The following is a 114,793-nucleotide window of genomic DNA, read 5'->3' on the forward strand; positions in this document are numbered from 1 at the left end:
GATGCTCGTGGGCGGGGTCGCGGACGGGTTCGATCTCGCGGAGGTCGGAAAGATGTTCTCGCGGATCACCGAGGCGCACACCAAGCGGATGGCTGCGCTGGGGCTCGCGGCGTAGCGCTGCCGCCCCGCTCTGGGGGCCTGCGGCCCCCAGACCCCCGCTTCGGCCCCGAAAGGGCCTCGCCCTCGCACTCCCCCAGAGGGGGGACCCCCAACGGGCTGAAGTTGCCCGACCGGCGTTGGAAAGTGACCGTCATGGTTCCGGCGGCCGGTCGTTGTCGGGGTCTACGCGGTCGCCGAGTGGCGGCTCAGTCTTCCCGCCGGGCGTACCAGCAGGGAGAGCGAGGCGGCGGAGACGACTGCCGCGCCGATGAGGATCACGAAGAGGTTGCCGAAGTCGAGCGCGGTGTGCGTGATGAACGCGCCGAAAAGGCCGCCGGCGACGCCCGTCGACAGGACGAGGGAACGCGCGGGCAGACGGTGCGGCATGCGGTGCGCGACAGCCCAGGCCAGGGCCAGTCCGAGGATCGCGGAGCTGAGCGCTTCCAAGAGCATGTTGGGGTCCCTCCCACATGGCCGGCCTGCTCGAAACGGTCGTAGCCCGTCATACCCCTGACCTGCGGAATGCAATCCTCCTCTGTGATCGACTTGTGCTCCATCTGTGGAGAAGCCTCGTCGGGGGAGGAAACAGCGGAGAAACGGGCGGGGCCCGGCGACCGTGAGTCGCCGGGCCCCGCCCGTCTTGGCTGTCTGCCGGTGCCTGCTACAGCGCGCCGAAGCCCACCTTGCGCGGGGCCGGCTCACCGAGCTCCACGTATGCGAGACGGTCGGCAGGGACCAGGACCTTGCGGCCGTGCTCGTCCACGAGGCTCAGCAGCTGAGACTTTCCGGCCAGCGCCTCGGACACGGCCCGCTCGACCTCCTCGGCACTCTGACCGCTCTCCAGAACGATCTCGCGGGGCGCGTGCTGCACGCCGATCTTGACCTCCACGGCTATGTCCCTCCGACGGTCAGTGAAGTGCGCGACCTTCCGCGCCGTACCCAGCACACATTAGCCCGGTGAGGGGACGTACACCCTCCGCCCAAGAACGCCAGGAGCGAACAGCGGACGGGAACAAACGCCCCGCACACGCGCGTGCGTCAGCGATGCCCGGAGCTCAGTGGTGCTCGATGCCGTGCAGCGGGAAGCCCGCGATACCGCGCCAGGCCAGGGACGTCAGCAGCTGTACGGCCTGATCGCGCGGAACGCTGCGGTCGCTGTGCAGCCAGGAGCGGGCCACGACCTGGGCGAGGCCGCCGAGGCCGGAGGCGAGCAGCATCGACTCCGCGCGCGAGAGGCCGGTGTCCTCGGCGATGACCTCGCAGATCGCCTCGGCGCACTCGTTCGTGACCTTGTCGACGCGCTCGCGCACGGCGGGCTCGTTCGTCAGGTCCGACTCGAAGACCAGGCGGAAGGCGCCGCCGTCGTCCTCGACGTACGCGAAGTACGCGTCCATCGTGGCCCGTACGCGCTGCTTGTTGTCGGTCGTCGACGCGAGCGCGTGCCGTACGGCCTGGATCAGGGACTCGCAGTGCTGGTCCAGCAGCGCGAGATAGAGGTCGAGCTTGCCCGGGAAGTGCTGGTAGAGCACCGGCTTGCTGACGCCGGCGCGCTCGGCGATGTCGTCCATCGCGGCAGCGTGGTAGCCCTGCGCGACGAACACTTCCTGGGCCGCGCCCAGGAGCTGGTTCCGTCGGGCACGGCGCGGCAGGCGCGTGCCTCGCGGGCGTGCCGCCTCTGTCTGCTCGATGGCTGTCACGCCGCCTCCCAATGTCGTCCACATGCGGTGTGCGCCGCGCGGCCATCGTACTTTTCGGTAACCCCGGTGTGCGCGGTGCGAGCGCAGAATTTCACGGACCGGACGGTGACGAAAGTCGCACAGAAGGTTTGGAATCGGTGCGAAACGGGCAGCAAACGCTCTCTTTCCTGTTCAACGGGCTCACAAGTGTGCCCAAATGTCACCGGTAGTCGTCCTCATCGATCGAGACCACGCGAGCCTGTTCGATGAGATCGGCCTCGCTGGCCCGGTCCTTGTTCGCGCCGGTCGGCCGTTCGTCGCGGTCGGGCCTGACGTCGGCGTGCTGTTCGGCCGCGTCGGCCGCAGGCGCCTCGACGTCGAACTCCTCGGCTTCTTCGGTGTCGTCGTCCGCGAATGTCTCGGGGTCGCTGGGATCGACGGCCATGGCGGGCTCCCTTCCTAGAACATCCCCGTGGGGCACAACGTCCCTGGGTGAAGCAGGGGTCCATATACGGGTGCCCTGCGTACGAGCCTAGGAGACACCGGTTCCGGACGCTATGCGATCCGCGGGCGGATCTGTGGGCGATTCGGGCGGGTGCCGCATGGCCGAATGTTTGCCATGTACGTGTCGACTTGTGACGGCGAACACATGAACCATGACGTGATCGTCTCGTAACATTGCCGCATGTCTTCGACCGAGCTGCCGTCCGTGCCGGCCGCCAATGTGCTGCCCAAGGTGGCGACCGTCAGGGTCGCGGAGGGGGAGCGGCTGCGATCGGTCGGGCTGCCGGGGATCACGCTGACGGTGCGTTCGAGGCCACCCGCGCGCGAGGGGCTGCCGCCCGCGCTGTACGTCCATGGACTCGGCGGTTCCTCGCAGAACTGGTCGGCGCTGATGGAGCAGCTGGAGGGCCACGTCGACTGCGAGGCCGTCGATCTGCCGGGCTTCGGCGACTCGCCGCCACCGGACGACGGCGACTACTCGATCACCGCGCACGCACGCGCGGTGATCCGTTATCTGGACGCCTCCGACCGCGGCCCCGTCCACCTCTTCGGCAACTCGCTCGGCGGCGCCGTCACGACACGGGTCGCCGCGGTGCGCCCCGACCTCGTCCGTACGCTCACCCTCGTGTCGCCCGCGCTGCCGGAGATCCGCGTCCAGCGCACCGCCGTGCCCACGGCACTGCTCGCGGTGCCCGGAGTGACGGCGCTCTTCACCCGCCTCACCCGGCAGTGGACGGCGGAGCAGCGGGTCCGCGGCGTACTGCACCTCTGCTACGGCGACCCCGGGCGGGTGACGTCCGAGGGGTTCCGCAACGCGGTCGAGGAGATGGAACGGCGGATGCAACTGCCGTACTTCTGGGACGCGATGACACGGTCCGCACGCGGGCTGGTCAACTCCTACACCCTGGGAGGCCAGCACGCGCTGTGGCGCCAGGCCGAGCGGGTCCTGGCGCCGACGCTGCTCGTCTACGGCGGCCGGGACCAGCTCGTCGGCTACCGCATGTGCCAGAAGGCGGCGCGGACCTTCCGTGACGCCCGTCTGGTGAGCCTGCCGGAGGCCGGGCACGTGGCGATGATGGAGTATCCGGAGGTGGTCGCCCGGGCGTTCCGTGAACTCCTCGAGCAGTCGGGGGAGCCGGAGGCCGACGGGCAGGTCGTCGGAGGGCGCGCCACCCGGAATCCGGGCGAGGACGACGCCGTCACCGAGAACGCGGGGAGCTGAGGCGCGACGTGGGACGCCACAGCCGCCGCGGCTCCAGCGCCAAACGCGACAGCGCGGACACAAGCGCGGACACAACTGCACGACAGGCACGGCAGGGTTCTCGGGGAGCGCAGCCGGAGGCGGGTTCGGACCGGCGGGGGCCGTCCGCGCCGGGCACGGGCCCCGGCAGAGCCCCGGCTCCCCGGCCGGGTGCGGCGCCGGGGGCGGGCCAGGGCGCTTGGCCGCAGCCCGGTGCACCGGGTGGTCCTGGTGGCCCCGGCGGTTTTGGTGGCCCTGGTGGCCCTGGTGGCCCTGGTGGTCCGGGCGGTCCTGGTGGTCCCGGCGGTCGCCGGGTGCCGGGGCAGGCGCCGGGCCGGCAGGGGATGCCGACGGGTGGGGCGCCACCGTACGGAGGGCGCGGCTTCCAGGAGGGCACGCCTGGGCAGGGGATCCCGAGGCTTCCTGACGGCACGCCCGTGCATGGCGTTCCCAGGTTGCCCGATGGCACGCCCGTGCATGGCATACCGAGGTTGCCTGACGGGACTCCCGCGCACGGCATACCGAGGTTCCCCGACGGCACGCCCGCGCACGGCATACCGAGGTTCCCCGACGGCACCCCCGCCCGCGGCGTCCCCCGCCTCCAGGACGGGACTCCCGCCCGCGGCACCCCCCTGATCCGCGGTGGCCACCCGGAGCAGCGTGAACCCGGTGGTGGCTGGGGTGAGTTGGGCGGGCGGGCCGGGGTTGCCCAGGGCGGTCCCGCGCCGGCCGGTGCTCCGCCCACGACCGGCGTTCCGCTGCCGCGGCCCCGGCGGGCCCCCGCGTCCGAAGGGCCCCGGCAGGACTACCTCGACGCCTTCGGCGGGGACGCCGACGTCTTCGCGCCCCGTACGGCCGATTCCGCGCACGCCGCCGACCCATACGGCTCCGTCACCGACTGGGACACCGGGACCGGCGTAGGCGTTCCGAACGACACCGACCACGACGACGCCCCGCCGACCGGCGAGCCCGTGCCGGCCAAGGGGGCCAAGGGCCGGGCCTTCACCGGCATCGCGGCCGCCGCCGTCGTCACCGCGCTGGCCGTCGTGGTCGCCGGGCAGGTCGCCACGGGGCGGGACGACAGCGACGTGCGGTCGCAGTCCACCACGGATCAGGCACGGGACGCCCGGGACGCGCCCTCGCGCGGGGACGTGCGGCCGACACCGTCCGGTTCGCCGGGCCCGACGCCGCTGACGTACGAACAGGCCATGGGCGAGAAGTACGCGCTCAGCGCGACGCTCCAGGGCTCGGGGAAGTTCGACGCGGTCCCGGGGATCGCCAAGGCGCCCGGCACGGGGCAGAAGATCACCTATCGCGTGGATGTGGAGCAGGGGCTCGGCCTCGACGCCGAACTCTTCGCCGAGGCCGTGCAGAAGACCCTCAACGACGACCGGAGCTGGGCGCACAACGGCGCCCGCACCTTCGAGCGCATCTACTCCGGCACGCCCAAGTTCGTGATCACGCTGGCCAGCCCCGGCACCACCGCCGAATGGTGCGCCAAGTCCGAACTCGACACCACCGAGGACAACGTGTCGTGCGACTCGGCCGCCACCGAGCGCGTGATGATCAACGCGTACAGGTGGGCGCAGGGGTCGGAGACCTACGGTGATCAGATACACGCGTACCGGCAGATGCTGATCAACCACGAGGTCGGCCACCGGCTCGGCTTCGGCCATGTCACCTGCGACAAGGACGGCGATCTCGCGCCCGTCATGCAGCAGCAGACCAAGTTCCTCGACCACAACGGGATCCACTGCCGGGCCAACCCCTGGGCGTACCCCGGGAGTTGACAGGTGACTCTCATGCCACATTGACATGTGCAGCTTGTTCGTACATATTTCTGCACATGTCGACCCGTCACACCTCCTCGCGCGCCGCCATCGAGCTGGCGCTCATCGGTGTGACCGCTCTGTGCGTGGCCGACATTCACTGTCGCTGACGCCCGCCGCCTGGCGTTCGCGTCGCGATCTTCTTTCCTGCCCTCCTGTGAGTCGCCGACGGGTCTCTGATCCCGCGGCTCGTTCAGGGGTTTCGACGACCTGACGCCGGGGCGGACGTCTGCCCTTTTCTGTCTCATTCCGCGTCAATCCGTCTCGCCATTCGAGACTCAACATTTCGAGAGGTCGTCTCCGATGCGTCAACCGTCCGTCATAGCGCGCCGCCTGGCCGTGGCATCCGTAAGCCTCGTCGTGGCAGCGGGCGCCGTCGCCTGCGGGCCTGAGGACAACGATGCCAAGGGCGCCGGCGGCGACTCCACGCCCCACAAGGGCGGCACGCTCACGGTCCTGAACCGCAATCCGCAGCAGGATTTCGACCCCGCCCGCCTGTACACCTCGGGCGGTGGAAACGTTCCGTCCCTCGTCTTCCGCACCCTCACCACCCGCAACCGCGAGAACGGTGAGGCCGGCGCCGAGGTCGTCCCCGACCTCGCCACCGACACCGGGCGCCCCAACAAGGACGCCACCGTGTGGACGTACACCCTCAAGGAGGGTCTCAAGTACGAGGACGGCACCAAGATCACCTCGGCCGACATCAAGTACGGCATCGAGCGCTCCTTCGCGCCCGAACTGTCCGGTGGAGCCCCGTACCTGAGGGACTGGCTGGTCGGTGCGGCCGACTACCAGGGGCCGTACAAGGACAAGAAGGGCCTGGCGGCGATCGAGACGCCGGACGAGCGGACCATCGTCTTCCGTCTCAACAAGCCCGAGGGCGAGTTCCCGTACCTCGCCACGCAGACGCAGTTCACGCCCGTCCCGAAGGACAAGGACACCGGCACCAAGTACGAGGAGCACCCGGTCTCTTCGGGGCCGTACAAAGTCGTCAAGAACGAGAACGACGGTGAGCATCTCGTCCTGGAGCGCAACACGCACTGGTCGGCCTCGACGGACGCCGAACGCAAGGCGTACCCCGACAGGATCGACGTACGGTCCGGGCTCGACTCGTCCGTGATCAACCAGCGGCTGTCCTCGTCCCAGGGCGCGGACGCGGCCGCGGTCACCACGGACACCAACCTCGGGCCCGCCGAGCTGGCCAAGGTGACCGGTGACAAGGAGCTGGCCGCCCGCGTCGGTACCGGGCACTTCGGCTACACCAACTACATCGCGTTCAACCCGACGGTCAAGCCGTTCGACAACGCCAAGGTGCGGCAGGCGATCTCGTACGCCATCGACCGGTCGTCCGTGGTCAACGCCGCGGGCGGCTCCGCGCTGGCCGAGCCCGCCACCACCTTCCTGCCGGACCAGAAGTCCTTCGGCCACACGCCCTACGACCACTTCCCGGCGGGCAAGGCCGGTGACCCGGCCAAGGCCAAGGAGCTGCTGAAGGAGGCAGGTCATGCGGACGGGCTGACCGTCACCCTGACCCACTCCAACGCCAAGGACTTCGAGACCAGCCCGGAGATCGCGACCGCGATCCAGGACGCGCTGAAGAAGGCCGGCATCACGGTCAAGCTGCAGGGTCTGGAGGAGAACGACTACTCCGACAAGATCCACAACGTGAAGACCGAGCCCGGCTTCTTCCTCGCCCACTGGGGTGCCGACTGGCCCTCCGGCGGTCCCTTCCTCGCCCCGATCTTCGACGGCCGGCAGATCGTCAAGGACGGCGCGAACTTCAACACGGGCCTGCTGAACGACAAGCCGGTCAACGCCGAGATCGACGCGATCAACAAGTTGACCGACCTTGACGCCGCCGCCGCGCGGTGGGGTGCGCTGGACAAGAAGATCGGCGAGCAGGCGCTGACCGTGCCGCTGTTCCACCCGGTCTACAAGCGGCTGGTCGGCAAGGACATCAAGAACGTCGTGATCAGTGACTGGACCGGTGTGCTGGACATCTCCCAGGCCGCGGTGAAGTAGCGCCGTGACTGAGGCAGTTCTCGCCGTCGAGGCTCCCGGGGCGTCCGCGCCGGGGGCCTCGGGGGCTCGTCAGTTCTGGCGGCGGCTGCGCACGCAGCGCGCCGCCCTCGTCGCGGCGGTCGTCGTCGCGCTGCTCGTCCTGGTCGCGCTCGCCGCGCCGCTGCTCACCGCCGTCGAGGGCCAGGACCCGACCACCTACCACCCGTCGCTCGTCGACTCCGCGCGCGGGGGCGTGCCCATCGGGTCGTTCGGGGGCATCAGCGGGGACCACTGGCTCGGCGTCGAGCCGCAGACCGGGCGCGATCTGTTCGCGCGGCTGGTGTACGGCGCGCGCGTGTCGCTCGGGGTCGCGCTGGCGGCGACGGTCGTGCAGGTCCTCATCGGCGTCGTGGTGGGCGTCGCGGCCGGGCTCGGGAGCCGCCTGGTCGACCAGCTGCTGAGCCGGTTCACCGACGTCATCGTCGCCATGCCGCTGATGATCATGGCGTTGGCGCTGCTCGCGATCGTGCCGTCGAGCTTCCCGCGGCCCGTGCTGGTCGCCCTGGTCATCGGGCTGATCGCATGGGGCAGCATCGCGAAGATCGTGCGTGCCCAGACGCTCACCCTCAAGGGGCTCGACTACGTCGCCGCCGCCCGGCTCAGCGGCTGGGGCACCTGGCGGATCGCCCGCCGTGAGCTGCTGCCCGGCATCGCCGCGCCGGTCATCACGTACGCGGCGCTGCTCGTCCCGACCAACATCACCGTCGAGGCAGCCCTGTCCTTCCTGGGCGTCGGCGTGAAGCCCCCGACGCCGTCCTGGGGGCAGATGCTCACCGCGGCCGACGTCTGGTACCAGGCCGCTCCGCAGTACCTGCTGCTGCCCGCCGGCGCGCTCTTCGTGACCGTCCTCGCCCTGACCGTCCTCGGCGACGGCGTGCGCACGGCGCTCGACCCGCGCGCGGCGTCCCGGCTGCGCGTCGGTACCGGCCGAAAGAGGGAGGCGAAGGCGTGAGCGGCTTCCTTGCGCGTCGAATCCTGGGCGCCGTCATCACCCTGCTCGCCATCTCGGTGATCGTCTACGTCGTCTTCTACGTCACCCCCGGCAACGTCGCCCAGATCACCTGCGGCCCACGCTGCTCGCCCGCCCAGGTCCAGCAGGTCGCCGAGCAACTGCACCTGAACGACCCGCTGTACGCGCGCTACTGGGACTTCCTCCAGGGCCTGGTCGCCGGCCAGGACTACTCGACGGGCACGTCGGTGCAGCACTGCTCCGCGCCCTGCCTCGGGTTGTCGTACCAGAGCGACCAACAGGTCACCGCGCTGATCCTGGCGAAGCTCCCGGTCAGCCTGTCGCTCGTGTTCGGCGCCATGGTGCTGTGGCTGATCCTCGGCGTCGGCACCGGCGTCCTGTCCGCATGGCGACGCGGCCGGCTCACCGAGCGACTGCTGACCGGCGTCACGCTCGCGGGCGTGGCCACCCCGGTCTTCGTCATCGGCCTGGTCCTGATGATCGTCGTCTGCGGGCAGCTCCAACTGCTGCCGTTCCCGCAGTACGTCGCCTTCACCGACGACCCCGAACAGTGGGCGTGGAACCTGCTGCTGCCCTGGCTCTCGCTCGCCCTGATCGAGGCCGCCGCCTTCGCCCGGCTGACCCGGGCGTCGATGCTGGAGACGCTGGCCGAGGACCACATCCGCACCTTCCGGGCGTATGGCGTCGGCGAGCGGTCGATCATCGGGCGGCACGCGCTGCGCGGGGCCCTCGCGCCCGTCATCGCCCTCAACGCCAACAACTTCGGCGGCGCGGTCGGCGGCGCGGTGCTCACCGAGACGCTCTTCGGCCTGCCCGGCATCGGACAGGAACTGGTCCACGCCGTCAACGTGGTCGACCTTCCGGTCGTCGTCGGCATGGTCCTGGTCATCGGATTCTTCGTGGTCGCCGCCAACGCCGTCGCGGACGTGCTGTACGCGGTGGCCGACCGACGGGTGGTGCTGGCATGAGCGACGTGACGAAAGCCGCGGCTCCCGCGCGGGACCTGGTCGAAGTCAGCGACCTGACGGTCGACTTCGGCGACCTGCGCGCCGTCGACGGCCTCACCTTCCGTCTGGAGCGCGGCGCCGCCCTCGCCCTCGTCGGCGAGTCCGGCTCCGGCAAGTCCACGGTCGCCTCCGCCCTGCTGGGCCTGCACCGCGGTACGGGCGCGCGGGTCGGCGGCGCGATCGAGGTGGCCGGGGTCGACGTGCGCAGGGCGCCGGAGGAGGCGCTGCGGCGGCTGCGCGGCGGCAAGGCCGCGATGGTGTTCCAGGACCCGCTGTCGTCCCTGGACCCGTACTACGCGATCGGGGACCAGATAGCCGAGGTGTACCGCGTGCACACGCGTGCCTCCCGACGAGCGGCACGCGCGCGTGCGGTGGAGGTGCTCGACCGGGTCGGCATTGCGGACGCGGTACGGCGGTCCCGGTCCCGCCCGCACGAGTTCAGCGGCGGCATGCGGCAGCGCGCGCTCATCGCCATGGCGCTGGCCTGCGAGCCCGATCTGCTGATCGCCGACGAGCCGACGACCGCGCTCGACGTGACCGTCCAGGCCCAGATCCTCGACCTCCTGCACACCCTCCGTGAGGAGACCGGCATGGGGCTCCTCCTCGTCACGCACGACGTAGGGGTCGCCGCCGAGAGCGTCGACGAGGTGCTCGTCATGCGGCACGGGCGCGCGGTCGAGCACGGGCCGGTCGCCGACGTCCTGGGGGCGCCCGAGCAGCCGTACACCCGCGAACTGCTCGGCGCGGTCCCGCGGGTGGAGGTGCCGCGCGCCGTTTCCGGGACGGGGGAGGCGCCTTCCGAGGTCGTCCTGGAGGCGACGGGCCTGCGGCGCGAGTTCGGGCGGGGGAAGCGGGCGTTCGCGGCGGTGGACGACGTGTCGCTCACGATCCACCGCGGCGAGACCCTCGGGATCGTGGGGGAGAGCGGCAGCGGCAAGACGACGCTCGGTCGCATGCTGGTCGGCCTCCTGGAGCCGACGGCGGGCGAGGTCCGTTACGACGGGCACGCGCGCGTGGGCGTGAATCCCGCGGTGCAGATGGTCTTCCAGGACCCCGTCTCCTCGCTCAACCCCCGCCGCAGCGTGGGCGAGTCGATCGCCGACCCGCTCCGCGCGCGTGGTGAACGCGACGAGGAGGACATCCGGGAGCGCGTGCGGGAACTGCTGGAGCGCGTGGGGCTCGTGGCGGCGCACTACGACCGCTACCCGCACGAGTTCAGCGGAGGCCAGCGCCAGCGCGTGGGCATCGCGCGGGCGCTCGCGGCCGACCCTCGCCTCATCGTCTGCGACGAGCCGGTCTCCGCGCTCGACGTCACCACCCAGGCCCAGGTGGTGGCCATGCTCGGCGAGTTGCAACGGGAACTCGGACTCGCGCTCGTCTTCGTCGCGCACGACCTCGCCGTCATACGTCAGGTCAGCGACCGGGTCGCGGTGATGCGGCGCGGGCGGATCGTCGAGGAGGGCCCCGCCGACGAGGTGTACGACAACCCGCAGGACCCCTACACCAAGCAGCTCCTGGCCGCCGTACCGGCACTCGACCCACGGATCGCGGTCCAGCGGCGGGCCGCGCGCCGGGAGCTGACGGTGGTGTGATCGTCCGAGCCGTTCAGGTGTGACGATTCGTGCGCGTTTGATCTCCTAGCGCGACGGAACGCGACCCGCACGGGAAAGTTACGACCGTTCACCCCTTTTGGTGGCGCGATGGACAACCGTCCATCGCGCCACCGCGTTGTCCGCATACGTTCGTCCCGCTGTGAGCCGCCGGGGGAACGGCGGCTCCCCTTATGGGAGATCGGGGGTGTGCTCGTGCGCATCGGACTGATTGCGGAGGGTGGCTATCCGTATGTGAGCGGTGACGCCAGGCTCTGGTGCGACCGGCTCGTGCGCGGGCTCGGACAGCACGACTTCGACATCTACGCGCTCAGCCGCAGCGAGAGCCAGGAGGCCGAGGGCTGGGTCCCGCTGCCACCGCAGGTCAGCAGGGTGCGAACGGCGCCTTTGTGGATGGCCGAGGACGACGGGGTGGTACACGGGCGGCGTGCGCGTCGGCGGTTCGCCGAGTCCTACGGCGAGTTGGTGGCCGTGCTCTGCGCGGGTGGTGCCATGGACGGTCCCGGGGTTCCCGAGGACGCGTCGGCCACTGAGGCGGACCGTTTCGGCAACGCGCTGTACGGGCTCGCCGAACTCGCCCGCGACGAGGGCGGACTGGTGGGAGCGCTCCGCTCCGAGGCCGCCGTACGCGCCCTGGAACGCGCCTGTCGGGCGCCCGGCGCGCAGAGTGCGGCGCGCGAGGCGCGCGTGCCCGATCTCCTCGCCGTCGCCGCGTATCTGGAACGCGCCCTGCGCCCCCTCTCGCTCGACTGGTACGAGGACGACGGCCTGGGCTCGGTCGATCTGTGCCACGCCGCGTCCGGCGGCACCGCGGCCCTGCCCGGCCTGCTCGCCCACCACTTCTGCGACGTACCGCTGCTGCTGACCGAGTACGGCGTCCGGCTGCGTACGCACTACCTGGCCGCCACCGAGGCCCCGCCCGCCGTACGCGCCCTGCTCGCCGCCTTCCACGGCAGGCTGGCCGCCGAGACCTACGCCCGGGCCACCCTCATCACTCCCGGCAACTCCCACGCCCGCCGTTGGCAGGAGCGCTGCGGCGCAGACCGCGAAAAACTTCGCACGGTCTACCCCGGCATGGACGCCGCCCGCTTCGCGGAGGTCGGCGAGGCCCCGGAGTGCGCGGACCCGGACACGCTCGTGTGGGTCGGCCGGGTCGAACCCGCCAAGGACCTGGTGTCGCTGCTGCACGCCTTCGCGGAGGTGCGCAAGGAGGAGCCGAAGGCCCGCCTGCGCGTCGTCGGCACCCCGGCCGGCCCCTCGGGTCCCGAGGGCGTCGCCTACCTCGGCCACTGCAAGGCGCTGGCCGCGCAGCTCTTCCCCGACGAGGCGGAGGGCCCGCACACGGTCGGCGACAACCCCGTCTCCTTCGAGGAGATCGGCGGCCCGGAGATCCCCACCCTTGCCGACGCGTACGCCTCGGGCGCCGTCACCGTCCTGTCCAGCGTCGTCGAGGGGTTCCCGATCGGCCTGGTCGAGGCCATGCTCTGCGCTCGCGTGACGGTGTCCACGGACGTCGGCGCGGTGGTGGAGGTCATCGGCGGCACCGGTCTCGTCGTACCGCCGCGCAACCCTCGGGCGCTCGCGGAGGCCTGCGTGGCGCTGCTGCGCGACCCCGAGCGCCGTGAGCGCCTGGGCGCGGCGGCACGCGCGCGTGCGCTCGAACTGTTCACCGTCGAGCAGAACGTCGCGGCATTTCACGGCATTTACCTGGAGATCGTCTCGCGCACACCGGTCCGCCGAGTCGTCCTCGACGAGGCCGGAGAACCCCTGCCCTTCGCCGTCCCGGCCGAGGCCCACCTCCCCGGCCGCTGGACCGAGCGCACCGCACGCCTGGTGGCCCGCGGCGGCCCGGATCGTCCGACGGCAGCCCCCGTACGCGCCACCGCGCTGCCCGCGCCGGAGGGAGCACGATGAGCGGCCTCGGAGGACTGGACCGTGCGGGGGCTCCGACCAGCCCCGGAGCATGGGACGAACGGTCGGAGGAGTGGCTCGCGGCACAGCCGCACACACACGCGCACGGGGACGGTGCGTCCGCTGTCGCCGACGGAGCCGAGGAGTCCTTCCTCGCGGCCAAGGAGCCGACCGCTGCCCGTTCTCGGCCGGCCCCCGCTCGCCGTACCGGCGGCGACCCCGTCAAGGCGCTGATGCACCGCCACCGCGACCTGTGCGAACGCGCGGTGGACCCCCTGGAGATCGCCGCCGGCCTGGAGGCCCATGGCGTCACCGACCGCACCGCCGCACGCTTCCTGCACCGGGACGTCTTCTCCCTGGCGGAGGAGATGTACGCCCGCGTGCCCCGAGACGCCGAGAAACCGGCGGGCGCCCCGCCCCTGACCACTCCTCGCGCCCGCGCCGACTGGCTTCTCCTCACCCTCCTCCCCGGAGCCGTCTGCGCGGCGGCCGTGACGGCCCTGCACCTCACCCACGGGCGGTCCCGCCTGATCGCGGCCGCGGTAGGAGCACTCGCCGTGGCCCTCGCCCTGCGCGCGGCCCTGGCCCGAGGCCCGCTCGCGGCGACGGACCGCACGAACCCGACCGCCACCCGGACCTCCTGGCTCATCGCCTACGCCCTCCTCGGCGACGGACTCCTCCGGGCAGCCGCCACCGGAGGCCCCGACACCCTCCCCACCGGCACCGCCGACGGTTCCTGGCCCTTCACCACCGCCCCCGTCCTGGCCCTCGCCCTCTCCTGCGCCCCGGCGGCCTGGTGCGCCCACCTCCTCGCCGTACGGGCCCGCCGCAAACTGTCGGCCAGCCGAGGCCTGCAGGAGTTCGCCACCTCCGTAAAGCCCTTGCTCCTGGGCATTTTCGCCCTCCACCTCGGCGCCCTGACGGCCCTGCTGACCCTGACCACCACCGCCCTGGACGAGCCGGCCGCCTACCCCCAGACCCTCACCCTGGGCGCCCTCCTGCTCCTCGCCCGCCTCCTCACCACCCACGGCTTCACGCACGCCCCCGCACTCGTCCTCACGGCCACCGCCTCGGCCGAGGCGACGGCCCTGGCCACCCTCTTCGCGGCCCGCCTCCCCGGCTGCGCCTGGCTGGCAACCCCCGTGCAGGCCCTGATCGACACCTGGGGCCCGGCAGCCATCCCCACCATCGCCTGCGGCGCGGGCGCGCTGACCCTGCTGCTCCACGCCACCCGCACCCTCACGAGGGCGTCGGCACACGCGACGCAGGACCAGCCGTGGTGACGCGACAGCAAGTCCCACGGGGCCGCGACCCCCTACGTGTCGTCAGGTGCTGCGCGCACTTCCGCTCGGCGGCACGGGCCGCCACCGCAGGCATACGCGCCCGCACACCCGCTGAAGCCGTCCTCCTGAAGCCCCTTTCCTGAAGTCCCTCTCCCTGAAGCTCTTTGAAGGAGACCTCCAAATGATCACCTCCCGACCCGACCACCCCTCGGCAACGGGAGCCGCCCGATGAGAGTTCTGCTGATCGGAGCCAACGGCTACCTCGGCCGCTTCGTGGCCGACCGTCTCCTCGCCGACCCCGCCGTCCAACTCACCGCGCTGGGCCGCGGCGACGACGCCGATGTCCGCTTCGACCTCGCATCCGGCAGCCCAGGCGCCCTCACCCGCTTCCTCGACGCGGTCCACCCCGGTGTCGTCATCAACTGCGCCGGCGCCACCCGAGGCGGTGCCCGTGAACTCACCCGCCACAACACCGTCGCCGTCGCCACCGTCTGCGAGGCGCTGCGTCGCAGCGGCTGCGGTGCCCGTCTCGTCCAGATCGGCTGCGGCGCCGAGTACGGCCCGAGCCAGCCCGGTTCCTCCACGGCCGAGGACGCCGTCCCCCGCCCCGGCGGCCCGTACGGCGTCAGCAAACTCGCCGCCACCGAACTGGTCCTGGGCTCCGGCCTCGACGCCGTGGTCCTGAGGGTCTTCTCGCCCGCGGGCCCCGGCACCCCCGCCGGCTCCCCTCTCGGCCGCCTCGCCGAGGCCATGCGCCGCGCCATGCAGTCAGGCGACGGCGAGCTCAAGCTCACCGGCCTCGGCGCCCAGCGCGACTTCATCGACGTCCGCGACGTGGCCCGTGCCGTCCACGCCGCCTCGCTCTCCGCGGCGCAGGGCGTCATCAATATCGGCTCCGGCCGCGCCGTCCGCCTGCGTGACGCCGCCGCGGTCCTCGCCCGCGTGGCCGGATACGGCGGTGCCCTCCACGAACTCGACGGCCCGCCCGGCCCGTTGCGGCCCACCATCGGCCACCCCCGCGCCGAATCGGACCACATGTCCCACGGGGGGCACGCGGCCCATCCGGGACACGCGAGCCCGGCCGCGTACCCGTACCCCGACGGCTGCGGCAGCTGGCAGCAGGCCGACGTGCGCACCGCCCGCGACCGGCTCGGCTGGCGCCCCCGCATCAACCTCGAAGAATCCCTGGGTGACATCTGGATGGAGGCGGCATGCCGTATCTGAGCGGCACCACACCGACCACATCGAGCACAGACCTCCGCACCGGCCTCGGCATCCCCGGCTACGCACACCCCCTGCTCGCCCCCACCGAGTGGGGCGAACTCACCCGTCCCGGCACCCCGGTGCACTGGGTCGCCCTGAACGTCGCCGACGGCCCGGGCGCCCGCCCCGACCCGCACTGCCTGCAGGCCGTGGAACGGCTCCGCACCGCGGGAGTGCGCGTGCTCGGCCATCTCGACACGGCCCGCCTCGGCACGGCGCATATCGGCACGGCCTCCGGCGCGCGTGCCTTCGGGGAGGTGATCTCCGAGGCGCACCGGTACCTCGACTGGTACCGGGTCGACGGCTTCCTCCTGGACCGCTGCCCGACCGACGGCGCCGCGCTGCCCGAGATCCGTCGCGCGGCCACCACACTGCGCGCACTGCGTGACAAGGCCCACATCGTCCTCGGCCATGGCACCCACCCGCACCCCGGCTACGTCGAGTGCGCCGACCAGCTGGTCACCTTCCAGGGTTCGTGGAGCGACTACCGCTGGTCGCAGGTGGCGGAGTGGACGGCCGACTACCCACCCGACCGCTTCTGCCACTTCGTCCACGGTGTGCCCCTCGGCCACCTCGACGAAGCACTGCGCATCGCCCGCTGGCAGGGCGCCGCGACCCTCTGGTTCACCGACCGCACGGACCGCGGCTGCACCGACCCCTGGGAGACCATGCCCGGCTACTGGGACGAAATCGTCTCGCGGATCGGAACAGGTGTCTCGGAATGAAAAAGCCCATGGCAGTGTTACGGGGAGAACAATTGTAGTGATCGACCGACCAACGGAGTCCCCGTGTCGCTGCCACCCCTGGTCGAGCCCGCCCCCGAGCTCACCGTAGACGAGGTTCGCAGGTACTCCCGCCACCTGATCATCCCCGACGTGGGGATGGACGGGCAGAAGCGGCTGAAGAACGCCAAGGTGCTGGCTGTGGGCGCCGGTGGCCTGGGCTCGCCGGCGCTGATGTACCTGGCCGCCGCGGGCGTCGGCACGCTCGGCATCGTGGAGTTCGACGAGGTCGACGAGTCGAACCTGCAGCGCCAGATCATCCACAGCCAGGCCGACATCGGCCGCTCCAAGGCCGAGTCCGCGCGCGACTCCGTCCTCGGTATCAACCCGTACGTGAACGTGATCCTTCACGAGGAGCGGCTCGAGGCCGACAACGTGATGGACATCTTCAGCCAGTACGACCTGATCGTCGACGGCACGGACAACTTCGCGACCCGCTACCTGGTCAACGACGCCTGCGTGCTGCTCAACAAGCCGTACGTCTGGGGCTCGATCTACCGCTTCGACGGCCAGGCCTCGGTCTTCTGGTCCGAGCACGGCCCCTGCTACCGCTGCCTCTACCCGGAGCCTCCGCCGCCGGGCATGGTCCCCTCCTGCGCCGAGGGCGGCGTGCTGGGCGTGCTGTGCGCGTCCATCGGCTCCATCCAGGTCACCGAGGCCATCAAGGTCCTCACCGGCACCGGTGAGCCGCTGGTCGGCCGCCTGATGATCTACGACGCCCTCGAGATGCAGTACCGGCAGGTCAAGGTCCGCAAGGACCCCAACTGCGCGGTCTGCGGCGAGAACCCGACCGTCACCGAGCTCATCGACTACGAGGCCTTCTGCGGCGTCGTCTCCGAGGAGGCCCAGGAGGCGGCCGCCGGCTCCACGATCACTCCCAAGCAGCTCAAGGAGTGGATCGACGACGGCGAGAACATCGAGATCATCGACGTCCGCGAGATCAACGAGTACGAGATCGTCTCGATCCCCGGCGCCAAGCTGATCCCGAAGAACGAGTTCCTCATGGGCACCGCCCTGGAGGGTCTCCCGCAGGACAAGAAGATCGTCTTGCACTGCAAGACGGGTGTCCGCAGTGCGGAGGTCCTCGCGGTCCTGAAGTCCGCGGGCTTCTCCGACGCCGTGCACGTGGGCGGCGGCGTGATCGGGTGGGTCAACCAGATCGAGCCGCACAAGCCGGTCTACTGATTCGAGCCGCACAAGCCGGTCTACCGAGCGGGCAGCCTCGCCGGTGGACGGGCGGGCCTCACTCCGACGGCGGGGGCTTCGCGCACCACGGGTGCCCGAGGCCCCCGCCGCCGTCATGAGCAGACCTTGCCGTCCTTCGGGACCGTCCCCTGCAGCAGATACGCGTTCACCGTGGAGTCGACGCAGTCGCTGCCCTTCCCGTACGCGGAGTGGCCCTCGCCCTTCCACGTGATCATCACGCCCACACCCTTGCCCAGCTCGTCCGCCATCCTCCGGGTGCCCTCGTAGGGCGTCGCCGGGTCGCCGGTGTTGCCGACCAGCAGGATCGGTGCCGCACCCGGCGCGCTCACCTCCGGGGTGTCGTACTGACCGGCCACCGGCCAGTCGTGGCACCAGCCGGCCGTGTCCCAGCCCAGCATGGGGCCGAACACCGGTGAGACCTTTTCGAACCGTGGCAGCAGCTTCTTCATCTCCTCGACCGTCGGCCGCTGCTTGTCGTCCAGGCACGATATGACCCGTTGGGAGTGGGTCCCCGTGGCGTAGTTCCCCGAGGCGTCGCGGTCGTTGTAGTCGTCGGCGAGCGACAGGAGTCCCGAGCCGTCGCCCTGTTCGGCCGCCGCCAGGGCGCTCGTCAGCGTCGGCCAGCTCGCCTCGCTGTACAGCGGCCTGATGAGGCCGATGAGCGCGAGTGTCTCCGTGAGCTTCCGATCGGAGGACGTCGGCATCGGGTTGGCGTCGATCCGCTTCAGCAGGTCCACGATCTTCCGCGTGCCCGCTTCGGCGTCCTGGCCGGTGGACTCGAGGTAGTTGTCGAGGGCGCGCTGGAAGCCCCGAGCCTGGTTCTCGGCGTGCCCTTCCGAGTCGGCGCTCGGGTCGGCGACCGCGTCCAGGATCAGGCGCCCCACGTTCTTCGGGAACAAGTGGGCGTAGACGCCGCCGAGTTCGGTGCCGTAGGAGACGCCGAAGTAGTGGGTCTTCCTGTCGCCGAGGACCTGGCGCATCAGGTCCATGTCGCGGGCGGTGTCGGTGGTCGACACATGCGCCATCAGATTGCCCGCGGACTTCTGGCAGCCCTGGCCGAAGGCGGCGGCGTCCCGGAAGTACGCGGTCTCCTCGGCAGGGGTGTCCGGCGTGATGTCGACGGACTCGGAGGCCTCGATCTCCTTGTCGCTGCGGCAGCGGACGCCTTCACTCGCGCCCACCCCGCGCGGGTCCCAGCTCACCAGGTCGTACCGCTCGCCCAGCTCGGACGCGCTGGTGGCGAACCACGGCAGGGTGGAAACCCCTGAGCCGCCGGGGCCGCCGAAGTTGAACAGGAGCGAGCCGATGCGGTCGTCGCCGGTGGCCTTGGCGCGGATCAGCGCGAGGTCGATCGTCCTGCCTTCCGGTTCCGCCCAGTCCAGCGGGGTCTTGAGCGTGGCGCACTGCCACTCGTCTCCGGGCGCGGGGGAGTCCCCGGTGGCCCTGCAGCGCTCCCAGTCGAGTTTCTGTGAGGTCAGCGAGGAGGGCAGCGGGGTCGCCGCGTCGGCGGACGTGGCCGGTGAACCCGACCCGTTCGGTTTCCCGTCGGCCTCGCCGCTGTCGGAAGAGCCGCCGCTGCAGCCCGTCACCAGCAGCGCGGCGGCGGCCGTCAGGGCCGTCCACCGTACAAAACGCGCCATGTCAATTCCCCCCTCGCAGGCCGTCCGCACCGTGCCACGGATGGCGGTCAGGCCATAGTAGGCGGATCACGAAAGGGCCGTTGCGGCCTGTGGATAACTCTTTGACCTGCGGCTTTGCGGGATGCGTGCTCTGTCTCAGGAGCAGACGCTCCCCGCCGTCGGCACCTTCCCGTCCAGCAGGTAACCGTTCACCGCGTCCTGCACGCACTTGTTCTTGCTGTTGTACGCCCCGTGTCCCTGGCCCTTGTACGTCAGCTCGACGCCCACCCCCTTGCCCAGCGCCTGGACCATGCTTCGCGCGCCCTCGTACGGCGTGGCCGGGTCGCCCGTGTTGCCCACGACGAGGATCGGTGCCGAGCCGGGCGCGCTGACGTCGGGATGGTCGGCGGCGCCCGCCACGGACCAGTCGGTGCAACCGACCATGGCCCAGGCCATGTAGTCGCCGAACAGGTTCGACGCGGCCCGGAAGGCGGGCAGCCTCCGCTCCACGTACCCGGCTGTGTAGCGGGGCTTCTGGTCGGCGCAGTTGATCGACACGTTGGCCGGGATGAGATTGCTGTACTCGCCGTTCTCCCGGCGTCCGTTGTTCGAGTCCGCCAGCAGCATCAGGGTGCCGCCGTCACCGTCGTACGCCTCCACAAGGCCCTGGGTGAGGTACTCCCAGAAGTCCTTCGAGTACAGAGCTGCCAGGATGCCGGAGGTCGCGGCGGTCTGGGTCAGCTCGCGCGGGAAGATGCCCTGGATCGGTTTGCTGTCGAGGTCCTTCAGCAGCTTGGCGATGCGGTCCTTGACGTCCTGCGGGGTGTCGCCGATCGGGCAGCCCTCGGCCTTGGAGGTGCAGTCCTCGGCGAAGTTGTCCAGCGCGAGCTGAAAACCCCCGGCCTGCGCGAGCGAGTTCTGCTCGGGGTTCTTCGTCGGATCGACGACTGCGTCGAAAACGGCGCGGCCCACGTTCTTCGGGAACAAGTGGGCGTAGACGCCGCCGAGTTCGGTGCCGTACGAGATGCCGAAGTAGTGCAGCTTGTCGTCGCCGAGGACCTGGCGCATCAGGTCCAGGTCACGGGCCGCGTCGGTGGTGCGCACATGCGGCAGCATCTCCTTGGAGTTCTTCTCGCACGCCGCGTTGAACTCCTTGGTGCCGTCCAGCAGCTCGGTCCGCTCGGCGGCGTCGTCAGGCGTCCCGTCCTGTTGCAGGGAGGCGTCGAGCTGCTGGTCGTTCTCGCACAGTACGGGCTCGCTGCGGCCGACCCCGCGCGGATCGAAGCTCACCAGGTCGTAGCGGGTGCGTAGCTTCTCGTAGCCCTCGGCGGCGGAGGGCAGGGTGGTGACGCCCGAGGCGCCGGGTCCGCCGAAGTTGAAGATCAGCGAGCCGATGCGTCGGTTCGCGTCGCCGACGGCCTTCACCCTGATCAGTTCGATGCCGATCGTGTCGCCCTTGGGTTCCCTCCAGTCGCGGGGCGCCTTCATCGTGGCGCACTGCCAGGCGCCGTCGTCCGGCAGCGGCGACGGGCTGCCCCCGCCGCCCTGTGCCTGGGAGGGAGCAGGGCAGTCCTTCCAGCTCAGCTCCTGGGTGGTCAGGTCCTCGTCCCCGGGGTCGTCCTCGCCGCAGCCGGCCAGCGCGGAGGTCAGCAGCAGAGCGGTGGCGGCCAGGGCGGCGGCACGCGTCCGGGGTGGGTTCGCCATGGTCCCATCCTGCGTTCGTCCGTGGTGGGGCGCTCGGGGCGCGGGCCGTCCGAGGTACCGCGGCGCCTCACCTCTTCCGTGCCTTTGGACCGTACGGCGCCCTGCTCCTCGTACGGCAAAGACGCCTGGGTGTCCCGCACGGGCGCCTGGGTTCCCCGAGCGCCAGCTCGCGCTACAGCGCGCCCTTGCGGGTCAGGTGGTTGAAGGCGAGCCAGCCGGGCAGCACCGGCAGCCACAGCGTCAGCATGCGGAACAGCAGCACCGCGGGTGCGGCGACCTCGCTGGGCAGGCCCACGGCGATCAGACCGACGGTCAGGGTCACGTCCACGGCGCCCACGCCGCCCGGGGTCGGGGCCGCCGAGCCGAGCGCGTTGCCCGCGAGGAAGACGACGGCGACGCTGGCGAGGCTGAGCGACGTGCTCTCGCTGCCGAAGGCCCGGATCGAGGCGTCCAGGCACATCACGAAGCAGGCGGTCAGCAGGAGCATGCCGCCGATGCCGGTGACCAGCTTCTGCGGCCGCTGGAGCACGTCGAGCATGCGCGGCACGACACCCGCGAACAACGACCTCACGCGCGTGACGACGAATTTCCGCAGGAACGGCACCGAGGTCACCACCAGCACCAGGACCGCCACCGTCAGCAGGCCCGCGATGACGGTCCGGGACGGCGACAGCGACGGCGTCTTCTCGGTGCCGGTGAGATAGCCGAAGGCCAGCAGCATCAGGATGTGGCAGCCGAGCCCGAACAGCTGCGACGCGCCGACGCTCGCCACCGCGAGCCCCGGCCGCACTCCCGCGCGCTGCAGGAAGCGCGTGTTCAGGGCGACGCCACCGACCGCGGCCGGCGCGACGATCTTCACGAACGACCCGGCGACCTGCGCCACCACGGTCCGCCGGAACGGCACCCGCTCGGGCACGAAACCCAGCAGCGCCATGGCGGCCGCGAGGTAGCTGCCCGCCGAGAACAGCACGGCCGCGGCCACCCACCCCCACTGGGCGTTGGCGACCAGCGGGCCGAACTCGATGTGGGTGAGCTGCGTCAGCAGGAAGTAGGCGGCGATGGCGCCGGCGATGAAGCTCATCAGGGTGCGTGGCCGCACCCGCTCCAGGCGGGCCGGTTCGACGGGCGCCTGCGGCCTGATCAGCAGCACCTCGTGGCGGATCTGTGTGAGCAGGTCCTCCTCGCGCGCTTCGTCCAGGGCCTCGTCGATGGCCCGCTTATCGGCCCGCGCCTGCGCCCGTACGGTCTTCTTGTCCGGCTTGTCGAGTACGGTCCCGGCGTCGTCCGTGGCCTCCTCGCTGCGGACCTGCTTGGCGTGCCGGGACGCCTCCAGGACCGCCTCGCGCTCGCGCTGGGCGCGTTCCCGGGCGAGTCGGCGCAGCGTCGCGCGCGTGGAGCGGCTCAGCGCGATGGGCTGCAGCATCGGCAGACAGTCGGCCACGGCGTCGGGTCCGAGCACGCTCACCGCCGAGGCCACCGCCCGTTCGGCGCCGACCCGCAGGCCGAGCGTCACCAGGAGCTGCGAGATGTCCATCCGCAGCAGCAGATTGTTGGCCGCGATCTCGCCGATGCGCAGATCTGTGATGATCACTTTGCCGGAACGATCCACCAGAATCGCGTCACCCACCAGCCTGCGGTGCGCGATGCGCCGGGACTGCAACGCCTTGACCTGGTGCCAGGTGCCGCGCAGCAGGTCGTCGGTGATCTCCTCGTCCGGCAGCGAGTCCAGGGTGTGGCCGCCGGTGTGCTCGTAGACGAGCATCACGGCGTCCGGGCCGAGTTCCGAGGTGGCGATCAGCTTGGGCGCGTTGGCGCCGGCCGCGATGGCCGCGTAGGCGAGGAGCGCCTCCTGCTCCAGTGCCTGGCGCAGCGACTGCAGACTGCTGCGGGTGGCGAAGCCGCGCAGCGTCAGATTGCGCCACGCGCGATAGAAGAAGCCCTGCGCCTGCTGCTCCCGGTCGACCACCGTCACGTCCAGCGGCGGACCGTCCTCGAGGGTGACGAAGTAGCGCCGGCCGCGGTCACCGGTCTCCTGGGTGTCGGAGACCTCCTCGCGGGCCGCGCTCACCGGGCGGAAGCCGACGTGCCGCAGGCCCGCCATCAGGGTCCGTCCGGTGGGCCGCACGTTGGGCGAGCCGACCGCGTACAGCGTGCCGTAGGCGACGGTCCAGCCGATCAGCAGCGTCAGGATGATCGAGAACGGCGTGGTGTAGCCGGTGACCAGCATGGAGAAGGCGTACAGGACCAGTACCGCCCACAGGACCGCACGCCAGCGGGGTCTGCGGGACATGCCCACGGCCGTCATGTACGCGATGACCGGCGCGAGGTACCCGTGCACCGGGTCCGTGAGGGAGCCGACGTCACCGGGCGAGGGCTGGGTCAGCGCGTCCCGGATGGACTCAGGGGCGGCCCGCGCGACCCACAGGTCGGTGGCGAGCGTCACACCGTGCGCGAGGACGGCCGCGAGGACGCCGTCGGCGATGCGCAATCCGTCCCGCTTGATCAGCCGCTCGATCGCGAAGGCGACCGGCACCAGGAGGATCGCGATGCTGGAGACCAGCCCGGCCATCTTGCTGAACACGTCGGGCGCCTGTCCGGTGCCCTTGTTGATGTCCTGCTCGAGACCCGAGGTGGTGCCGTGCGCGAACGCGGCGATCGCGAGCAGCAGGACGATCCCCAGTACGCCCACGAGGAGCCGCATCAGGTCGGACGGACGATGCACGCGCGCGGGGAGCAGCGGTTCGTCGCCCTCCACCTCGTCGACGTGCGTCTCCTCGACGTCGTCCGCGGCCTTCTCCTCGACGCCCTTGGGGTCGGCGTCGGTCGTGCCGGCGCCCTTTTCCGCCTCGTGCCGCGTGTCGCCGCCGCTCTCGCCGCCGTCCTTCTCGGCGCGGTCGTCACTCTCGCCGCTGTCCGTCGTCCCGGCGTTCGCGGTGCCCGGGCGCGACGAAGCGTCAGAGGTGCTCTCCGTGTCCTCCGGGTGCGCACCCTGCTGCTTCATCGTCTCTTCTTGATCTCGTATCACCAGTCACCGCCCGCATGATGGTGGCATGCCCCACCGACACACGGGGGCATCAGGGTGCAAATGCGGGGGCGCACAGTCTGCCGGAAGCGTCGCCCCGGGGCGAGGGATACGCACAGTGGCGAACTCGTCACATTGTCGGTGGGGTGGGGCAGGATGGGGCGGATGAGTGAGGAGAGCCTCCCGTACGACGCCCGCCCGGCGTACGAGAACGCCCACGAGGAGCACCCGGACGCGCTGCCCGCGTACGCCGAGCGCGTCCTCGAGGTCGCCGACCTGATCCCGCCGGGGCGCGTCATGACGTACGGGGACGTCGCGGAGTGGCTGGAGGAGGGCGGGCCCCGCCAGGTCGGCAGAGCGATGGCCCTCTACGGAGGAGCCGTGCCGTGGTGGCGGGTGGTCCGCGCGGACGGGGTCCTGCTGCCGGGCCACGAGCTGAGAGCGCTGGAGCACTACCGGGCGGAGGGCACGCCCCTGAAGGAGGCGGGCAGGGCTGCCGAGGGCCACCTGCCGCGCCTCGACATGAAGCGGGCGCGCTGGGACGGCGGCGGACGCGCACAGGGTCACACCTGACAGCTTCCGCCATCCGACGGTCCTCGGTGTGACCTGTGATCCGTACGGGGGAAACGGGGCACGTCCGTGGCATGACGTACGTTCGTGAGGCGAGGGGCGCACGTGGCACGAGTGCCCCGAGGGATGAACCGGAAGCTCTGCTTCCGCACCACCCCTCGGCGTAGCGTCAGCTGCGCGTGTCCCCCTCACCCCGCGGCCACCGCCCTCCACGCGCGAGGGGCGGCCCACCAGCACACCCACCAGGACCGGCGAACCACGTGAGCTCCTCTTCCTCCACCAGGCGCCTGTCGCACTCCCAGGTGCGACAGGGGAGCCGTGGCGCTTACCGGCTGGTGCGTACCCCTGCGGTGCGAGTGGCTCCCCCTTCTCTGGACGCCGCACAGCGCGCCGTGGTTGACCACAGGGCCGGCCCGTTGCTCGTTCTCGCAGGTCCGGGCACCGGAAAGACCACCACCCTCACCGAGTCCGTGGCGGCGCGCATCGCCCGCGGCGGCGACCCCGAGCGCATCCTGGTGCTGACCTTCAGCCGCAAGGCCGCCGTGGAGCTGCGCGACCGCATGGCACTGCGCATAGGGGCGGCACGCGCGCCCCAGGCGACCACGTTCCACTCCTTCTGCTACGCCCTGGTCCGGGCCCACCAGGACAGCGACCTGTTCGCGGAGCCACTGCGGCTGCTGTCCGGCCCGGAGCAGGACGTGACCGTGCGGGGCCTGCTCGCGGGCCAGCCCGAACTGGAGCGGCTGGGCCTCGCGCATGTGCGCTGGCCGGACGAGCTGCGTGCCTGCCTGACCACCCGCGGCTTCGCCGACGAGGTTCGCGCGGTCCTCGCCCGCAGCCGTGAGCTGGGCCTCGGCCCCGACGCCCTGGACGCCTTCGCCCGCCGCATCGGCCGCCCCGACTGGCGGGCCGCGGCCGCCTTCCTCGCCGAGTACCTCGACGTGCTCGACATGCAGGGCGTGCTGGACTACGCCGAACTGGTCCACCGCGCGGTGCTCCTCGCCCGCCGCCCCGAGACCGCTCAGCGGCTCGCGGCGCAGTACGACGCCGTGTACGTCGACGAGTACCAGGACACCGATCCGGCCCAGGTACGGCTGCTGCGCGCCTTCGCCGGCGGCGGCCGCACCCTGGTCGCCTTCGGCGACCCCGACCAGTCGATCTACGCGTTCCGGGGCGCCGACGTGAACGGCATCCTGGAGTTCCCGCAGATCTTCCCGCGCGCGGACGGCCGCCCCGCGCCCGTCGAGGTCCTGCGCACCTCCCGCCGCTCCGGCGCCGCCCTGCTGTCCGCGACCCGGCTGCTGACCCAGCGCATGCCGCTGACCCGGCTCCCGGCGGAGAAGGTGCGTGCCCACCGGGAGCTCGCCCCGGTCCGCGAGGGCGGCCGCGTCGAGGTCTTCACCTGCCCGACGCCCGGCACCGAGCTGGACAACATCGCCGACATCCTGCGCAGGGCCCATCTGGAGGACGGTGTGCCCTGGGGCGAGATGGCCGTCCTGGTGCGTGCGGGGTCGCGCACGATCCCGACGGTGCGCCGAGCGCTCACGGCCGCCGGGGTGCCGCTGGACATCGACGGCGACGACCTGCCCCTGCGGCACGAGCCGGCCGTGGCACCCCTGCTGACGGCCTTGCGGGCGGTGGCCATGGCGGAGACCGCGGTGGCGACGGCGGGGGCTTCGGTGGGCGAGGCAGAGGCTTTGGTACGTCCCGAGGAGGAGACATCCGCCGAGGGGACGGAGGAGCTGGAGGGGCTGGAGGAATCGGACGAGCCGGAGGAGACCGAGGAAGCCGAGGAGGCCGAGGAACCGGAGTCGTCCTGGCTCGACACCGAGACCGCACTCACCCTGCTCGCCTCCCCCCTCGCCGGCATGGACGCCGCCGACCTGCGCCGCCTCGGGCGGGCCCTGCGTGACGAGGAGCGGGCCGGGGGCAACGCCTTGCCGCCGCCCTCGGACGAGCTGCTCGCGCGGGCGCTGGCCGAGCCGGAGCGGCTCGCGGTGCACGACCCCACGTACGCGCGTGGCGCCCAGCGCCTCGGCGCGCTGCTCCGCAAGGCCCGTGAGCGCCTCGCGGCCGGCGGTACGGCCGAGGAGGCGCTGTGGGACCTGTGGGAGGGCACGCCGTGGCCTGCGCGCCTGGAGCGGACGGCCCGTCGCGGCGGAGCGGCCGGCCGTAACGCCGACCGTGACCTGGACGCCGTATGCGCGCTGTTCGCGACGGCGGCCCGCGCGGAGGAGCGCACCGGCGGCCGGGGCACCCTGAACTTCCTGGAGGAGATCGAGGCCGAGGACATCGCCGCCGACACCCTCACGCGGCGTGCCGTCCGCCCCGACGCCGTGCGCCTGATGACCGCGCACCGTTCCAAGGGCCTCGAGTGGCGCCTGGTCGTCGTCGCCGGCGTCCAGGAGGGGCTGTGGCCGGACCTGCGCCGCCGCGGCTCCCTCCTGGAGGCCGACCGCATCGGCCGCGACGGACTCGCCGAACCGCTCACCCCGGGGGCGCTGCTGGCGGAGGAGCGCCGCCTGTTCTACGTCGCGGCCACACGCGCGCGTGAACGTCTGGTCGTCACGGCGGTGAAGGCCCCGGCCGACGACGGCGACCAGCCCTCCCGCTTCCTCACCGAACTCGGCGTGGAGCCGAGGGACGTGACGGGCCGCCCGCGCCGCCCGCTCTCCGTCGCCGCGCTCGTCGCCGAGCTGCGGGCCACGACGGTCGACCCGCGCGTGTCGGACGCCCTGAGGGAGGCCGCCGCCCGCCGACTGGCCCGGCTGGCCGCGCTCGCCGACGAGGACGGCCGCCCGCTGGTCCCGTCCGCGCACCCCTACCGCTGGTGGGGGATGTTCGAGCCGACCGAGTCCAAGGTGCCGCTGCGCAACCGCGACCAGCCCGTCGTGCTCTCCGGAAGCGCCCTCGACCAGCTCGCCAACACCTGTGCCCTGCAATGGTTCCTGGGCCGCGAGGTGAAGGCCGACGCGCCCGCCACCGCCGCCCAGGGCTTCGGCAACGTGGTGCACGTCCTCGCCGACGAGGTCGCCTCCGGCCGCACCCCGGCCGACCTCGCCGTCCTCATGGAGCGCCTCGACTCCGTGTGGAACGCGCTCGCCTTCGACGCGCCGTGGAAGTCGGCGCAGGAGAAGGACCACGCGCGCGCGGCGCTCGAACGCTTCCTGAAGTGGCACGTCATGGACCGCGCGGGACGCACACCGGTGGCCAGTGAGCACGACTTCGACGTCACCCTTGAAGCGGGCGACTACGAGGTGCGCATCCGCGGCCAGATGGACCGCGTCGAGACCGACGGCGAGGGACGCGCCTACGTCGTCGACTTCAAGACCGGCAAGCAGGCCCCCAGTGCGGCCGAGGTGGCCCGCCACCCGCAGCTCGCCGTCTATCAGCTCGCCGTCCACGAGGGTGCCGTCGACGAGGCCTTCGACGGCGTACGACCCGAGCCGGGCGGTGCCGAACTCGTCCAGCTGCGTCAGGGCGCCGCCCAACGGGACGGCGGCGAGACGCTGCCCAAGGTGCAGGGGCAGGAGCCCTTGGAAGGCGCCGAGGGGGAGTGGGTCGGCGAGCTGCTGGCCACGGCGGCAGGCAAGGTGCTCGACGAGCGGTTCTCGCCCAGCGCGGGCCAGCACTGCACACACTGCGCGTTCCGGGCGTCGTGCAGTGCGCGGCCCGAAGGGCGGCACGTGGTCGAGTAACGCATCGTCAGCAAGCGGAGTGATCGATCGCACCTCCCGTGCTGACCTGCGCTTCTCCCGGCCCGAGGGCAGATCCGGCATCCACTGTCAGTGCCCGCCGCTAGCCTCTCTGAGGTGTCCGCCCGTATCACCGATCCCGATCAGCTCAAGGAGCTCCTCGGCATCCCGTTCACTCCGGAGCAGACGGCCTGCATCATCGCGCCGCCCGCCCCGCAGGTGATCGTGGCCGGAGCCGGATCGGGCAAGACGACGGTGATGGCGGCCCGCGTGGTGTGGCTGGTCGGTACAGGCCAGGTCGCCCCCGAACAGGTCCTCGGCCTGACCTTCACCAACAAGGCCGCCGGTGAACTCGCCGAGCGTGTCCGCAAGGCGCTCGTCAAGGCCGGCGTCACCGACCCCGACGTCATCGACCCGGACAACCCGCCGGGCGAGCCGGTGATCTCGACGTACCACGCCTTCGCGGGCCGCCTGCTGACCGACCACGGCCTGCGCATCGGCCTCGAACCGACCTCCCGGCTGCTCGCCGACGCCACCCGCTACCAGCTCGCCGCGCGCGTGTTGCGCGAGGCCCCGGGCCCGTACCCGGCCCTCACCCGCTCCTTCGCGGACCTGGTCAGCGACCTCCTCAACCTCGACGCCGAGCTCGCCGAACACCTCGTACGGCCCGAGGCCCTGCGGGCGTACGACGCCGAGCTGCTGCTCACTCTCCAGGGCACCAGGCTCAGCAACGCCGATCTGCGCAAGGTCCCCGAGACGGCCGCGGCGCGCCGCGAGCTCGCCGAGCTGGTGGTCCGCTACCGGGCGGCCAAGCGCGAGCGCGACCTCCTCGACTTCGGAGACCAGATCGCGCTCTCGGCACGGCTCGCCCGGATCTCCGAGGTGGGCCGCATCCTGCGCGACGAGTTCCGCGTGGTCCTCCTGGACGAGTACCAGGACACGTCCGTCGCCCAACGCGTCCTCCTGGCGGGCCTGTTCGGGGACGGCACCGGTCACCCCGTGACCGCCGTGGGCGACCCCTGCCAGGCGATCTACGGCTGGCGCGGTGCCTCCGTCGCCAACCTCGACGACTTCCCCGAGCACTTCGCCCACGCCGACGGCCGCCCCGCCGCCCGCCAGGCGCTCAGCGAGAACCGCCGCAGCGGCGGCCGCCTCCTCGACCTCGCCAACGGCCTCGCGGAGCCTCTGCGCGCCATGCACGCGGGCGTGGAGGCCCTCCGGCCGGCCCCCGGAGCAGAGCGCGACGGCACCGTCCGCTGCGCGCTGCTGCCCACCCACGCCGAGGAGATGGACTGGATCGCCGACTCCATCGCCCATCTCGTGAACACCGGGAAGGCACCGGGCGAGATCGCCGTGCTCTGCCGAACGGCGACCGACTTCGCCGAGATCCAGGGCGCGCTCGTCGCCCGGGACGTCCCCGTCGAGGTGGTCGGTCTGTCCGGGCTGCTCCATCTGCCTGAGGTCGCCGACCTTGTCGCGGTCTGCGAGGTGCTCCAGGATCCCGGTGCCAACGCCGCCCTGGTCCGCCTGCTGACCGGCCCGCGCTGGCGCATCGGCCCGCGCGACCTCGCCCTCCTGGGGCGTCGCGCACGGCTGCTGGTGTCCCACGCGCGCGTGGAGGGCGACGACGACCCGGACCGTCGGCTCGCCGAGGCGGTCGAGGGCGTCGACCCGGCCGAGGTGATCTCGCTCGCGGACGCACTCGACACGTTCCTGGAGACGCCGCTGGACGGCGACAGGGACGACGACGGCCTGCCCTTCTCGCCGGACGCGCGCGTACGGTTCGCCCGCCTGGCCACCGAACTGCGCGACCTGCGCCGCTCCCTGTCCGACCCGCTGATGGACGTCCTGCACCGCGTCCTGGCCGTCACCGGCCTGGAAGTGGAGCTCTCGGCGTCCCCGCACGCCCTGGCCGCCCGCCGCCGCGAGACCCTGTCGAACTTCCTCGACATCGCCGCCTCGTTCGCCGCCGGCGACAACGAGGCGACCCTGCTCGCCTTCCTCGCCTTCCTGCGCACCGCCGCCCAGTACGAGAAGGGCCTCGACAACGCCCTCCCCGGCGGCGAGAACACCGTCAAGGTGCTCACCGCGCACAAGTCCAAGGGCCTGGAGTGGGACGTCGTAGCCGTCCCCGGCCTGGTCACCGGCGCCTTCCCCAGCACCAAGGGGCGCGAGAAGTGGACCGCCCAGGCCAAGGTGCTGCCGCACGAGCTGCGCGGTGACGCCGACACGCTCCCCGACGTCACCTCCTGGGACTCCCGAGGTCTGAAGACCTTCCAGGAGGACATGAAGGACCACCAGCACACCGAGGAACTCCGCCTCGGCTACGTCACCTTCACCCGCCCCCGCTCCCTGCTCCTCGGCTCCGGCCACTGGTGGGGCCCCAGCCAGAAGAAGCCACGCGGACCCTCCGACTTCCTGCGGGCCCTGTACGACCACTGCGTGGCCGGCTACGGCGAGATCGAGGCCTGGGCCGACGAGCCCGCCGAGGACGAGGAGAACCCGGCCCTGCACCGGGAGAACGCCGACCAGGTGTGGCCCCTGCCCCTCGACGAGCCCGCCCTGGCCCGACGACGCGCGGCCGCGGAGGCCGTCCTGGCCCACCTGGAGAACCTCACCTCCGACGAGGACGGCCACCCCGCCGCGACGCACGACCCGGACACGTACGACGACCCGGACTGGCCTCCGCCACCGGACGACGAGGTGTTCAGCGACGAGCTCACCGAGGAGGACTCCGGCGACTGGGACTCCTGGACCACCGACCGCCCCGACCGCCCGGCCATCCCGCATCAGGCGACGTCCCCGGAACCACCCGCCGAACCCCTCGCCCGCCCCCACCTCACGGAACCGGACTCCCTCACCCCGGAAGAGGCCCGGACCATCGCCTCCTGGGACCGCGACCTCGACGCCCTCACCGGGGAGCTCCTGCGCGCCCGCGCGAGCGTCACGGACGTACCCCTGCCCGCGTCGCTGACCGCGTCCCAGCTGCTGCGCCTGGCCGCCGACCCGGACGGACTCGCGCAGGAACTCGCGCGCCCCATGCCGCGCCCCCCACAACCCGCCGCACGCCAGGGCACCCGATTCCACGCCTGGGTCGAGGCCCGCTTCGAAGAGCTGACGCTGCCCATGCTGGAGCCGGAGGACCTGCCCGGCAGCGAGACCGAGATCGCCGACGAACGCGACCTGGAAGCCCTCAAGGACGCCTTCGAGCGCACCGAGTACGCGCACCGCACGCCGTACCGGGTCGAGGCCCCCTTCCAGCTCGCGATCGCCAGCCGTGTCGTACGGGGCCGTATCGACGCCGTCTACAAGGAGGGCGACGGCGACGGGGCGACGTACGAGATCGTCGACTGGAAGACCAACCGCGCCCGAACCGCCGACCCGCTCCAGCTAGCCCTCTACCGGCTCGCGTGGGCCGAGCAGCAGGGTGTGCCCCTGGAGTCGGTCAACGCCGTGTTCCTGTACGTCCGCGACGGCGAGGTCGTGCGCCCGGAGGTCCTGCCGGACCGGGCGGCACTGGAACGGCTGCTGACCGAGGAGCCGGTCGCGGAGGCGAACTGTGAGGAACCGCCCAACCAGGATGTCGGTGCGGGCCGATAGGCTCGTGACCATGAGCCAGACCCCGGACAGCGCCGTCCGCACGTACATCGAGCAGCATCGCGCCGCCTTCCTCGACGAGCTCGCCGAGTGGCTGCGCATCCCGTCCGTGTCGGCCCAGCCGGACCACGCTCCCGATGTACGCCGCAGCGCCGACTGGCTCGCCGCCAAGCTCAAGGAGACCGGCTTCCCGACCGCCGAGGTCTGGCCGACGCCGGGCGCGCCCGCCGTCTTCGCCGAGTGGCCCTCCGACGACCCCGAGGCGCCCACGGTGCTCGTCTACGGCCACCATGACGTGCAGCCCGCCGCCCGCGAGGACGGCTGGGACAGCGAGCCCTTCGACCCCGTCGTCCGCGAAGGACGCCTCTACGCGCGCGGGGCGGCCGACGACAAGGGCCAGGTGTTCTTCCACACACTCGGTGTCCGCGCCCACCTCGCCACCACCGGCCGCACCGCCCCGGCCGTCAACCTCAAGCTACTGATCGAGGGCGAGGAGGAGTCCGGTTCACCGCACTTCCGCGCGCTCGTCGAGGAGCACGCCGAGCGGCTCGCGGCCGACGCCGTGATCGTGTCCGACACCGGCATGTGGTCCGAGGACACCCCCACCGTGTGCACCGGCATGCGCGGCCTCGCCGAGTGCGAGGTCCATCTGCACGGCCCCGACCAGGACGTCCACTCCGGCTCCTTCGGCGGAGCGGTCCCCAACCCGGCGACCGCCGCCGCCCGCCTGGTCGCCGCCCTGCACGACGAGCACGCGCGCGTGGCGATCCCGGGCTTCTACGACGGCGTCGTCGACCTGACCGACCGCGAGCGCGAGCTCTTCGCCGAGCTGCCCTTCGACGAGCAGCAGTGGCTGCGCACCGCCAAGTCGTACGCCACCCACGGCGAGGCCGGGCACACCACCCTGGAGCGCATCTGGGCCCGCCCCACCGCCGAGGTCAACGGCATCGGCGGCGGTTACCAGGGCCCCGGCAGCAAGACGATCATCCCGTCCTCCGCCATGGTGAAGCTCTCCTTCCGGCTGGTCGCGGGGCAGGACCCCGACCACATCGAGAAGGCCGTCCGCGCCTGGGTGGCCGACCAGGTTCCCGCCGGAATCCGCTGCGAGATCACCTTCAGCGGGGCCACGCGCCCGTGCCTGACGCCCCTGGACCACCCCGCCCTGCAGTCCGTCGTACGCGCCATGGGCCGCGCCTTCGAGCGCCCGGTCCGCTTCACGCGCGAGGGCGGCTCGGGGCCCGCGGCCGACCTCCAGGACGTCCTCGGGGCGCCCGTGCTCTTCCTCGGCATCTCCGTCCCCTCCGACGGCTGGCACGCCCCGAACGAGAAGGTCGAGCTGGCCCTGCTCCTCAAGGGTGTCGAGACCACCGCGTACTTGTGGGGCGATCTCGCCGCGAGCTGGCGCCATGCGCCCTGAGTCATCGAGGCCGTCCGGGGCGGCGCCGCGCGCGGGGCACACTGAAAAGGCCGCCCCGCACCGGCGAGCCCTACCGCACCCGGCCGCCTCCCGTCCTACGTCCCGCCGATCCGCCCGCCGAAGTACACCGTTTCACTGGGGGAGTTGGAAGCACCCGTGACCACCTGGACCGACCACACCGCCGACCGACCCATCTCCCTCACCGCCCCCAGCGGCATCGACCGCGCCGCACACCACCGGCTCGACGAGGCCTGGCTCGCGGCGGCGTGGAGCCACCCCACGACCCGCTGCTTCGTGGTCTCCGGCGGTCAGGTCCTCATCGACGAGACGGCTGACGGGCGCACCGAACTCGTCATGACCCCCTCCTTCGAGGCTCCCCTCACCGAGGCGCACCGCTACTTCCTCGGTATCGACGAGGACGGCGTCAGCTACTTCGCCCTGCAGAAGGACGCGCTGCCCGGCCGTATCGACCAGTCCGCGCGCGCGGCCGGCCTGCGCGAGGCGGGCCTGCTGCTGTCGCCGCGCGACGTGGGCCTGATGGTGCACGCCGTCGGCCTGGAGAACTGGCAGCGCACCCATCGCTTCTGCTCCCGCTGCGGTGAGCGCACCGTGATCGCAGCCGCCGGCCACATCCGCCGCTGCTCGGCCTGCGGCGCCGAGCACTACCCGCGCACCGACCCCGCCGTGATCATGGCCGTCACCGACGAGGACGACCGCATCCTCCTCGGCCGCCAGGTCCACTGGCCCGAGGGCCGCTTCTCGACGCTCGCCGGCTTCGTCGAGCCCGGCGAGTCCATCGAGCAGACGGTGCGCCGCGAGGTCTACGAGGAGGTCGGCGTCTGCGTCGGCCAGGTCGAGTACGTCGCCAGCCAGCCCTGGCCGTTCCCGTCCAGCCTCATGCTGGGTTTCATGGCCCGGGCCACCTCCACCGAGGTCGACGTCGACGGCGACGAGATCCACGAGGCCCGCTGGTTCTCCCGCGAGGAACTGCGCGCCGCCTTCGAATCCGGCGAGGTCCTGCCGCCGTACGGCATCTCGATCGCGGCCCGCCTGATCGAGCTCTGGTACGGCAAGCCGCTGCCGACACGCAGCGTCTGAGGGGTCGGGCATGCCCGACCCGTACTGGAACCACAACGTCCACTACCACCGCGTAGTACTCGCCGCCGTCCCGGACGGCTGCCGCGCGGCGCTGGACGTGGGGTGCGGGGACGGGCTGCTCGCCCGCAAGCTCGCGACGAAGGCCGCGTCCGTGACGGGCGTGGACCGCTCACCGGAGATGATCCGGCAGGCACGCGCACAGACACGCGGGAACATCACGTTCCTGGAGGCGGACTACCTCGACGGGGCGACCCTCCCCGAGGGCAAGTACGACTTCATCAGCGCGGTCGCCGTCGTGCACCACGCGCGGTTCGAGGACGCGGTCGGCGCCCTGGTGCGGCTGCTCGCCCCGGGCGGCCGACTGGTGATCGTCGGCATGGCCTACAACAAGACCGCCCTGGACTGGGTGATCAGTGGCTGCGGTGTGCCTCCGAGCATGCTCACCAGATGGCTGAGGGGCGGCAAGAGGGGCCCGGCCGCAATGCCCGTCCAGGACTCGGCCATGCACTGGGGCGAGGCTCGCAGGGCCGCGCGGAGCCTGCTGCCCGGCTGCCGCTTCCGGCGCCGGCTGCTGTGGCGGTACACGCTGGAGTGGGACGCCCCGGACACCCCCGCCCCGGACGTACGGCAGGAAGGCGGCCCCTGAAGTGCCTCAGGGACCGCCTTCCGACAACCGCGCCCGCGCAGCGGTTACGCGCTGATCTTCTGCTTCACCTGCGCCAGCGACGGGTTCGTCAGCGTGGAACCGTCCGCGAAGAGCACCGTCGGGACCGTCTGGTTTCCGCCATTCGCCTTCTCGACGAACGCGGCGGACGCGGGGTCGTGCTCGATGTTGATCTCGGTGTACGCGATGCCCTCGCGGTCCAGCTGCTTCTTCAGCCGCTGGCAGTAACCGCACCACGTCGTGCTGTACATCGTCACAGTGCCCTGCATGTCTCGCGCGCTCCTTTGATGGCTCGGGGAACAGATCGTCCAGTGGAGGAACGTACGCGACCGGAGCGCCATTCCCGCCTGGGGTATGCCCGGCCACGTGACGCCTGCCGCATTAGTACGACTATCAAGGCCTGCCTGTGGACAACCGGCACAGCCGTCTCCGGCGACCTGGCAGCATGGCCGTGTGACAGCAGCAACGCACTCCACCCTCTTCCCGCAGGCACCGGACTCTGCCGACGCGGTGCTCGAAGGGCTCGACCCCGAGCAGCGCGAGGTGGCCACCGCCCTGCACGGACCGGTGTGCGTGCTCGCGGGCGCAGGCACGGGCAAGACCCGGGCCATCACCCACCGCATCGCCTACGGGGTGCGCGCCGGAATCCTCCAGCCCTCCAGCGTGCTCGCCGTCACCTTCACCAACCGCGCCGCCGGAGAGATGCGCGGCCGGCTGCGCCAGCTCGGCGCCGCCGGGGTACAGGCCCGCACCTTCCACTCGGCCGCCCTGCGCCAGCTCCAGTACTTCTGGCCGAAAGCGATCGGTGGCTCCATGCCCCGGCTCGTCGACCGCAAGATCCAGCTCGTCGCCGACGCGGCCGCCGCCTGCCGCATCCGCCTCGACCGGGGCGAGCTGCGGGACGTCACCGCCGAGATCGAGTGGTCCAAGGTCACCCAGACGGTCCCCGCCGACTACGCCCTCGCCGCCGCCAAGGCCGGCCGTGAAGCCCCCCGCGACGCGGCCGAGACCGCCCAGATCTACAACGTCTACGAGGACCTCAAGCGGGACCGCTCGGTCATCGACTTCGAGGACGTCCTGCTGCTCACCGTCGGCATCCTGCAGGACCGGCACGACATCGCCGACCAGGTCCGCTCCCAGTACCAGCACTTCGTGGTCGACGAGTACCAGGACGTCAGCCCGCTCCAGCAGCGCCTGCTCGAGCTGTGGCTCGGTGAGCGGGACAACCTGTGCGTGGTCGGCGACGCCAGCCAGACGATCTACTCGTTCACAGGAGCAACACCCGACCACCTGCTCGACTTCCGCACCCGCCACCCCGGCGCCACCGTCGTCAAGCTGGTCCGCGACTACCGCTCCACGCCCCAGGTCGTCCACCTTGCCAACGGCCTGCTCGCCCAGGCCCGGGGCCGCGCGGCCGACCATCGTCTGGAGCTGATCTCCCAGCGCACCCCCGGCCCCGAACCCGTCTACTGCGAGTACACCGACGAGCCCGCCGAGGCAGAGGGCGCCGCCCGTCGCATTCGGGAACTCATGGGTTCCGGCGTCCCGGCCAGCGAGATCGCCATCCTGTTCCGCACGAACTCCCAGTCCGAGACCTACGAGCAGGCCCTCGCCGACGCGGGCATTCCCTACCAGCTGAGAGGCGCCGAGCGGTTCTTCGACCGACCCGAGGTGCGCAAGGCGGGCATCGCCCTGCGCGGCGCGGCGCGCTTCGGCGGCAACGACTCGCTCCTCGACGACGCCGTCGACCTGCCCTCGCAGGTACGTGCCGTGCTGTCGGGAGAGGGCTGGACCACCGAGCCCCCGGCCGGCTCCGGCGCCGTCAGAGAGCGCTGGGAGTCCCTGGCCGCCCTGGTGAACCTCGCCCAGGACTTCGCCGCCGCCAGACCCGGAGCCACCCTCGCCGACCTCGTCGCGGAACTCGACGAGCGGGCGAACGCCCAGCACGCCCCGACGGTCCAGGGCGTCACCCTCGCCTCCCTGCACTCGGCCAAGGGCCTGGAGTGGGACGTCGTCTTCCTGGTCGGCGTCGCCGAGGGCATGATGCCGATCACCTACGCGAAGACCGACGAGCAGGTCGAGGAGGAACGCCGTCTCCTCTACGTCGGCGTCACGCGGGCCCGGGAGCACCTCCACGTCTCCTGGGCGCTCACCCGCGCGCCCGGCGGCCGGGCCAACCGCCGCCCCAGCCGCTTCCTCGACGGCCTGCGCCCCGGTTCGACCGCCACCGCCTCCCGCACCGCAGCCGGCAACGCGGGAGGCATCGAGCGCGGGTTCACGAGCAGGCCGGAAGCCGTCACCCCGAGACGCACCCAGCGCACCCCGGCCCGCTGCCGCGTCTGCGGACGCACCCTCACCGACGCCGGCGAGATGAAGCTGATGCGCTGCGAGGACTGCCCCTCCGACATGGACGAGGGTCTCTACGAACGCCTCCGCGAGTGGCGCGGGGTCCAGGCGCGGCTCAGCGGGCAACCGGACTTCTGTGTCTTCACGGACAGGACCCTGATGGCCATCGCCGAGGCGGAGCCCACGAGTCCGGTTGAGCTTTCCCGCATCCCTGGTGTCCTCAAGCGCAAGCTCGAGCGATACGGAGCCGATGTGCTGGCCATCTGCGCAGGCCAGGAGCTTGAGGAGGGCGTCGAGGGGGAATGATGCGAACTCGTCGAAAAAATAGTTTGCGCATGCCCCAGCAATCCCCATAGGTTCTTAGCCACGGGAACGGAGGCCTTCTCGGAGGCCCCAATTCCGTGTTCTACTTGCATACCCGTCGGACTGGTTCACCCCAGTCCCCAGAGACGCCGAGAGGAGGCGAGTCCAGTGATCAGCATCAACAGCAGCTCCATCAGCACCGTCAAAATGACCGATCGCTCGGTCGTCGCTTCCCTGTGCATGCTCGGCGCCTCGAACCAGGGCACCGGTCTGTCCGGCATCCGTGCCGTGCGTCCGGCGTCCTCCGTGTCTCTCGCGGGCCTTCCCGTTCGGGAGCGCAATGAGCGACCGACCAAGGCACTGGAAGCGGCAGTAACGGCAAAGGCGCAGGCCTATGCCTTTACGGCGACCGGTGCCGGAATCCGGACGACGCAGCACCACCAGATGTGGGCCTTCCGTGGGCCAGAACCCTGGAGTGATCCAGCCTGACAGTCGATCAGGCCGGCGCCTTCAGGGCCGCGGAACCCCATCCGGGATCCGCGGCCCTTCTGTTTGTCCCCCGACAGGGATGACGGAGCGAAGGGGCCTCGGGCAAGGAAAGACCCGGTACCAGCCGCCACCCGGCCCAACAGGGCCGGAACGAACAGACGAGGAAGACCAACCGTGCAACTCGAAGCGCACGCCCCGTCCGTACCGCCTTCAGATGTGATCCCCAAGCCCGGCCTCACGGAGGACTCCACCTTGACTCCGCTCACTGCGCTCACCGCGCTCGACGACGCCATCGAGAACCTCGGCGTACCCGTCCCCTGCCGCTCCTACGACCCGGAGGTCTTCTTCGCCGAGTCGCCGGCGGACGTCGAGTACGCCAAGTCCCTCTGCCGCACCTGCCCGCTGATCGAGGCCTGCCTCGCCGGCGCCAAGGAGCGGCGTGAGCCCTGGGGCGTCTGGGGTGGCGAGCTGTTCGTCCAGGGTGTTGTCGTCGCCCGGAAGCGGCCGCGTGGTCGCCCGCGCAAGAACCCGGTCACGGCATGAACACCGCAGGAACGATCGACCGTCCCCTCACGCACGACCCCCAGAAGCAGGCCCCGATGAAGCCGTCCACCCGCGAACTCGCAGGCTCCGCGCCTGAAGACTTCACCACGAATGGCGCGAACGACTCGCGTCAGAACAGGAACCGAGAGATGCAACTCATCCAAGAAGCCCTGGCACGTGCGCATATGCACGAGCGACACCATGAGGCCGAGCAGGAACGCCGGGCCATGCGCCTGGCGACCGCTCGCCGCATGCAGCGCCGGGCCGAGCGTGCCTCGCTGCGCGCCCGCCGTGCGCTCGCCATGGCGGTCATGCAGTAACCGACCACACCGCCAGACGGTGGCCTCCCGAGCCGGGAGGCGGTAGCTCCCCGCGGGGGCCGGTCCGTACGAACGGACCGGCCCCCGCGGTGCGTTGTACCCGCAGATCCGGCGGTGACGGCGCTATCGTCGCGGAGTGACGAGTCTTCCCGGAGGCAGTGACAACGGCGGCTCCGCCACGGAGCCCGAGCCTCTCGTGTGCGCCCGCTGCGGCACCCGGGCCGAGGCACCGCAGCCCACCTGGACCTGCTCCGTGGAGAACGGCGTCCGCCACTACTTCTGCGACACCTGCTCCCGGGAGAACCTCAGAGCGATCGAGGGGCGACTGGACTCGGCCTGGTGGTAGCTCCGCTCACGCCTCCGCCGCCGACTCGTCCTCGTCCGTCAGTTCCTCCGGTGCGAACCCCGGCAGCCACTCCTCCAGCTCCTCGCGCAGCCGTACGGTCGCGCCCAGCTGGCACAGGACGCCGATTGTGCTCAACGTCACGCGGTGGATGAGGAGATAGGCCGGGGGCAGATTGAGCTGCTTGCCCAGTTGGTAGGCGGGGGAGCGAGGGTCGGCGACGCGGGCGGCCTGACTGCGCATCCAGCCGCGGGTGAAGGTGAACTCGTCGACCTGAGCCGGTTCGATGATCGGCAGGAGGTAGTCGAGGACGGCGTTGGGGTCCAGCTCTATTGACTCCTTGACGAAGCCCTCGGCGCAGAGCAGTTCGTAGACGGTGTCCGCCTCGCCGTCCAGGGTCATCCGCAGGGAGTCGCCGATGGGGGTCGGCAGGCCGCCCGGGAGGCGGTCGACCGTGCCGAAGTCCAGGACGCCGAGCCGCCAGTCGTCCTCGCCGTCGGGGCCTCCCGGCAGGAGGCGGAAGTTGCCGGGGTGCGGGTCGGCGTGCAGGAGGCCGGTGCGGGCCGGGCCGGAGAAGAGGAAGCGGGCCAGGAGCTGACCGGCGCGATCACGCTGCTCCTGGGTGCCGTCCGAGATCACCTCCGAGAGCGGCACGCCCTCGATCCACTCGGTGACGAGGACCTGGTCGCAGTGGTGGACCACCGCCGGCACGACGACGTCCGGGTCGTCGGCAAACTCCTCGGCGTGCGCCTGCTGGGCCTGTGCCTCCAGGCCGTAGTCCAGTTCCTCGGAGACCCGGTCCTTGAGCTCCGCGATCAGTGGTTTGATGTCCATGCCGGGGATCAGCGGACCCAACAGCCGGGCGAAACGGCTCAGTTGGTTCAGGTCGGAGAGCAGAGCCTCGCCGGCTCCCGGGTACTGCACCTTGACCGCCACCTCACGGCCGTCGTGCCACACGCCCCGGTGCACCTGGCCGATCGAGGCCGCCGCGGCGGGCTTGTCCTCGAACTCCAGGAACAGGTCGTGCCAGTCCTCGCCGAGCCGCTCCGCCAGCACCGTGTGCACGGTGCGCGTCGGCATCGGGGGCGCCGCCTCCTGAAGCTTCGTGAGCGCCGCGCGGTAGGGGCCGGCGATCTCCTCGGGCAGGGCCGACTCGAACACGGACAGGGCTTGGCCGAACTTCATCGCGCCGCCCTTGAGCTCGCCGAGCACCTTGAACATCTGCTCGGCGGTGCGCTGCTGCAGCTCACGGCCGACGATCTCCGCGGACTCGCCGACGATCCGCTTGCCCAGTCCCCAGGTCGCCCGCCCGGCGAAGCCGAGCGGAAGCGCGGCGAGCTTGGCGGTTCGCGTGACCGCCTTGCGGGGAAGATCAGACATGCGCCCTCCAGGTCCCAGCCGGCCGCTTCGCGTCCGCCTTACGGCTCAACTCATCCGACGGCCGTTGCTCCGCCATTGTCTCGTGCGACTCCTCGTCCTCGGAGGGGTGTTCTCCCTCACCTTTCTCCGCGGCGCCGCAGGGGCATGCCGCATGCGCCCACACCGGCCGGGCATGCCAGCTCAAACCGGGCAGGGACACTTCCCAGCGTGCACCCGCGCTAGACGGAACGTGGCCATCCAGGAAGGCGAGGGCGTGTGCGGCCGTCAGGCCGGCGACCGTGGTGGCCAGCGCGAGATCGCAGGGCGGCACGCGGCGCACCCGACCGGAGCCCGAGCGCCACTGGGCGATCAGGCGGGGCCAGGCAGGGTCCCGGTCGGCGCGCCCCTGGTCGAGGCAGCCGGCGCAGCCGGTCTCGCCGGGCAGGACGAGCGGGCCGACGATCCCGGTTCCCTCCACGACGCCGGCGTAGAGATGGGGCGTACCGGAAGTGATGAGGGCTTCGGCGGCGGACGGGGAGGGCGCGTGCACGGCGACGTCGTCGCGCGGGGCGATGATCACCAGGGAGTGGCCGGTGCTGTCCTCCCCGGAGGAGGGACGGGGCCCGCGGCGCGGTGGGCGGTCGGGTGCCGAGCGGCGTGCGGCCCGTCGCGCCGCCTCGTCCCTGCGGTCGCCGATCGCCTCGGCGGGCAGCCCCCCGGGGCCCACGTCCCAGGGCTCGACACGGCCGACGTCGCGTACGTCGATCTCGCCGACCCCCGCGCCCGACAGCAGCGAGGCCACCAGAGCACCCACCCGTCCGGCACCCCTGATCTGCACGCGCAGTGAGCGGCGGGCGGCCAGGCGGCCGATCGCATCGCCCGGCTCGGACGTGGTCAGGGACAGGGAGGCCAGGTCGGGGCGCAGCCGGTCCAGGACTCCCTCTTTGCTGCGCAGGGCGTCGGCGGCCGGGCCGCCGCCCTTTGCGTCGTCGAGCAGTCCGGCCCGCGCCAGTCGCCGCACCAGCCCGTCGACATGACCGTCCGGCAGATCCATCCGGCGGCCCTCTTCACGCAGCAGCTCCAGACCGCGGGTGCCGTTGAGCAGGTCGAGAAAACTGCCCGTCGCTGTGTCCATCGGGCCCACTGTCATCGCGTGTGCCGGAGTCATCCCGAACTGCACGGTGTTGAGGTCGCGCCAGCCTCGCTTGAGCGCGGGCTTCACCAGCGGAGCCAGCGGGGCCATCGAATCAGTCGAATGCCCGCCGCAGGCGGATGAATCTGATTTACCTGCCGAATATGTCGAACGCTCTGAACCTGCCGGACTTGCCGAACCCGCCGAAACCATCGCATGCATGAACAGGCCCCCGTAGCCGTCGTTGAACGTCCCCGTGTGCCGGTGGAGCTCGGTCACAGCTCCGCCGACGACTGTCAGCATGCCCCGGCGCGGCGCCCGGCGTCGAAAGTTGTCCACAGGTGGTGGATATTCGTCGTACAAATCAAACGCATGGTGGGGGGATCGGCATCGAACCGTCCCGGAGGCGGGACTTCCCCCATGTGCAGCGGGTAACGTCGGGGCGTGTCCGCCGACCCACTGCACCGCGCCGGAACCCCACAGCGCAGTACGACGAGCCCGCCGCAGAGCGGCTCGAAGGCGAGCGCGATCGAGGTCCGCAGGAGCGCCCGGCGCCGCCGGACGGTCTCGGCATACCGCGAGGGCGATCGCACCGTCGTGCTCATCCCTGCCCGGATGTCCGAGGCCGAGGAGCAGCGCTGGGTGAACGTCATGCTCGACAAACTGGCCGCCCAGGAGAGCAAGCAGGTGCTGGGCGACGCCGAACTGGCCGAACGCGCCGAGCAGTTGTCGGCTCAGTACCTCGACGCCCGCGCGCGGCCCAGCTCGGTGCGCTGGGTCACCAACCAGAACACCCGCTGGGGCTCGTGCACTCCGGCCGAGGGCAGCATCCGTCTCTCGCACCGTCTGCAGGGCATGCCCGAGTACGTCGTCGACTACGTCCTTCTCCACGAACTCGCGCATCTCCTGGTGCCCGGTCACGGGCCCCGCTTCTGGCGGCTGCTGGATCCTTATCCCCGCACCGAGCGGGCGAAGGGCTATCTGGAGGGCGTGGTCGCCGCCGAGCGGCTGCCCCATGTGCCGGGTGCGCGCGGCGAGTGACCGCGCCCTGAGGCACCAGGGAGGCACCCCCTGAGACGCCTCCGGAGGCAGTCCTTCCGGTCCGGCCGGACGGGGGTTGTGTACCGGGTCTGTACCGGCTTCGTCCGATGTCCGAGTTTGCCGTTAGCCTGGCGCGACGCACTCGCACTCGGGATGGGGGACGGTCGTTACGCATGGCCAGGGAATTCCAACGCGGCCACAAGGCCAGGATCAGTGACCTCACCGCGGGCACGGATCTGTACGTAGGTGTGCAGATCTCGGCCCCGGGGCTGACCTTCGACATCAGCTGCTTCGGTCTCGACGCCGACGAACGGCTCTCGGACGACCGCTACTTCGTCTTCTTCAACCAGCCGAAGTCCCCCGAGGAGAGCATCCAGCTCCTCGGCACCCAGGCCGGTGACACGGAGTCCTTCCGGGTCACGCTCGACAAGATCCCCCCGCAGATCCACAAGCTGTCCTTCACGGCGACGATCGACGGCGCCGGACAGATGTCGCAGGTCGGCCCCGGGTACATCCGGATCGTCGCCGGCGGCGAGGAGGTGGCCCGGTACGCCTTCAACGGCTCGGAGTTCTCCACCGAACGCGCCGTCATGCTGGGCGACTTCTATCTGAAGGACGTCTGGCGGTTCGCCGCGGTCGGACAGGGCTTCGACGGCGGCCTCGACGCGCTGCTGAGGAACTTCGGCGGCGAGGTCGCCGAGGAGGAGGCGCCCGCCGCCCCGCAGCAGCCGCAGACCGGGGCGGCTCCCGGCTTCGCCCCGCCGGCCCAGGCCGCCGCGCCGCCCGCGTTCGGTGCCCCCGCCGCACCTGCTCCGGCTCCCGCCCCGGCTCCCGCACCACAGCCCGCCGCGCAGGGCTTCGCGCCCCCGCCGGGCGCCACCCCGCCGCCTCCGGCCCCGGCCCCCGCGCCGTCGGTGCACGCCCAGCCCACCATCGTCGCGCCGATGACGCCGCCCGGCGGCACCCCGCCGCCTCCCGCCCCGGCGCCCGCGCCCTACGGCCAGCCGACCCCGCCTCCGGGCTACGGCCAGCCCGGTCAGCAGGCCCCGTACGGCCAGGCTCCCACCGCCCCGCCGCCTCCCGGCTACCCCCAGCCCCAGGCCCCGCAGGCCCCGACCCCGCCGCCCGGATACGGCCAGCCGACGCCGCCCCCGGGCTACGGCCAGGTCCCGGGCCAGCAGGCCCCCTACGGAGCCCCTCAGGGCGCCCCGCAAGGCGCACCCCAGGGCCCCGGTGTCGCCGCGGCGCTCCAGCAGTTCAAGGAGACGCCCACCGGCCAGCGCTGGACGCAGCAGAACAAGAAGCTGGTCCGGGTCGACCTCGGCATCGGCGGACATCCCGTGCTCGCCCGGCAGGGCAGCATGGTGCTCTACCAGGGCAAGGTCGACTTCAGCTACAAGGGCGCCGGGTTCGCCGGCCGGATCGTGGGCAACGCGACCGGCCAGGAGATGCAGCTGATGCGCTGCACCGGCCAGGGCCAGGTGTTCCTCGCCGAGAACTCCACGATGCTGCACCCCATCGAGCTCCAGGGCGACGGCATCTGTGTCTCCGCCGAGAACGTCCTCGCCTTCGACGAGAGCCTCCAGTACGAGGTCCGCCGCATCGAGGGCCACGGCATCCCCGGCGGCGCGCTGTTCACGATGCAGTTCACAGGCACCGGCACGATCGTCGTCAAGACCCACGGCACGCCCGTGGTGCTGCCGGTCACACCCACGACGTTCGCCGACTGCAACGCCGTCGTCGCCTGGTCGGCCGCCTCCCAGGTGGTCGTCTCCAGCCAGGTACGCATGCGCCGCAACGCCTACCCCGGCGACACCGGAGAGAGCGTCAACCTCCAGTTCCGCGGCGCGCCCGGCAACTTCATCGTCGTCCAGCCGTACGAGATCTGAGGGAGAGCCCGTCATGAACCAGCCGCTCGCGGGCTACGCCCCCGCACCCGTCACAGCCCGCATGGAGAACCACGGCAACCACATGCTGAAGGTCGCCATGCAGACCGGGAACGACCTCTTCGCGCGCGTGGGCTCGATGGTCGCCTACGAGGGCTTCGTCCAGTACGAGCCCAACCCGCCGGCCGTGCGCCAGATCGCCAAGGACTGGATGACCGGTGAGGGCGCGCCCCTGATGAAGTGCTCGGGGGACGGTCTGCTCTATCTCGCCGACTACGGCGCCAACGTCGTCGTCATCAACCTCAACGGCGACGGCATCTCCGTCAACGCCACCAACCTGCTCGCCTTCGACGCTCACCTCACCTGGGGCGTCGAGCGCGTGAAGGGCCTGGCGAAGTTCGCCGGTCAGGGTCTGTGGAACACCAAGATCTCCGGGCAGGGCTGGGTCGCGCTGACCTCCCGGGGCAAGCCGATCGTCGTCGACTGCGGCGGTGGCGAGGACGAGACGTACGTCGACCCGGACGCGCTCGTCGCCTGGTCCCCGAACCTCAAGGTGAAGGGCAAGCGCAGCTTCAAGGCGCAGTCGCTCATCGGCCGGGGCAGTGGCGAGGCCTACCAGATGGCCTTCTCCGGCCAGGGCATCGTCGTAGTCCAGCCCAGCGAGGACAGCACCGACCGTCTCCGGGTCCGGGGCTGAGGGGGAAAACGCCATGCAGAGTCCGCTTTTCGCCTACAACGACCAGCAGACCCAGGACCGCTGGAGCCTGCAGAACAAGCAGATGCTCCGAGTCGGCCTGGAGGGCCACGACGACATCCTCGCCCGCAAGGGCACGATGGTCGCCTACCAGGGCCTCGTCGAGTTCGACGCCGAGTACCAGAACAATCAGCAGGGACGCGCGCGTGCGCAGACCGGTGAGGGCCTGGACCTGATGCGCTGTCACGGACAGGGCACGGTCTACCTCGCCAACCTCAAGCAGCACGTTCACCTGGTGGACGTCGACCAGGACGGGCTGACCGTCGACAGCAGCTATGTGCTGGCGTTGGACTCCTCGCTGCACCACGAGGTCATCGCCGTGGACAGCCTCTACGGCATCTCCGGCTCCGGTAAGTACCAGCTCAACATCACCGGCCGCGGCAAGGTCGCGCTCATGACCTCCGGCATGCCGCTGATGATGCAGGTGACGCCCGACAAGTACGTCAACTGCGACGCCGACGCGATCGTCGCCTGGTCGACCGGGCTGCGTGTCCAGATGCAGGCCCAGACGCACTCCTCCGGGGTGTTCCGGCGCCGTGGCAACACCGGTGAGGGCTGGGAGCTCAGCTTCATGGGCACCGGCTTCGCGCTCGTCCAGCCCAGCGAGCTGCTGCCGCCGCAGAACGCCCAGATCGGCTCCGGCCTCGCCGCGCAGTACGGCGTGGGCCAGCAGGGGGCGCGGGGGCAGAACCAGGGCAACGTCTGGAGCTGACCCGGCGGGACCGTCCGGAAAGCAGACGTAAGGGGCGACCGCCATTGCGGTCGCCCCTTACGCATGGTTCAGCGTTCACGCGTGGTTCAGGCGGCGAGCCTCGCCCGCGCGGCCTCCAGCAGTCGTACGACCGACTCGTCCGCCACGTCGGCCACCTCGTCGTAGGCGAACCAGCGCAGGTCGAGCGACTCGTCGCTGATCGCCTCCAGGGATCCGGCCGGAGCCAGCGCCGCGTACTGGACGTCGAGGTGCCAGGCGCACGGCGTGTGGTGCCGGTCCAGACGCACCGGGCCACCGGGCAGCAGGGTCAGTCCCGCGATGCCCGACTCCTCGGTGCCCTCGCGCAGGGCGGCGGCCGCCAGCGTCTCGTCGGCCGGCTCGCAGTGGCCGCCCATCTGCAGCCACATCCGCAGCTTCTTGTGCAGGGTGAGCAGCACCCGCCCGTCGGAGGGGTCGATCACCAGCGCGCTCGCGGTGATGTGACCGTCCCCGCAGGCCTTCCACATGCCGTCCGGGTGGGCCTCCAGATGTTCCAGATAGGCCTGGCGCAGCTCGTCCTGGCCCTCGTACCCCTTGAGCACGAGGACCGCGTCGTCGTACAGGCTCACTCGGTGTCGTCGCCCTTGCCGTCGTCGTCCTTCTTCAGGTTCGGCTTCTCGCCGGAGCCGCCCGCCGCCTCGCCGAGCATCTTGTCCAGCTCGGAGAAGTCGATCTGCTCGCGGTGCACGAAGCCGTCCGGGTCGTCCAGGTCGGTGGCCGTCGGCAGCATGTCGGGGTGGGCCCACAGGGCGTCACGGCCGTCGACACCGCGTGCGTCGGTGAGCGAGGCCCACAGACGGGAGGCGTCCCGCAGACGGCGCGGGCGCAGCTCCAGGCCGATCAGCGTGGCGAACGTCTGCTCCGCGGGGCCGCCCGAGGCGCGGCGGCGGCGCAGCGTCTCGCGCAGCGCGTCGGCGGACGACAGACGGGGCTTCGCGGCCGCGTGCACCACCGCGTCCACCCAGCCCTCGACGAGCGCCAGAGCGGTCTCCAGACGGGCGAGGGCCGCCTTCTGCTCCGGCGTGTCCTCCGGCTGGAACATGCCCTGCTGCAGGGCGTCCTGCAGCTGCTCGGGGTTCTGCGGGTCGAACTGGCCGACCACGTCCTCCAGCTTGGCGGTGTCGACCTTGATCCCGCGCGCGTAGCCGTCGACCGCGCCGAACAGGTGCGAGCGCAGCCACGGCACGTGCGCGAACAGGCGCTGGTGGGCGGCCTCGCGCAGGGCGAGATACAGCCGCACCTCCTCCTTCGGCACGCCCAGGTCCTTGCCGAAAGTCTCGATGTTCACCGGCAGCAGCGCGGCCTTGCCGGCCGGGCCGAGTGGCAGGCCGATGTCGGTCGAGCCGACGACCTCGCCGGCGAGCACCCCGACGGCCTGCCCGATCTGCGTGCCGAACATGGCGCCGCCCATCGAGCGCATCATGCCGATCAGCGGGCCGGCCATGGCCTGCATCTCCTCCGGCAGGACATCGCCCATCGCGGTGCCGACCCGCTCGGCGACCGGGTCGACGAGTTCCTGCCACGCGGGCAGGGTCGCCTCGACCCACTCCGCGCGGGACCACGCGACGGCGGTGCCCGCGCCGGACGGCAGGGACGTGGCGTCGTCGAGCCACAGATCGGCCAGACGGACGGCCTCCTGGACGGCGGTGCGCTCGGCGGGGCCGACGCTCGCGTCCTTGGTGCCGTCCGCGGTGCCCTGGGAGACCGTCTGGCGGGCGATCTGCTTGGCCATGTCCCAGTTCACCGGGCCGCCCTCGTACGAGAGCATCTGGCCGAGCTGCTGGAACGCGGCGCCCAGGTCGGTGGGGTTCAGCGAACCGAACATGGCAGCGAACGGATTGTCGGCACCTGGACCGCCGGGGCCACCGAAGCCACCGGCTCCGGGCAGCCCGCCGAAACCGAACGGGTTGGCCGGGCCCTGACCACCGCCGCTCTGCTGGTCCTTCTTCTTGCCCTCGTCGCCGTCGTCCGGCTCCTCCGGCGGAAGGCCGAATCCGAATGGGGTGTCACTCACGGGATTCCTCGGCTGGTAAGGCCACCGGTTGGCACCGGCGGCGCGACTGCCCGATAACACCACCCAGCGTAGACACCGCGAGCCGTTCGGGCCTCGGTGCTTCGCCGACTCTTGGCCTGCGGCAGGATGGATGCCACCTGGTACGTACGCGTCACTCGCGTTCGTACTGAAGACAACCGCTGGAGACGCCCGGTGAGTTCCCCTGATCCGCAGGTTCGCGCAGCGCGAAACCGGTCAACCCCTCCCGCCGCGCGCGGGCCCGTCGTCGCGGTGACCGGTGCCGCGTCCGGCATCGGCGCGCTGCTCACCGAGCGGCTCGTCGCATCGGACGAGGTCAAGCAGGTCGTCGCCATCGACGAGCGGCGCGGTGAGTGCGCGGCGGCGCAGTGGCACATCCTGGACGTGCGGGATCCGGCCATCGCGGACAAGTTGCGGGGCGCCGACGTGGTCGTGCACCTGGCGCTCGACCTCGATCTGGAGACGGATCCGGCCGCGAGGACGGCTTACAACGTCCGGGGGACGCAGACCGTGCTGACGGCCGCCGCGGCGGCCGGTGTCCACCGCGTCGTGCTGTGCACCTCCGCGATGGTGTACGGGGCGCTGCCGGACAACGAGCTCCCGCTGTCCGAGGACGCGGAGCTGCGGGCGACGGCGGAGGCCACCGGGGTCGGGGACCTGCTGGAGATCGAGCGCCTGGCGCGCAGGGCGCCCCGGGCCCACCCGGGACTCAACGTCACCGTGGTCCGGCCGGCCGTGCTGGTGGGAGGCACCGACACCGCGCTGACCAGGTACTTCGAGTCGCCTCGGCTCCTTGTCGTCGCCGGATCGCGGCCCGCCTGGCAGTTCTGCCACGTCGAGGATCTGTGCAGCGCCCTGGAGTACGCCGTCCTGGAGAAGGTCGACGGGGAGCTCTCCGTCGGCTGCGACGGCTGGCTGGAGCAGGAGGAGGTCGAGGAGCTCAGCGGGATCCGGCGCATGGAGCTGCCGTCGGCGGTCGCGCTGGGCGCGGCGGCCCGGCTGCACCGGATCGGCCTGACCCCCTCTCCGGCCGGGGACCTGGCGTACACGATGTACCCCTGGGTGGTCAGCGGCAGCCGGCTCCATGACGCGGGGTGGCGGCCGCAGTGGACCAACGAGGAAGTGCTCGCGGAGCTGCTGGAGGAGGTCTCCGGCAGGCACACGGTCGCCGGCCGGCGGCTCGGACGCAAGGACGCGACGGCGGCCGGGGCCGCGGGAGCGACGGTCGCCCTGCTGGGCGCGGCGGCGGTGGTGCGGCGGGCGCGGAAGGCCCGGCGGCGGATCTGAGAGGCCTCTCCGAGAGGCCGGTCCGGGAGTCGGGAGACGCTCCCAGAGTCGAGAGACCGATCCGCTCCCAGAGTCGAGAGACCGATCCGAGAGTCCGGGGGGCGCGGCCCGATACGGTGTCGCGCCCGGCTCGGCCTGTAGGAGGCTCCAAGCAGCACGCGCGTGTGCCGGGCGATGACGCTATTCCCCCTCCTCGCGCGTGTGGGGCACGATGGGACCATGGCACCGACCAACGATCACCCCGGTGAGCAGGGCGCTCAGGATCCGATCAAGCTCATCGCCATTCGCGAGACGGCCCTCTCCCTGGACGAGGTCTTCCGGGCCGTCGGGGACGACGCCGCCGGTGGGACCGCGCTGTTCGTGGGGACCGTGCGCAATCACGACGGGGGCGCCGACGTCGACTTGCTCGGGTACTCGTGCCATCCCAGCGCCGAGGCCGAGATGCGGCGCATCGCCGAGAAGGTCGTCGCCGAGTACCCGGTGCGGGCGCTCGCGGCCGTGCACCGGGTCGGGGACCTCAAGGTCGGGGATCTCGCCGTCGTCGTCGCCGTCTCCTGTCCGCACCGCGGCGAGGCCTTCGAAGCGTGCCGGAAGCTGATCGACGATCTCAAGCACGAGGTGCCCATCTGGAAGCACCAGAAGTTCTCGGACGGCACGGACGAATGGGTCGGCGCGTAGCGCCCTCGGCGAGGTACGCCGGTCGGGTCGAGGGAGGCCCGTTCGGCGCCTGCTGATTGGGCCGTACGAACCCGTCCACACCACCCCGGTTGCGTAACTGCACCCCTGGCGTGAGCGTTGTCAGTGCCAGTGGTTAATCTGCTGATCAGTCAGTTTGCGGTCGCTCATGGGGATGGGAGGACGGCATGGCGGCGCTCGCCTGGTTGCTGATTCCGCTTGTGGCTGCGATCGGCGCCGGTCTGTGGGGCGGTTGGGCCAACCGGAACCGAAAGGCTCGTGGAGACGGGCCGGAACTCGACGGCTATGCCCGGTTCCGCGAGGCCATGGAGAAGAAGTCCTCCTCGCGCACATGATCGCGGGGCGGTTCGCGGCCCTGTCGGTCCGCTGCCGACGGTCTTGACGGTTCCCTGTCAGGCGGCCCTGACGGGGCGCTGACAGAAGGGTCACGTACTGTCGTGGCATGCCACGCCGCACCGCGACGATGCTCGCCTCCACCCTGATGCTGATCGCGCTCCTGTGCGCGGGAGTCTTCATCCCCGTGCCGTACTCGGAGATGTCCCCGGGGCCGACGGTGAACACCCTCGGCGAGCACGACGGCGAGCCGGTGCTGCAGATCTCCGGGCGCAAGACCTATGCGACGACCGGGCACCTCAACATGACCACCGTCCGGGTCACCAGCGCCGACTACAAGATGAACCTCGTGGAGGCCGTCTACGGGTGGCTCGCGCATGACAACAAGGTCGTGCCGCACGACACCCTCTACCCGGACGGCAAGACCGAGGAGCAGTCCACCCAGGAGAACGCCGAGGAGTTCAGCCAGTCCCAGGAGAGCGCCAAGGTCGCCGCCCTGAAGGCGCTGGACATCCCGGTGCAGAGCTGGGTGATCGTCTCGACCGTGGTGAAGGGCACACCGGCCGAGGGCAAGCTGCACGCCGGTGACGTCATCAAGGCCGTCGACGGGACGGCGGTGAAGGAACCCTCGGACGTCGCCGAGCTGGTGACCAAGCACAAGCCCGGCCAGGACGTCGTCTTCACGATCGTGCCGGCCAAGGAGCAGGCCGCCGCCGAGAAGGAACGCAGGACGCCGACGAAGACAGAGAAGATCACGATCAGGACCGCCCAGTCCGACGACAGCAGCGAGAAGCGCGCCATCGTCGGGATCTCCGCCGGGACCGACCACACCTTCCCGTTCACCATCGACATCAAGCTCGCCGACGTCGGCGGCCCCAGCGCGGGCCTGATGTTCTCGCTCGGGCTCTACGACAAGCTCACCCCGGGCAGCCTCACCGGCGGCAAGTTCGTCGCCGGCACCGGCACCATCGACGACGACGGCAAGGTCGGACCCATCGGCGGCATCGAGATGAAGACCATCGCCGCGCGCGACAAGGGCGCCCAGTACTTCCTCACGCCCGCCGACAACTGCGCGACGGCCGCCCGGGACGTCCCCGACGGGCTCACCCTCGTCAAGGTCGACACCATCGACGACGCGCTCGGTGCTCTGAAGGACATCCGCTCCGGTGCCACCGCCGACCTGCCGAAGTGCACCACCAAGAGCTGAGCGGCACGCCTTGAGTACGGCAGTGGGGGCGCCCCCCGAGGGGAGGGGCGCCCCCACTGCCGTACCGAAAGGCTCGGCCGTACCGGAAGACCTCAGTCCTCGAACGTCGCCGCCAGGGCCTCCGCCAGCCCCGGGATCAGGTCCGGGCCGGTGAGAACCTCCGTCGGGGTGTCCTTCTCACGCAGGCGCACGGCCGACTCCCGGGCGCCGTCGCGCAGTACCGCGACCGTCATACGGACCTCCTGGCGGTCGGGGTGGTCCGCCACCCACTTCGCGAGCTTGCCGCCGCTCAGGCCCTGCGGGACCTGTGCCTCCGCGGACGGGGGCAGCATCAGGCGTTCGACGGTGAGAGCGCAGCCGACCACCGCGTCGGGCCAGGCGATCGTGCCCAGGAACTCGTCGAGCGCCTTGCCCGTTGGAAGTTCGTCCTGCTCGATCGGGGTCAGGCCGGAGGACTCCTGCTCGTCCCCCAGTCCGAGCTGGGCGGCGAGGCCGGGTTCCTGGGCCCGCAGCCGTGCGGTGTCTACGAGGGCGAAAAGGCGGGCGGGCTGGTCCCAGCCGAGGCCGGAGGCGTACTCGTCGATCTCGAGAACGGCCCGGGTGAGCGGGCTCGCCGCCATGGGAGTGTTGGACATGGTCACAATCCTCTCTCGTTCCTGGCCGGAATCGGGAACTGAGTAAACGGTGAGTAAGTTGCATAGGTGTGGGCCCACGATCACCGGGGGCCACGGAGGGTCCACGAAGACGCGGGCCTGACGGATCAACAGCGAACCTCGGGGTGCGAACCTTGGCTTTCCAGATGCCGGACCGCGGCGGAGGCCCGACCGGGCCACGGATCAGAGTGGGCCGCCCGTCCCGGCGTGTCCGGACGCTGCTCATGACACTGGGCGTCCTCGCCGTCCTCGGCATGGCCTTCACCATGTTCGCGGGCTTCTGGACGGACTGGCTCTGGTACCGGTCGGTGAACTACTCGTCGGTGTTCACGACCACGCTGTGGACGAAGATCGGACTCTTCTTCGTCTTCGGTCTGTTGATGGCCCTCTCGGTCGGCTTCAACATCTGGCTCGCGCACCGGCTGCGTCCGCCGCTGAGCGCCATGTCGATGGAGCAGCAGAGCCTCGACCGCTACCGCATGGGCATCGCGCCGTACAAGAAGTGGCTGCTGCTCGCGATCACCGCCCTGGTCGGCCTGATCGCCGGCGCCTCCGCCTCCAGCCAGTGGCGCACCTGGCTGATGTGGGTCAACGGCGTGCCCTTCGGTGAGAAGGACCCGCAGTTCCACCTCGACGTCGGCTTCTACGCCTTCGACCTGCCCTGGTACCGGTTCCTGCTCGGCTTCGGCTTCGCCGCCGCGATCCTCTCCGTGATCGCCGCCGCGCTCACCCACTACCTGTACGGCGGGCTGCGCATCACCAGCCCGGGCGCGCGCGCCACGGCCGCGGCCACCGGCCATCTGTCGGTCCTCATCGGCATCTTCGTCGCCCTGAAGGCGGTCGCGTACTGGCTCGACCGGTACGGACTCGCGGTGAAGTCCAGCGACTTCAAGGCGACCGACAACTGGACCGGCCTCAGGTACGTCGACGCCAACGCCTATCTGCCGGCCAAGACGATCCTGTTCTGCATCGCCGTCATCTGCGCCCTGCTGTTCTTCGCCACCCTGTGGCGGCGCACCTGGCAGCTGCCCGTCATCGGCTTCGGCCTGATGGTGCTCTCGGCGATCCTCATCGGCGGCCTGTACCCGGCGATCGTCCAGAAGTTCCAGGTCCAGCCCAACGAGCAGGCCAAGGAAGCGCCGTACGTCGACAAGAACCTCAAGGCGACGCGCGAGGCCTACGGCATCGACGGCGCCCAGGTCACCGAGTACCCGGGCACGAGCAAGACCGAGGACAAGACCAAGCTGCGCGACGACGTGGATTCCGCGGCGAGTATCCGGATCCTGGACCCGAACATCGTCTCGCCGACGTTCCAGCAGCTCCAGCAGATCAGGAACTACTACGCGTTCCCGACCAACCTGGACGTCGACCGGTACAGCAAGGACGGAAAGGACCAGGACACCGTCATCGGTCTGCGTGAGATCAACCTCAACGGCATTCCGAAGCGGAACTGGATCAACGACCACTTCCGTTACACCCACGGCTACGGCGTGGTCGCCGCCGAGGGCACCAACGCCGACTCCCAGGGCCGACCGGACTTCACCGAGTCCGACCTGCCGTCCAAGGGCGACCTCGGGACGTACGAGCAGCGGGTCTACTACGGCGAGAAGACCACCATGTACTCGATCGTCGGCGGTCCCCAGAAGGAGATCGACTACTCCGACGACAGCGGTGAGAAGACCTACAGCTACAAGGCCGACAGCGGGGTCAGTCTCTCCAACCCGGTCAACCGGGCCGCGTACGCGGTGGCGTTCGGCGAGCCGCAGATCCTGTACTCCGGTGCGATCGGCGACGGTTCGCGCATCCTGTACAACCGCACGCCCAAGGAGCGTGTCGAGGCGGTCGCCCCGTGGCTGACCATCGACGGTGACGCCTACCCGGCGGTCGTGGACGGCCGTATCCAGTGGATCGTCGACGCGTACACGACGACGAACGGCTATCCGTACTCCTCCCGCACGACCCTCGGCGACACGACGGCGGACTCGCTGACCGCGACCAACGACCAGCGGGCGGTCGTGGCCCAGCAGAACCAGGTCAACTACATCCGCAACTCGGTGAAGGCGACCGTCGACGCGTACACCGGCGAGGTCAAGCTCTTCCAGTGGGACACCCAGGACCCGGTCCTGAAGACCTGGATGAAGGCGTTCCCGGACACGGTGAAGCCGAAGACCGAGATCTCGAAGTCGCTGATGGCCCATCTGCGCTACCCGCAGGACCTGTTCAAGGTCCAGCGCGAGCTGCTCACCCGCTACCACGTGAAGGACGCGACGACGTTCCTCAGCGGCAGCGAGGTCTGGCAGGTGCCGGACGACCCGACCAACAAGTCGGGCAACGCGGTCCCGCCGTACTACCTGAGCATGAAGATGCCGGACCAGCAGGCGCAGGCGTTCTCGCTGACGACGACGTTCACGCCCAACGGCCGGGACAACCTCAGCGCCTTCATGGCCGTGGACGCCGAGGCGGGAACGTCCGACTACGGCAAGATCAGAATTCTGAAACTGCCGACCAACACCACGGTCAACGGACCCAGTCAGGTCCAGAGCCAGTTCAACTCCGAACAGAACATCGCCGAGACGATCAGGCTGCTGAGAGGCGGCGACTCGGAGGTCGAGTACGGCAACCTGCTGGCCGTTCCGCTCGACGGCGGACTGCTCTATGTGGAGCCGGTCTACGTCCGCGGTGGCGGGCTCAAGTACCCGCTGCTGCGCAAGGTGTTGGTGTCCTACGGTGGCACCACCGCCTTCGAGGACACGCTCGGCGAGGCTCTCAACAAGGTCTTCGGAGCGGAAGGCCCGACCACCGAGCCGCCGGACGAGGGCGACGAGGACGGCGGCGGTACGACGCCACCGCCCACGTCGACCAACCCGACGGTCCAGGAGGCTCTCGACGACGCCCAGAAGGCCTTCGAGGCCGGCCAGGAAGCCCTGAAGAACGGCGACTGGGAGGCGTACGGCCGGGCGCAGGAGGACCTCGAGGACGCGCTGAAGCGTGCCGAGGACGCCCAGGCACAGGCGGACAAGACCGGCGGCAGCGGCAGTGAAGGTGGCAGCAGCCCCAGCCCGAGTTCGAGTCCGAAGCCCAGCAGCAGTCCCACCGGCACCTAGGGACGGCGCTTGATCGAATAGCCCACCCCGCGCCGTGATACGGTTGCCGAACAACGGCGCGGGGTGGAGCAGCTCGGTAGCTCGCTGGGCTCATAACCCAGAGGTCGCAGGTTCAAATCCTGTCCCCGCTACTGAAGTCGACGAATATTTCGTACGACAGCGAAGGCCCGGATCCTCCAGAGGATCCGGGCCTTCGTGGTGTGCGAACGCATGTGCCGGAGGGCGGGACGGCCACGCCGCCGTGGGGAGTTGGGGGAACTGTGTTTGACTTGTCTCTCTGTGGGCATGTCGACAAAACGCTGAAGTGACCTCACTGGCTGCGGTATACCAGGTGTACCCAGGTTGCAGGTGGTGCGACGATGGACGTTATGGGGGACAAGGCAACTCTGTTGGAGACAGGGCGGTTTGTGCAGCCTGCCGACTTTGTGCAGCCGACGGGCGATTTCGTGCAGCCGACAGGCGGTACATCGCGGCCGGTGAGTGATCTCGTGCAGCCGGAGGGCGACTTCGCCCTCGACCAGCCGGCGGACCAGGACGAGGCCGGCGAGGCGATCGAGGAGGCGCGGCAGCGGCTTGCCGCCGAGGCCGGGGACGTCGAGGCGATGAGCGTCCTCGGCGCCATGCTGCTGCGCCGCGGTGATCTCGACGGAGCCGAGCCTTCGCTGCGTGCCGCCACCGCCGCCGGTGACCGTGCCGCCGCCAACAACCTGGGAGTCCTGCTTCACCAGCGCGGGTACGCCGACGAGGCCGCCGGATGGTGGCGGATCGCCGCCGTCGCGGGATCGGCCGCGGCCGCGCACGCCCTGGGACGTCATCACCGCGAGCGGGGCGACGAGCCCGCCGCCGAGTACTGGCTGCGCCAGTCCGCCGAGCAGGGGCACGCGCTGGGCGCCTACGCGCTCGCCGACCTGCTGGAGCACCGCAGCGACGCCGGGGCCGAGCAGTGGATGCGGGCCGCGGCGGAGCGGGGGCACCGGGAGGCGGCGTACCGGCTGGCGCGCGCGCTCGACCGGCAGGGGACCCGTGCGGGCGAGGACGTAGCCGACAACGGTGTCGCCGGGAGCGAGCCGGTGCTGGAGGAGGCCGAGCAGTGGTACCGGCAGGCAGCCGCCCGCGGCCACCGCAGGGCCGCGCTGCACCTCGGCGCGATCCTCGAGAAGCGCGGGGAACTCAAGGAGGCCGGGCGCTGGTATCTGACGTCCGCCAAGGACGGGGAGGCGCGCGCCGCCTGTGCGCTCGGGTTCCTGCTCAGGGACGCGGGGGACAGCGAGAGTGCCGCCGTGTGGTGGCTGCGGGCCGCCCAGGACGGCGACGGCAACGCCGCGAACGCGCTGGGCGCGCTGCACGCCGAGCGCGGGGAGACGCAGACCGCCGAGCGGTGGTACCGGGCCGCGATGGACGCCGGTGATGTGAACGGCGCGTACAACCTCGGGCTGCTCTGCGCCGAGCAGGCGCGCACCGCGCAGGCCGAGCAGTGGTACCGGCGTGCGGCGTACGCCGGACACCGCGAGGCGGCGAACGCGCTGGCGATCCTGCTGCTCCAGGTCGGGGACACGACAGGCGCCGAGCCGTGGTTCTCCAAGGCAGCCGAGGCGGGGAGTGTGGACGCCGCGTTCAACCTGGGCATCCTCTACGCCGGTCGGGGCGAGGAGCGGGCCGCGCTGCGCTGGTACGAGCGTGCCGCTGCCGCCGGACACACGGAGGCGGCACTGCAGGTCGGGATCGCCCGGCTGCGGGACGGTGACGAGCCCGCGGCGGAGCGGCATCTGCGGTGCGCGGCCGGGGGCGGCAGTGCGGAGGGGGCGTACCGGCTGGCGACGCTGCTCGATGCCCGGCGGCCGCCGGAGCCCGCGCACGAGCTCGGGGAGACGGTGCACGAGAAGACCGAGTGCGAGGAGTGGTACGAGCGGGCTGCCTCCCAGGGCCACCGCCGGGCGCAGGTGCGGGTCGGGATGCTGGCCGCCGCCCGGGGTGACGTGGTGGAGGCGGCGCGGTGGTACCGGGAGGCCGCCGAGGCCGGGTCGCGCAACGGTGCCTTCAACCTGGGTCTGCTGCTCGCCCGCGAGGGCAGCGAGCCGGAGGCCGCGGTGTGGTGGACACGGGCGGCCGACGCCGGGCACGGGCGGTCGGCGCTCCGGCTGGCCCTGGTCTACGCGCGTCGCGGGGAGCTGGCCGAGGGGCAGCGCTGGGCCGATCGGGCCGTGACGCTGGGGCCGGCCGAGGTCGCGGAGCGGGCGGCTCGACTGCGGGACGCCCTGCGCGAGGAGCTCTCGGCATGACGCCGCGCCGGCCGCACGACAACTGATTTGCCTCTGTCCTCGTCGTTGACGTAATGTTCAGTTCACCGACGCGGGGTGGAGCAGCTCGGTAGCTCGCTGGGCTCATAACCCAGAGGTCGCAGGTTCAAATCCTGTCCCCGCTACTGAAGATCTAGGGCCGGGATCCGCAAGGATCCCGGCCCTAGGTGCTTTTCCGGATGAGTCCCGGATGTGGTCCGCCAGCTGAGGGGCTGGTCACAGCTGGTGGCCCACCGCCTCCTCGTACAACCTGCGGTCGACCGTGCGCGACTCCGGCAGCGGGCTTCCCTCCGCCACACCCTGGGCCTCGTAGGCCGCCTGGAGACGTGTTGTCGTGTCGGCGCGGATTTCCCAGTCCATGCGGAGCGGGGGCGTGGATTCGAGGATGGATTCCTCTGCCTTGAGGAGTTCTGCCAGATATGTGACGAAGCTCGCATCCTCCTTGTAGTCCGATGTGAAGTACGAGTTCACCGTGCGGATGTAGGCCCGCAGCAGGGCCACACCCGCGTCCACGTCGTCCTGCAGCAGTGTGCGGCCGTAGAGTATGCCGCCCAAGGGCTCGCCCCGCGGCTGGCCGCCCAGGAAGGCGTAGCCCCCCTTGCCGTCGACCTTGCGCCAGACCGGGTCCAGGAGCCACGCCGAGTCGACGCCGCCGTTCTGCAGGGCCGTGAGGACGTCGGCCGAGCCCAGTTGCTGGTACTGGATGTCGGCCAGGCCGCCGCCGTGCTTCTCCAGGGCCTGCTCCATGGGGTACGCGATCACCGAGCCCTTGCCGATCATCGTGCCCAACTTGCGTCCCGCCATGGCGACCCGGTTTGCGCTCTCGCCTTCCTTCAGGCGCACCCACAGGCCGCTCTTCGACTTCGGGTCGGGTGAGAAGTTGCCCGCGACCCACTTGATGTCGAAGCCGCCCTTGACGCCGTTCATGACCGCCGCCTCCGGAGCCGCCCACAGGGCGTCGATGTCCCCCTTGGCCAGCAGCGGGAGCGCGTCCGGCGTCGGCAGCACCTTGAGCGTGACGTCCAGGCCCTCCTTCTTGAACTCGCCCTTGTCGAGGGCGACCTGCAACGGGGCCGCGTACTCGGCGCTCAGCGTTCCCGTCGCGATCGCCAGCTCGCGGGGCTCGGACAGCGGTCGTGGGGGAGGGGATCCGGGGAGACAGCGGGCCGGTGCGCGGTTCGGGGAGAGGTCCTTCGGGTTCGTCCAGGACTTCGCGCCGCAGCCCTCGACCGGGCGGATCGTGCGGTCGCCCGCGGCTGCCGTCGAGGCGGAGTCCGACGCGGACGGGGAGGAGCAGGCGGCCGACGCCAGCACTGCCGCCGCGGCGATGACGCCGACGTACGCGTGGGTCCTCCTGCTCATGGCAGGTCCCTTGCTCCTCATGACTGGCCCCTTCCTCGGTCCCTCGGCGCCCACGGAGTGAGCAGGCGGCCCGCGAAGCGGATCAGTTCGGAGAAGAGGACTCCGAGGACCGCGACGCAGACGATGCCGACGAACATCACGTCGTTCTGGAACAGCGCGCGCGAGTCGAAGATCAGATGGCCCAGGCCGTTCGTCGCGGCGATCTGCTCCGACGCGACGATGACCAGGACCGCCACACCCGCCGCGATGCGCGCGCCCACCAGCACGGAGGGGAGGGAGGCCGGAAGCAGGACGTGGCGGAACATCTGCCACCGGGAGGCGCCGAAGACCTGGCCGGCGTCACTGTGGCCGGACGGGATGGACATGACCGCGGACATGGTGGAGATCCAGACGAAGAAGAAGACCGTGGCCGCCACCAGCGCCACCTGTGGGCCCTCGCCCAGGCCGAACATGTTCAGGAAGACGGGCAGGAGAGCCAGTTTCGGTACGACGTACAGCGCGTCCAGGAGTGGTTCGAGCGCGGCCCGCACCAGCGAGAGGGAGCCCATCAGGAGGCCGAGGGCGTAGCCCGCCGCAGTGCCGGCCGCGTATCCCGCGAGGACGCGCTTGAGCGTGGCCCACACGTCCGGCCACAGCTCGCCGGCCGCCGCCCGGTCCCAGCCGTCGGCGAGGATCGTGGACGGGGCCGGGTAGACGCGGTCGTCGATCCAGGCCTGGGCGGCCGCCAGTTGCCACAGCAGGAGCAGGAAGAGAGGGACGGCCAGGGCCAGGGACACCTCCAGCGCGCGCCTGCGGCGGTGGGTGCGGGCCGGGTGCAGTTCGCGCGGGCCGGGGCGGCGGATCAGGACCGAGTCGGCGGACGGCTTGGTGAGCGTCGTCATGCCGGAACCGCCTCCTTCCGCAGCAGGTCCCACAGTTCGCTTCGCAGGGCGGTGAACTCGGGGGTGGCGCGGATGTCGCCGGTGCGCGGGCGGGGGAAGGGCGGGCGGTGTTCGGCGATGATCCGGCCCGGGCGGGCGGACATCACGAGCACGCGGTCGCCGAGGACGATCGCCTCCTCCAGGCTGTGGGTGATGAAGAGCGTGGTGGTCCGCAGCGACTGGGTGATGTCCAGGAGCTCGTCCTGGAGGATCGTGCGGAGCTGGGCGTCGAGGGCCGCGAAGGGCTCGTCCATCAGCAGGAGTTCGGGTTCCACGGCCAGGGCGCGGGCGATGGCCACGCGCTGGCGCATACCGCCGGAAAGCGTGGCCGGGTACGCGTCCGCGAAGTCCGACAGGCCCATGCGGGCCAGCCAGTCGTCGGCACGGGCGTTCGCCTCGCGGCGCGGGACGCGCTGGATGTCCAGGCCGAAGCGGACGTTCGCGCGGACGGTCTTCCAGTCGTAGATGCCGTAGTCCTGGAAGATCATGGCCGCCGGGCGACGGCTCGACGTGCGGATCTCCAGCGTGCCGGTGCTCGGGCGGAGCAGGCCCGCGGCGATGCGCAGCAGCGTGGACTTGCCGCAGCCGGAGGGGCCGACGACACAGACGAACTCGCCGGGTGCGACGGTCAGTTCGAGGGGGCCGAGGGCGTGGACCGCGTGGGGGGTTCGGCCGAAGGTGCGGGTGAGGTCATGGGCCTTGAGTTTGGGATGCGGCGAATGCGGCGGATACGGCCGATGCGGTGGATACGGCTGATGCGGCGGACGGGGTGGATGCGGCAGATATGGCTCTCCGGTGGGTGTCGGTGCTGGCTCTCCCACTTCGGTCTCCTCGCGGAGTGCGGAACGGACGTGTGGGTGACGTACTCGTGTGGCGACTTACTCGTGTGAGCGATGTACGCGTGGGTGCCGTTGACCATATGACGGTCCGTCAGATTCGGGAACCCCGTCCGCGTCCGCTCGCGGACAGCACAAAGCCCCGGCATCCAACGGTGCCGGGGCTCAGGAGCCGGAAGGTTTACGCCTTGGCGCAGTTCGGGCAGACGCCGCGGTACGTCACCTCGACGTCCGAGACCGTGAAGCCGAAGCGCTCGGAGTCGGGGAGGTCGGCCATCGGGTTGCCCGTCGGGTGGACGTCCCGGATCGCGCCGCACTGGGCGCACACCAGGTGGTGGTGGGGCCGATGGGCGTTCGGGTCGTACCGCTTCGCGCGCTTGTCGGTGGAGACCTCGAGCACCTCGCCGAGGGTGACCAGCTCGCCCAGCGTGTTGTAGACGGTCGCGCGGGAGATCTCGGGCAGCTTGGCGACGGCTCGCGCGTGCACCTCGTCGGCCGTCAGATGGACATGATCGCCGGCGAGGACCTCGGCCACGACGCGGCGCTGCGCGGTCATCCGCCATCCGCGTCCGCGCAGCCGTTCCAGAAGGTCGCTCATGGAGAACACCTTAACAGCAGGAGGACCAGGTTCCGAATGGATGTGACTTTAGAGTTCAACCTAGATTGGATAAAGTCCAGCAACGATTCGGAACGGCCCGCCCGCCGGTGGTCGGGCCGGGTCCTTTCGGGCCCCGGCCCGTATCACGTGGGCTGCCGCGCGCGTGCTCGGGTTATGCGGGCACGTGCTGTCGTACGGGTGCCCAGCAGCGGATGATGTCGCGGACCGAGACGATGCCCACGGGCTCTTCGTGGTCCAGGACGATCAGATGGCGGAAGCCGCCGTGTGCCATGGCGCGGGCCGCCTCCTCCAGGGTCCATGACGGGGCGGCGAACACGACGTCGGTGGTGGTGTGGTCGTGGGCGTGCTCGATGTCCGGGTTCTGTCCGAGGCCGACGGAGTTGAGGATGTCGCGTTCGGTGAGGATGCCGATACCGCCGGCATCGGGGTCGTGGACCACGGCCGCGCCGACCCGACGGGCGGACATCAGCGCGGCGGCCTGGCGAAGGGTGTGGGTGGGGCCGATGGTGAGGACCACGGTGCTCATGGCGTCACGTACGAGCATGGATGGAGCCACCTCCTGAAGTGCCCCCGCACCGTTTGTTCACGGTTTCACAAATTCACAAGTGGGGGGACTCTCAGAGTGACAGGTAAAGAGGGGGTCAACAAGGGGGCGCTCAGCAGCGCTGCAAAGGGGCGCTCAGTAGCGCTCGTTCAGGTATCCGAGGAGTTCGTCGTGCAGCAGGCCGTTCGAGGCGGCCGCGTTGCCGCTGTGCGGGCCCGGACGGCCGTCCAGGCCGGTGAAGGTGCCGCCGGACTCCGTCACGATGATCGCGTTGGCCGCCATGTCCCAGAGGGAGAGCTCCGGCTCGGCGCAGAGGTCGACCGAGCCCTCGGCGACCATCATGTACGGCCAGAAGTCACCGTACGCGCGCGTACGCCACACCTCGCGCGTGAGGTCGAGGAAGCCGCTCAGCCGCCCCTGCTCCTCCCAGCCGCTCAGCGAGGAGTACGCGAACGACGCGTCCGTCAGCTTCGAGACGCCGGAGACGCGCAGGCGGCTCGCGGAGGAGAGGCTGCGGCCGGTGAAGGCGCCGTGGCCCTTGGCGGCCCACCAGCGGCGGCCGAGGGCGGGGGCGGACACGAGGCCCACGACCGGCTGGAAGCCGCCCTCGCTCGCCTCCGTCAGGGAGATGAGGGTGGCCCAGACCGGGACGCCGCGTACGTAGTTCTTGGTGCCGTCGATCGGGTCGATCACCCAGCGGCGGGGGCCGGTGCCCTCGACGCCGTACTCCTCGCCGAGGATCGCGTCCCTTGGCCGGGCGCGCTGCAGCTGCCCGCGGATCAGCTCCTCGGCGGCCCTGTCGGCCTCGCTCACCGGGGTCATGTCCGGCTTGGTCTCGACCTTGAGGTCGAGGGCCTTGAAGCGGTCCATGGTGGCGGCGTCGGCGGCGTCCGCGAGGACGTGGGCGAGGCGGAGATCGTCGAGGTAGTCCGGCATGGAACGAACGGTATCTGTCGTGGTTGGGGTGGGGCTACTAGGCCTTCGGTTGTGGGCGGGTTGCGCGTGGCTGTCGGGTGCGGGGGAGTGCCTGCCGGCGGACGCGTCGCTTGGTCGCGTGGTCCGGCGCGGCGGCCCCATTGTTTTCGCCCCCGCCGCCCCTACCCGTTCCGTCCCTGGGGGCTGCCGCCCCCAGACCCCCGCTTCGGCCCTGAAAGGGCCTCGTCCTCAAACGCCGGACGGGCTGAGATGCCGGGACCGGCACCGAGAGGTGGCCGCGTACCCCCACGCACCCGGCGGTCGCGTACGGCGGGAAGGGGACATGCCGGGGAGTGTCCGCCCGCAGTGGCCGGCGTCAACACGCAGCACCTCCCGGCCTAAGTCCAGCCGCCGGTCCGAGGACGGACACCCCCCGGCACGGCCCCGACCCACAACCCACCCGCAGGCGCTACGCGCACCCCCACCAAACCACCACAGGCCGCCGCAGGCATCCCACCGCGCACCCCCACCCAATCACCGAAGCCCCGCGCACCGCGGCGAACTGGCGCCCCCACATGCCTTCGCGAACCCTTGACAGTGCCCCTGTGCGCGTCAAATCTGGGCGCAGAGCCGCTCGTCCCCGGGAGGCGATGATGCCTGCAGCGCGGGAATCCCTGTTGGACGCCGCTTACACGGCGCTGGCGCGCCGGCCGTGGTCCGCCGTGCGGATGGTGGACGTGGCGGCGGCGGCCGGAGTGTCCCGGCAGACGCTGTACAACGAGTTCGGGAGCAAGGAGGGCCTCGCCCGCGCGCTGGTGAGGAGAGAGGCCGACGGCTACCTCGCCGGCATCGACCGCGCCCTCGCCACGCACAGCGACGCCCGCGAGCGCCTCACCGCCACCGCGGAGTGGACCGCCGCCCTCGCCCGGGACAACGCCCTCGTCCGCGCCATGCTCACCGGCTGCTGGAACGAGCGCCTGCCCTCGCCGACGCTGTCGGCCGTACCGTCCTCCTCGGCCGTGCCGGCCCAGCGCCGGGCCGACGGGCCGCTGCCCTCGCCCGGCGACTTCGTGGCCATCGTGCGCGACCGGGCCGTGGCCACCCTCTCCGGCCCCGGCAGCAACAAGTCCGACGCCGCCGACCTCGCCCGCTCCTGCGAACTGGTCGTCAGGCTGGCCCTGTCCTGTGTCGCCGCCCCACCCGGCGAAGGCGGCGTCTCCGACCTCGTACGCAGCGCCCTTCACCGGCAGTTGACCGGCTGACCGGACCGGACCGGACCGGACCGGACGGGACGGGACCGCACCAGCCGTACCACGCCGGGCCCCGCCTCCGGAGGGAACCGCCTCAGTGCGTCGCCCCCGACAACTGCAACCCGACGATCCCCACGATCACCAGCGAGATCGACACGATCTTCAACGTCGACACGACGTCCCCGAGGAAGATCATCCCGTAGATCGCCGTACCCGTCGCTCCGATCCCCGTCCACACCGCATACGCCGGCCCCACGTCCAGCTTCCGCAGCGCCAGCGTCAGCAGTCCGAAACTGCCGAGGGCGAAGATGCAGAAGGCGATGGTCGGCCAGAGCCGGGTGAAGCCGTGCGACAGCTTCAGACAGACGGCGAAGCCGGTTTCGAGCAGCCCCGCCACGATGACCAGCAGCCACGCCATGTGCTGTCCTCCCGTATCCCCACGTTCTGTGACCGCTTCGTCAGGCTTGGATCCGGCTCGGTGCGATTATGCCCTTACCGGACTCGGCGTCAGACAAACAACGCGGAGGCCAGTCGCCTTCCCCGCCCCTCCTCAGTCGCCTTCCGTGCGCTCGCGCGTGGCCAGCAGTCGCCGCAGTGAGTACAGCCGCGCCGGATCGGCGTGCCCCTGCGCCACCCACTCGTCCAGCGCGCAGTCCTGCTCGTCATGACTGCACGCACGCGGACAGCCCTCGGTTCCCGATTCGAGGTCGGGGAACGCGTGGATCACGCGGGACGGGTCGATATGGGCCAGGCCGAAGGAGCGGACACCGGGGGTGTCGATCACCCAGCCGTCCACCTCCGTCAACGGCAGCGCCAGCGCCGAGGTCGTGGTGTGCCGGCCCCGGCCCGTCACCGCGTTGACATGCCCCGTCGAACGGCGGCGTTCCTCCGGCACCAGCGCGTTCACCAGCGTCGTCTTGCCGACGCCCGAGTGCCCGACGAACGCCGTGACCCGGCCGTACAGCTGCTCCCGCACCCGATCCGCCGCGCCGCCGTCCGCCAGCTCCTCGCGGCTGGTGACGACGTACGGGATGTCCAACGCGCCGTACAGCTCAAGGAGCTTGTCCGGCGGAGCCAGGTCCGACTTCGTCATCACCAGCAGCGGCTCGAGACCTCCGTCGAACGCCGCCACCAGACAGCGGTCGATCAGCCGCGGCCGCGGCTCGGGGTCGGCGAGGGCGGTGACGATCGCGAGTTGGTCGGCGTTCGCCACGACCACGCGTTCGAACGGATCGTCGTCGTCGGCGGTGCGGCGCAACACCGACGACCGCTCCTCGATCCGTACGATCCGCGCGAGGGTGTCCTTCTTGCCGGACAGATCGCCGACCAGCGCCACCCGGTCCCCGACCACCGCGGCCTTGCGGCCGAGTTCGCGGGCCTTCATGGCCATCACGACCCGGTCCTCGACGAGGCAGGTCAGACGCCCCCGGTCGACGGTGAGGACCATGCCCTCGGCGGCGTCCTCGTGCTTGGGCCGGATGTGTGTCCGCGGCCGGTTGCCCTTGCGGTTCGGGCGGCTGCGGATGTCGTCCTCGTCGGTGTGCTTGCCGTAGCGGCGCATGGCGTGAGTCCCTACGCCCCGAGCATCCCGGTCCACAGCTCGGGGAAGTCCGGCAGGGTCTTCGCCGTCGTCGCCACGTTCTCGATCCGTACGCCTTCGACCGCGAGGCCGATGATCGCGCCGGCCGTCGCCATGCGGTGGTCCTCGTAGGTGTGGAAGACGCCGCCGTGCAGTCGGCGCGGGCGGATGTGCAGGCCGTCGGCGGTCTCGGTGACGTCGCCGCCGAGTTCGTTGATCTCCTTGGTGAGTGCGGCCAGGCGGTCCGTCTCGTGCAGGCGCAGGTGCGCGACGCCGCGCAGTGTGGACGGGGAGTCCGCGAGGGCGGCGACCGCCGCGATACCGGGCGTCAGCTCGCCGACCTCGCTCAGGTCCACGTCGATGCCGTGGACCGCACCCGAACCGGTGAACACGAGCCCGTACTCGGTGAGTTCGCAGGAACCGCCCATCTCGGTGAAGATCTCCCGCAGCCGGTCACCGGGCTGGGTGGTACGGGACGGCCAGTCCGGGACGAGGACCTTGCCGCCGGTCACCAGCGCCGCCGCCAGGAACGGCTGGGCGTTGGACAGATCCGGCTCGATGGTCAGGTCACGGCCGAGCAGGGCGCCCGGCGTGACCCGCCAGACGTTCGGCTCGCCGCCCGACTCCGGGGTGTCCACCTGGGCACCGACCGAGCGCAGCATGTCGACGGTCATGCGGATGTGCGGCATGGAGGGCAGGGCGGAGCCGGTGTGGCGGACCTCCACGCCCTGGTTGAAGCGCGGGCCGGACAGCAGCAGCGCCGACACGAACTGGGACGACGACGAGGCGTCGATCTCCACCGGGCCGCCCTCCAGGGCGCCCGAGCCGTGGACCGTCAGCGGCAGCGCGCCCCGGCCGTCGTCGTCGATGCGGGCGCCGAGCACGCGCAGGGCGTCGATCACGCCGTTCAGGGGGCGCTCGTACGACCTCGGGTCGCCGTCGAAGCGGACCGGGCCGTCGGAGAGCGCGGCGACCGGCGGCAGGAAGCGCATCACGGTGCCGGCGTTGCCGACGTCGACCGTGGCCGGGCCGCGCAGGCCCGCGGGGAGGACCCGCCAGGCCTCGCCGGTGCCCTCGGGGCCCACGCCCTCCTCGATGCCGACGCCCATCGCGCGCAGGGCGCCCGCCATCAGCAGGGTGTCGCGGGAGCGCAGCGGGCGGCGCAACCAGCCGGGCTCGCTCGCCAGGGCGGCGAGGACGAGGGCGCGGTTGGTGACCGACTTGGACCCGGGCACGTGGACCGTCGCGTCGACGGCTCCGCTCGCGTGCGGGGCGGGCCAGAGGGCGGTGTGTGCGTCGTTCGGGGCCATGGGGCCACTTTATAAGGAGGCGGTGATTCGGGTGCGGCGCCGTGGGGCCGGTCGCGCCCCGCGGCCGAGCCGCGGACGACTCGGCCCCGCGCCCCTGAGTCGGCTGGTCATACCTCCAACAGCCAGCGCCCCCCGCCTATCAGCGAACACAGCGACACCGCATGGAACAGGAACAGCCACAGCCCCGCCGGCACATGCGTCAACCGCGACAACTGATCCGCGTCCGAGTCCCCGGCCCCGCCCCGCGACCTCTTCGCCTGCAGCTCGAACGCCGGCCTGACCCCGCCCAGCAGCAGGAACCACACCACCACGTACGCGAACGCCGCCTGCACCTGAGGCCCGGTGAGCCAGGACACCAGCACGAACGTGCCGCCCGTGACGAACACGGTCAGCGCCCCGTACGCGTTCCGGATCATCACCAGCATCGCCACCAGCAGGGCCGTGGCCAGCCACAGCAGCAGGGTGATCCGGCCGGCGCCGAGCAGCGCGGCGCCGCCCAGGCCCAGCAGCGGGGGAGCCGTGTAGCCGGCGGCCGCCGTGAGGATCATGCCGAGGCCGTGCGGCTTGCCGCGGCTGACGGTGAGGCCGCTGGTGTCGGAGTGCAGGCGTATGCCGGTCAGGGTCCGGCCGGTCAGCAGGGCCACCAGGCCGTGGCCGCCCTCGTGGGCGATGGTGATGGCGTTGCGGGAGACGCGCCACAGGCTGTGCGGGACGACCACGGCGAGGGCGACGACCATCGTGGCGAGTACCACCCACAGATCCGGGTCGGGCTGGGTACCGGAGACCTCGTCCCAGAGGGAGGCGAGCGAGGCGGATGCGGTGCTGTCCATGTAAGGCGATGGCTCCCTGTGGTCGGACGGAATCTGGCAGTGTTGCACGTATGTGCGGACGGTATGCAGCGAGTCGTGGGGCCGAGGATCTCGCGGGAATCTTCGAGATCGAGAAGTGGGAGCCCGAGGAGACCCTCGACGCGGACTACAACGTGGCTCCGACCAAGGAAGTTCACGTCGTCCTCGACCGTCCCTTGAAAGACGTGCACGACCCGCGGCCGGTTCGGCAGCTGCGCAAGCTGAAGTGGGGGCTGGTGCCTAGCTGGTCCAAGACCCCCGAGAGCGCCTTCAAGATGATCAACGCGCGCGCGGAGACGGTGCACGAGAAGCCGTCGTACCGAAGGGCCTTCACCTCCCGGCGCTGCATCATCCCAGCCGACGGCTACTACGAATGGGTCACCGGCAGTCAGGAGCGGGACCTGGAGGTCGAGGGGAAGCGGAAGCGGCCGCGCAAGCAGCCGTACTTCGTGCTGCCCGCCGACGGGTCGGTGTTCGCGATGGCCGGGCTGTACGAGTTCTGGCGGGACCGGACGCTGCCCGAGGACCACCCCCGGGCCTGGTGGGTGACCTGCTCCGTCATCACGACGGAGGCCGAGACGACCCCGCTCGCCGTGGCTCCGGCCGAAGGGCCGAACTCGCTGGCCGACATCCATCCCCGGATGCCGCTGATGCTGACCCCGGACCGCTGGGACACCTGGCTGGACCCGTCCCGTACGGACCCCGAGGAGCTGCGTTCGCTGCTCGACCCGCCGCCTGCCGGACTGATGCGCGCCTACCCCGTCTCCACCCTGGTCAGCAATGTCCGCAACAACGGCCCGGAACTGCTCAAGGAGCTGGAGGGGCCCGAAGAGGGCACACTCTTCTGACGTGACGAACGAGTCCTACGTGAACGAGTCCGACGTGAACGAGTCCGACGTGACGACAGAGACCATCGGTACGGACGCGGGGGACGCCCGCATCACCTGGCACCCGGCGAAGAAGCCCCGGCTCGTGCTGGCCGTGAGCCACGGAGCCGGCGGCGGCATCGAGGCCCGGGACCTGAAGGCGCTGGCCGCGGTTCTCCCGGCCCACGGCGTCACCGTCGCCCTCGTCGAGCAGCCCTGGCGCGTGGCCGGCAAGAAGGTGGCGCCCGCGCCCAGGACGCTGGACGTCGGCTGGCGGGGCCTGTGGCCCGCCCTCGCCGCGCCCGGGCTGCCCGTGATCTCCGGGGGGCGCAGCGCCGGGGCCCGGGTCGCCTGCCGTACGGCCGTCGAGCTGGGCGCCCATGCCGTCCTCGCCCTCAGCTTCCCCCTCCACCCGCCGGGCAGGCCCGAGAAGTCGCGCGCCGACGAACTGCTCGGGGCCGGGGTGCCGACCCTCGTCGTACAGGGCGGGAACGATCCGTTCGGCAAGCCGGAGGAGTTCCCGGACGGGGACCACGAGCTGATCGAGGTGCCGTACGGCGATCACGGGTTCGCGGTGCCCAAGCGGGCGCCCCTCGATCAGGCCGAGGCCGTGGCGATCGTCACGGACGGTGTCGTGAAGTGGGTCGAGTCACTCGGGTAAAGGTTCGGGAATGTGGCGGCCCCGCCTTCTGTTGTGGCGGACAGCGGTGCTGAACGAGCAGCGCAGACGTCGTAGGAGAGGAAGTCCGCCGCATGGGTTCGTCCTACTGCCCGAGCCGCAGCAGCCGTACTGACCTGGACTGGACGGTGCTGCACGCGGCGAGGACCGCTCCTATTCGAGCGGCGGCAGGTACGGCAGGTCGTCTATCCTCCGATTCAGGTGGGACCGGTTTCGGTCCTGCCCGGAATCTTGAGGAGGTGGGTCCGGTTCCCGGTACCGACGCAGGGACCGACAACGGCCAGGCGGAGCAGCCCGAGGGCCTGGGCACGAGCGCGGCGACGTCCGACGAGACGACCGCCGAGCGCAGCGCGCGCTTCGAGCGGGACGCGCTGGAGTTCCTCGACCAGATGTATTCGGCCGCGCTGCGCATGACGCGCAACCCGGCCGACGCCGAGGACCTGGTGCAGGAGACCTACGCCAAGGCGTACGCGTCCTTCCACCAGTTCCGCGAGGGCACCAACCTCAAGGCCTGGCTGTACCGGATCCTCACGAACACCTTCATCAACTCGTACCGCAAGAAGCAGCGTGAACCCCAGCGCTCCGCGGCCGAGGAGATCGAGGACTGGCAGCTCGCGCGTGCCGAGTCGCACATGTCGACCGGCCTGCGTTCCGCCGAGTCGCAGGCGCTCGACCACCTGCCCGACTCGGACGTGAAGGAAGCACTCCAGGCGATCCCCGAGGAATTCCGCATCGCCGTCTACCTCGCCGACGTCGAGGGCTTTGCGTACAAGGAGATCGCGGACATCATGGGGACACCCATCGGCACGGTGATGTCCCGGCTGCACCGGGGCCGCCGTCAACTGCGCGGCATGCTCGAGGACTACGCCCGTGACCGCGGGCTGGTTCCGGCCGGCGCCGGAGAGTCGAACGAAGCGAAAGGCTCGGGCTCATGAGCTGCGGAGAGCCGCACGAGACGGATTGCAGTGAGGTACTCGACCATCTGTACGAGTTCCTCGACCGTGAGATGCCCGACGCCGACTGCACCAAGTTCGAGCAGCACTTCGAGGAGTGCTCGCCCTGCCTGGAGAAGTACGGGCTGGAGCAGGCCGTGAAGAAGCTGGTCAAGCGGTGCTGCGGACATGACGACGTGCCGACCGACCTGCGCGCCAAGGTGCTGGGCAGGCTCGACCTGATCCGCTCCGGCCAGGCCGTGCCCGACCACGACGTGACCGCCGCGCCCCAGGAGTCCTGAACTCCCCTTCCCTGGAACGGGCTGTCGTCACTCGAACGTGCTAATCGGCGGGTGATAAGCCCACAACCGCCCCTCTTGCCGACCTAGGCTCCCCTGTTGAGCTGAGCAGGTCATGGTGGGGGAGGGCGTCCAGATGGAGGCGATACCGGCACGGGCGCGCGCGTACGTCGCCTGTGTGGCGCTGTGTGCCCTGGCCTGCCTCCTGCCGCCGCTGCGCGAGGCCCCATCGCCCTGGAGGGCGGTCGTTCTGCTCGCGGTGCTGTACGCGGCCGGTGAGCACGTCGCCGCCCGATGGCGGTTCGGGGGCACCTTCTACCCCGTACTGCTCGCCGGGGCGTTTCTGCTGTCGCCGTCGGCCGCCGCGCTGGTCGCGGTGCCGGGTGCGCTGCTGTCGCGGGCCGGGCAACGGCCGCTGTGGACCCGGCGGATCTGGCGGGCCGCCCAGCTCGTCGTGGCCGTCTGGGCGGCGGCCCGGCTGCACGGGGAACTGGGCGGGCGTGACGTCGTGGTGTCCGGCGACTTCCCCTACGCGCTGGTTCCGGCCGGGGCCGCGGTCCTGGCGTTCTGCCTGGTCCTGACCGTGCTGGACGGCGGGATTCGCGCCTTCGCCGAGCGGGTGCCCCTGCGGCGCGCCTGGCGGGGGCTGTTCCTGCGCTCGCTCGCGCCCCTCACCGTCCACGGTCTGGCCGGGCTGATGATGGCCGTGCTGTGGCGCAGCCCGTACGGCCCCGTCGCCGCGCTGCTCGTGCTGCTGCCGATGTGTGTGTCCTGGTGGGTGTTCGCCCAGTACCACCGGGAGCGCGCGGCACATCAGGCGACCATCAGGGCGCTCGTCCAGGCCGTCGACATCAAGGACGGCTACACCCGCGGGCACAGCGAACGGGTCGGGCAGGCCTCGATGATGATCGCGCGTGAGCTGGGCATGGACGACGACCGCGTCGAGGTGGTGCGGTTCGCCGGGATCCTGCACGACGTGGGGAAGCTGGGCGTGCCCACCCGGCTGCTGCGCAAGGACGGTCCGCTCACGCCCGAGGAGCGGCGCGTGATCGAGCTGCATCCCGAGTACGGGCACGAGATGGTCCGCGGGATCTCCTTCCTCGGCGAGGCCCGGGCCGCCGTACTGCATCACCATGAGCGGCTGGACGGGAGCGGCTATCCCTACGGGCTGATGGGCAGCCAGATCCCGGAGCCGGCGCGGGTGGTGGCGGTCGCGGACGCGTTCGACGCGATGACGTCCACCCGCTCCTACTCGCGGGCCCGGCCCGTGTCCGTCGCCCTGCTGGAGCTGGAGAGGTGCGCGGGCTCGCACTTCGACCCCCGGATGGTGACGGCCCTCGCCCGAGCCGTGGACCAGTACGGATGGCATCCGGCCGTGACAGCCGACGACGCCCGCACGCCCGTTTCCCGCCCGCCGGTCTCCAGCGCCCCGGGAGCGCACCGATGAGCACCCCGAGGCCACCCCTCCTGCTCACCCTCGTCCATGCCTGTGCCGCCCTCCTCGCCGCCGCCTGTCTGCTCGGCACCCTGTGGAGCGGCCTCGACGAACGCGGCACCGCGCTCGCCTTCGGGGTCCTCGTCGCTCTGGGCGAGCTCACCCGGTGGACCGGGGCGCAGGGCAGGGAGGCAGCGCCGCTCGGGGCCGCCGCCGCGCTGTCGTACGCACTGCTGGGGGAGCTGGGCAAGGAGCCCACCCGGCACGGTGTCGCGCAGGTCGTCGCCGTCGTCCTCGCCGCCTCGCTGCTCGGCAGCGTGCCGCACATCGCGCGCGGGCGCCCCGTCCTCGACCAGCTCGCCCGCCGCGTGCTCACCGTCGGATTCGCCGCCGTCTGCTTCCAACCCCTGTACAACCAGGGCACGTTCCACGGCTGGGGCACCGCCTACGCGCTGCTCCTGGTCGCGATCCTCGCCCTCACCGCCCTGTGCGACGCCCTGCTCACCGCCGCGCTGGCGCACTCGCGCACCCGGTGGCCCTTCGGTCCGGTGCTGCGCGACGAACTGCGGGCGACGCTCGGGATCGGGTCGGCCGTCTGCGCGACGGGCGCGGTGATGGCGCTCGCGGTCGCCGTGGTCGGGCTGTGGGCGCTGCCCGTCTTCTCGCTCCCCCTCCTGCTCACCCAGATGTCCCTGCGCCGGTACGCCGGAGTGCGGGCCACCTACCGGCAGACGATCGCCTCCCTCGCCCGGGCCACCGAGATCGCCGGGTACACACCGGCCGGACACGCCCGGCGGGTCGCCGTGCTCAGCCGGGAGGTCGGGCGCGACCTGGGACTGTCCGAGGCCGAGCTCACCGTGCTGGAGTACGCGGCGCTGATGCACGACATCGGGCAGCTCAGCCTGGTCGACCCGGTGCCGGCCGGGGCCACCGCCGTGCTGCCCGTCGAGGAGCAGCGGCGGATCGCGCTGCTGGGCGGGGCCGTCGTGCGGCAGACCGGGGTGAATCCGCAGGTCGCGACGGTCGTGGAGCGGCTGGCCGACCCCTGCCCGGAGCAGCCGGTCGCCGCCCGGATCGTGCGGGCCGTGAACGCGTACGAGGAGAAGGCGCGGGACGCCGGGCCGGGCGGGCCGCTGAAGGCGCTGGAGGAGCTGCGGCTGGGCACCGCCGGGGACTATGCGCCGGAGGTGGTCGGGTCGCTTGCCCGAGTGCTGGCCAGAGACAGTCTGGGTATGCCTGTGGGTGGGTAACCCATGGGTAATGAGCGCCCTTCCAGCCGTACGTGGTTGGATGCGAATGAGAGGGTGTCCGGGGGCGAGCACTAGCCAGCCCACTCCACGGAACTGGCAGGCGGGAATCGTGAGGATCTTCGGCAAGGGACGGCACCGGCCCTCCGCCTCCTGGCGGCAGGCCACCGACCGTGCGTTCACGTTGATCGGTGACGGTCGGTACGAGGACGCGGGGGCACTGCTGACACGTGCCGCCGACCTGGAGCCCTGGCTGTCCGAGTCCTGGTTCAACCTCGCCCTCCTCCACAAGTTCCGGCACGACTGGGAGCAGGCCCGGGCCGCCGGCCTGCGCGCTGTGGCACTGCTGGACCGGGAGACCGGGGCGCCCGACTGGTGGAACGTCGGTATCGCGGCCACCGCCCTGCAGGACTGGCCGCTGGCCCGGCGGGCCTGGCAGGCGTACGGGCTGCGGGTGCCCGGCGGTGCGACCGCGTCCGGTGAGCCGGTCGGGATGGACCTGGGCAGCGCGGCCGTACGGCTGTCCCCGGAGGGGGAGGCCGAGGTCGTGTGGGGGCGGCGGCTGGACCCCGCCCGTATCGAGGTGCTGTCGATCCCGCTGCCGTCGTCCGGGCGGCGCTGGGGCGAGGTCGTGCTGCACGACGGGGTGCCCCATGGGGAGCGGACCACGTCGGCCGGGCACGCCTACCCCGTCTTCGACGAGATCGAGTTGTGGGCGCCTTCGCCGGTGCCGACGTGGGTGGTGCTGCTGGAGGCCGCCACCGAGGCCGACCGGGACGCCCTGGAGCAGCTCGCCGCCGACGCCGGGTTCGCCGCGGAGGACTGGTCGTCGTCCGTGCGGCTGCTGTGCCGGATGTGCTCGGAGTCGCGGATGCCGTCCGACGAGGGCGACGGGGAGCATCTGGATCCGCACGATCACAGCGAACCGGGTCACCCCGGGCCGTTGGGGCACCGGACGGACGGGCAGCTGTGGGTGCCGGAGCGGGAGTGCGGGGTGGCCGCGCCGGCTGCGCTGGTTCGGGGGTTGCTGGACGGGTGGGTCGCGGACAGCCCGGACTCCAGGGACTGGCGGGATCTCGAAGAGGTCTGCTGACCGTTCGCCGTACCCTGTATCAGCGTCACACCCTCTTTTCTTGTGCAGGAAGGCATACGTCGGTCATGGCCCAGCAGGACACCGAGCAGCAGCACGCGGGCGTGCTCCCCGTGGACGACGAGGGGTTCGTCGTCGACACCGAGGACACGGAGGAGCGCGAGAACGCCTGGCGTGAGCGCGGCACCTCGCGGCCGATCACCGTCGTCGGGAACCCGGTGCTCCACAAGGAGTGCAAGGACGTCACCGAGTTCGGCGCGGAGCTGGACCAGCTCGTGGCGGACATGTTCGCCTCGCAGCGCACCGCCGAGGGCGTGGGCCTGGCCGCCAACCAGATCGGCGTCGATCTGAAGGTCTTCGTCTACGACTGCCAGGACGACCAGGGCGTCCGGCACGTCGGCGTGGTCTGCAACCCGAAGCTCGTCGAGCTGCCCGCGGACCGGCGCAGCCTGGACGACAGCAACGAGGGCTGCCTGTCCGTGCCGACGGCGTACGCGCCGCTGGCCCGCCCCGACTACGCCGAGGTGACCGGGCAGGACGAGAAGGGCAACCCGATCAAGGTGCGTGGCACCGGGTACTTCGCTCGGTGTTTGCAGCACGAGACGGACCACCTCTACGGCTACCTCTACATCGACCGTCTCTCCAAGCGGGAGCGCAAGGACGCGCTCCGTCAGATGGCCGAGAACGAGCCCCGTTATCCGGTCGTCGCCAACGACTGAGGTCTGCCGGAGGGCCCCACAAGCCCCATGCGCACGGCGTCTGTTCAGGTTCACCGTCCTGACCGGGCGCCGTTCGCATGTCCGTCGCACGTTCGATCCCATACACGCAGGTCGTGATCCAGAACCAGTCACATAGGGGGAGATTCTCGGCACTGTGGGGTAGTGAATGAAGCAAATCCGTTCCCAGATCGGTCAGTTGTGGTGCTGAATGGAAGTGCGGGGATACGCAACGGCGCACGCCCGGCACAGCGGGAGGGGCGTGTACAACTGGCGGCTGAGAGGGGTTTGTTCGTGCATGCTTTCTCACACAGCACCACATCGACACCGACGGCGGTTCCAGTACCACCATCGCTCTCTCTCCCGGTGATCGAAGCAGCGTTTCCCAGGCAACTCCATCCATATTGGCCCAGGCTCCAGGAGAAGACCCGCACCTGGCTGCTGGAAAAGCGGCTGATGCCGGCCGACAAGGTCGAAGAATATGCCGACGGCCTTTGCTACACCGACCTCATGGCGGGGTACTACATTGGCGCCCCCGACGAGGTGCTCCAGGCGATTGCGGACTACAGTGCGTGGTTCTTCGTCTGGGACGACCGGCACGACCGCGACATCGTCCACTACCGCCCGGCCGCCTGGCGGCGGCTGCGGTTCCGGCTGCACGCGGCCCTCGACGCACCCAAGGAGCATCTGCACCACGGGGACCCGCTGGTCGCGGGGTTCGCGGACAGCATGGTGCGGCTGTACTCGTTCATGCCCCGCACCTGGAACATGCGGTTCGCCCGTCACTTCCACGCGGTGATCGAGGCGTACGACCGGGAATTCCGCAACCGTACCGAAGGAATCATCCCCACTGTCGAGGAATACCTCGCACTGCGCCGGCTCACCTTCGCGCACTGGATCTGGACCGATCTGCTGGAGCCGAGCGCCGAGCTGGAACTCCCGGACGGTGTGCGGAAACATCCGGCATATCGGCGGGCGGCGTTGCTGAGCCAGGAATTCGCCGCCTGGTACAACGACCTCTGCTCGCTTCCAAAGGAAATAGCGGGCGATGAGGTGCACAATCTCGGAATCAGCCTCATAAAGCATGAGGGGCTGACTCTGGAAGAGGCGGTGACGGAGATTAGGCGACGCGTCGAGACCTGCATATCCGGTTTCCTCGACGCCGAGCGGCTCGCTCTGGAATTCGCCGATTCCCTGGCCGACGGCACGGTGCGCGGAAAGGAAATCGCCGCCGCCGTACGGGCCTGTGTCTGCAATATGCGCAACTGGTTCAGCTCGGTCTACTGGTTCCACCACGAGTCCGGCCGGTACATGGTCGACAGCTGGGACGACCGGTCCACGCCCCCGTACGTCAACAACGAAGCGGCAGGTGAGAAATGACCGTCGAGTCCGTCCGCCCCGAGGCCCAGCCCCGTGAGGCTTCGGAGCTGCGTGAACCGCCCCTCGCGGGCGGTGGAGTTCCACTTCTCGGCCATGGCTGGAAGCTGGTGCGAGATCCCCTGGCCTTCATGGCCGCGCTCCGGGACCACGGAGACGTCGTACGGCTGAAGCTCGGCCCGAAGACGGTGTACGCCGTCACCACCCCGGAGCTCACCGGGGCCATGGCGCTGAGCCCCGACTTCAAGATCGACGGGCCGCTGTGGGAGTCCCTGGAAGGCCTGCTCGGCAAGGAGGGCGTGGCCACGGCGAACGGCCCCCGGCACCGGCGCCAGCGACGCACCATCCAGCCCGCCTTCCGGCTCGACGCGATCCCGGCCTACGGGCCGATCATGGAGGAGGAGGTACATGCGCTGACCGAGCGCTGGCAGGCCGGCGAGACCGTCGACTGCACCTCCGAGTCGTTCCGGATAGCGGTGCGCATCGCCGCCCGCTGCCTGCTGCGCGGCGAGTACATGGACGAGCGGGCCGAGCGGCTGTGCAACGCGCTCGCCACCGTCTTCCGCGGTATGTACCGGCGGATGGTGGTCCCGCTCGGGCCGCTGTACAAGCTGCCTCTCCCGCCGAACCGCGAATTCAACCGGGCGCTGGCCGATTTGCATCTCCTGGTCGACGAGATCGTCGCCGAACGCCGGGCATCTGGTCAAAGGCCGGACGATTTGCTGACGGCATTGCTGGAGGCGAAGGACGAGAATGGCGACCCCATCGGGGAACAGGAGATCCACGACCAGGTCGTCGCGATTGTCACCCCGGGCAGCGAAACCGTTGCCTCCACGATCATGTGGCTGCTGCATGTGCTCGCGGAACATCCGGAACACGCCGACAAGGTGTGCGCGGAGGTCGAATCCGTCACCGGCGGTCGGCCCGTGGCATTTGCGGATGTCCGTAGCCTCAGGCACACGAACAATGTTGTCGTGGAGGCGATGCGTTTGCGCCCCGCGGTCTGGATTCTCACGCGACGAGCGGTGACCGATACGTCACTCGGTGGCTATCGCATTCCGGCCGGGGCGGACATCGTCTACAGCCCGTACGCGATCCAGCGTGACGGGAAGTCGTACGCACACAACCTCGAGTTCGACCCCGACCGCTGGCTTCCGGAGCGCGTCAAGGACGTGCCGAAATACGCCATGAGTCCGTTCAGTGTCGGCAACCGCAAGTGCCCGAGCGACCACTTCTCGATGGCTCAGCTGTCGCTGATCACGGCGGCGCTGGCCACCAAGTACCGCTTCGAGCAGGTGCCCGGCTCCAACGACGTGACCCGCGTGGGCATCACACTGCGTCCGCACAAGCTGCTGCTGAAGCCGGTGCCGAGGGATTAGTGCCGAGAGGAGGGCCTACGCGGCGTTCGGTCCCTGGAACGTCCTTCGGTACGCGTTCGGGGTCGTCCCCAGGGCCCGTACGAACTGGTGGCGCATTGCGGCCGCCGTGCCGAACCCCGTTCGACCGGCGATCGTGTCCACCGTCTCGTCCGTCGCCTCCAGCAACTCCTGCGCCAGCAGCACCCGTTGGCGCAGGATCCAGCGGTAGGGGGTCGTGCCGGTCTCCTGCTGGAAGCGGCGGGCGAAGGTGCGCGGGGACATGTGCGCACGCTCGGCGAGCTGCTCGACGGTGACCTCCTCGTCGAGGTGCCGTTCCATCCACGCCAGCACCTCGCCGACCGTGTCGCACTGGGAGCGGGGCAGCGGGCGCTCGATGTACTGGGCCTGCCCGCCGTCCCGGTGTGGCGGCACGACCATGCGCCGGGCGATTCTGTTGGCCACCTCGGGACCCTGCTCCTGCCGCACGATGTGGAGGCAGGCGTCGATTCCGGCGGCGGTGCCGGCGCTGGTGATCACCGGCCCTTCGTCGACGTAGAGCACGTCCGGCTCGATGAGAGCCCTCGGATTTCTCAGGGCCAGCTCCTCGGCCTGCCGCCAGTGCACACTGCACCGCCGCCCGTCGAGCAGCCCGGCCGCGCCCAGCACGAAGACGCCGGAGCACACGCTGAGCACCCGGGCACCGCGCTCGACGGCCCTGACCAGGGCGTCCAGCAGCTCGGCCGGATACTCCCGGGTGACGTAGTCGCTCCCCGCCGGCACGGCGATCAGGTCGGCCTCCTCCAGTCGCTCCAGGCCGTACGGCGTGGAGACGGAGAGCCCGCCGACATGGGTGCCCAGCGTCGGCCCCTCCGCCGAGACGACGGCGAAGTCGTACGTGGGCAGGTCCTCGTCGCTGCGGTCGATGCCGAACACCTCGCAGACGACGCCCAGTTCAAAGGGGTGCACGCCGTCGAGGAGGACGGCGGCGATGTTTTTGAGCATGCTGCCAGTGTGCCTCGGAAGTGGCAGTAAATCGAGGGTGTACGGCAGTCCTGCCACTGTTCGTAAGGAGTGTCCGGCGTGACAGTGGTGTCATGACTACGGAACAGACACAGACACTGCTCGCGATGATCGCCGTCCTCGGGATGTTCGTGCTCCTGGTCCTCCCGTCACTGATCGGCGCGGCGCGCGACCGGCGCATCGACCGTCAGATCAGGGAGGCCCAGGAACGCGACGAGGTCGAGGCTCAGAAGTCCTCGTCCAGGTCGACGGTCCCCTCCACCGCAACCTGGTACGCCGACGGACGCCGCTCGAAGAAGTTGGTCAGCTCCTGAACACCCTGCAGCTCCATGAAGGAGAAGGGGTTCTCGGAGCCGTACACCGGAGCGAAGCCGAGCCGCGTCAGACGCTGATCGGCGACACACTCCAGGTACTGCCGCATCGACTCGGTGTTCATGCCGGGGAGGCCGTCACCGCACAGGTCGCGCCCGAACTGGAGCTCGGCCGCGACGGCCTCCCGCAGCATGTCGGTGACCTGCTGCTGGAGCTCGTCGTCGAAGAGCTCCGGCTCCTCCTTGCGGACGGTGTCGACCACGTCGAAGGCGAAGGACATGTGCATCGTCTCGTCGCGGAACACCCAGTTGGTGCCGGTGGCCAGGCCGTGCAGCAGGCCCCGGCTGCGGAACCAGTAGACGTACGCGAAGGCGCCGTAGAAGAACAGGCCCTCGATGCACGCCGCGAAGCAGATCAGGTTGAGCAGGAAGCGACGCCGGTCGGCCTTGGTCTCCAGCCGCTCCAGCTTCTCGACCTCGTTGATCCACTTGAAGCAGAACTCGGCCTTCTCGCGGATGGACGGGATGTTCTCGACGGCGTCGAAGGCGGCCGCCCTGTCCTCCGGGTCGGGGAGGTAGGTGTCGAGCAGCGTCAGATAGAACTGGACGTGCACGGCCTCCTCGAAGAGCTGTCGGCTCAGATACAGCCGCGCCTCGGGGGAGTTGATGTGCTTGTACAGCGTCAGCACCAGGTTGTTCGCCACGATCGAGTCGCCCGTCGCGAAGAACGCGACCAGCCTGCCGATCATGTGCTGCTCGCCCTCGGACAGCTTCGCGAGGTCGGCGACGTCCGAGTGGAGGTCGACCTCCTCGACGGTCCAGGTGTTCTTGATCGCGTCCCGGTAGCGCTCGTAGAAGTCCGGGTAGCGCATGGGGCGCAGGGTCAGCTCGAAGCCCGGGTCGAGCAGGTTGGCGTTACGGGTACTCATTACTGGCAGGCCTCGCAGGACTCGGGGTTTTCCAGGGAGCAGGCGACGGCGTCGGGCTCGGCGACCTGCTGGACGGGGATGGTCTTCTCGGGCTGGGCGGTCTGGCCCTGGGCGGCGCGGGCGATGCGGGTCGCCGGGCGCGAGCGCAGGTAGTACGTCGTCTTCAGGCCCGACTTCCAGGCGTAGGCGTACATCGAGGAGAGCTTGCCGATGGTCGGCGTCTCCAGGAAGAGGTTCAGGGACTGGGACTGGTCGAGGAACGGGGTCCGCGCCGCCGCCATGTCGATCAGACCGCGCTGCGGGATCTCCCACGCCGTGCGGTACAGGGCCCGTACGTCCGCCGGGATCCAGGCGAAGTCCTGCACCGAGCCGTTGGAGTCGCGCAGCGCCTCACGGGTGCGGGCGTCCCAGACGCCGAGCGCCTTGAGGTCGTTGACCAGGTAGGAGTTGACCTGGAGGAACTCGCCGGACAGCGTCTCGCGCTTGAACAGGTTGGAGACCTGCGGCTCGATGCACTCGTAGACGCCGGCGATCGAGGCGATGGTGGCGGTGGGCGCGATCGCGAGCAGCAGGGAGTTGCGCATGCCGGTCGTGGCGATACGGCCGCGCAGCGCGGCCCAGCGCTCCGGCCAGGTCAGCTCGGCGTTCGGGTAGTGGTCGGGGTGCAGGACGCCCTTGGCCGTACGGGTCTTCTCCCAGGCCGGGAGCGGGCCGCCCCGCTCGGCGAGGTCGACGGAGGCCTCGTACGCGGCGAGCATGATGCGCTCGGCGATACGGGCGGAGAGCGCCTTGGCCTCCGGCGAGTCGAAGGGCAGCCGCAGCTTGAAGAAGACGTCCTGCAGGCCCATCGCGCCCAGGCCCACCGGCCGCCACTTCGCGTTCGACCGGCCCGCCTGCTCGGTCGGGTAGAAGTTGATGTCGACGACCCGGTCGAGGAAGGTGACGGCGGTGCGGACGGTGGCGTCGAGGCGCTCCCAGTCGATGTCGCCGTCGTTCACGAAGGACCCGAGGTTGACCGACCCCAGGTTGCAGACCGCCGTCTCGCCGTCGTCCGTGACCTCCAGGATCTCCGTGCAGAGGTTGGAGGAGTGGACGACGTGGCCGGGCAGCGCCGTCTGGTTGGCGGTGCGGTTGGCGGCGTCCTTGAAGGTCATCCAGCCGTTGCCGGTCTGCGCGAGGGTGCGCATCATGCGGCCGTACAGGTCACGGGCGGGGATGGTCTTCTTGGCGAGCCCGGCCGCCTCCGCCTTGCGGTAGGCCGCGTCGAACTCCTCGCCCCACAGGTCGACCAGTTCCGGCACGTCCGACGGCGAGAACAGCGACCACGGCTGGTCGGCGTTGACCCGGCGCATGAACTCGTCCGGGATCCAGTGCGCGAGGTTCAGGTTGTGCGTACGCCGGGCGTCCTCACCGGTGTTGTCGCGCAGCTCCAGGAACTCCTCGATGTCGGAGTGCCAGGTCTCCAGGTAGACCGCGGCGGCACCCTTGCGCCGGCCGCCCTGGTTCACGGCGGCGACCGAGGCGTCGAGCGTCTTCAGGAACGGGACGATGCCGTTGGAGTGGCCGTTGGTGCCGCGGATCAGCGAACCGCGGCTGCGGACGCGGGAGTACGCGATGCCGATGCCGCCGGCGTGCTTCGAGAGGCGGGCGACCTGGTGGTAGCGGTCGTAGATGGAGTCCAGCTCGTCCAGGGGGGAGTCCAGGAGGTAGCAGGACGACATCTGGGGGTGCCGGGTGCCGGAGTTGAAGAGGGTGGGGGAGGAGGGGAGGTAGTCGAGGCGGCTCATGAGCCCGTAGAGCGCGGCGACTTCGTCGACCGACCTTGTGGTGTCGTCCTCGGCGAGGCCGGCGGCGACGCGCAGCATGAAGTGCTGGGGCGTCTCGATGACCTTGCGGGTGATCGGGTGCCGGAGCAGGTACCGGCTGTGCAGGGTGCGCAGGCCGAAGTAGCCGAAGCGGTCGTCGGCGCCGGTGTCGATCAGGGCGTCGAGGCGGGCCGCGTGGATCCGCGCGAACTCGGCGGTCCGGTCGGCGACGAGGCCCTCGCGGTGCCCGACCGCGACCGACTCGGTGAAGGACGTGACGCCCTGCGAGGCCGCCTCGGCGGCGATGGAGATGGTCAGCAACCGGGCGGCCAGCCTGCTGTAGGCCGGGTCCTCGGAGATGAGACCGGCCGCCGCCTCGGTGGCCAGCTCGCGCAGCTCCGCCTCGTCGGCGCGGGAGGACCGGCCGCGCAGCGCGGCGGCGGCGACCCGGCCGGCGTCGGCGTCGGGGAGGTCGGCGGTCAGCTCGGTGAGGGTCCGCAGCAGCGCGGCACCGGGATCGTCGGTCTCCACTGGAGCTGCTGAAGCAGGATCGGCTGGCGCGATGGTCACGTGGGGGCTCTCCCTCGCTCGGCACGGGGGCCTTGCGGAGGGCAGGGGGCAGCACACGAGCGCACGCGGCGTCGCGTCCACCGGCCCACTCCACGAGGCCCGGACGTCAGAGCGCACCGGCCGGGTGGCCGGGCGCGCTGTCGGCAGGTCCTCGGACTGACTCCTGTGCGCGCCGTGTCCCGGGAACCGGGTTCCGGGAGCAGACATGCACAAGTACACCGTTGCGGGACAGTTCCGGATTCGCACCGGATTCCCCTGCGGCGACAGCGAGGACGAGCATACATCTTGTGCTCACCCGCCACGCCACCCCCAGATGTTGTGTCGCGCTGGTTTCAGAGCGTCAACTCATAGGTGAGAAGAGTGATGTCGGAGAGGTGCGGGATCGGATTCCAGTCCCGATCGGGTGTGCGGACGAAGCCCAGACGTTCGTAGATGCGGTGGGCGCTGTGCATGGTGCGCTGGGAGGACAGGACGACGCGTACGCAGCCCTCTGTGGCCCGTGCGCGGTCGATGCAGGCGCGCACAAGGGCCTCGCCCGCTCCGCGTCCCCGCGCCGTGTGATCGACGGCGAGCATCCGGATCTCGGCCTCGCCGGAGCGGGCTATGTCGGCCATGGGGCCGCCGGACGGGACGAAGGTGACGCCGCCCAGGAGCTTGTCGCCGTCGGTGGCCACCAGTACCTCGGCGGCGGCCGCGCGCCTTGCCACGTCCTTCAGTACGCCGAGGTACTCGTCGCTCTCGCCGAAGTCGAGGAGGCCGTCCTGGAGGTAGGCCTGGGCGGTGATCTCGCCGAGTGCCTCGTACTCGGCGGGTCTCGCCCGCCGGATCACGATGTCCATGCGGCCGAGTCTGCCGGACCGGTACGGCGGCGGCCTGGGGTTTTCGCCGAGGGCCGCCGGGTTGCGGGGAGTTCCGGGAGTGCTTTCCATGGAGGTAGGTGTCGGCGCCCGCGGTCCCTCCGTTTCGAGAGCCCTCTCGGAAGGAGACGCACGATGACGAGGGTCGTCCGATGACGAGGGTCGTCCGTCACCCGCCCGGCAAGGAGCGGCCGCGCAACGCGCCGATGGCGACACTGGCTCCGAGGCGGGCGGGCAGCTGGGCCAGGCGGGGGTTCGTGGGTCACTGGCACCGGCTGACGATCCGTCTGGAGGCCCGCCGCGGCACCACCCGTCCGAGGAAATGGCGCCGCTGGATCTCCTACACCAACGTCACCCGGGCCGTCTGGGTGGTGGCCGCGCTCGCCCTGCTCGCCTGGGCGGTGCAGGGCCTGTACATCGTGATCGCGGGCAAGACGACCCGCTTCGAACAATGGCGGCAGGACAGCCAGGGGTTCGAATCCGTCATGCGCTTCGTCGGCCCGGTGCTCGGCGCGTCGATCGCCGCCACGCTCTTTCTGTTCTGGTGGTACCGGTGGACCAAGCGGCGCTATCTCGCCAAGGCGCGGGACGACCCGCACCGGCTGGTGCTCACCGCCGGCCCGGACACCGCCGAGATCGTGGGCCGGGAGGAGATCGCGCAGGTCATCGCCGAACGGCTGCGGGAGCGCGACACACGACGGCCCTATCTGCTGGTCGGCGGCGTCGGCGTGGGCAAGACCGCCGTCCTGGTACGGCTCACCGAACTGCTGGCCGAGCAGAACGCCGTGCCCGTGCCGATCCGGTTGCGGGACGCGACGGGCGACCTGAACTTCGAGCGCATGGCCAGGCAGCGCTTCGCCGAGGAGGCACCCCGGGGCATTCTCGCGCGCAGCAAGACCGACCGGGTCTGGCAGCAACTGCTCGCCGACGACAAGCCGGTCGTCATCGCCGACGGGCTGGAGGAGGCCCTCCTCGGCGACGGCCTGCAGCAGAACCGGGACAACATCATCCGGCGGGCCATCGAGCGCGCGCACGCCGAGAAGCTGCCCCTCGTCATCGCCTCCCGCCCGCACAGCCCGCTGGAGAGCACCTCGGCCGCGATCGTGGAGCTGGAACCGCTCAGCGAGGAAGAGGCCCTGCGCTTCGTCCAGGCGCGCGTCCCGGAGACGGACGAGCGGCGCGTGGACTGGATCGTGGAGACGGCGGAGGTCACCGAGTCACCCGTCTACCTGCAGATAGCCCGCGAACTGCACCGCCACGGAGCCCTGGAGCACGATCGGCCGGACGACGACCCGCAGCACATGAACACCCGCAGCCGTGACCGCGGCACACTGCGGCTCTGGCTGCTGCAGACCTGGGACGAGGCGCTGTGCGAGGGCCGACTGCGCGAGGACGTCACCCTGTCCCGGCAGGAACGCCGCGACACCCTCGAAGTGGTCTCCGCGCTGGCCTGCGTAGGACTGCTCCAGGACCGGCTGGAGGTCGGCTTCGGGGAACTGCTCGACACCGACGTCCATCCCGGTCCGGTGCGGCGCGCGCAGGCCCGGGCCGAGCACCTGTGGACCAGCGGACGCGGCTTCGACCGGTACGGCAGGCGGGGCAACGTCTTCTCCGAGTGGCACCGGCAGCAGATCTGGGACGTGCTCTGCCGCCGGCTCGGCCCGGAGGAGAGGAGGCGGCTGCGCCGGGGCAACGTGGACCAGTGCCGTGCCGCCCTCGCCCGGATCGCGCGCAACGCGGACAGGCTCGGACTGGTGGAGGGCTTCGAACGCAGGGTCCGTTTCCCGCACAGCATCATCCAGGCCTACTTCGGCTACCGCGTCCTGAACGACATGGGCGAGCGGGGCGCCGGCGAACTCGTCGAGCAGGCACTGCAGCCCCCCGGCCCCAGCCGTGAACTCCTCATGGCCCTGGTGCTGTTGTCACGTCGGCGGGCGGCGGTGCTCAGAGCCCCGCGGGACGGTGTCCGGGCCGAGGCGAAGTCGGAGATCGAGGAGTTGCTCCGCCGGTCGCCCGTGGGCGGACACAGCCTCGCCCACCGGCTCTGCACGGCCGCGCGCCGCCGCACCGACGACCCCAAGGCCCTCGATCTCTACACGGCGGCCGTGGAGATCGAGAGCGTGGAGGAGGTCCCCAGGCTGCTCGACGACATCACCGGCGAAGTCCGTAAGAGGTGGACCGGATTCAAGGGGGACCGGCGCACCCTCGACGACGCCAAGCTGAGGCTGCTCAGGCAACTCGGAGCCGCGCTGCGGAGCGTCTCCGCCCGGATCGACACCACTCCGCTCTACGAGGACCTCGTCGAGATCGGCATCGCCGAGCCCTCCTACTCCATACGCCTGGCCGCGGCCCAGGAGTTCGGCACCGGCGGCAACCCGGCGTTCGCCGTGATCCGCGGCCGGGTCGGGCTGAACAGCGATCCCGTGAAGGAGTACAACGACAGGCTCGCCGAACTGAAGGCATGGAAGCGGCAGGAGTACGAGAGGTGGGCCGAGCGCATGTCCCGGGCGAGGGCCGCCGGCGCGCCCTCACGAGCCAGGTCCGAGCGGATCGGCCGACTGCAGCAGGACCGGCGCCGGCTCAACCAGGACTACCGCAGGAAACGGGTCGATCTCTTCCGGGAGTTCGTGATGCGGGCCTGGATGATCCCCATGCTGCTGGGCTCGGTCGACGAGGCGCACCGTGACGAGGTCCGCGAGCGCCTCACCAAGTGGCTGCGCCACCTCGACCCCAACGCCACCGACGGCGCCCCCGACCTGCCGCTCGCCCTGGAGGCCGCGCTCGCCCAGGGCTTCAAGTACGCGGCCAACCGTCGCAAACGGCACCCGGACGCCTACCCGGCCGGCCGCGCCGACCTGATCCGGCAGGCGGAGACCGTGCTGCAGCAGTCCCGGTGCTGGTACGCGCAGGTCATCCTGCTCCAGGCGCTGTGCCTGTGGGAGCTCCCGGACACCGTGGGCGCCCACGAGAGGGGCGTGCACGCGAGGTCCGGCAAGGACGGCGGCGACGGCGCGCGTGAGCCGTCCCGGGCGATGGGCGGGACGACCGCCATACAGACCGTGCAGCGGTGGCTGTCGATGGCCGGCACGGTGAACCGGGCGCCCGGTCCTTCCGGGGGGAACGGCGACGCGCCCCGGCGGCTCCTGCATCCGTTCGTCGCCGAGGCGGGAGACCTGGTGGCCCTCGCGCTGGAGACCGGGCAGCCCGAGCGGTTCCTCTGGATCGACGAGAAGGGCGTCGCCGACAACATCGGCGCGCGCACCGGCAACTCCGAGGCGTACCGCAAGCACAACCTGTGGATTCCGCCCTCGGTCGGCTGGAGCACCCTCGACGCGCGCGCCCAGCGCCTGGTCGCCGACGTGCTGGTGATGCTGAACCTCATCGACCGGGACGGGCATCCGGACGAGGTCGAGGAGCGGATGGCCCGCGTGGAGCAGCCGGGAATGCCGCTCCCGCCGTGCATCCGCAGCGACCGCGGCCCACTGCGGCCCGGTCTGCGCGCCGGCATCTCGGACCCGCCCACACCGGGCTCGACCTGTCTGCCCGACTGCAAGTTCCAGCTCTGCCCCTACCCGCCCCGGGGCTGTGTGCCCAGGGGCGAGATCCGGGAGCCGTTCTGCCGCCAGCAGCAGGCCCTGCTGCCGGGACGCGTGCGGCGCCACCTGCCCCGGGGCCTGCGCCGGAAGACACCGCACTGGGTCAGCATGCGAGTGACGGAACTCGACGGGTTCTGGCAGCAGATGGCCGGGCGTACGCGCAGCTAGTGCCGCGGTACGCCCGGCCTCCGAGCAGGTGAACTAGTGCTTCGCCACCGGAAGTTCCACCCGGACCCCGGGGTCGCCCGCGTCCGCCGTGTAGTCCTCCGGCCTCGTCTCGTCGATGCCCTCCGGGGCCTTCACGGCCTTCAGGACGAAGGTCAGGACCACGGTGACCACCACGTTCAGCACGAACGCCGTCAGGCCGATGTAGCCGATCTCGCCGATGCCCGGGATCTCCTTCGCCGAGCCGCCGAAGTGCTTCTGCGTCGGGGAGGCGACGCCGTACGCGGCGATCGTGCCGTACAGCATGCCGACCGCCCAGCCGGCCAGCAGGGCCCAGCGGTGGAACCAGCGCGTGAACAGGCCGCCGACCAGGGCCGGGAAGGTCTGCAGGATCCAGATGCCGCCGAGGAGCTGGAAGTTGATCGCGACCGTCTTGTCCATGGTCAGGACGAAGACCAGCGCGCCCACCTTCACCAGCAGGGACACGAGCTTGGAGACCTTGGTCTCCTGCGCGGGTGTAGCGTGCGGCTTGATGAAGTCCTTGTAGATGTTGCGGGTGAAGAGGTTCGCGGCCGCGATGGACATGATGGCGGCCGGGACGAGGGCTCCGATGCCGATCGCCGCGAAGGCGACGCCCGCGAACCAGGACGGGAACATGTTCTCGAACAGCTGCGGGATCGCCAGCTGGCCGTTCTGCACCTTGATGCCGGCCGCGATCGCCATGAAGCCCAGCAGGGCCAGCAGGCCGAGCATCAGGGAGTACAGCGGCAGGATCGTGGTGTTGCGGCGGATCACCTCACGGCTCTTCGAGGAGAGCGTCGCGGTGATCGAGTGCGGGTACATGAAGAGCGCGAGCGCGGAGCCCAGCGCCAGCGTGGCGTACGTCCACTGCCCCGCCTCGGCCGGTACCAGCGCACCGCGCGGCGCGCCCGTGGCCGGGTTGGTCTGGCTGTACGCCTCGCCCGCCTTGGCGAAGATCTCGTCGAAGCCGCCGAGCTTGATCGGGATGTAGATGATCGCCACCGCGATGACGATGTAGATCAGGGTGTCCTTCACGAACGCGATCAGCGCGGGAGCGCGCAGGCCCGAGGAGTACGTGTACGCCGCCAGCACACCGAAGGCGATGAGCAGCGGCAGGTCCTTGATGAACCAGTTCGTGTTCTCGCCGCCGCCGACGCCCATCACGTCCAGCACGGCCTGGATGCCGACGAGCTGGAGCGCGATGTACGGCATCGTCGCCAGGATGCCGGTGAGGGCCACGGCCAGCGACAGACCCTTGGAGCCCCAGCGGCCTCGCACGAAGTCCGACGTCGTCACATAGCCGTGCTTGTGCGACACCGACCAAAGGCGCGGCAGGAACGTGAAGATCAGGGGGTAGACGAGGATCGTGTAGGGCACCGCGAAGAAGCCCGCCGCGCCGGCCGCGTAGATCGCCGCCGGGACCGCCACGAAGGTGTACGCCGTGTACAGGTCGCCGCCGAGCAGGAACCAGGTGACCCAGGTGCCGAACGACCGGCCGCCCAGGCCCCATTCGTCGAGGCTGTGCTCGTTCTCGGCCTTGCGCCAGCGCGCGGCCAGGAAGCCCATGACCGTGACGGCCAGGAAGAAGAAGATGAAGACGCCGAGTGCGACGCCGTTCACGCCGTCGTTCATTGCGCCGCACCGCCCTTCTGAGCGGCGCGGGCGCGCTGGTCACGCTGCCACAGCTTGTACGCGACCATCGTCAGCAGCGTGGAGAGCAGGACCCACAGCATCTGGTACCAGTAGAAGAACGGGATGCCGGCGACCGCCGGATCGGTCTTGGCGTACGAACCGACCCACAGCATCGCCACGAAGGGCGCGACGAGACAGAGCGCGATGACGACGCGCACCGGCGTCACCACCTGCCCTCTGTTCACTTCTGGCGCATCTGACATCTGACGGCTCCGTCCCCTCGCTGATCACCTGAGAAACGCGCAGGCAATGTAGGTGACGGTGCATCGACAGCGGAAGCCCTTGTCCGCATATCGGATGTGGAGGATTGGTGTGTGCGGCAACGGTGTGCGGGCGCGCGGCTCAGCAGCAGCGGAACCCCTGGCGCGGATCCGCCTCCTGACGGTCCGTCCGCATCCGCTCGAAGTCGCGCCGGGAGGGCACCTCGGCGTCCGGATGCCCATGCCGTACGTGGGCGACATAGCGGTCGTATGCCGACTCGTCGGTCAGCTCGCGCACGTACCAGCGCACGCTACGGAGCACTTGCCGGAGACTCACTGCTCGCCGAAGCGACCGCAAGGCGTTCCTCCTCCTTCTCCTCCTTGGTCGGGAACAGCCCGGCCGGGGCGATGATCTTCGACTCGACGTACGGTGCCTCGCTGAGCGTGGACAGGGCCGGGCGGCGGACGTGCCGGACGCAGACGCGGGTGGCGTCGGCGATCACGACGACGATCAGGAGCGCGAGGACCGCCGTGAGGACGCCGTCCACCGTGGAGTTGGTGACCACGGTGTGCATGTCGTCCATGCTCTTGGCGGGCGGCAGGACCTCGCCGCGGTCGATGGCGTCCTGGAAGACCTGACGCTGCTTGAAGAAGCCGACCTTCGGGTCGCTGGAGAACACCTTCTGGTAGCTCGCGGTGAGTGTCACCGTGGCGTCCCACACGAGCGGAACCCCGGTGATCCAGGCCCACTTGAGGCGCCCCGACTTCACCAGCAGGGTGGTGCAGACGGCGAGGGCGACGGCAGCGAGCAGCTGGTTCGAGATGCCGAAGATCGGGAACAGCTGGTTGATGCCGCCGAGGGGCTCGTGGACGCCGACCCACAGGAAGTACCCCCACAGGCCGCACACGATCGCGCTGGTGATGACCAGGCCTGGCTTCCAGCTGACGTTCTTGAAGGGCCGGTGGACGTTGCCCAGCATGTCCTGGAGCATGAACCGGCCCACGCGCGTGCCGGCGTCCAGCGCGGTCAGGATGAACAGCGCCTCGAACATGATCGCGAAGTGGTACCAGAAGGCGCGCAGGCCGTCCCCGGTGACCTGCGAGAAGATCTCCGAGACACCGATGGCGAGGGTGGGCGCACCGCCGGTCCGGGAGAGCAGGGACGCCTCCTCGACGTTCTCCGCGGCGCGGGCGAGCGCCTCGGGGGAGATCTGGTAGCCCCAACTCCCCACCACCTGCGAGGCGTTCTGCACCGTGTCCCCGATGACCCCGGCCGGCGCGTTCATCGCGAAGTACAGGCCCGGGTCGATGATGCTCGCCGCCACCAGCGCCATCACGGCGACCGACGACTCCATCAGCATGGAGCCGTAGCCGATCATCCGGACCTGCGTCTCCTTCTGGATCATCTTCGGCGTCGTACCGGACGAGATCAGCGCGTGGAAGCCGGACAGGGCGCCGCAGGCGATGGTGATGAAGACGAAGGGGAACAGGGACCCCGCGAAGACCGGGCCGTCGCCGCGCGAGGCGAAGTCCGTCACGGCGTCCATCTTCAGCGTCGGCAATGCGACGACCACGCCGAGGGCGAGCAGGAAGATCGTGCCGATCTTCATGAAGGTCGAGAGGTAGTCGCGCGGCGCCAGCAGCATCCACACCGGCAGGATCGAGGCGATGAAGCCGTACGCCACCATCCACACGACCAGCGTCGAGGGCGCGAGGGTGAAGGTGTCGGCCCATGACGACTCGGCGACCCAGCGGCCCGCGACCAGGGCGAGCAGCAGCAGCGCCACGCCGATCAGCGAGACCTCGGCGACCCGGCCGGGGCGCAGCACCCGCAGGTAGAAGCCCATCAGCAGGGCGATCGGGATCGTCATCGCGATGGAGAAGGTGCCCCAGGGGGACTGCGCGAGGGCGTTGACGATCACCAGGGCCAGCACGCCGAGGAGGATGATCATGATGACGAAGGTGGCGACCAGCGCGGCCGCGCCGCCGAACGGGCCGATCTCCTCGCGCGCCATCTGGCCGAGCGAGCGTCCGTCGCGGCGGGTGGAGAAGAACAGCACCACCATGTCCTGGACCGCGCCCGCGAAGACGACGCCGGCGATGATCCAGATCGTGCCGGGCAGATAGCCCATCTGCGCGGCGAGTACGGGCCCCACCAGCGGGCCGGCGCCGGCTATCGCCGCGAAGTGGTGGCCGAGCAGAACGCGGCGGTCGGTGGGGTGGAAGTCGATGCCGTTGTTCAGGCGTTCGGCCGGGGTGGCCCTGGTCCTGTCGACCTTCAGGACCTTGTACGCGATGAACTTGGCGTAGAAGCGGTAGGCGATCGCGTACGTGCCGAGGGCGGCCGCGACCATCCAGGCGGCGGAGACCTCCTCACCGCGGGACAGTGCGAGCACGGTCCAGCCGGCGGCACCGATCAGCGCGACCAGGGTCCAGATGACGATGGTTCGGGGATTGGCGGTACGCACCGGGTGGTCCTCCCGTCCATGCGGCGACGGGAGGAACGTAGAGCAGGTTGGGGACAGGCGCTACACCGCGTGCGGGAGTCGTTGTCCCTTCACCTTCCCGAACTGGCTCAATCCTGCGGCCTCTTCAACCTCGCGACGAACTTGTACCGGTCCCCCCGGTACACCGACCGCACCCACTCCACCGGCTGTCCCTCGCGGTCCAGCGAGTGCCGGGAGAGCATCAGCATCGGCAGGCCCACGTCGGTGCCGAGCAGGCCGGCCTCGCGCGGGGTGGCCAGGGAGGTCTCGATGGTCTCCTCGGCCTCGGCGAGATGGACGTCGTAGACCTCTGCGAGCGCGGTGTAGAGGGACGTGTACTTGACGAGGGACCTGCGCAGGGCCGGGAAGCGCTTCGCGCTCAGGTGCGTCGTCTCGATGGCCATCGGCTCGCCGTTCGCCATGCGCAGCCGCTCGATGCGCAGCACCCGGCCGCCTGCCGTGATGTCGAGCAGGTCGGCGAGGCGGTCGTCGGCGGTGATGTAGCCGATGTCCAGCAGCTGCGAGGTCGGTTCCAGGCCCTGGGCGCGCATGTCCTCGGTGTACGAGGTGAGTTGGAGGGCCTGCGAGACCTTCGGCTTGGCGACGAACGTGCCCTTGCCCTGGATGCGCTCCAGGCGCCCCTCGACGACGAGTTCCTGAAGGGCCTGGCGGACGGTCGTGCGGGAGGTGTCGAACTCGGCGGCCAGTGTGCGCTCGGGCGGGACGGGGGTGCCCGGGGCCTGGGTCTCCGTCATGTCGAGGAGGTGCTTCTTCAGGCGGTAGTACTTGGGCACGCGGGCGGTACGGACAGTGGTGCCGTTCTCGTTCTCCGCACTGCTGACGTCGGTGCTCATGCTCCGCCTTCCCGGCTCCGGCTGCGGCTCACATCGTGGCACGGCAGCGTACGGCATGTCCCCGTACGCTCCGTGATCTCTTCTGTATACCCTCGGCGGCCCGTTTGGTCTAGTCCACAAGGATCAGTGGTCTACCGGAGCCGTGATGTCCGGGGCTGTGTTTTCGAGGGTTTCTTACTTAAAGGTTCCTGCATATGTAGGTCGCATAACGGCTGGTCGGAGCCTATTCGAGCACCCTTGACACGCTTTCTGGTCTGGTCCAAGCTCCCCGTACTGGTCTACACCATTGGTCCAGGTCCCGGCCCAACGCTCGTGCGGGGAGGCAGGGGGGTTTGTGGCATCCCTGAGGAGGGTGGCGTGAAGCGCAAGCTGATATCCGCGATCGGTGTCGCGGGCATGATGATCTCCCTGGCGGCGTGCGGGGGCGACAACGGCGACGGCGGCGACAAGACCGGGGCCGACGGCTACGCGGGCGAGACGCTCACGGTGTGGGTGATGGACGGTTCCTCCCCGGATCAGTGGCAGAAGGACGTCGCCGCGGCCTTCGAGAAGAAGACCAAGGCCAAGGTCAAGTTCGAGATCCAGCAGTGGAACGGCATCCAGCAGAAGCTGACCACCGCCCTGTCCGAGGAGAACCCGCCGGACGTCTTCGAGATCGGCAACACCCAGACCCCGGCCTACGCCAAGACCGGCGGCCTCGCCGACCTCGCCGACCTCAAGACCGAGATCGGCGCCGACTGGACCGAGTCCCTCAACGAGTCCTCGATCTACGACGGCAAGCAGTACGCCGCCCCGTGGTACTTCGCCAACCGCGTCGTCCTCTACAACAAGAAGATCTGGGCCGAGGCGGGCATCAAGGACACCCCCAAGACCCGCGACGAGTTCTACGCCGACCTGAAGACGATCGGCGAGAAGACCGACGCCGAGCCGATCTACCTGCCCGGCCAGAACTGGTACCACTTCGTCGGCCTGACCATCGGTGAGGGCGCCGAGCTGGTGAAGAAGGACGGCGACAAGTACGTCTCCAACCTCGCCGACCCCAAGGTCGCCGCCGCCATGGAGACGTACAAGAAGTTCCAGGCGCTGTCCAAGGCGCCCAAGGACAAGGACGAGGCCACCCCGCAGCAGGGCGAGGTCTTCGGCAAGGGCAACGTCGGCGCCTTCATCGGCATGGGTTGGGAAGCCGGCATCGCGATCGAGGCCAACAAGAAGATCGAGAAGGAGATCGGCTACTTCACCATCCCGGGTGCCACGGCCGACAAGCCCGAGGGCGTCTTCCTCGGCGGCTCCAACCTCGCGGTCGCCGCGGGCAGCAAGAAGCAGGAGCTGGCCAAGGAGTTCCTGCGGATCGCCCTGAACGACACGTACGAGGGCGAGCTGGCCAAGCTCAACGGCGTCATCCCCAACAAGGAGTCGCTGCAGACCAACCTCAAGGGCAACGTCGTCGCCGAGGCCGCCGCGCCGGCCGCCGCGGGCGGTGGCACCACGCCGCTGATCCCGGAGTGGGCGGCCGTGGAGAACGCGCCCAACCCGATCAAGACGTACATGACCGCCGTGCTGAACGGAAAGTCGCCGGCCGACGCGGCCAAGCAGGTCGAGGACGAGTTCAACAAGCGTCTGGCCCAGCAGCAGTAACGGCACCGGGTGCGCGCCGGGGCGGGGGTTGCGCGTGCCGCCCCCCGCCCCGGCGACCGTACGCGGGTCCACGTACGCAGGTCGAGAAGAGAGATCGCGAGCATGACCGTGCAGACCGAACGGCCGCCCTCCGGCCCGGTGGACGCAGTCGACAAAGCCGAGAGCGGATCCGCCGGACCGCGGCCCCGAGCCGCCGCCCGGGCCGGCGCGCTCACCCCGTACCTCCTGCTGCTGCCGGCCTGCGCGGCCACGGTGCTGCTGCTCGGCTGGCCGCTGGTGAAGGACATCCTGCTGTCGTTCCAGAACCTCAACATGGCGCAGCTGATCCAGCACGTCACCGAGTGGAACGGCATCGACAACTACAAGGAGGTCCTCACCGGCGAGGACTTCTGGCGCGTCACCCTGCGCTCGATCCTGTTCACGGCGGTCAACGTCGCCCTGACCATGGTCCTGGGCGCGCTGGTCGGCCTGCTGCTCGCCCGCCTCGGCCGGCGGATGCGGGTCATGCTGCTGGTCGGGCTCGTGCTGGCCTGGGCGATGCCCGTGGTCGCCGCCACCACCGTCTACCAGTGGCTGTTCGCCCAGCGCTTCGGTGTCGTCAACTGGGTCCTGGACAAGCTGGGTTGGCACTCCATGGCCGACTACAGCTGGACCAGCAGCCAGATGTCGACGTTCTTCGTGGTCACGGTGCTGATCGTCTGGCAGTCGATCCCGTTCGTCGCGATCAACCTCTACGCGGCGACGACCACGATCCCCGGCGAGCTGTACGAGGCCGCGGCGCTGGACGGCGCGGGCGCCTGGAAGTCCTTCACCACGGTGACGCTGCCCTTCCTGCGCCCCTTCCTCTACGCCACGACCTTCCTGGAGATCATCTGGATCTTCAAGGCGTTCGTGCAGGTCTTCACCATCAACGGCGGCGGCCCCGACCGGCTCACCGAGATCCTGCCCGTCTACGCCTACATCGAGGGCGTCGGCAACCAGCACTACGGCATGGGCGCCGCGATCGCCGTCCTGACCATCCTGATCCTGCTCGGCCTGACCGCCTACTACCTCAGGATCGTGCTCAAGCAAGAGGAAGAGGAGGTCTAGCGGTGAAGCGCTCGCTCTTCGGCCGCCTGTGGCCCAACGTCACGGCCGTCGTCCTGTTCATCGGCTTCGTCTTCCCCGTGTACTGGATGTTCGCCACGGCGTTCAAGCCGACCGGCGACATCATCTCCGAGGACCCGGTCTGGTTCCCGACCGACGTCACCTTCGAGCACTTCAAGCGGGCGACCGGCGTCGACCACTTCTGGACGTACGTGTCCAACTCGCTGATCGTCACGCTCTGCGCGGTCACCCTCGCCCTGGTCGTCGCGCTGGCCGGCTCCTTCGCCCTCGCGCGTATGCGGTTCAAGGGGCGGCGCGGGTTCGTCATCGGCTTCATGATGGCCCAGATGGCACCCTGGGAGGTCATGATCATCGCGATGTACATGATCGTGCGGGACGCCTCGATGCTGAACAGCCTCGTGCCGCTGACGGTCTTCTACATGATGATGATCCTGCCCTTCACCATCCTGACCCTGCGCGGCTTCGTCGCCGCGGTGCCCCGGGACCTGGAGGAGGCCGCGATGGTCGACGGCTGCACCCGCGCCCAGGCCTTCCGCAAGGTCATCCTGCCGCTGCTCGCACCGGGCCTGATGTCGACGTCCCTGTTCGGCTTCATCACCGCATGGAATGAATTCCCGCTGGTCCTGGTGCTGAACAAGGAGGCGGAGGCGCAGACCCTGCCACTGTGGCTGTCCAGCTTCCAGACCGCCTTCGGCAACGACTGGGGCGCGACGATGGCGGCGTCCTCCCTCTTCGCCATCCCGATCCTGATCCTCTTCGTCTTCCTGCAGCGCAGGGCTGTCAGCGGCCTTACGGCCGGCGCCGTGAAGGGATAACGCCACCCGATGACGACATTCGCCAGCGGCACCGACACTCTGACGCGCGATGCCCTGACCGTTCTGCAGCCCGGCTTCACCGGCACCAGCGCCCCCGACTGGCTGCTGCGCCGCCTCGGTGAGGGCCTCGCCTCCGTCGGCCTGTTCGGCCGCAACATCGCCTCTCCCGAGCAACTGGCCGCGCTGACCGCCCAGTTGCGCGCCGAGCGCGACGACGTGCTGGTCGCGATCGACGAGGAGGGGGGTGATGTGACGCGGCTGGAGGTGCGCACCGGCTCCAGCTTTCCCGGCAACCACGCCCTCGGCGCGGTGGACGACGTGGAGCTGACCCGGGAGGTGGCCGCCGAACTCGGGCGCCGCCTGGCCGCCTGCGGGGTGAACCTCAACTGGGCCCCCTCGGCCGACGTGAACTCCAATGCCTCCAACCCGGTGATCGGCGTACGGTCCTTCGGCGCCGACCCCGCCCTCGTCGCCCGCCACACCGCGGCCTACGTCACCGGACTCCAGTCGGCGGGCGTGGCCGCCTGCACCAAGCACTTCCCGGGCCACGGCGACACCGCGGTCGACTCGCACCACGCCATGCCCCGCATCGACGCGGACGCCTCGGTCCTGGCCGACCGTGAACTCTCCCCGTTCCGCGCGGCGATCGCCGCCGGCACCAGGGCGATGATGAGCGCGCACATCCTCGTCCCCGCCCTGGACCCCGACCACCCGGCGACCCTCTCCCGCCCGGTCCTGACCGACCTGCTGCGCGGCGACCTCGGCTACACCGGCCTGATCGTCACCGACGGCATGGAGATGCAGGCCATCGCCGCCACCTACGGCATCGAACGCGGCAGCGTCCTCGCCATCGCGGCCGGCGCCGACGCCATCTGCGTCGGCGGCGGGCTGGCGGACGACGAGACGGTACGGCGTCTGCGGGACGCCCTGGTCACGGCGGTCCGCTCCGGCGAACTCCCCGAGGCGAGGCTGGCGGAGGCGGCGGAACGGGTCCGCGAACTGGCCCGCTGGACGGCGACCGTACCCAGAGCCGAGGGCGACTCACGACCCGACGTCGGTCTCGTCGCCGCCCGCCGCGCCCTGCGGCTGACCGGCGCGGGGGAAGCTGCGGCCACGGAGCCCTTCACCCCCCTCACCGAACCGCCGTACGTCGCCGCCTTCACCCCGGTCGCGAACATCGCGGTCGGCGACGAGACCCCCTGGGGCGTCGCCGCCGAACTGGCCCACCTGCTCCCGGGCACCGAGACGGGCAGTTTCGCGGGGGAGGAGGCGGGGCGCGAGGCCCTGGCCGCGGCGGCCGGCCGGCGGGTTGTGGCCGTCGTCCGCGACGAACACCGCCACCCCTGGATGGCGGCGGCTGTCGACACCCTGCTGCGGTCCCGCCCGGACACGATCGTGGTCGAGATGGGCGTCCCGCAGGCGAATCCCCGGGGCGCGCTGCACATCGCCACGTTCGGCGCGGCCCGCGTCTGCGGGCGGGCGGCGGCGGAGGCCATCGCCGGAGCGTGAGACCGCCCTCGCGTCACTCGACGTAGGCCGGTTGCAGCCCTGCCTCCAAATGTAGTACTTCTTATACATGAGCGAGCAGGTGCACAACAGGTTGGCGATGGTGCGTGCCGAACGGAAGGTGTCGCGCCAGAGCCTGGCCGAGGCAGTGGGAGCCCACTACCAGACCATCGGCTACATCGAGCGGGGGCAGTACAACCCGAGCCTCGACCTGGCGTTGAAGATCGCGAAGTTCTTCGATCTGCCGGTCGAGGCGCTGTTCTCCCTCGAACCGTTCCGGCCGCTCACGGACGAGGTCTACGGGAGGAAACAGCCATGACGGCGACGCGGATGACGAACTACGACCGGACCATGCTGCGGGTGATGAACGACCCCCGAGGGCGGCGGCTGCGGGCCACGGCCGCACGGCGGCGGTCGACCGTCGCCGCGCATGTCGCGCTCACGGCGGCCATCGTCGCGCTGCTCACCCACTTCTGCCTCTCGCGTGCGGAGTCGACGTGGGCCGCCGTCGCCGTGGTCGTCCTCCTGCTGCCCTGGATGGTGGCGCAGGGGCTGATCAACGGCGCCACCCGAGGCTTGCTCGAACTGCGCGAACGTGCCCTGGACGAGCGGCAGTTGGCCGAACGCAGCCAGGTGCTCGCCCGCGCCCACCGCGCGACGACCGTTCTGCTGGCCGTGGCGGTGCTCGGCCTTTTCGCGTCAGGCATGGCCGACGGTGACGCCCTGCGCACCTACGCGCCGCCCGCCCTCGCCGCCGGCCTGGTGGTCCACTTCCTGATGCCGGTGTGGGTGGCCGGCCTGACCGCCAGGGACGAGCCGGCCGAGGACGAGCCGGCCACTCTTCCCTAGTGCCTTCTCCGGCACGCCCCGTCGTCGGCCGGGTGCCCTAGATCCCCTGCCACTCCGGCTTGTTGACGTAGGTGTGCCGGAAGTAGTCGGCCAGCTTCAGCTTCGACGCGGCGGCCTCGTCGACGACGACCGTGGCGTGCGGGTGCAGTTGCAGCGCCGAGGCCGGGCAGACCGCCGCGACCGGGCCCTCGACGGTCGCGGCGACCGCGTCCGCCTTGCCCTCGCCGGTGGCCAGCAGCACCAGGTGCCGCGCCTCCAGGATCGTGCCTATCCCCTGCGTGATCACGTGATGCGGCACCTGCTCGATGTCCCCGTCGAAGAACCGCGCGTTGTCGACCCGGGTCTGCTCGGTCAGCGTCTTGATGCGCGTCCGCGACGCCAGCGACGAACACGGCTCGTTGAACCCGATGTGCCCGTCGGTCCCGATCCCGAGCAACTGCAGATCGACGCCCCCGGCCTCGGCCAGCGCCGCGTCATACGCCTCGCACGCCCCCTGCACGTCCTCGGCCGTACCGTCCGGCCCGATGAACGCGTCCATCCCGATCCCGAGCGGCTCCAGCACCTCGCGCTGCAGCACCGACCGGTACGACTCCGGATGCTCGGCGGGCAGCCCCACGTACTCGTCGAGCTGGGCGATCCGCGCCCGCGAGGCATCCACCGCACCGGCACGCACCTTGGCCGCGAGCGCCGCGTAGATGGGCAGTGGCGTCGACCCGGTGGCCACCCCGAGCAGGGCGTCGGGCTTGCGCCCGAGCAGCTGGGCCATGGCCTCGGCTATCAGCTCGCCACCCGCCTTGGCGTCCGGAACGATGACAACTTCCACGCTGGGCCTGCCGATCTGAAGAGGGACTCGAAGGGCACCCTGAAGGGGCATGTGGTTTAGACCAATCTAACAGAGCGGGGCTCCCGGGCCCAGGTGCACTCAAGCCCCACGGAGATTTCCGGAGACCGTCGGGCAGGCGTCATTCCCCGTGGGGGAGTGGAATGGAGACTGACCGCCCGAACCGACCGGAGCACTCGGCCGACCGGCCCCGCCCGGCATGACAGACGGAGGGTCCGGCACGACGAGTGGGAGCACCCGGGACGACGGGCCGTTGATCCCGGCACGACGAGCCGGAGATCGCGGCGCGACGAGCGCGGATCCCGGCAGGGCGAGCGGAGATCCCGGCACGACGAGCGCCCGGCACCACACGAGCGCGAGAGCAGGAAGGGCCTCATGACCACCACGACCCCCTACCCTCCCGACCCGCACGCCCCCCACAACGACGCACCCGGCCGGATCATGGCCCGCGAGATGGCCGAGCAGCCCACCGTGCTGCGCCGGATCCTGTCCGACGGCACCCCCGCCATCCGCAAGGTCGCCCAGGAGATCGCCGCCCGCAACCCCCGCTTCGTCCTGCTCACCGCCCGCGGCACCTCCGACAACGCCGCGCTCTACGCCAAGTACCTCCTCGAAATCCGCCTCGGCCTGCCCTGCGGCCTGACCTCGATGTCGACCACCACCGCCTACGGCGCTCGCCCCGACCTCACCGACGTCCTCGTCGTCACCGTCAGCCAGTCCGGCGGCTCCCCGGACCTGGTGGCCTCGACCCGGGCCGCCCGCGAGGCCGGCGCGATCACGCTCGCGGTGACCAACAACCCCGACTCCCCGGTGGCCGGCGTCTCCGAGTACCACCTCGACATCATGGCCGGACCGGAACGGGCCCTCCCCGCGACCAAGACCTATACGGCCTCCCTTCTCGCCCTGTACCTCTTTGTCGAAGGCCTGCGCGGCGGCGACGGAACCCCCGCCCAGGTGCTCCCGGACCTCGCCGGGAAGCTGCTCGCCCGGCAGGACGAGGTCCGCGCCCTCGCCGCCCGGTACCGCTTCGCCGAGCGCATGGTGATCACCTCCCGCGGCTACGGCTACCCCACGGCCAAGGAAGCCGCCCTCAAGCTGATGGAGACCAGCTACATCCCGGCGCTCGCCTACTCCGGCGCCGACCTCCTGCACGGCCCGCTCGCCATGGTCGACAACGTCTCCCCGGTCATCGCGGTCGTCACCGACGGCAAGGGGGGCGAGGCACTCCAGCCCGTCCTCGACCGACTCCGCGGCCGCGGCGCCGACCTGGTCGTCATCGGCCCCCGGCACCAGGTCGCACAGGCCTCGGCCGGCTTCGTCCTGCCCACCGAGGACGTGGCCGAGGAGGTCCAGCCGATCCTGGAGATCATCCCGCTCCAACTCCTGGCCCACGAGGTCACCATCGCCCGGGGCCAGGACCCGGACGCGCCCAGGGCGCTGGCGAAGGTGACCGAGACGCGCTGAACCCCGCGTGTCCCGAGGGCGGGTCGCTACGTCAGTGAGCCGCCCGTCGCGTCCACCCAGCTCCCCGTCACCCACCGCCCCCCGTCCGACGCCAGGAACGCCACCACGTCGGCGACGTCGGCCGTCTCGCCCACCCGGCCGAGTGCCGACAGTGCGGCGGCCTGCGCCCATCCGCCCTCGGTGCCGTGCAGGAGCTCGGCGGTGTTGTCCGTGTCGATGATCCCCGGCGCCACCGAGTTCACCGTGATTCCGCGCGGGCCCAGCACCTTGGACAGGTCACGGGTGAAGACGTCGAGCGCCCCCTTGGTCATGGAGTACGCCATCAGGTCCGGCATCGCCGCGGTGCGCGCCAGCCCCGAGGAGATGTTGATGACCCGCCCGCCGTCGCGCAGTCGGCCGAGGCCCCGCTTGACGATGAAGTGCGGTGCCTTGACGTTGACCGCGAAGACCCTGTCGTACTCCTCCTCGTCGATCTGCCCAAGGGCTGACGACGTGCCTATCCCCGCGTTGTTGACCAGGACGTCCACCCCGTCCGCGTGCCGGTCGAACTCCTCCCACAACGCCTCCGCATCGCCCGGCAACCCCAGCTCGACGCCGATCGCGAAGGCCGAGCCGCCTGCCGCCTCGATCGCGGCGACCGTCTCCTTCGCGGCCGCCTCGTTCCTGCCGTAGTGCACGCCGACCCGCGCGCCGTCGCGCCCCAGCCGTTCGGCGATGCCTCGCCCGATCCCCCTGCTCGCCCCCGTGACCAGAGCCGTCCTGCCCGCAAGCGCACCCATGCCGGCGCCCCCTTCGTAATTCTCTATCGGTCGCTACAAAAATGACCGTAGATCACGCCGCGACCGTTTGTCTAGCGCCCGCTATAAAATGCACTCCATGGTGAGCAGCACGGCGACCGAGGAGGCCGGAGAGGCCGGGAACTCCGGCCAGGTGGAGAAGGCCGGCCAGGTGGAGAAGCCCGGCCAAGCGGAGAAGCCCGGGCAGGCGCAGAAGCCCGGGCAGGCGCAGAAGGCCCGAGCGAAGGGCCGTCCCGCGTCCAAGCCCCGTGGCCGCCCCCGCTCCTTCGACCGCGAGACCGCCCTGGAGAAGGCGATCCTCGCCTTCTGGGAACGTGGCTACGAGGCGACCTCCGTCTCCGACCTCACGCGCGTCATGGGCATCGGCGCCCCGAGCCTGTACGCCGCCTTCGGTGACAAGCAGTCCCTCTTCGAGGAGGTCGTCCGCGAGTACGGCGTGCGGTACGGCTCGTTGACCGAGCGCGCCCTGGCCGAGGAGCCCACCGCCCGAGCCGCCGTGGCGCGGATACTGCGCGAGGCGGCCGCGGAGTACACCGATCCGGCCCATCCGCACGGCTGCCTCGTCGTCCACGCGGCCACCAACTGCTCGACACCCGAGGTCGAGGAGTCCCTGCGGGTACGGCGCAACGCCAACATCGCCGCCATCCGGGGCCGTATCGAAGCGGACATCGCCACCGGCGCGCTCCCGCCCCACGCCGACGCCGCCGTCCTCGCCCGGCATGCCGGTGCGATGATCCAGGGCATGTCACAACAGGCGCGCGACGGGGCGAGCCGGGAGGAACTGGAGGCACTCGCGGAAATTGCCATGGCCAACTGGCCCCGCACATGAACCCACACGGGTTAGGCTGCGTGGTGGTTGCCAGGGCGTCCTACTAGTTGTCCGACTGGTCGGAGCCCGCGAAGAAGCGCCAACAGCAAACAGGCTCCAACGCATGGACACACAAGAGTGGTCTAGTCCACAATGCGAAGGAGTGCGTAGGACAAGAACGCACCGACTTCCGCCTTCCCCGCACAGGAAGGCGGACCGAGGAACCGGAGCTCTCTGCCCTGACTGCCCCGGCTCCTCATCCTTCGGCCGACCGGGACCGCACACCCCACGGCCGATATTGCTCCGGGCTGCGGTGCCGGGAGGGTTGAGGGTCCCTCTCAGGCGCCGCGGCCCGCGGGTGTTTTCGGGCCGCATAGGCCCTTGAAGTGGCTGGTTTCGAGTCATGTCCGTACCGCCAGGTACGCTCGGCCACGTGCCCTCCATGAACGAACTCGTACGCCAGCACACGGCCCTCGACGACTCCGACCTCGAGTGGCTGCACCTGCTGGTCTCGGAGTGGCAGCTGCTCTCCGACCTCTCCTTCGCCGACCTCGTCCTGTGGGTCCCCACCAGCGACGGCACCCGCTATGTCTCCGTGGCGCAGATGCGGCCCAACACCGGCCCCACCTCGTACCAGGACGACATGGTCGGCCACCTGGTCCCACGCGGCCGCCGCCCGATGCTGGACGCCGCGCTCGACGAGGGCCGCATCGTGCGCGAGGGCGACCCCGAGTGGCGCGAGGAGGTGCCGGTCCGCGTCGAGTCGATTCCGGTACGACGGGAAGGGCGGGTCCTCGGTGTCATCGCGCGCAACACGAACCTGCTGACCGTTCGCACCCCGAGCCGCCTGGAGTTGACGTACCTCCAAAGCGCCTCGGACCTCGCGCAGATGATCGCGGCCGGCGCGTTCCCGTTCGCGGGCCAGCAGGTCGACATGGACGCCTCGCCGCGCGTCGGCGACGGCCTGATCCGCGTCGACGCCGACGGCATCGTCCAGTACGCCTCCCCGAACGCGCTGTCCGCCTACCACCGCCTCGGCCTCGCCGCCGACCTCCTCGGGCACCACCTGGGCATGACCACCGCCGAACTCGCCCCGACGCACGGCCCGGTGGACGAGGCCCTCGCCAAGGTCGCCAGCGGCTGGGCGCCCCGCAACTTCGAGATCGAGTCCGGCGACGGGGTCATCCAGTTCCGCGCGATCCCGCTCAGCCCCAAGGGCACCCGCATCGGTTCGCTGGTCCTGCTCCGCGACGTCACCGAACTGCGCCGCCGCGAGCGCGAGTTGATCACCAAGGACGCGACCATCCGGGAGATCCACCACCGGGTGAAGAACAACCTCCAGACCGTGGCCGCCCTGCTTCGCCTGCAGGCCCGGCGTATCGAGTCCGACCGCGGCCGCGAAGCACTCGAAGAGGCGGTACGGCGGGTCGGCTCGATCGCGATCGTGCACGAGACGCTCTCCCAGAACCTCGACGAGCGTGTGGAGTTCGACGAGATCGCCGACCGGGTGCTGGCCATGGTCGCCGAGATCTCGCCCGGCAAGGTCACCGGCCGGCGCACCGGCCGCTTCGGCATCCTGGACGCCGAGGTCGCCACCCCGCTGTCGATGGTCCTGACCGAGATCCTCCAGAACGCCCTGGAGCACGGCTTCCGCGAGGGCGAAACCGGCACGGTCGAGGTCTCGGCGGTCCGTGGGGGTACGGCGAAGCAGGCCCGCCTCCTGGTCACGGTCCAGGACGACGGCGTGGGCCTCCCCGACGGCTTCGACCCGCACACCGCGGGCAACCTCGGCCTGCAGATCGTACGGACCCTGGTCGAGGGCGAGTTGGGCGGTACGTTCGACATGGTGCCGGCGCCGGAGCGGGGGACCCGGGTGATCCTCGACATTCCGGTGCGGGCACCCAAGTAGGTAGGTCCGGTCGGCGACAAGGAGACCTTCTGGGCGTGGCCGCACCTGAACGGCAATGAGCCCCAGTGAACAGCAAAGAGCCCCAGCCCGTTCAGGGGGCTGGGGCTCAACATGCTCGTTGCCAGCATTCGCTGCGCATCGGGGGTACTGCGCGCTGCGGCTCGGGGGCGGGAGATGCGTACTCGCTGTACGCGCCGCCAAGCTCAGGCTGTTTGCGGGGCGGGTGTTGTCAGGCGGAGGCCTGACGGGCCCGGTTGCGGGCGGCGCGGCGCTTCATGGCGCGGCGCTCGTCCTCGCTGAGACCACCCCAGACGCCGGAGTCCTGGCCGGACTCGAGCGCCCACTGCAGACACTGATCCATAACGGGGCAGCGACGGCAGACGGCCTTGGCTTCCTCGATCTGCAGCAGCGCAGGACCGGTGTTGCCGATGGGGAAGAAGAGCTCGGGGTCTTCCTCGCGGCAAACGGCGTTGTGACGCCAGTCCATGGCTGCTACCTCTCCTTGGTATTACGTGCAAGTTGCTTGTGAATGTGAACGCTTTCACGAATCCCTCAACAAGTGAAGGGCCGACCGCCAGGTTCCCTGGCGAGGTCCTGTGATTTGAAGAGGGGTTCCGGTGATCAGTGGAGGCCGGTCTTGCGGGCCGTCCCGATCGCCACGTAGAGACTCGCAAACCTCAGCGACGGATACAACCCCTTCCGGAAAGTTTTTTTTGATTCCTCGGTGTCTACTAGGTCACAGCCGTACTTCCATGGGGTGGATCCTGGCCTAAACGTTCGAGTGAAAGGACTTTGGCCCGTTCCGCTCACACAATCACACGCAGTGCACGGCGTACGCCTGTGAACGTCACGCTCGTACGGAGCCCGAGGTGGTCGCCGTCCATCTGAAGGGGCAACGGCACCTTCGAATGCAAGGTGAACTGGTCCAGGTCGTGCAGGGAGACCGCGTGCTTCCCATGGGGTCCGCGCTCGGGGGACGAAGTGAGCAACTGGGTGCCATATCGGGCAACCGCGGCGGTCGTCATTCGGCTGAGACCGAGTACGTCGAGGCCCTTATCGAACGAGGCCTTAGGCGACGCGTACATCGGGTGATTGCCCAAGAAGGTCCACGGGGACGTGTTCGAGACTATGGAGAGGACCAGATCGGTCACCGGCTCCGCGTCCGGACGCTCCAAGGTGATCGTTCCGTGGCGGCGGTGCGCCTCGCCGAAGAACTGGCGCAGGGCCTGACGGACGTAGAGAGCGTGTGTGGATTTTCTGCCGCGCTCGCGCTGCTGCTCGACGCGCCCGACCACGCCGGCGTCGAAGCCGAGGCCCGCGTTGAAGGTGAACCAACGTCCCGGTACCCCGTCGTCCTCCGTGCCCGGGGTGCCGGTGGTCAGCCCCAGGCCGACCGTGCGTTCGCTGCCCTCGCGCAGGGCGTCGAGCAGGGCGCCGGTCGCCTCCACGGCGTCGTTGGGCAGGCCGAGGGCGCGGGCGAAGACGTTGGTGGAGCCGCCGGGGACCACGGCGAGTCCGGGGAGGTGCTCCGGGTCGGGGCCGTTGTGCAACAGTCCGTTGACGACCTCGTTCACCGTGCCGTCGCCGCCGAGGGCGACCACCAGGTCGACGTCGTCGCTCTCGGCCGCCTGCCGGCCCAGGTCGCGGGCGTGGCCGCGGTACTCGGTGGTGACCGCCTCGAGTTTCATCTCGCTGGCGAGCGCATGGATCAGGACATCGCGCGTACGTGCGCTTGTGGTGGTTGCTGCCGGATTGACCACGAGAAGTGCACGCATGACTGGCAGCGTACCTACTGGGGGGTACCGGGCACAGGTCGAGGTTGGGATCTAGTAAGAGAACGGGCGTGAGTCTCGACACGAGGGACTGCGTCGGGCTTGGCCGTGGTTTTGGTGCGGCCGGTTTTGGGGGGTGGCCGGCGTTGGGGCGGGCCCTGCTGGGGGCTGCCGCCCCCAGACCCCCGCTTCGGCCCTTGAGGGGCCTCGTCCTCAAACGCCGGACGGGCTGAAATGCCGGGGCCGGTGCTGAGAGGTCGCCGTTGCTCAACCGGTTCGCCCCCAGTGGCTGAGAATGCCTGACCTGGCCTCGGGCAGGTGCTGGCGGGGAGGGCGATGTTGCCTGGGGCTACCCTTCAGGGGTGACCAAGGAGCAGACCCCCACCACCCCGGAAACCACCGGTCCGCGCCCGCGGCGGCTGACGTATGCCGCGGTGCTCACCGCACTGGAAGGGCTGGGGCTTGCCGTCGGCGGGCTGTGGGTGCTCGTGCTGGGGATCACCGGGGATCCTGATGACCGGCAGCAGGCCGTCACGCTCGGGGTGACGCTCGTCGTGCTCGCCCTGTTGCCGTTGCTCGCCGCGCGGGGGCTCTTCGCTCAGCGCAGCTGGAGCCGGGGGCCGTCCGTCATCACGCAGATTCTGGCGCTGCCGGTGGCCTACAGCCTGTTGCAGGCGGACAGCATCGCCATTCCGGCGGGGATCGCGATCGCTGTGGTCGCGATCACCACGCTGGTATTCCTGGTCAACCCGGCGACGACCCAGGCCCTCGGGATCCGGGGGCCCGGCGACGCGCAGGATCAGAAGTAGCCGTCGGCTCCAGCAGTCGCCGGATCCGAAGGGGCCGTCACTCCTCCACCAGCAGCTTCTCCCGCAGCTGAGCCAGCGTGCGGGCCAGCAGCCGGGAGACGTGCATCTGGGAGATGCCGACCTCCTGCGCGATCTGCGACTGGGTCATGTTGCCGAAGAAACGCAGCAGCAGGATCCGCTTCTCGCGCGGCGGCAGGTCCTCGAGCAGCGGCTTCAGGGACTCGCGGTACTCGACGCCCTCCAGCGCCTCGTCCTCCGCGCCGAGGGTGTCGGCGACCGCAGGGGACTCGTCGTCCGTGTCGGGGACGTCCAGGGACAGCGTGGAGTACGCGTTGGCGGACTCCAGGCCCTCCAGGACCTCCTCCTCCGAGATCGACAGCTTCTCGGCGAGTTCATGGACGGTGGGGGAGCGGCCGTGCTGCTGGGACAGCTCGGCGGTGGCCGTCGTAAGGGCGAGACGCAGCTCCTGCAGGCGCCGCGGAACCCGCACCGCCCAGCCCTTGTCGCGGAAGTGCCGCTTGATCTCGCCGACGACCGTCGGGGTCGCGTAGGTCGAGAACTCGACGCCGCGCTCCGGGTCGAACCGGTCGACCGACTTGATCAGGCCGATGGTGGCGACCTGGGTGAGGTCGTCGAGCGGCTCGCCGCGGTTGCGGAAGCGGCGCGCGAGGTGCTCGACGAGTGGCAGGTGCATACGGACCAGCTTGTTGCGCAGCTCGGCGTACTCCGGGCTGCCGTCCTTCAGCTTGCGCAGCTCGATGAACATGGCGCGCGCCCCGCTGCGGTCCTGAGGGGCGTGCTGCGTCGCCTGTGCGCTGTGCGCGCCCATCGCCTCGTCCTCGGCGTTTCGCTCGTGCTCGCTCATCGTCCTGCCCGTCGCCCTCTCCCGAGCCCTCGCCTCTACTCGGGCAGGGGAGACCCCGATCCGCCCACCCAGAGGCGCGCCCTGCACGGCACCTTCGTCATCCCGCCTGTCGCCCAGGAGGCCCGCCTCCACGGAGTCGTCCTCCGGGTGTGGCCGCGCCTGCTCGGGGATGCCGTCGATGCCGTCGACCATGCGTCGGGATCCGCTCGGGCCACCAGGGCCCGCCCCCAGGCTCTCGGCTCCGTCCGAGCAGGGGGGAGTGCTTTCCGGCAGCTCCCGTGTGCCGCGCTCTTCGTCCCGCACCGGCCCGTCCCCGTTCCTCACGCCGGCCCGGGTCCCGCGCCGCGCTGTTTGTAGAGGCTGATCGAAACGGTTTTGTCCTCGTCCACGGCGGAGGAGACCTTGCCCGCGAGAGCGGACAGGACGGTCCAGGCGAAGGTGTCCCTGGAGGGGGCGTGGCCGTCCGTGGTCGGGGCCGAGACGGTGACCTCGAGCGAGTCGTCGACGAGTCGGAAGACGCAGCTGAGCACCGAGCCGGGCACGGCCTGCTGGAGCAGGATCGCGCAGGCCTCGTCGACCGCGATGCGCAGGTCCTCGATCTCGTCGAGGGTGAAGTCCAAACGGGCCGCGAGACCGGCAGTCGCCGTACGCAGCACCGACAGGTAGGCACCCGCAGCCGGCAGCCGGACTTCCACGAAGTCCTGGGTCGCGGGCTCGCCTGCGATCTGGGACACCCTCACCTCCAAGGTGGTACAAGCTTCTCGGGGCCGAGGGTCGCCCCCCGGGGTAACGCGATGTGTGGTTCAGCGGTGACGCTATCGCGCTCCGAACTTTCCTGTCCCCAGGACCCCAACCCCTTGCTGTCACTCATAGTAAACACACGGATACGCTCCGTGGCTAGGGGGTCTGCGGGCCCAATTGGGAAGAGCGCGCGCCGGTTTGACGTACCCAGGCGTCAGACGGTCGAACCGTCCGGATCCCCAGTCGTCCAGCGTACGTCCCCGTCACACGAGTACGTGGTCGAGGAAACACCAGCGCCAGAGCTCGCCGGGCTCGAACGTCCGCATGATCGGATGACCGGACTCCTTGTGGTGCTCCGTGGCGTGTCGTCCCGGCGAGGAGTCGCAGCAGCCGACGTGACCGCAGGTGAGGCACAACCGCAGTTGCACCGGGTGCCAGCCCTCCGCCAGACACTCGGGACAGGTCTCGCTGAGCGGACCTGGTTCCGGGTGCGGCAGCGCGTCGGCGTGCGTGCACTGTTTCATGATTGCCAGGTTACGACGGGCACGCGCGCGAGGGCGCGGAAAATCGAGGGCGGGCTGCGACGACCATGAACGACGGCGGGCGAAGACCATGAACGGGTCGCCGGTGGGGCGGCGCGGACTCGGGCGAGCGGTGATGGGTGGGCGAGGCGCATGGATGTGATGCCGCTGTTGTTGCTGGTGGCGGGGAGCGCGGTGGTGGCCGCGGCGGCACGACGGACCCCTGTGCCCGCGCCGCTGCTGCTGGTGGCCGCCGGGCTGGCTGTCTCCTACGTACCGGGCGTGCCCGACTACACCCTCGACCCGCACATCGTCCTGCCCCTGGTGCTGCCCCCGCTGCTGCACAGCGCGGCGACGGACAGCTCCTACCTCGATCTTCGGGCTCAGCTGAGGCCCGTGATGCTGCTGTCGGTCGGCTACGTCCTCTTCGCGACCTTCGCGGTCGGCTGGATCGCGTATCTCGTCGTCCCGGGACTGCCGCTGACGGCGGCGCTGGTGCTGGGCGCGGTCGTCGCGCCGCCGGACGCGGTCGCGGCGACGGCGGTCGCACGCCGCGTGGGTCTGCCGTCCCACATCACCACGATCCTGCAGGGCGAGTCCCTGGTGAACGACGCCACCGCGATCACGGCCTACCGGGTCGCCCTCGCGGCCGCCGTCGGCGAGGGCGCGACCTGGGCCGGCGGCATCGGAGAGTTCCTGCTCGCGGCGGTCGGCGGCATCGGCGTGGGGCTGGTGCTGATGGTGCCGATCCACTGGCTGCGCACGCACCTGAAGGAGGCGCTGCTGCAGAACACGCTCTCCCTGCTGATCCCTTTCGTCGCCTACGCCGCCGCCGAACAGGTGCACGCCTCCGGCGTACTGGCGGTAGTGGTCGTCGCGCTGTACCTGGGACACCGCGCGTGGGAGGTCGACTTCGCCACCCGGCTCCAGGAGGAGGCGGTGTGGCGGATGGTCGCGTTCGTGCTGGAGTCGGCGGTGTTCGCGCTGATCGGACTGCAACTGCCGGTGGTCCTCAAGGGCCTCGGCGAGTACGAGGGCAGCCGCGCCGCCTGGTACGCCATCGCCGTCTTCGCGGTGGTCGTCGTCTCGCGCTTCGTCTGGGTCTACCCGGCGACCTTCCTGCCGCACCTGCTGTCGGCGCGGATCCGCGAGCGCGAGGCGGACCTGACCTGGAAGGGCCCGTTCATCATCTCCTGGGCCGGCATGCGGGGCGTGGTCTCACTGGCCATCGCCTTCTCGATCCCGCTCACGGTGAACGGCGGCGAGCCGTTCCCCGAGCGCAACCTCATCCTCTTCCTGACCTTCACGACGGTCATCGGCACACTCGTCGTCCAGGGTGTGACCCTGCCACCCCTGATCCGTGTGCTGAAGCTCCCCACCCCCGACCCGCAGGCCGCGACCCTCGCCGAGGCGAACGCCCAGGCCCAGGCCTCCCGCGCGGCCGAACGGCGCCTCGAAGAACTCCTCTCCGACGAAGCCAACGCCCTGCCCGCACCCCTCGCCGACCGCCTGCGGGCGGTCCTGGAACGCCGCCGCAACTCCGTCTGGGAACGCCTGGGCCAGGCCAACCCCATCACCGGGGAGTCCGTCGACGACACCTACCGCAGGCTGTCCCGCGAGGTGATCGGCGCCGAGCGCGCGGTGTTCGTGAGGTTGCGGGACGGCCGCTACATCGACGACGAGATGCTGCGAACGCTCCTGCGCAGACTGGACCTGGAGGAGGCAGCGGCCTTTCGGGAAGCCCAGTGAGGCCCGGTCACCCGCTGAACGGCGCCCCGGAGACAACGGCAGCGATCACCGTCCCGCGCGGGAAGGCCCCCTCCTCGGCAAGGACGACAAGCCCGTACAACAACTTGGCGACATAGAGACGCTCGACGGCCACCCCGTGCCGCTCCTCGAAGTCCGCGGCAAAGGACTCCAGCCCGGGAGTGGTCCTGGCATACCCCCCGAAGTGGAACCGCTCGTCCAGCCACCACTCACCTCGAGGCCCCCCGAACGCCGAGGCCTGCAGCCCCCGCACCTCATCAGCCAGGAAGCCGCCCTTCAGGACAGGCACACCCAAGGCGCGCTGACCGTGCCCGAGCCCGGCGGCCAGCCCCGCCAGCGTCCCGCCCGTACCGCAGGCGACCGCGACCACGTCGGCCTGCCCGCGCAACTCCTCACCGAGCGCCTGGCACCCCCGTACGGCAAGGGCGTTGCTCCCGCCTTCGGGCACGACGTACGCGTCCTCGGCGCCGATGCCGCGCAGAACGGTCCTCAGCGTTTCCGGCTCGGACTTGTGCCGATACGTCGACCTGTCGACGAAATGCAGCCGCATACCGTCGGCCGCACACCGCGCGAGCGACGCATTGAGCGCCCGGTCGGCCAGCTCCTGACCCCGCACCACCCCCACCGTGGACAGCCCGAGAAGCCGCCCCGCGGCGGCGGTGGCACGCAGGTGATTGGAGTAGGCGCCACCGAAGGTGACCACGGTGCGCCCCGCAGCAGCGGCCAGATTCGGCGCGAGCTTGCGCCACTTGTTGCCGATCAGCTCCGGATGGATCAGATCGTCCCGCTTGAGAAACAGCCGCACACCACAACGCCCGAACCGCGAGTCGGCCACCTCCTGCAAGGGGGAGGGAAGCCGAGGACGCAGGACGGCGAGATCGGGCACGGCATCGGGGCTTTTCACCTGCCCATTGTCGCCCGGCGGCACGGCGAAGGGGCGGGCCGCGTACCCCCACACACCCGGCGGCCCCGACCCCCAACGCACCCGCAGGCGCTACGCGAACCCCCACCCCACCCGCACAGGCGCCGCAGGCATGGACGCGAACCCCACCCCCGCCGCCCTACTTCAACCGCTCCCGAATCCGCTCCCGCATCCAAGCCATGGTGAACCCCCGCGGATCCACCTTCCCTGGCTGCCACTCCAGATGCCCGATCACCGACCGCTCATTCCACCCGTGATGGCGGCAGATCGCCGCCGAGACCCGTTCGATCGCGTCCAGCTGCGCCTCCGGCCAAGGATCCTGGCCGTCCCCGAGGTTCTCGCACTCGAAGCCGTAGAAGTGCCGATTGCCGTCGGTGTTCGCCTCGTTGTCGGGCGGCAGCGCCTTCTCCGCGATGACCGCGCGCAGAACGTCGTCGTCGCCGAGACCGGCGTGGTTGGCGCGGCCGTAGCCGACCAGATGGACCCGGCCGTCCTTGGTGATCACACCGTGGCACAGCGGCCCCGGCAGCCCCTCGTAGCCGTTGCGGCAGAGCTCCACCGTGTGAGCGCTGCCCTTGGTCACGGTGTGATGGATCATCACGCCGTGGACGGGACCCCAAGGGCCCACGTGATTGCGATTGTGGTTCTCCCAGTCGCCGACCTCGACGACAGTGGCACCTTCGTCCCTGAGTCTCTCCAGGAATCTGCTCGCGGGCATGGGTGAGGCCATGACCGCCTCCTTCGCACCGTGCGTCGGCCGCCTCGCGCAGCCGCCCCGTACCCACCCCTTACCGAAAACGGCGGGAAACGACTCCTCGAATCGCACGGCGTGCGAGCCGTTTTGGCCAGGTGGAGGCCGGTCGCGGCGACCACACGACTGGACAGGCGGCCCCTATTTGCCCAGTGGCCCAGTGATCCATTCCCGCTCTTTCGGGTAATAGCACAGACACACTCCGTGATGAAAGGCTCGTGCCGCAGATCGCGATGCGCGGCGCCAGATCGGTGCCGAGGCATGACCGGGAGGGCAATTCCTTATGTCGGTAGGCGAAGAGGTCCGCACGGAGCAGGGCAAGCCGCAGCAGAGTCTCGGCACTGCGGCCGCGCGGAACCTGGCCACCACGACCAAGTCCGCACCCCAGATGCAGGAGATCAGCTCCCGCTGGCTGCTGCGCACCCTGCCATGGGTGAACGTTCAGGGCGGCACGTACCGCGTGAACCGGCGTCTGACCTACGCCGTTGGGGACGGACGCATCACGTTCGTGAAGACCGGCGACCGCGTCGAGGTGATCCCCGCAGAGCTGACCGAACTGCCGGCGCTGCGGTCGTACGAGGACGAGGACGTGCTGTCGGAACTCGCCCAGCGCTGCCAGCAGCGCGAGTTCGCGGCGGGCACTCTGATCGCCTCGTTCGGCAGTCAGACCGACGAGGTGTACCTGCTGGCGCACGGCAGGGTGGAGAAGCTCGGCAGCGGCCCCTACGGGGAGGACGAGTCCCTGGGCGTCCTCGCCGACGGCGCCTACCTGGGAGAGCAGGCTCTGCTGGATGCCGACGCCATCTGGGAGTACACGATCCGCGCGGTCACCGCGTGCACGGTGCTCGTCCTTCCCCGCCAGGAAGTCGAGCGGATCGCGGAGCGCGCCGACTCCCTGCGGGCGCATCTCGAAAGTCTGCGGGCCATCCCCGAACAGCGCACCAACAGGTACGGCGAGAAGGAGATCGACCTCGCCGCCGGCCACAGCGGCGAGCCCGACATCCCGCACACCTTCGTCGACTACGAGGCCAGGCCCCGCGAGTACGAACTGAGCGTCGCCCAGACCGTACTGCGCATCCACACGCGCGTGGCCGACCTCTACAACCAGCCGATGAACCAGACCGAGCAGCAGCTCCGGCTGACCGTGGAGGCCCTGAAGGAGCGGCAGGAGCACGAGCTCGTCAACAACCGCGAGTTCGGGCTCCTCAACAACTGCGAGTACGACCAGCGGCTCCAGCCGCACGACGGCGTGCCCAGCCCCGACGACATGGACGAACTGCTCTGCCGGCGGCGCGGCACCAAGCTGTTCCTCGCCCACCCGCGCGCGATCGCCGCGTTCGGCCGCGAGCTGAACAAGCGCGGACTCGTCCCCGAGACCATCGAGATCGCCGGCAACCGCATCCCCACCTGGCGCGGCGTGCCGATCTACCCGTGCAACAAGATCCCGGTCACCGAAGCCCGTACGACCTCGATCATCGCCATGCGCACGGGCGAGGCGGAGCAGGGCGTCATCGGGCTGCAGCAGGCGGGCATCCCGGACGAGATCGAGCCGAGCCTGTCCTGCCGGTTCATGGGCATCAACGAACAGGCCATCATCAAGTACCTCGTGACGGCCTACTACTCGGCCGCGGTCCTGGTGCCGGACGCCCTCGGTGTGCTGGAGAACGTCGAGATCGGGCGCTGGAGGTGACGTTTCCGCACCTGGAGGCCGTGTCCCCGCGTGGCAGGGCGGGTAGACCCCCGTCGTATGCGCCCAGCCGCAGCGCAGGCGCCACCGTCCGCGGACTCTCCGAGGGGGATCCCATGGCCGAGTCGACGACGCGAACGACGCGGCACACCGGCGTGACCGGTCCGCTCGACGGGCCCGAGGCGGGGGTGATCCTGGAGCGGGTCAGGGCGTCGGTCGACCCCGAACTGCGCGCCGCGGTCGATTCGTTGCCGGGTTCCATGCGCCGGATCGCGCGCTACCACTTCGGCTGGGAGCACGCGGACGGCACTCCGGCGGCGGGCAACGCGGGCAAGGCGATCCGGCCCGCACTCGTCCTCACCGCGGCGGCGGCGCTCGGCGGACCGGCCGCGCGGGCGTCGGCCGTACCCGCGGCCGTCGCGGTGGAACTGGTGCACAACTTCACGCTGTTGCACGACGATCTGATGGACCGGGACACCACCCGTCGGCACCGGCCCACCGCGTGGACCGTGTTCGGCGACGCCGACGCGATCCTCGCCGGGGACGCTCTGCAGGCGCTGGCCCTGCGCCTGCTCGCCGAGGACACGAACCCGGCCTCCGCGGCGGCCGCCGCCCGGCTCGCGGACTGCGTCGTCGAACTGTGTGCCGGCCAGCACGCGGACACGGCGATGGAGAAGCGGAGCCCCGGCGACGTCGCCCTCGACGAGGTTCTCGCCATGGCCGAGGCCAAGACGGGCGCCCTGCTGGGGTGCGCCTGTGCCCTCGGGGCGCTGTACGCGGGGGCGGCGGACGAGGACGTGGCGGCGCTGGACGCGTTCGGCCGTGAGGCCGGGCTC

At 70.6% G+C, this 114,793-nt stretch carries 101 protein-coding genes, 2 tRNA genes and 1 riboswitch (2 of these 104 only partly in view); of the genes, 62 read left to right on the forward strand and 41 right to left on the reverse strand.

Annotation, left to right across the window (positions count from 1 at the left end; all coding sequences use genetic code 11):
* On the forward strand, positions 1–115 hold the 3' end of the coding sequence (locus EJ357_RS30470) for a ferritin-like fold-containing protein (protein WP_284059689.1). 641 nt of this gene lie to the left of the window's left edge; the window shows 115 of its 756 coding nt (coding positions 642–756); its start codon lies off the left edge, out of view; the stop codon is at positions 113–115.
* 167 nt (positions 116–282) lie between these two features.
* On the opposite strand, the gene EJ357_RS30475 is transcribed toward EJ357_RS30470, so the two are convergent.
* The 4 genes from EJ357_RS30475 to EJ357_RS30495 all read right to left on the reverse strand — a co-directional run bounded on the left by EJ357_RS30475 (position 283) and on the right by EJ357_RS30495 (position 2,220).
* Complete coding sequence (locus EJ357_RS30475) at positions 283–552, reverse strand: hypothetical protein (RefSeq protein WP_126394902.1); 270 nt, start codon at positions 550–552, stop codon at positions 283–285.
* Positions 553–760: 208 nt separating this feature from the next.
* Positions 761–988: a DUF3107 domain-containing protein gene (locus EJ357_RS30480; protein WP_019754243.1), complete on the reverse strand. Its 228-nt coding sequence runs from the start codon at positions 986–988 to the stop codon at positions 761–763.
* Between the two features lie 166 nt (positions 989–1,154).
* Complete coding sequence (locus EJ357_RS30485) at positions 1,155–1,796, reverse strand: TetR/AcrR family transcriptional regulator (RefSeq protein ID WP_126394903.1); 642 nt, start codon at positions 1,794–1,796, stop codon at positions 1,155–1,157.
* Between the two features lie 199 nt (positions 1,797–1,995).
* Positions 1,996–2,220: a hypothetical protein gene (locus EJ357_RS30495; RefSeq protein ID WP_126394905.1), complete on the reverse strand. Its 225-nt coding sequence runs from the start codon at positions 2,218–2,220 to the stop codon at positions 1,996–1,998.
* Between the two features lie 240 nt (positions 2,221–2,460).
* Between EJ357_RS30495 and EJ357_RS30500 the strand changes: the two genes are divergently transcribed.
* The 12 genes from EJ357_RS30500 to moeZ all read left to right on the forward strand — a co-directional run bounded on the left by EJ357_RS30500 (position 2,461) and on the right by moeZ (position 17,420).
* The gene (locus EJ357_RS30500; RefSeq protein WP_126394906.1) at positions 2,461–3,501 is read left to right on the forward strand and encodes an alpha/beta fold hydrolase; all 1,041 of its coding nucleotides are present in this window, start codon (positions 2,461–2,463) and stop codon (positions 3,499–3,501) included.
* A 362-nt stretch (positions 3,502–3,863) separates the two neighbouring features.
* The gene (locus EJ357_RS30505) at positions 3,864–5,309 is read left to right on the forward strand and encodes a DUF3152 domain-containing protein (protein ID WP_126400266.1); all 1,446 of its coding nucleotides are present in this window, start codon (positions 3,864–3,866) and stop codon (positions 5,307–5,309) included.
* Positions 5,310–5,365: 56 nt separating this feature from the next.
* Entirely contained in the window at positions 5,366–5,458 is a 93-nt protein-coding gene (locus tag EJ357_RS50575) for an Ms4533A family Cys-rich leader peptide (RefSeq protein WP_323377644.1), read from the forward strand.
* Positions 5,459–5,651: 193 nt separating this feature from the next.
* Positions 5,652–7,370 carry an ABC transporter substrate-binding protein gene (locus EJ357_RS30510; RefSeq protein WP_126394907.1) on the forward strand — a complete coding sequence of 573 codons (1,719 nt, stop codon included), beginning with the start codon at positions 5,652–5,654 and terminating at the stop codon, positions 7,368–7,370.
* Positions 7,371–7,374: 4 nt separating this feature from the next.
* Positions 7,375–8,361 (forward strand): ABC transporter permease, encoded by a 987-nt coding sequence (locus EJ357_RS30515; protein ID WP_126394908.1) that lies wholly within the window; start codon positions 7,375–7,377, stop codon positions 8,359–8,361.
* Positions 8,358–9,347, forward strand: a complete 990-nt coding sequence (locus EJ357_RS30520; RefSeq protein ID WP_126394909.1) for an ABC transporter permease — start codon at positions 8,358–8,360, stop codon at positions 9,345–9,347. The genes EJ357_RS30515 and EJ357_RS30520 overlap by 4 nt, the downstream gene beginning before the upstream one ends.
* Entirely contained in the window at positions 9,344–10,978 is a 1,635-nt protein-coding gene (locus tag EJ357_RS30525) for a dipeptide ABC transporter ATP-binding protein (protein WP_126394910.1), read from the forward strand. Before EJ357_RS30520 ends, EJ357_RS30525 begins: the two co-directional genes overlap by 4 nt.
* A 213-nt stretch (positions 10,979–11,191) precedes the next feature.
* On the forward strand, positions 11,192–12,910 hold the full coding sequence (locus EJ357_RS30530) for a DUF3492 domain-containing protein (protein WP_228472655.1): 1,719 nt from the start codon (positions 11,192–11,194) through the stop codon (positions 12,908–12,910).
* Complete coding sequence (locus EJ357_RS30535; protein ID WP_126394912.1) at positions 12,907–14,190, forward strand: hypothetical protein; 1,284 nt, start codon at positions 12,907–12,909, stop codon at positions 14,188–14,190. Before EJ357_RS30530 ends, EJ357_RS30535 begins: the two co-directional genes overlap by 4 nt.
* A 228-nt stretch (positions 14,191–14,418) precedes the next feature.
* Positions 14,419–15,414 carry an NAD-dependent epimerase/dehydratase family protein gene (locus EJ357_RS30540; protein WP_126394913.1) on the forward strand — a complete coding sequence of 332 codons (996 nt, stop codon included), beginning with the start codon at positions 14,419–14,421 and terminating at the stop codon, positions 15,412–15,414.
* Positions 15,402–16,178, forward strand: coding sequence for a spherulation-specific family 4 protein (locus EJ357_RS30545; protein WP_126394914.1), 777 nt, complete (start codon positions 15,402–15,404; stop codon positions 16,176–16,178). The genes EJ357_RS30540 and EJ357_RS30545 overlap by 13 nt, the downstream gene beginning before the upstream one ends.
* A 63-nt stretch (positions 16,179–16,241) precedes the next feature.
* Positions 16,242–17,420 carry an adenylyltransferase/sulfurtransferase MoeZ gene (gene moeZ, locus EJ357_RS30550; protein WP_126394915.1) on the forward strand — a complete coding sequence of 393 codons (1,179 nt, stop codon included), beginning with the start codon at positions 16,242–16,244 and terminating at the stop codon, positions 17,418–17,420.
* A gap of 113 nt (positions 17,421–17,533) precedes the next feature.
* Here moeZ and EJ357_RS30555 read toward each other — a convergent pair whose 3' ends face one another.
* The 3 genes from EJ357_RS30555 to EJ357_RS30565 form a co-directional block, all read right to left on the reverse strand.
* Positions 17,534–19,081: an alpha/beta hydrolase gene (locus EJ357_RS30555; protein WP_126394916.1), complete on the reverse strand. Its 1,548-nt coding sequence runs from the start codon at positions 19,079–19,081 to the stop codon at positions 17,534–17,536.
* A gap of 135 nt (positions 19,082–19,216) precedes the next feature.
* Positions 19,217–20,764: an alpha/beta hydrolase gene (locus tag EJ357_RS30560; RefSeq protein WP_126394917.1), complete on the reverse strand. Its 1,548-nt coding sequence runs from the start codon at positions 20,762–20,764 to the stop codon at positions 19,217–19,219.
* A gap of 172 nt (positions 20,765–20,936) precedes the next feature.
* Entirely contained in the window at positions 20,937–23,765 is a 2,829-nt protein-coding gene (locus tag EJ357_RS30565; RefSeq protein ID WP_126394918.1) for a lysylphosphatidylglycerol synthase transmembrane domain-containing protein, read from the reverse strand.
* Between the two features lie 186 nt (positions 23,766–23,951).
* Between EJ357_RS30565 and EJ357_RS30570 the strand changes: the two genes are divergently transcribed.
* The 6 genes from EJ357_RS30570 (at position 23,952) to EJ357_RS30595 (ending at position 34,809) form a co-directional block, all read left to right on the forward strand.
* Positions 23,952–24,359: an MGMT family protein gene (locus EJ357_RS30570; RefSeq protein ID WP_126394919.1), complete on the forward strand. Its 408-nt coding sequence runs from the start codon at positions 23,952–23,954 to the stop codon at positions 24,357–24,359.
* Between the two features lie 257 nt (positions 24,360–24,616).
* Entirely contained in the window at positions 24,617–28,054 is a 3,438-nt protein-coding gene (locus EJ357_RS30575) for an ATP-dependent helicase (RefSeq protein WP_126394920.1), read from the forward strand.
* Positions 28,055–28,168: 114 nt separating this feature from the next.
* Entirely contained in the window at positions 28,169–31,651 is a 3,483-nt protein-coding gene (locus tag EJ357_RS30580) for an ATP-dependent DNA helicase (RefSeq protein ID WP_126394921.1), read from the forward strand.
* A gap of 10 nt (positions 31,652–31,661) precedes the next feature.
* Positions 31,662–33,065: a dipeptidase gene (locus EJ357_RS30585; RefSeq protein WP_126394922.1), complete on the forward strand. Its 1,404-nt coding sequence runs from the start codon at positions 31,662–31,664 to the stop codon at positions 33,063–33,065.
* Positions 33,066–33,221: 156 nt separating this feature from the next.
* Entirely contained in the window at positions 33,222–34,163 is a 942-nt protein-coding gene (gene nudC, locus EJ357_RS30590) for an NAD(+) diphosphatase (protein WP_175647586.1), read from the forward strand.
* Between the two features lie 10 nt (positions 34,164–34,173).
* Positions 34,174–34,809, forward strand: coding sequence for a class I SAM-dependent methyltransferase (locus EJ357_RS30595; protein WP_126394923.1), 636 nt, complete (start codon positions 34,174–34,176; stop codon positions 34,807–34,809).
* A gap of 44 nt (positions 34,810–34,853) precedes the next feature.
* Here the strand turns inward: EJ357_RS30595 and EJ357_RS30600 are convergent, their stop codons facing one another.
* Positions 34,854–35,096, reverse strand: coding sequence for a mycoredoxin (locus EJ357_RS30600; RefSeq protein WP_126394924.1), 243 nt, complete (start codon positions 35,094–35,096; stop codon positions 34,854–34,856).
* A 184-nt stretch (positions 35,097–35,280) separates the two neighbouring features.
* On the opposite strand from EJ357_RS30600, the gene EJ357_RS30605 reads away from it, so the two are divergent.
* The 5 genes from EJ357_RS30605 to EJ357_RS30625 all read left to right on the forward strand — a co-directional run bounded on the left by EJ357_RS30605 (position 35,281) and on the right by EJ357_RS30625 (position 39,174).
* On the forward strand, positions 35,281–37,479 hold the full coding sequence (locus EJ357_RS30605; RefSeq protein WP_175647587.1) for an ATP-dependent DNA helicase UvrD2: 2,199 nt from the start codon (positions 35,281–35,283) through the stop codon (positions 37,477–37,479).
* A gap of 165 nt (positions 37,480–37,644) precedes the next feature.
* Positions 37,645–37,965 (forward strand): hypothetical protein, encoded by a 321-nt coding sequence (locus tag EJ357_RS30610; RefSeq protein ID WP_175647588.1) that lies wholly within the window; start codon positions 37,645–37,647, stop codon positions 37,963–37,965.
* Positions 37,966–38,139: 174 nt separating this feature from the next.
* The gene (locus EJ357_RS30615) at positions 38,140–38,508 is read left to right on the forward strand and encodes a WhiB family transcriptional regulator (protein ID WP_126394927.1); all 369 of its coding nucleotides are present in this window, start codon (positions 38,140–38,142) and stop codon (positions 38,506–38,508) included.
* A complete protein-coding gene (locus EJ357_RS30620) occupies positions 38,505–38,828 on the forward strand; it encodes a hypothetical protein (protein ID WP_126394928.1) in 324 nt (107 codons plus the stop codon). The genes EJ357_RS30615 and EJ357_RS30620 overlap by 4 nt, the downstream gene beginning before the upstream one ends.
* Before the next feature lie 136 nt (positions 38,829–38,964).
* Positions 38,965–39,174, forward strand: a complete 210-nt coding sequence (locus tag EJ357_RS30625) for a hypothetical protein (protein WP_126394929.1) — start codon at positions 38,965–38,967, stop codon at positions 39,172–39,174.
* 6 nt (positions 39,175–39,180) lie between these two features.
* Here the strand turns inward: EJ357_RS30625 and EJ357_RS30630 are convergent, their stop codons facing one another.
* Positions 39,181–40,551 carry an ABC1 kinase family protein gene (locus EJ357_RS30630; RefSeq protein WP_126394930.1) on the reverse strand — a complete coding sequence of 457 codons (1,371 nt, stop codon included), beginning with the start codon at positions 40,549–40,551 and terminating at the stop codon, positions 39,181–39,183.
* Positions 40,544–41,764, reverse strand: a complete 1,221-nt coding sequence (locus EJ357_RS30635; RefSeq protein WP_145978909.1) for a TOMM precursor leader peptide-binding protein — start codon at positions 41,762–41,764, stop codon at positions 40,544–40,546. The genes EJ357_RS30630 and EJ357_RS30635 overlap by 8 nt, the downstream gene beginning before the upstream one ends.
* Before the next feature lie 342 nt (positions 41,765–42,106).
* Between EJ357_RS30635 and EJ357_RS30640 the strand changes: the two genes are divergently transcribed.
* The 4 genes from EJ357_RS30640 (at position 42,107) to EJ357_RS30655 (ending at position 46,055) form a co-directional block, all read left to right on the forward strand.
* Positions 42,107–42,703 carry a M48 metallopeptidase family protein gene (locus EJ357_RS30640; RefSeq protein ID WP_126394931.1) on the forward strand — a complete coding sequence of 199 codons (597 nt, stop codon included), beginning with the start codon at positions 42,107–42,109 and terminating at the stop codon, positions 42,701–42,703.
* A gap of 173 nt (positions 42,704–42,876) precedes the next feature.
* Positions 42,877–44,592, forward strand: a complete 1,716-nt coding sequence (locus EJ357_RS30645; RefSeq protein ID WP_126394932.1) for a TerD family protein — start codon at positions 42,877–42,879, stop codon at positions 44,590–44,592.
* Between the two features lie 13 nt (positions 44,593–44,605).
* Positions 44,606–45,286, forward strand: a complete 681-nt coding sequence (locus EJ357_RS30650; protein ID WP_126394933.1) for an AIM24 family protein — start codon at positions 44,606–44,608, stop codon at positions 45,284–45,286.
* Positions 45,287–45,299: 13 nt separating this feature from the next.
* The gene (locus tag EJ357_RS30655; protein ID WP_126394934.1) at positions 45,300–46,055 is read left to right on the forward strand and encodes an AIM24 family protein; all 756 of its coding nucleotides are present in this window, start codon (positions 45,300–45,302) and stop codon (positions 46,053–46,055) included.
* An 86-nt stretch (positions 46,056–46,141) separates the two neighbouring features.
* Here the strand turns inward: EJ357_RS30655 and EJ357_RS30660 are convergent, their stop codons facing one another.
* Entirely contained in the window at positions 46,142–46,663 is a 522-nt protein-coding gene (locus EJ357_RS30660; RefSeq protein WP_126394935.1) for an NUDIX hydrolase, read from the reverse strand.
* A complete protein-coding gene (locus EJ357_RS30665; protein WP_126394936.1) occupies positions 46,660–48,108 on the reverse strand; it encodes a zinc-dependent metalloprotease in 1,449 nt (482 codons plus the stop codon). The genes EJ357_RS30660 and EJ357_RS30665 overlap by 4 nt, the downstream gene beginning before the upstream one ends.
* Before the next feature lie 192 nt (positions 48,109–48,300).
* On the opposite strand from EJ357_RS30665, the gene EJ357_RS30670 reads away from it, so the two are divergent.
* The 4 genes from EJ357_RS30670 to EJ357_RS30680 all read left to right on the forward strand — a co-directional run bounded on the left by EJ357_RS30670 (position 48,301) and on the right by EJ357_RS30680 (position 51,649).
* On the forward strand, positions 48,301–49,413 hold the full coding sequence (locus EJ357_RS30670; protein ID WP_126394937.1) for an SDR family oxidoreductase: 1,113 nt from the start codon (positions 48,301–48,303) through the stop codon (positions 49,411–49,413).
* A 219-nt stretch (positions 49,414–49,632) separates the two neighbouring features.
* Positions 49,633–50,091: a molybdenum cofactor biosynthesis protein MoaE gene (locus tag EJ357_RS30675; RefSeq protein WP_126394938.1), complete on the forward strand. Its 459-nt coding sequence runs from the start codon at positions 49,633–49,635 to the stop codon at positions 50,089–50,091.
* A gap of 185 nt (positions 50,092–50,276) precedes the next feature.
* Complete coding sequence (locus EJ357_RS48510) at positions 50,277–50,444, forward strand: hypothetical protein (protein WP_175647589.1); 168 nt, start codon at positions 50,277–50,279, stop codon at positions 50,442–50,444.
* Positions 50,445–50,551: 107 nt separating this feature from the next.
* A complete protein-coding gene (locus EJ357_RS30680; protein ID WP_126394939.1) occupies positions 50,552–51,649 on the forward strand; it encodes a YlbL family protein in 1,098 nt (365 codons plus the stop codon).
* A 92-nt stretch (positions 51,650–51,741) separates the two neighbouring features.
* On the opposite strand, the gene EJ357_RS30685 is transcribed toward EJ357_RS30680, so the two are convergent.
* Positions 51,742–52,284, reverse strand: coding sequence for a PPA1309 family protein (locus EJ357_RS30685; RefSeq protein WP_175647590.1), 543 nt, complete (start codon positions 52,282–52,284; stop codon positions 51,742–51,744).
* Between the two features lie 164 nt (positions 52,285–52,448).
* Between EJ357_RS30685 and EJ357_RS30690 the strand changes: the two genes are divergently transcribed.
* The 4 genes from EJ357_RS30690 to EJ357_RS30705 all read left to right on the forward strand — a co-directional run bounded on the left by EJ357_RS30690 (position 52,449) and on the right by EJ357_RS30705 (position 57,828).
* Complete coding sequence (locus EJ357_RS30690) at positions 52,449–55,406, forward strand: UPF0182 family membrane protein (RefSeq protein WP_126400272.1); 2,958 nt, start codon at positions 52,449–52,451, stop codon at positions 55,404–55,406.
* 57 nt (positions 55,407–55,463) lie between these two features.
* Positions 55,464–55,537 (forward strand) — tRNA-Met (locus tag EJ357_RS30695).
* A gap of 228 nt (positions 55,538–55,765) precedes the next feature.
* The gene (locus EJ357_RS30700; RefSeq protein ID WP_126394941.1) at positions 55,766–57,685 is read left to right on the forward strand and encodes a tetratricopeptide repeat protein; all 1,920 of its coding nucleotides are present in this window, start codon (positions 55,766–55,768) and stop codon (positions 57,683–57,685) included.
* A 69-nt stretch (positions 57,686–57,754) separates the two neighbouring features.
* Positions 57,755–57,828 (forward strand) — tRNA-Met (locus tag EJ357_RS30705).
* A gap of 91 nt (positions 57,829–57,919) precedes the next feature.
* Here the strand turns inward: EJ357_RS30705 and EJ357_RS30710 are convergent.
* The 6 genes from EJ357_RS30710 to hisN all read right to left on the reverse strand — a co-directional run bounded on the left by EJ357_RS30710 (position 57,920) and on the right by hisN (position 62,920).
* Positions 57,920–59,065, reverse strand: coding sequence for an ABC transporter substrate-binding protein (locus EJ357_RS30710; protein ID WP_126394942.1), 1,146 nt, complete (start codon positions 59,063–59,065; stop codon positions 57,920–57,922).
* A gap of 17 nt (positions 59,066–59,082) precedes the next feature.
* Positions 59,083–59,946: an ABC transporter permease gene (locus EJ357_RS30715; protein WP_126394943.1), complete on the reverse strand. Its 864-nt coding sequence runs from the start codon at positions 59,944–59,946 to the stop codon at positions 59,083–59,085.
* Positions 59,943–60,806 carry an ABC transporter ATP-binding protein gene (locus tag EJ357_RS30720; protein ID WP_228472656.1) on the reverse strand — a complete coding sequence of 288 codons (864 nt, stop codon included), beginning with the start codon at positions 60,804–60,806 and terminating at the stop codon, positions 59,943–59,945. The genes EJ357_RS30715 and EJ357_RS30720 overlap by 4 nt, the downstream gene beginning before the upstream one ends.
* 196 nt (positions 60,807–61,002) lie before the next feature.
* Entirely contained in the window at positions 61,003–61,419 is a 417-nt protein-coding gene (locus EJ357_RS30725; protein WP_126394944.1) for a Fur family transcriptional regulator, read from the reverse strand.
* A 172-nt stretch (positions 61,420–61,591) separates the two neighbouring features.
* Positions 61,592–61,984 carry a CBS domain-containing protein gene (locus tag EJ357_RS30730; protein WP_126394945.1) on the reverse strand — a complete coding sequence of 131 codons (393 nt, stop codon included), beginning with the start codon at positions 61,982–61,984 and terminating at the stop codon, positions 61,592–61,594.
* A gap of 135 nt (positions 61,985–62,119) precedes the next feature.
* Complete coding sequence (gene hisN / locus EJ357_RS30735; RefSeq protein WP_126394946.1) at positions 62,120–62,920, reverse strand: histidinol-phosphatase; 801 nt, start codon at positions 62,918–62,920, stop codon at positions 62,120–62,122.
* Between the two features lie 629 nt (positions 62,921–63,549).
* Here hisN and EJ357_RS30745 point away from each other — a divergent pair.
* Entirely contained in the window at positions 63,550–64,161 is a 612-nt protein-coding gene (locus EJ357_RS30745) for a TetR/AcrR family transcriptional regulator (RefSeq protein ID WP_126394947.1), read from the forward strand.
* Positions 64,162–64,243: 82 nt separating this feature from the next.
* On the opposite strand, the gene EJ357_RS30750 is transcribed toward EJ357_RS30745, so the two are convergent.
* The 4 genes from EJ357_RS30750 to EJ357_RS30765 form a co-directional block, all read right to left on the reverse strand.
* Positions 64,244–64,567: a DMT family transporter gene (locus tag EJ357_RS30750; RefSeq protein WP_126394948.1), complete on the reverse strand. Its 324-nt coding sequence runs from the start codon at positions 64,565–64,567 to the stop codon at positions 64,244–64,246.
* A 132-nt stretch (positions 64,568–64,699) separates the two neighbouring features.
* A complete protein-coding gene (gene rsgA, locus EJ357_RS30755) occupies positions 64,700–65,710 on the reverse strand; it encodes a ribosome small subunit-dependent GTPase A (RefSeq protein ID WP_126394949.1) in 1,011 nt (336 codons plus the stop codon).
* A gap of 11 nt (positions 65,711–65,721) precedes the next feature.
* Complete coding sequence (gene aroA / locus EJ357_RS30760; protein WP_126394950.1) at positions 65,722–67,038, reverse strand: 3-phosphoshikimate 1-carboxyvinyltransferase; 1,317 nt, start codon at positions 67,036–67,038, stop codon at positions 65,722–65,724.
* A 107-nt stretch (positions 67,039–67,145) separates the two neighbouring features.
* A complete protein-coding gene (locus EJ357_RS30765; RefSeq protein ID WP_126394951.1) occupies positions 67,146–67,868 on the reverse strand; it encodes a M50 family metallopeptidase in 723 nt (240 codons plus the stop codon).
* A 50-nt stretch (positions 67,869–67,918) separates the two neighbouring features.
* Here EJ357_RS30765 and EJ357_RS30770 point away from each other — a divergent pair, with 50 nt between their 5' ends.
* The 10 genes from EJ357_RS30770 to EJ357_RS30815 all read left to right on the forward strand — a co-directional run bounded on the left by EJ357_RS30770 (position 67,919) and on the right by EJ357_RS30815 (position 77,906).
* On the forward strand, positions 67,919–68,734 hold the full coding sequence (locus EJ357_RS30770) for an SOS response-associated peptidase (protein WP_126394952.1): 816 nt from the start codon (positions 67,919–67,921) through the stop codon (positions 68,732–68,734).
* A 49-nt stretch (positions 68,735–68,783) separates the two neighbouring features.
* Positions 68,784–69,413 carry an alpha/beta hydrolase family protein gene (locus EJ357_RS30775; RefSeq protein WP_175647857.1) on the forward strand — a complete coding sequence of 210 codons (630 nt, stop codon included), beginning with the start codon at positions 68,784–68,786 and terminating at the stop codon, positions 69,411–69,413.
* Positions 69,414–69,670: 257 nt separating this feature from the next.
* On the forward strand, positions 69,671–70,366 hold the full coding sequence (gene sigR / locus EJ357_RS30780) for an RNA polymerase sigma factor SigR (RefSeq protein WP_126394954.1): 696 nt from the start codon (positions 69,671–69,673) through the stop codon (positions 70,364–70,366).
* On the forward strand, positions 70,363–70,665 hold the full coding sequence (gene rsrA, locus EJ357_RS30785) for a mycothiol system anti-sigma-R factor (RefSeq protein ID WP_126394955.1): 303 nt from the start codon (positions 70,363–70,365) through the stop codon (positions 70,663–70,665). Before sigR ends, rsrA begins: the two co-directional genes overlap by 4 nt.
* Before the next feature lie 133 nt (positions 70,666–70,798).
* The gene (locus EJ357_RS30790) at positions 70,799–72,109 is read left to right on the forward strand and encodes an HD-GYP domain-containing protein (RefSeq protein ID WP_126394956.1); all 1,311 of its coding nucleotides are present in this window, start codon (positions 70,799–70,801) and stop codon (positions 72,107–72,109) included.
* Complete coding sequence (locus EJ357_RS30795; RefSeq protein WP_175647591.1) at positions 72,106–73,347, forward strand: HD-GYP domain-containing protein; 1,242 nt, start codon at positions 72,106–72,108, stop codon at positions 73,345–73,347. Before EJ357_RS30790 ends, EJ357_RS30795 begins: the two co-directional genes overlap by 4 nt.
* 109 nt (positions 73,348–73,456) lie before the next feature.
* On the forward strand, positions 73,457–74,437 hold the full coding sequence (locus tag EJ357_RS30800) for a tetratricopeptide repeat protein (RefSeq protein ID WP_126394958.1): 981 nt from the start codon (positions 73,457–73,459) through the stop codon (positions 74,435–74,437).
* 65 nt (positions 74,438–74,502) lie between these two features.
* Positions 74,503–75,153, forward strand: a complete 651-nt coding sequence (gene def, locus EJ357_RS30805; protein WP_126394959.1) for a peptide deformylase — start codon at positions 74,503–74,505, stop codon at positions 75,151–75,153.
* A gap of 291 nt (positions 75,154–75,444) precedes the next feature.
* A complete protein-coding gene (gene cyc1 / locus EJ357_RS30810; protein WP_126394960.1) occupies positions 75,445–76,530 on the forward strand; it encodes an epi-isozizaene synthase in 1,086 nt (361 codons plus the stop codon).
* The gene (locus EJ357_RS30815; protein WP_126394961.1) at positions 76,527–77,906 is read left to right on the forward strand and encodes a bifunctional albaflavenone monooxygenase/terpene synthase; all 1,380 of its coding nucleotides are present in this window, start codon (positions 76,527–76,529) and stop codon (positions 77,904–77,906) included. Before cyc1 ends, EJ357_RS30815 begins: the two co-directional genes overlap by 4 nt.
* A 15-nt stretch (positions 77,907–77,921) precedes the next feature.
* Here the strand turns inward: EJ357_RS30815 and EJ357_RS30820 are convergent, their stop codons facing one another.
* Positions 77,922–78,887: a helix-turn-helix domain-containing protein gene (locus EJ357_RS30820; RefSeq protein ID WP_126394962.1), complete on the reverse strand. Its 966-nt coding sequence runs from the start codon at positions 78,885–78,887 to the stop codon at positions 77,922–77,924.
* A gap of 92 nt (positions 78,888–78,979) precedes the next feature.
* Between EJ357_RS30820 and EJ357_RS30825 the strand changes: the two genes are divergently transcribed.
* Positions 78,980–79,219 carry a hypothetical protein gene (locus EJ357_RS30825; protein ID WP_126394963.1) on the forward strand — a complete coding sequence of 80 codons (240 nt, stop codon included), beginning with the start codon at positions 78,980–78,982 and terminating at the stop codon, positions 79,217–79,219.
* Here EJ357_RS30825 and EJ357_RS30830 read toward each other — a convergent pair.
* From EJ357_RS30830 to EJ357_RS30840, 3 genes are all read right to left on the reverse strand, one after another.
* Positions 79,132–80,145 carry a ribonucleotide-diphosphate reductase subunit beta gene (locus EJ357_RS30830; RefSeq protein ID WP_126394964.1) on the reverse strand — a complete coding sequence of 338 codons (1,014 nt, stop codon included), beginning with the start codon at positions 80,143–80,145 and terminating at the stop codon, positions 79,132–79,134. The genes EJ357_RS30825 and EJ357_RS30830 overlap by 88 nt on opposite strands.
* Entirely contained in the window at positions 80,145–82,520 is a 2,376-nt protein-coding gene (locus EJ357_RS30835) for a ribonucleoside-diphosphate reductase subunit alpha (protein ID WP_126394965.1), read from the reverse strand. Before EJ357_RS30835 ends, EJ357_RS30830 begins: the two co-directional genes overlap by 1 nt.
* A gap of 125 nt (positions 82,521–82,645) precedes the next feature.
* Positions 82,646–82,800: riboswitch (cobalamin riboswitch) on the reverse strand.
* A 52-nt stretch (positions 82,801–82,852) separates the two neighbouring features.
* Entirely contained in the window at positions 82,853–83,359 is a 507-nt protein-coding gene (locus EJ357_RS30840) for a GNAT family N-acetyltransferase (RefSeq protein ID WP_126394966.1), read from the reverse strand.
* Positions 83,360–83,529: 170 nt separating this feature from the next.
* Here EJ357_RS30840 and EJ357_RS30845 point away from each other — a divergent pair, with 170 nt between their 5' ends.
* Positions 83,530–87,141, forward strand: coding sequence for an NACHT domain-containing protein (locus EJ357_RS30845; RefSeq protein ID WP_126394967.1), 3,612 nt, complete (start codon positions 83,530–83,532; stop codon positions 87,139–87,141).
* 33 nt (positions 87,142–87,174) lie between these two features.
* On the opposite strand, the gene mctP is transcribed toward EJ357_RS30845, so the two are convergent.
* The 5 genes from mctP to EJ357_RS30870 form a co-directional block, all read right to left on the reverse strand.
* Positions 87,175–88,791 carry a monocarboxylate uptake permease MctP gene (gene mctP / locus EJ357_RS30850; RefSeq protein WP_126394968.1) on the reverse strand — a complete coding sequence of 539 codons (1,617 nt, stop codon included), beginning with the start codon at positions 88,789–88,791 and terminating at the stop codon, positions 87,175–87,177.
* Positions 88,788–89,054 (reverse strand): DUF3311 domain-containing protein, encoded by a 267-nt coding sequence (locus EJ357_RS30855; protein ID WP_126394969.1) that lies wholly within the window; start codon positions 89,052–89,054, stop codon positions 88,788–88,790. The genes mctP and EJ357_RS30855 overlap by 4 nt, the downstream gene beginning before the upstream one ends.
* 139 nt (positions 89,055–89,193) lie before the next feature.
* Entirely contained in the window at positions 89,194–89,373 is a 180-nt protein-coding gene (locus EJ357_RS30860; RefSeq protein WP_345016156.1) for a YbdD/YjiX family protein, read from the reverse strand.
* Complete coding sequence (locus tag EJ357_RS30865) at positions 89,363–91,519, reverse strand: carbon starvation CstA family protein (RefSeq protein WP_126394971.1); 2,157 nt, start codon at positions 91,517–91,519, stop codon at positions 89,363–89,365. Before EJ357_RS30865 ends, EJ357_RS30860 begins: the two co-directional genes overlap by 11 nt.
* A 107-nt stretch (positions 91,520–91,626) precedes the next feature.
* Positions 91,627–92,391 (reverse strand): GntR family transcriptional regulator, encoded by a 765-nt coding sequence (locus EJ357_RS30870; RefSeq protein ID WP_126394972.1) that lies wholly within the window; start codon positions 92,389–92,391, stop codon positions 91,627–91,629.
* A gap of 357 nt (positions 92,392–92,748) precedes the next feature.
* Between EJ357_RS30870 and EJ357_RS30875 the strand changes: the two genes are divergently transcribed.
* The 6 genes from EJ357_RS30875 to EJ357_RS30900 all read left to right on the forward strand — a co-directional run bounded on the left by EJ357_RS30875 (position 92,749) and on the right by EJ357_RS30900 (position 98,303).
* Positions 92,749–94,026: an extracellular solute-binding protein gene (locus EJ357_RS30875; RefSeq protein ID WP_126394973.1), complete on the forward strand. Its 1,278-nt coding sequence runs from the start codon at positions 92,749–92,751 to the stop codon at positions 94,024–94,026.
* A 102-nt stretch (positions 94,027–94,128) separates the two neighbouring features.
* Positions 94,129–95,115: a carbohydrate ABC transporter permease gene (locus EJ357_RS30880; protein ID WP_126394974.1), complete on the forward strand. Its 987-nt coding sequence runs from the start codon at positions 94,129–94,131 to the stop codon at positions 95,113–95,115.
* Between the two features lie 2 nt (positions 95,116–95,117).
* A complete protein-coding gene (locus EJ357_RS30885) occupies positions 95,118–95,948 on the forward strand; it encodes a carbohydrate ABC transporter permease (protein WP_126394975.1) in 831 nt (276 codons plus the stop codon).
* Between the two features lie 9 nt (positions 95,949–95,957).
* The gene (locus EJ357_RS30890) at positions 95,958–97,457 is read left to right on the forward strand and encodes a glycoside hydrolase family 3 protein (protein ID WP_126394976.1); all 1,500 of its coding nucleotides are present in this window, start codon (positions 95,958–95,960) and stop codon (positions 97,455–97,457) included.
* A gap of 67 nt (positions 97,458–97,524) precedes the next feature.
* Complete coding sequence (locus EJ357_RS30895) at positions 97,525–97,773, forward strand: helix-turn-helix transcriptional regulator (RefSeq protein WP_030949243.1); 249 nt, start codon at positions 97,525–97,527, stop codon at positions 97,771–97,773.
* Positions 97,770–98,303, forward strand: a complete 534-nt coding sequence (locus tag EJ357_RS30900) for a hypothetical protein (RefSeq protein WP_126394977.1) — start codon at positions 97,770–97,772, stop codon at positions 98,301–98,303. Before EJ357_RS30895 ends, EJ357_RS30900 begins: the two co-directional genes overlap by 4 nt.
* 37 nt (positions 98,304–98,340) lie before the next feature.
* Here EJ357_RS30900 and nagB read toward each other — a convergent pair whose 3' ends face one another.
* Positions 98,341–99,126, reverse strand: a complete 786-nt coding sequence (nagB, locus tag EJ357_RS30905) for a glucosamine-6-phosphate deaminase (protein ID WP_126394978.1) — start codon at positions 99,124–99,126, stop codon at positions 98,341–98,343.
* Positions 99,127–99,519: 393 nt separating this feature from the next.
* Here nagB and EJ357_RS30910 point away from each other — a divergent pair, with 393 nt between their 5' ends.
* Positions 99,520–100,608 carry an SIS domain-containing protein gene (locus tag EJ357_RS30910; RefSeq protein ID WP_126394979.1) on the forward strand — a complete coding sequence of 363 codons (1,089 nt, stop codon included), beginning with the start codon at positions 99,520–99,522 and terminating at the stop codon, positions 100,606–100,608.
* Between the two features lie 26 nt (positions 100,609–100,634).
* Here EJ357_RS30910 and EJ357_RS30915 read toward each other — a convergent pair whose 3' ends face one another.
* Positions 100,635–101,387, reverse strand: coding sequence for an SDR family oxidoreductase (locus tag EJ357_RS30915; protein ID WP_126394980.1), 753 nt, complete (start codon positions 101,385–101,387; stop codon positions 100,635–100,637).
* 97 nt (positions 101,388–101,484) lie between these two features.
* Between EJ357_RS30915 and EJ357_RS30920 the strand changes: the two genes are divergently transcribed.
* Both EJ357_RS30920 and EJ357_RS30925 read left to right on the forward strand, forming a co-directional pair.
* Positions 101,485–102,234: a TetR/AcrR family transcriptional regulator gene (locus EJ357_RS30920; protein ID WP_228472657.1), complete on the forward strand. Its 750-nt coding sequence runs from the start codon at positions 101,485–101,487 to the stop codon at positions 102,232–102,234.
* Between the two features lie 421 nt (positions 102,235–102,655).
* Positions 102,656–104,122 (forward strand): sensor histidine kinase, encoded by a 1,467-nt coding sequence (locus EJ357_RS30925; protein WP_126400277.1) that lies wholly within the window; start codon positions 102,656–102,658, stop codon positions 104,120–104,122.
* A 229-nt stretch (positions 104,123–104,351) separates the two neighbouring features.
* Here the strand turns inward: EJ357_RS30925 and EJ357_RS30930 are convergent, their stop codons facing one another.
* Positions 104,352–104,609, reverse strand: a complete 258-nt coding sequence (locus EJ357_RS30930; RefSeq protein ID WP_006142322.1) for a WhiB family transcriptional regulator — start codon at positions 104,607–104,609, stop codon at positions 104,352–104,354.
* Positions 104,610–104,928: 319 nt separating this feature from the next.
* Positions 104,929–105,897 (reverse strand): diacylglycerol/lipid kinase family protein, encoded by a 969-nt coding sequence (locus EJ357_RS30935; RefSeq protein WP_126394981.1) that lies wholly within the window; start codon positions 105,895–105,897, stop codon positions 104,929–104,931.
* A gap of 359 nt (positions 105,898–106,256) precedes the next feature.
* Here EJ357_RS30935 and EJ357_RS30940 point away from each other — a divergent pair, with 359 nt between their 5' ends.
* Positions 106,257–106,703 (forward strand): hypothetical protein, encoded by a 447-nt coding sequence (locus EJ357_RS30940; RefSeq protein ID WP_126394982.1) that lies wholly within the window; start codon positions 106,257–106,259, stop codon positions 106,701–106,703.
* Positions 106,704–106,740: 37 nt separating this feature from the next.
* On the opposite strand, the gene EJ357_RS30945 is transcribed toward EJ357_RS30940, so the two are convergent.
* From EJ357_RS30945 to EJ357_RS30955, 3 genes are all read right to left on the reverse strand, one after another.
* Positions 106,741–107,871 (reverse strand): RNA polymerase sigma factor SigF, encoded by a 1,131-nt coding sequence (locus tag EJ357_RS30945; RefSeq protein WP_126400280.1) that lies wholly within the window; start codon positions 107,869–107,871, stop codon positions 106,741–106,743.
* 17 nt (positions 107,872–107,888) lie between these two features.
* Positions 107,889–108,302, reverse strand: coding sequence for an ATP-binding protein (locus EJ357_RS30950; protein WP_004925829.1), 414 nt, complete (start codon positions 108,300–108,302; stop codon positions 107,889–107,891).
* A gap of 270 nt (positions 108,303–108,572) precedes the next feature.
* Positions 108,573–108,833, reverse strand: coding sequence for a UBP-type zinc finger domain-containing protein (locus tag EJ357_RS30955; protein ID WP_126394983.1), 261 nt, complete (start codon positions 108,831–108,833; stop codon positions 108,573–108,575).
* A gap of 150 nt (positions 108,834–108,983) precedes the next feature.
* On the opposite strand from EJ357_RS30955, the gene EJ357_RS30960 reads away from it, so the two are divergent.
* A complete protein-coding gene (locus EJ357_RS30960; RefSeq protein ID WP_126394984.1) occupies positions 108,984–110,579 on the forward strand; it encodes a Na+/H+ antiporter in 1,596 nt (531 codons plus the stop codon).
* 7 nt (positions 110,580–110,586) lie between these two features.
* Here EJ357_RS30960 and EJ357_RS30965 read toward each other — a convergent pair whose 3' ends face one another.
* Positions 110,587–111,525, reverse strand: a complete 939-nt coding sequence (locus tag EJ357_RS30965) for a 1-aminocyclopropane-1-carboxylate deaminase/D-cysteine desulfhydrase (protein ID WP_407698426.1) — start codon at positions 111,523–111,525, stop codon at positions 110,587–110,589.
* A 133-nt stretch (positions 111,526–111,658) separates the two neighbouring features.
* Entirely contained in the window at positions 111,659–112,249 is a 591-nt protein-coding gene (locus EJ357_RS30970) for an N-acetylmuramoyl-L-alanine amidase (protein ID WP_175647592.1), read from the reverse strand.
* 304 nt (positions 112,250–112,553) lie between these two features.
* Between EJ357_RS30970 and EJ357_RS30975 the strand changes: the two genes are divergently transcribed.
* Both EJ357_RS30975 and EJ357_RS30980 read left to right on the forward strand, forming a co-directional pair.
* Positions 112,554–113,960, forward strand: coding sequence for a family 2B encapsulin nanocompartment shell protein (locus tag EJ357_RS30975; protein ID WP_126394985.1), 1,407 nt, complete (start codon positions 112,554–112,556; stop codon positions 113,958–113,960).
* Between the two features lie 113 nt (positions 113,961–114,073).
* Positions 114,074–114,793: the 5' portion of a family 2 encapsulin nanocompartment cargo protein polyprenyl transferase gene (locus tag EJ357_RS30980; RefSeq protein ID WP_228472658.1), read on the forward strand. Its footprint extends 366 nt past the window's final position; 720 of the gene's 1,086 nt are visible here — the first part of the coding sequence; it begins with the start codon at positions 114,074–114,076; the stop codon falls past the right edge of the window.

The organism is Streptomyces cyaneochromogenes, from assembly GCF_003963535.1.
GTDB lineage: Bacteria > Actinomycetota > Actinomycetes > Streptomycetales > Streptomycetaceae > Streptomyces > Streptomyces shaanxiensis.

Excerpts from the sequence above, each read along its gene's own strand:
- EJ357_RS30975 (WP_126394985.1), top strand. The coding sequence starts at position 112,554 with ATGTCGGTAGGCGAAGAGGTCCGCACGGAGCAGGGCAAGCCGCAGCAG.
- EJ357_RS30540 (WP_126394913.1), top strand. The coding sequence starts at position 14,419 with ATGAGAGTTCTGCTGATCGGAGCCAACGGCTACCTCGGCCGCTTCGTG.
- EJ357_RS30710 (WP_126394942.1), bottom strand. The coding sequence starts at position 59,065 with ATGAGCAGGAGGACCCACGCGTACGTCGGCGTCATCGCCGCGGCGGCA.
- EJ357_RS30815 (WP_126394961.1), top strand. The coding sequence starts at position 76,527 with ATGACCGTCGAGTCCGTCCGCCCCGAGGCCCAGCCCCGTGAGGCTTCG.
- EJ357_RS30930 (WP_006142322.1), bottom strand. The coding sequence starts at position 104,609 with ATGGACTGGCGTCACAACGCCGTTTGCCGCGAGGAAGACCCCGAGCTC.
- EJ357_RS30745 (WP_126394947.1), top strand. The coding sequence starts at position 63,550 with ATGATGCCTGCAGCGCGGGAATCCCTGTTGGACGCCGCTTACACGGCG.
- EJ357_RS30765 (WP_126394951.1), bottom strand. The coding sequence starts at position 67,868 with ATGGACAGCACCGCATCCGCCTCGCTCGCCTCCCTCTGGGACGAGGTC.
- EJ357_RS30700 (WP_126394941.1), top strand. The coding sequence starts at position 55,766 with ATGGACGTTATGGGGGACAAGGCAACTCTGTTGGAGACAGGGCGGTTT.
- EJ357_RS30935 (WP_126394981.1), bottom strand. The coding sequence starts at position 105,897 with ATGCGTGCACTTCTCGTGGTCAATCCGGCAGCAACCACCACAAGCGCA.
- EJ357_RS50575 (WP_323377644.1), top strand. The coding sequence starts at position 5,366 with ATGTCGACCCGTCACACCTCCTCGCGCGCCGCCATCGAGCTGGCGCTC.
- EJ357_RS30925 (WP_126400277.1), top strand. The coding sequence starts at position 102,656 with ATGAACGAACTCGTACGCCAGCACACGGCCCTCGACGACTCCGACCTC.
- EJ357_RS30790 (WP_126394956.1), top strand. The coding sequence starts at position 70,799 with ATGGAGGCGATACCGGCACGGGCGCGCGCGTACGTCGCCTGTGTGGCG.
- EJ357_RS30840 (WP_126394966.1), bottom strand. The coding sequence starts at position 83,359 with ATGGACATCGTGATCCGGCGGGCGAGACCCGCCGAGTACGAGGCACTC.
- EJ357_RS30500 (WP_126394906.1), top strand. The coding sequence starts at position 2,461 with ATGTCTTCGACCGAGCTGCCGTCCGTGCCGGCCGCCAATGTGCTGCCC.
- EJ357_RS30920 (WP_228472657.1), top strand. The coding sequence starts at position 101,485 with ATGGTGAGCAGCACGGCGACCGAGGAGGCCGGAGAGGCCGGGAACTCC.
- EJ357_RS30715 (WP_126394943.1), bottom strand. The coding sequence starts at position 59,946 with ATGACGACGCTCACCAAGCCGTCCGCCGACTCGGTCCTGATCCGCCGC.
- EJ357_RS30475 (WP_126394902.1), bottom strand. The coding sequence starts at position 552 with ATGCTCTTGGAAGCGCTCAGCTCCGCGATCCTCGGACTGGCCCTGGCC.
- EJ357_RS30645 (WP_126394932.1), top strand. The coding sequence starts at position 42,877 with ATGGCCAGGGAATTCCAACGCGGCCACAAGGCCAGGATCAGTGACCTC.
- EJ357_RS30685 (WP_175647590.1), bottom strand. The coding sequence starts at position 52,284 with ATGTCCAACACTCCCATGGCGGCGAGCCCGCTCACCCGGGCCGTTCTC.
- EJ357_RS30545 (WP_126394914.1), top strand. The coding sequence starts at position 15,402 with ATGCCGTATCTGAGCGGCACCACACCGACCACATCGAGCACAGACCTC.
- EJ357_RS30970 (WP_175647592.1), bottom strand. The coding sequence starts at position 112,249 with ATGGCCTCACCCATGCCCGCGAGCAGATTCCTGGAGAGACTCAGGGAC.
- EJ357_RS30955 (WP_126394983.1), bottom strand. The coding sequence starts at position 108,833 with ATGAAACAGTGCACGCACGCCGACGCGCTGCCGCACCCGGAACCAGGT.
- aroA (WP_126394950.1), bottom strand. The coding sequence starts at position 67,038 with ATGGCCCCGAACGACGCACACACCGCCCTCTGGCCCGCCCCGCACGCG.
- EJ357_RS30820 (WP_126394962.1), bottom strand. The coding sequence starts at position 78,887 with ATGCTCAAAAACATCGCCGCCGTCCTCCTCGACGGCGTGCACCCCTTT.
- EJ357_RS30960 (WP_126394984.1), top strand. The coding sequence starts at position 108,984 with ATGGATGTGATGCCGCTGTTGTTGCTGGTGGCGGGGAGCGCGGTGGTG.
- rsrA (WP_126394955.1), top strand. The coding sequence starts at position 70,363 with ATGAGCTGCGGAGAGCCGCACGAGACGGATTGCAGTGAGGTACTCGAC.
- EJ357_RS30630 (WP_126394930.1), bottom strand. The coding sequence starts at position 40,551 with ATGTCTGATCTTCCCCGCAAGGCGGTCACGCGAACCGCCAAGCTCGCC.
- EJ357_RS30510 (WP_126394907.1), top strand. The coding sequence starts at position 5,652 with ATGCGTCAACCGTCCGTCATAGCGCGCCGCCTGGCCGTGGCATCCGTA.
- def (WP_126394959.1), top strand. The coding sequence starts at position 74,503 with ATGGCCCAGCAGGACACCGAGCAGCAGCACGCGGGCGTGCTCCCCGTG.
- EJ357_RS30565 (WP_126394918.1), bottom strand. The coding sequence starts at position 23,765 with ATGAAGCAGCAGGGTGCGCACCCGGAGGACACGGAGAGCACCTCTGAC.
- EJ357_RS30680 (WP_126394939.1), top strand. The coding sequence starts at position 50,552 with ATGCCACGCCGCACCGCGACGATGCTCGCCTCCACCCTGATGCTGATC.
- EJ357_RS30495 (WP_126394905.1), bottom strand. The coding sequence starts at position 2,220 with ATGGCCGTCGATCCCAGCGACCCCGAGACATTCGCGGACGACGACACC.
- mctP (WP_126394968.1), bottom strand. The coding sequence starts at position 88,791 with ATGAACGACGGCGTGAACGGCGTCGCACTCGGCGTCTTCATCTTCTTC.
- EJ357_RS48510 (WP_175647589.1), top strand. The coding sequence starts at position 50,277 with ATGGCGGCGCTCGCCTGGTTGCTGATTCCGCTTGTGGCTGCGATCGGC.
- EJ357_RS30555 (WP_126394916.1), bottom strand. The coding sequence starts at position 19,081 with ATGGCGCGTTTTGTACGGTGGACGGCCCTGACGGCCGCCGCCGCGCTG.
- EJ357_RS30525 (WP_126394910.1), top strand. The coding sequence starts at position 9,344 with ATGAGCGACGTGACGAAAGCCGCGGCTCCCGCGCGGGACCTGGTCGAA.
- EJ357_RS30825 (WP_126394963.1), top strand. The coding sequence starts at position 78,980 with ATGACTACGGAACAGACACAGACACTGCTCGCGATGATCGCCGTCCTC.
- EJ357_RS30620 (WP_126394928.1), top strand. The coding sequence starts at position 38,505 with ATGAACACCGCAGGAACGATCGACCGTCCCCTCACGCACGACCCCCAG.
- EJ357_RS30795 (WP_175647591.1), top strand. The coding sequence starts at position 72,106 with ATGAGCACCCCGAGGCCACCCCTCCTGCTCACCCTCGTCCATGCCTGT.
- EJ357_RS30585 (WP_126394922.1), top strand. The coding sequence starts at position 31,662 with ATGAGCCAGACCCCGGACAGCGCCGTCCGCACGTACATCGAGCAGCAT.
- EJ357_RS30855 (WP_126394969.1), bottom strand. The coding sequence starts at position 89,054 with ATGTCAGATGCGCCAGAAGTGAACAGAGGGCAGGTGGTGACGCCGGTG.
- rsgA (WP_126394949.1), bottom strand. The coding sequence starts at position 65,710 with ATGCGCCGCTACGGCAAGCACACCGACGAGGACGACATCCGCAGCCGC.
- EJ357_RS30845 (WP_126394967.1), top strand. The coding sequence starts at position 83,530 with ATGACGAGGGTCGTCCGTCACCCGCCCGGCAAGGAGCGGCCGCGCAAC.
- EJ357_RS30655 (WP_126394934.1), top strand. The coding sequence starts at position 45,300 with ATGCAGAGTCCGCTTTTCGCCTACAACGACCAGCAGACCCAGGACCGC.
- EJ357_RS30505 (WP_126400266.1), top strand. The coding sequence starts at position 3,864 with ATGCCGACGGGTGGGGCGCCACCGTACGGAGGGCGCGGCTTCCAGGAG.
- EJ357_RS30895 (WP_030949243.1), top strand. The coding sequence starts at position 97,525 with ATGAGCGAGCAGGTGCACAACAGGTTGGCGATGGTGCGTGCCGAACGG.
- EJ357_RS30900 (WP_126394977.1), top strand. The coding sequence starts at position 97,770 with ATGACGGCGACGCGGATGACGAACTACGACCGGACCATGCTGCGGGTG.
- EJ357_RS30675 (WP_126394938.1), top strand. The coding sequence starts at position 49,633 with ATGGCACCGACCAACGATCACCCCGGTGAGCAGGGCGCTCAGGATCCG.
- EJ357_RS30830 (WP_126394964.1), bottom strand. The coding sequence starts at position 80,145 with ATGAGTACCCGTAACGCCAACCTGCTCGACCCGGGCTTCGAGCTGACC.
- EJ357_RS30750 (WP_126394948.1), bottom strand. The coding sequence starts at position 64,567 with ATGGCGTGGCTGCTGGTCATCGTGGCGGGGCTGCTCGAAACCGGCTTC.
- EJ357_RS30910 (WP_126394979.1), top strand. The coding sequence starts at position 99,520 with ATGACCACCACGACCCCCTACCCTCCCGACCCGCACGCCCCCCACAAC.
- EJ357_RS30570 (WP_126394919.1), top strand. The coding sequence starts at position 23,952 with ATGAGTGAGGAGAGCCTCCCGTACGACGCCCGCCCGGCGTACGAGAAC.
- EJ357_RS30560 (WP_126394917.1), bottom strand. The coding sequence starts at position 20,764 with ATGGCGAACCCACCCCGGACGCGTGCCGCCGCCCTGGCCGCCACCGCT.
- EJ357_RS30650 (WP_126394933.1), top strand. The coding sequence starts at position 44,606 with ATGAACCAGCCGCTCGCGGGCTACGCCCCCGCACCCGTCACAGCCCGC.
- EJ357_RS30725 (WP_126394944.1), bottom strand. The coding sequence starts at position 61,419 with ATGAGCGACCTTCTGGAACGGCTGCGCGGACGCGGATGGCGGATGACC.
- EJ357_RS30595 (WP_126394923.1), top strand. The coding sequence starts at position 34,174 with ATGCCCGACCCGTACTGGAACCACAACGTCCACTACCACCGCGTAGTA.
- EJ357_RS30880 (WP_126394974.1), top strand. The coding sequence starts at position 94,129 with ATGACCGTGCAGACCGAACGGCCGCCCTCCGGCCCGGTGGACGCAGTC.
- EJ357_RS30770 (WP_126394952.1), top strand. The coding sequence starts at position 67,919 with ATGTGCGGACGGTATGCAGCGAGTCGTGGGGCCGAGGATCTCGCGGGA.
- EJ357_RS30870 (WP_126394972.1), bottom strand. The coding sequence starts at position 92,391 with ATGAGCACCGACGTCAGCAGTGCGGAGAACGAGAACGGCACCACTGTC.
- EJ357_RS30890 (WP_126394976.1), top strand. The coding sequence starts at position 95,958 with ATGACGACATTCGCCAGCGGCACCGACACTCTGACGCGCGATGCCCTG.
- EJ357_RS30915 (WP_126394980.1), bottom strand. The coding sequence starts at position 101,387 with ATGGGTGCGCTTGCGGGCAGGACGGCTCTGGTCACGGGGGCGAGCAGG.
- hisN (WP_126394946.1), bottom strand. The coding sequence starts at position 62,920 with ATGCCGGACTACCTCGACGATCTCCGCCTCGCCCACGTCCTCGCGGAC.
- EJ357_RS30600 (WP_126394924.1), bottom strand. The coding sequence starts at position 35,096 with ATGCAGGGCACTGTGACGATGTACAGCACGACGTGGTGCGGTTACTGC.
- EJ357_RS30535 (WP_126394912.1), top strand. The coding sequence starts at position 12,907 with ATGAGCGGCCTCGGAGGACTGGACCGTGCGGGGGCTCCGACCAGCCCC.
- EJ357_RS30730 (WP_126394945.1), bottom strand. The coding sequence starts at position 61,984 with ATGCTCGTACGTGACGCCATGAGCACCGTGGTCCTCACCATCGGCCCC.
- EJ357_RS30690 (WP_126400272.1), top strand. The coding sequence starts at position 52,449 with ATGCCGGACCGCGGCGGAGGCCCGACCGGGCCACGGATCAGAGTGGGC.